At 54.8% G+C, this 99,609-nt stretch carries 90 protein-coding genes and 3 tRNA genes; 48 read left to right on the top strand and 45 right to left on the bottom strand.

The window, feature by feature from the left end; translation table 11 throughout:
• The 4 genes from FHW66_RS13465 to FHW66_RS13450 all read right to left on the bottom strand — a co-directional run.
• The coding region (locus FHW66_RS13465; protein WP_221202697.1) for an ESPR domain-containing protein at positions 1–1,122 on the bottom strand (1,122 nt) is incomplete at its 3' end.
• A gap of 589 nt (positions 1,123–1,711) precedes the next feature.
• A complete protein-coding gene (locus tag FHW66_RS13460; RefSeq protein ID WP_183380313.1) occupies positions 1,712–2,074 on the bottom strand; it encodes a cytochrome c in 363 nt (120 codons plus the stop codon).
• A 12-nt stretch (positions 2,075–2,086) separates the two neighbouring features.
• The gene (locus FHW66_RS13455) at positions 2,087–2,401 is read right to left on the bottom strand and encodes a cytochrome c (protein WP_183380312.1); all 315 of its coding nucleotides are present in this window, start codon (positions 2,399–2,401) and stop codon (positions 2,087–2,089) included.
• A gap of 266 nt (positions 2,402–2,667) precedes the next feature.
• Entirely contained in the window at positions 2,668–4,755 is a 2,088-nt protein-coding gene (locus FHW66_RS13450) for a preprotein translocase subunit TatB (protein WP_183380311.1), read from the bottom strand.
• A 187-nt stretch (positions 4,756–4,942) separates the two neighbouring features.
• On the opposite strand from FHW66_RS13450, the gene FHW66_RS13445 reads away from it, so the two are divergent.
• The 3 genes from FHW66_RS13445 to FHW66_RS13435 all read left to right on the top strand — a co-directional run bounded on the left by FHW66_RS13445 (position 4,943) and on the right by FHW66_RS13435 (position 7,659).
• On the top strand, positions 4,943–5,797 hold the full coding sequence (locus FHW66_RS13445) for a MoxR family ATPase (protein ID WP_183380310.1): 855 nt from the start codon (positions 4,943–4,945) through the stop codon (positions 5,795–5,797).
• Between the two features lie 76 nt (positions 5,798–5,873).
• The gene (locus FHW66_RS13440) at positions 5,874–6,461 is read left to right on the top strand and encodes a GNAT family N-acetyltransferase (RefSeq protein WP_183380309.1); all 588 of its coding nucleotides are present in this window, start codon (positions 5,874–5,876) and stop codon (positions 6,459–6,461) included.
• A 28-nt stretch (positions 6,462–6,489) separates the two neighbouring features.
• A complete protein-coding gene (locus FHW66_RS13435) occupies positions 6,490–7,659 on the top strand; it encodes a VWA domain-containing protein (RefSeq protein ID WP_183380308.1) in 1,170 nt (389 codons plus the stop codon).
• A gap of 25 nt (positions 7,660–7,684) precedes the next feature.
• On the opposite strand, the gene FHW66_RS13430 is transcribed toward FHW66_RS13435, so the two are convergent.
• Positions 7,685–7,885 (bottom strand): heavy-metal-associated domain-containing protein, encoded by a 201-nt coding sequence (locus tag FHW66_RS13430; protein WP_183380307.1) that lies wholly within the window; start codon positions 7,883–7,885, stop codon positions 7,685–7,687.
• A 195-nt stretch (positions 7,886–8,080) separates the two neighbouring features.
• On the opposite strand from FHW66_RS13430, the gene FHW66_RS13425 reads away from it, so the two are divergent.
• Positions 8,081–10,375 carry a cation-translocating P-type ATPase gene (locus tag FHW66_RS13425; protein ID WP_183380306.1) on the top strand — a complete coding sequence of 765 codons (2,295 nt, stop codon included), beginning with the start codon at positions 8,081–8,083 and terminating at the stop codon, positions 10,373–10,375.
• 2 nt (positions 10,376–10,377) lie between these two features.
• The gene (gene cueR / locus FHW66_RS13420; RefSeq protein WP_183380329.1) at positions 10,378–10,788 is read left to right on the top strand and encodes a Cu(I)-responsive transcriptional regulator; all 411 of its coding nucleotides are present in this window, start codon (positions 10,378–10,380) and stop codon (positions 10,786–10,788) included.
• Between the two features lie 113 nt (positions 10,789–10,901).
• On the opposite strand, the gene FHW66_RS13415 is transcribed toward cueR, so the two are convergent.
• From FHW66_RS13415 to cadR, 3 genes are all read right to left on the bottom strand, one after another.
• The gene (locus tag FHW66_RS13415) at positions 10,902–11,504 is read right to left on the bottom strand and encodes a hypothetical protein (RefSeq protein WP_183380305.1); all 603 of its coding nucleotides are present in this window, start codon (positions 11,502–11,504) and stop codon (positions 10,902–10,904) included.
• Positions 11,505–11,677: 173 nt separating this feature from the next.
• Entirely contained in the window at positions 11,678–12,037 is a 360-nt protein-coding gene (locus FHW66_RS13410; RefSeq protein ID WP_370543459.1) for a NirD/YgiW/YdeI family stress tolerance protein, read from the bottom strand.
• A gap of 63 nt (positions 12,038–12,100) precedes the next feature.
• On the bottom strand, positions 12,101–12,553 hold the full coding sequence (gene cadR, locus FHW66_RS13405; protein ID WP_304607814.1) for a Cd(II)/Pb(II)-responsive transcriptional regulator: 453 nt from the start codon (positions 12,551–12,553) through the stop codon (positions 12,101–12,103).
• 123 nt (positions 12,554–12,676) lie between these two features.
• On the opposite strand from cadR, the gene FHW66_RS13400 reads away from it, so the two are divergent.
• On the top strand, positions 12,677–14,974 hold the full coding sequence (locus tag FHW66_RS13400) for a cation-translocating P-type ATPase (protein ID WP_183380304.1): 2,298 nt from the start codon (positions 12,677–12,679) through the stop codon (positions 14,972–14,974).
• A 21-nt stretch (positions 14,975–14,995) separates the two neighbouring features.
• Here FHW66_RS13400 and FHW66_RS13395 read toward each other — a convergent pair whose 3' ends face one another.
• On the bottom strand, positions 14,996–16,411 hold the full coding sequence (locus FHW66_RS13395) for a CoA transferase (RefSeq protein WP_183380303.1): 1,416 nt from the start codon (positions 16,409–16,411) through the stop codon (positions 14,996–14,998).
• A gap of 132 nt (positions 16,412–16,543) precedes the next feature.
• Here FHW66_RS13395 and FHW66_RS13390 point away from each other — a divergent pair, with 132 nt between their 5' ends.
• The gene (locus FHW66_RS13390) at positions 16,544–17,776 is read left to right on the top strand and encodes a citrate synthase family protein (protein WP_183380302.1); all 1,233 of its coding nucleotides are present in this window, start codon (positions 16,544–16,546) and stop codon (positions 17,774–17,776) included.
• 49 nt (positions 17,777–17,825) lie between these two features.
• Positions 17,826–19,490, top strand: coding sequence for a fatty acid--CoA ligase (locus tag FHW66_RS13385; protein WP_183380301.1), 1,665 nt, complete (start codon positions 17,826–17,828; stop codon positions 19,488–19,490).
• Between the two features lie 32 nt (positions 19,491–19,522).
• On the opposite strand, the gene purU is transcribed toward FHW66_RS13385, so the two are convergent.
• On the bottom strand, positions 19,523–20,392 hold the full coding sequence (gene purU, locus FHW66_RS13380; RefSeq protein ID WP_183380300.1) for a formyltetrahydrofolate deformylase: 870 nt from the start codon (positions 20,390–20,392) through the stop codon (positions 19,523–19,525).
• A gap of 188 nt (positions 20,393–20,580) precedes the next feature.
• Positions 20,581–21,171 carry a polymer-forming cytoskeletal protein gene (locus FHW66_RS13375; RefSeq protein WP_183380299.1) on the bottom strand — a complete coding sequence of 197 codons (591 nt, stop codon included), beginning with the start codon at positions 21,169–21,171 and terminating at the stop codon, positions 20,581–20,583.
• Between the two features lie 700 nt (positions 21,172–21,871).
• Between FHW66_RS13375 and FHW66_RS13370 the strand changes: the two genes are divergently transcribed.
• From FHW66_RS13370 to FHW66_RS13355, 4 genes are all read left to right on the top strand, one after another.
• Positions 21,872–22,846 carry an endonuclease/exonuclease/phosphatase family protein gene (locus FHW66_RS13370; protein ID WP_183380298.1) on the top strand — a complete coding sequence of 325 codons (975 nt, stop codon included), beginning with the start codon at positions 21,872–21,874 and terminating at the stop codon, positions 22,844–22,846.
• A gap of 261 nt (positions 22,847–23,107) precedes the next feature.
• Positions 23,108–24,199 carry a YjgN family protein gene (locus FHW66_RS13365; protein WP_183380297.1) on the top strand — a complete coding sequence of 364 codons (1,092 nt, stop codon included), beginning with the start codon at positions 23,108–23,110 and terminating at the stop codon, positions 24,197–24,199.
• Between the two features lie 29 nt (positions 24,200–24,228).
• Entirely contained in the window at positions 24,229–25,227 is a 999-nt protein-coding gene (locus tag FHW66_RS13360) for a M48 family metallopeptidase (RefSeq protein ID WP_183380326.1), read from the top strand.
• Between the two features lie 74 nt (positions 25,228–25,301).
• Entirely contained in the window at positions 25,302–26,006 is a 705-nt protein-coding gene (locus tag FHW66_RS13355) for a Pr6Pr family membrane protein (protein ID WP_183380296.1), read from the top strand.
• A 16-nt stretch (positions 26,007–26,022) separates the two neighbouring features.
• Here the strand turns inward: FHW66_RS13355 and msrA are convergent, their stop codons facing one another.
• Genes msrA through msrP form a run of 3 tightly spaced genes read right to left on the bottom strand, consistent with a single transcriptional unit; the run spans position 26,023 to position 28,413 of the window.
• Positions 26,023–26,739, bottom strand: a complete 717-nt coding sequence (gene msrA / locus FHW66_RS13350) for a peptide-methionine (S)-S-oxide reductase MsrA (protein ID WP_183380295.1) — start codon at positions 26,737–26,739, stop codon at positions 26,023–26,025.
• A gap of 10 nt (positions 26,740–26,749) precedes the next feature.
• On the bottom strand, positions 26,750–27,409 hold the full coding sequence (locus FHW66_RS13345; protein ID WP_183380294.1) for a sulfite oxidase heme-binding subunit YedZ: 660 nt from the start codon (positions 27,407–27,409) through the stop codon (positions 26,750–26,752).
• 17 nt (positions 27,410–27,426) lie between these two features.
• Complete coding sequence (gene msrP / locus FHW66_RS13340) at positions 27,427–28,413, bottom strand: protein-methionine-sulfoxide reductase catalytic subunit MsrP (protein WP_183380325.1); 987 nt, start codon at positions 28,411–28,413, stop codon at positions 27,427–27,429.
• Positions 28,414–28,600: 187 nt separating this feature from the next.
• On the opposite strand from msrP, the gene FHW66_RS13335 reads away from it, so the two are divergent.
• Together FHW66_RS13335 and FHW66_RS13330 are read left to right on the top strand one after the other, a co-directional pair.
• Positions 28,601–29,272, top strand: a complete 672-nt coding sequence (locus FHW66_RS13335) for a heavy metal response regulator transcription factor (protein ID WP_183380293.1) — start codon at positions 28,601–28,603, stop codon at positions 29,270–29,272.
• Positions 29,269–30,687, top strand: coding sequence for a heavy metal sensor histidine kinase (locus tag FHW66_RS13330; protein WP_183380292.1), 1,419 nt, complete (start codon positions 29,269–29,271; stop codon positions 30,685–30,687). Before FHW66_RS13335 ends, FHW66_RS13330 begins: the two co-directional genes overlap by 4 nt.
• Here FHW66_RS13330 and FHW66_RS13325 read toward each other — a convergent pair.
• Positions 30,665–32,365 (bottom strand): tetratricopeptide repeat protein, encoded by a 1,701-nt coding sequence (locus FHW66_RS13325; protein ID WP_183380291.1) that lies wholly within the window; start codon positions 32,363–32,365, stop codon positions 30,665–30,667. The genes FHW66_RS13330 and FHW66_RS13325 overlap by 23 nt on opposite strands.
• Positions 32,366–32,704: 339 nt before the next feature.
• On the opposite strand from FHW66_RS13325, the gene cydP reads away from it, so the two are divergent.
• From cydP to cydX, 4 genes are all read left to right on the top strand, one after another.
• On the top strand, positions 32,705–33,007 hold the full coding sequence (cydP, locus tag FHW66_RS13320; RefSeq protein ID WP_255458958.1) for a cytochrome oxidase putative small subunit CydP: 303 nt from the start codon (positions 32,705–32,707) through the stop codon (positions 33,005–33,007).
• A complete protein-coding gene (locus tag FHW66_RS13315; RefSeq protein ID WP_183380290.1) occupies positions 32,994–34,604 on the top strand; it encodes a cytochrome ubiquinol oxidase subunit I in 1,611 nt (536 codons plus the stop codon). Before cydP ends, FHW66_RS13315 begins: the two co-directional genes overlap by 14 nt.
• 9 nt (positions 34,605–34,613) lie before the next feature.
• A complete protein-coding gene (cydB, locus tag FHW66_RS13310; RefSeq protein ID WP_183380289.1) occupies positions 34,614–35,756 on the top strand; it encodes a cytochrome d ubiquinol oxidase subunit II in 1,143 nt (380 codons plus the stop codon).
• Positions 35,757–35,834: 78 nt separating this feature from the next.
• Positions 35,835–36,002 (top strand): cytochrome bd-I oxidase subunit CydX, encoded by a 168-nt coding sequence (gene cydX / locus FHW66_RS13305; RefSeq protein WP_183380288.1) that lies wholly within the window; start codon positions 35,835–35,837, stop codon positions 36,000–36,002.
• Positions 36,003–36,149: 147 nt separating this feature from the next.
• Here cydX and FHW66_RS13300 read toward each other — a convergent pair whose 3' ends face one another.
• From FHW66_RS13300 to FHW66_RS13290, 3 genes are all read right to left on the bottom strand, one after another.
• Entirely contained in the window at positions 36,150–36,575 is a 426-nt protein-coding gene (locus FHW66_RS13300; protein WP_183380287.1) for an organic hydroperoxide resistance protein, read from the bottom strand.
• Positions 36,576–36,756: 181 nt separating this feature from the next.
• Positions 36,757–37,245 carry a MarR family winged helix-turn-helix transcriptional regulator gene (locus FHW66_RS13295; RefSeq protein ID WP_183380286.1) on the bottom strand — a complete coding sequence of 163 codons (489 nt, stop codon included), beginning with the start codon at positions 37,243–37,245 and terminating at the stop codon, positions 36,757–36,759.
• Between the two features lie 70 nt (positions 37,246–37,315).
• The gene (locus FHW66_RS13290) at positions 37,316–38,296 is read right to left on the bottom strand and encodes a bifunctional helix-turn-helix transcriptional regulator/GNAT family N-acetyltransferase (protein WP_183380285.1); all 981 of its coding nucleotides are present in this window, start codon (positions 38,294–38,296) and stop codon (positions 37,316–37,318) included.
• A gap of 168 nt (positions 38,297–38,464) precedes the next feature.
• Between FHW66_RS13290 and earP the strand changes: the two genes are divergently transcribed.
• The gene (earP, locus tag FHW66_RS13285) at positions 38,465–39,661 is read left to right on the top strand and encodes an elongation factor P maturation arginine rhamnosyltransferase EarP (RefSeq protein ID WP_183380284.1); all 1,197 of its coding nucleotides are present in this window, start codon (positions 38,465–38,467) and stop codon (positions 39,659–39,661) included.
• Between the two features lie 184 nt (positions 39,662–39,845).
• Positions 39,846–40,421, top strand: a complete 576-nt coding sequence (locus FHW66_RS13280; RefSeq protein WP_183380283.1) for an elongation factor P — start codon at positions 39,846–39,848, stop codon at positions 40,419–40,421.
• Between the two features lie 82 nt (positions 40,422–40,503).
• On the opposite strand, the gene FHW66_RS13275 is transcribed toward FHW66_RS13280, so the two are convergent.
• The gene (locus tag FHW66_RS13275) at positions 40,504–41,301 is read right to left on the bottom strand and encodes a FadR/GntR family transcriptional regulator (protein WP_183380282.1); all 798 of its coding nucleotides are present in this window, start codon (positions 41,299–41,301) and stop codon (positions 40,504–40,506) included.
• A 144-nt stretch (positions 41,302–41,445) separates the two neighbouring features.
• Here FHW66_RS13275 and denD point away from each other — a divergent pair, with 144 nt between their 5' ends.
• Positions 41,446–42,420 carry a D-erythronate dehydrogenase gene (gene denD, locus FHW66_RS13270; protein WP_183380281.1) on the top strand — a complete coding sequence of 325 codons (975 nt, stop codon included), beginning with the start codon at positions 41,446–41,448 and terminating at the stop codon, positions 42,418–42,420.
• 79 nt (positions 42,421–42,499) lie between these two features.
• On the opposite strand, the gene mmsB is transcribed toward denD, so the two are convergent.
• From mmsB to FHW66_RS13255, 3 genes are all read right to left on the bottom strand, one after another.
• On the bottom strand, positions 42,500–43,390 hold the full coding sequence (gene mmsB / locus FHW66_RS13265) for a 3-hydroxyisobutyrate dehydrogenase (RefSeq protein WP_183380280.1): 891 nt from the start codon (positions 43,388–43,390) through the stop codon (positions 42,500–42,502).
• Between the two features lie 48 nt (positions 43,391–43,438).
• The gene (locus FHW66_RS13260; RefSeq protein WP_183380279.1) at positions 43,439–44,947 is read right to left on the bottom strand and encodes a CoA-acylating methylmalonate-semialdehyde dehydrogenase; all 1,509 of its coding nucleotides are present in this window, start codon (positions 44,945–44,947) and stop codon (positions 43,439–43,441) included.
• A 117-nt stretch (positions 44,948–45,064) separates the two neighbouring features.
• Complete coding sequence (locus FHW66_RS13255; protein WP_370543464.1) at positions 45,065–46,267, bottom strand: ABC transporter substrate-binding protein; 1,203 nt, start codon at positions 46,265–46,267, stop codon at positions 45,065–45,067.
• A 196-nt stretch (positions 46,268–46,463) separates the two neighbouring features.
• Between FHW66_RS13255 and FHW66_RS13250 the strand changes: the two genes are divergently transcribed.
• Both FHW66_RS13250 and FHW66_RS13245 read left to right on the top strand, forming a co-directional pair.
• Positions 46,464–47,381 (top strand): LysR family transcriptional regulator, encoded by a 918-nt coding sequence (locus tag FHW66_RS13250; protein ID WP_183380278.1) that lies wholly within the window; start codon positions 46,464–46,466, stop codon positions 47,379–47,381.
• 72 nt (positions 47,382–47,453) lie between these two features.
• Entirely contained in the window at positions 47,454–48,035 is a 582-nt protein-coding gene (locus FHW66_RS13245; RefSeq protein ID WP_183380277.1) for a DJ-1/PfpI family protein, read from the top strand.
• A gap of 81 nt (positions 48,036–48,116) precedes the next feature.
• Here FHW66_RS13245 and FHW66_RS13240 read toward each other — a convergent pair whose 3' ends face one another.
• Together FHW66_RS13240 and FHW66_RS13235 are read right to left on the bottom strand one after the other, a co-directional pair.
• The gene (locus FHW66_RS13240) at positions 48,117–48,917 is read right to left on the bottom strand and encodes an enoyl-CoA hydratase-related protein (RefSeq protein ID WP_183380276.1); all 801 of its coding nucleotides are present in this window, start codon (positions 48,915–48,917) and stop codon (positions 48,117–48,119) included.
• A gap of 176 nt (positions 48,918–49,093) precedes the next feature.
• On the bottom strand, positions 49,094–49,960 hold the full coding sequence (locus tag FHW66_RS13235; protein WP_370543460.1) for a substrate-binding periplasmic protein: 867 nt from the start codon (positions 49,958–49,960) through the stop codon (positions 49,094–49,096).
• A 314-nt stretch (positions 49,961–50,274) separates the two neighbouring features.
• Here FHW66_RS13235 and FHW66_RS13230 point away from each other — a divergent pair, with 314 nt between their 5' ends.
• Entirely contained in the window at positions 50,275–51,222 is a 948-nt protein-coding gene (locus FHW66_RS13230; RefSeq protein ID WP_370543461.1) for a substrate-binding periplasmic protein, read from the top strand.
• 45 nt (positions 51,223–51,267) lie between these two features.
• Here the strand turns inward: FHW66_RS13230 and FHW66_RS13225 are convergent.
• The 5 genes from FHW66_RS13225 to apbC form a co-directional block, all read right to left on the bottom strand.
• A tRNA-Glu gene (locus tag FHW66_RS13225) sits at positions 51,268–51,343 on the bottom strand.
• Positions 51,344–51,382: 39 nt separating this feature from the next.
• Positions 51,383–51,458 (bottom strand) — tRNA-Glu (locus tag FHW66_RS13220).
• A gap of 123 nt (positions 51,459–51,581) precedes the next feature.
• A tRNA-Ala gene (locus FHW66_RS13215) sits at positions 51,582–51,657 on the bottom strand.
• A gap of 72 nt (positions 51,658–51,729) precedes the next feature.
• Complete coding sequence (gene gltX / locus FHW66_RS13210) at positions 51,730–53,142, bottom strand: glutamate--tRNA ligase (protein ID WP_183380275.1); 1,413 nt, start codon at positions 53,140–53,142, stop codon at positions 51,730–51,732.
• A 154-nt stretch (positions 53,143–53,296) separates the two neighbouring features.
• On the bottom strand, positions 53,297–54,385 hold the full coding sequence (gene apbC, locus FHW66_RS13205) for an iron-sulfur cluster carrier protein ApbC (protein ID WP_183380274.1): 1,089 nt from the start codon (positions 54,383–54,385) through the stop codon (positions 53,297–53,299).
• Positions 54,386–54,609: 224 nt separating this feature from the next.
• On the opposite strand from apbC, the gene metG reads away from it, so the two are divergent.
• The 10 genes from metG to FHW66_RS13155 all read left to right on the top strand — a co-directional run bounded on the left by metG (position 54,610) and on the right by FHW66_RS13155 (position 67,170).
• The gene (metG, locus tag FHW66_RS13200) at positions 54,610–56,682 is read left to right on the top strand and encodes a methionine--tRNA ligase (RefSeq protein ID WP_183380273.1); all 2,073 of its coding nucleotides are present in this window, start codon (positions 54,610–54,612) and stop codon (positions 56,680–56,682) included.
• A 94-nt stretch (positions 56,683–56,776) separates the two neighbouring features.
• Positions 56,777–57,271, top strand: a complete 495-nt coding sequence (locus FHW66_RS13195) for a GNAT family N-acetyltransferase (protein ID WP_183380321.1) — start codon at positions 56,777–56,779, stop codon at positions 57,269–57,271.
• 203 nt (positions 57,272–57,474) lie between these two features.
• Positions 57,475–58,521 (top strand): sugar-binding transcriptional regulator, encoded by a 1,047-nt coding sequence (locus tag FHW66_RS13190; protein ID WP_183380272.1) that lies wholly within the window; start codon positions 57,475–57,477, stop codon positions 58,519–58,521.
• Positions 58,518–60,074, top strand: coding sequence for a glycerol-3-phosphate dehydrogenase (gene glpD, locus FHW66_RS13185; RefSeq protein WP_183380271.1), 1,557 nt, complete (start codon positions 58,518–58,520; stop codon positions 60,072–60,074). The genes FHW66_RS13190 and glpD overlap by 4 nt, the downstream gene beginning before the upstream one ends.
• Positions 60,075–60,104: 30 nt before the next feature.
• The gene (locus FHW66_RS13180) at positions 60,105–61,814 is read left to right on the top strand and encodes a Na/Pi cotransporter family protein (RefSeq protein WP_183380270.1); all 1,710 of its coding nucleotides are present in this window, start codon (positions 60,105–60,107) and stop codon (positions 61,812–61,814) included.
• A 136-nt stretch (positions 61,815–61,950) separates the two neighbouring features.
• On the top strand, positions 61,951–62,157 hold the full coding sequence (locus FHW66_RS13175; protein ID WP_183380269.1) for a DUF3460 family protein: 207 nt from the start codon (positions 61,951–61,953) through the stop codon (positions 62,155–62,157).
• 9 nt (positions 62,158–62,166) lie between these two features.
• Positions 62,167–63,033 (top strand): ScpA family protein, encoded by an 867-nt coding sequence (locus FHW66_RS13170; protein ID WP_183380268.1) that lies wholly within the window; start codon positions 62,167–62,169, stop codon positions 63,031–63,033.
• A gap of 59 nt (positions 63,034–63,092) precedes the next feature.
• Positions 63,093–63,932 carry a pantoate--beta-alanine ligase gene (gene panC, locus FHW66_RS13165; RefSeq protein WP_183380267.1) on the top strand — a complete coding sequence of 280 codons (840 nt, stop codon included), beginning with the start codon at positions 63,093–63,095 and terminating at the stop codon, positions 63,930–63,932.
• Between the two features lie 446 nt (positions 63,933–64,378).
• Positions 64,379–65,194: a protein phosphatase CheZ gene (locus tag FHW66_RS13160; RefSeq protein WP_183380266.1), complete on the top strand. Its 816-nt coding sequence runs from the start codon at positions 64,379–64,381 to the stop codon at positions 65,192–65,194.
• On the top strand, positions 65,194–67,170 hold the full coding sequence (locus tag FHW66_RS13155) for a chemotaxis protein CheA (RefSeq protein ID WP_183380265.1): 1,977 nt from the start codon (positions 65,194–65,196) through the stop codon (positions 67,168–67,170). Before FHW66_RS13160 ends, FHW66_RS13155 begins: the two co-directional genes overlap by 1 nt.
• A 102-nt stretch (positions 67,171–67,272) precedes the next feature.
• Here FHW66_RS13155 and FHW66_RS13150 read toward each other — a convergent pair whose 3' ends face one another.
• Positions 67,273–68,577, bottom strand: a complete 1,305-nt coding sequence (locus tag FHW66_RS13150; protein WP_183380264.1) for a chloride channel protein — start codon at positions 68,575–68,577, stop codon at positions 67,273–67,275.
• Positions 68,578–68,591: 14 nt separating this feature from the next.
• Positions 68,592–69,533, bottom strand: coding sequence for a CysB family HTH-type transcriptional regulator (locus tag FHW66_RS13145; protein WP_183380263.1), 942 nt, complete (start codon positions 69,531–69,533; stop codon positions 68,592–68,594).
• Between the two features lie 161 nt (positions 69,534–69,694).
• On the opposite strand from FHW66_RS13145, the gene FHW66_RS13140 reads away from it, so the two are divergent.
• From FHW66_RS13140 to cobA, 7 genes are all read left to right on the top strand, one after another.
• Positions 69,695–70,468, top strand: a complete 774-nt coding sequence (locus tag FHW66_RS13140) for a sulfite exporter TauE/SafE family protein (RefSeq protein ID WP_183380262.1) — start codon at positions 69,695–69,697, stop codon at positions 70,466–70,468.
• Between the two features lie 57 nt (positions 70,469–70,525).
• Positions 70,526–72,220 carry a nitrite/sulfite reductase gene (locus tag FHW66_RS13135; RefSeq protein WP_183380261.1) on the top strand — a complete coding sequence of 565 codons (1,695 nt, stop codon included), beginning with the start codon at positions 70,526–70,528 and terminating at the stop codon, positions 72,218–72,220.
• Positions 72,213–72,740 (top strand): DUF934 domain-containing protein, encoded by a 528-nt coding sequence (locus tag FHW66_RS13130; protein WP_183380260.1) that lies wholly within the window; start codon positions 72,213–72,215, stop codon positions 72,738–72,740. The genes FHW66_RS13135 and FHW66_RS13130 overlap by 8 nt, the downstream gene beginning before the upstream one ends.
• Positions 72,741–72,766: 26 nt before the next feature.
• The gene (locus FHW66_RS13125) at positions 72,767–73,498 is read left to right on the top strand and encodes a phosphoadenylyl-sulfate reductase (protein WP_183380259.1); all 732 of its coding nucleotides are present in this window, start codon (positions 72,767–72,769) and stop codon (positions 73,496–73,498) included.
• 78 nt (positions 73,499–73,576) lie between these two features.
• The gene (gene cysD, locus FHW66_RS13120) at positions 73,577–74,512 is read left to right on the top strand and encodes a sulfate adenylyltransferase subunit CysD (protein ID WP_183380258.1); all 936 of its coding nucleotides are present in this window, start codon (positions 73,577–73,579) and stop codon (positions 74,510–74,512) included.
• Positions 74,512–75,843 (top strand): sulfate adenylyltransferase subunit 1, encoded by a 1,332-nt coding sequence (locus tag FHW66_RS13115; RefSeq protein ID WP_183380257.1) that lies wholly within the window; start codon positions 74,512–74,514, stop codon positions 75,841–75,843. The genes cysD and FHW66_RS13115 overlap by 1 nt, the downstream gene beginning before the upstream one ends.
• 83 nt (positions 75,844–75,926) lie before the next feature.
• On the top strand, positions 75,927–76,697 hold the full coding sequence (cobA, locus tag FHW66_RS13110) for a uroporphyrinogen-III C-methyltransferase (protein WP_183380256.1): 771 nt from the start codon (positions 75,927–75,929) through the stop codon (positions 76,695–76,697).
• 28 nt (positions 76,698–76,725) lie between these two features.
• Here the strand turns inward: cobA and FHW66_RS13105 are convergent, their stop codons facing one another.
• The 3 genes from FHW66_RS13105 to lptF are packed head-to-tail and all read right to left on the bottom strand — an operon-like array spanning position 76,726 to position 79,377.
• The gene (locus FHW66_RS13105) at positions 76,726–77,103 is read right to left on the bottom strand and encodes a sirohydrochlorin chelatase (protein ID WP_183380320.1); all 378 of its coding nucleotides are present in this window, start codon (positions 77,101–77,103) and stop codon (positions 76,726–76,728) included.
• Between the two features lie 13 nt (positions 77,104–77,116).
• A complete protein-coding gene (gene lptG / locus FHW66_RS13100) occupies positions 77,117–78,250 on the bottom strand; it encodes an LPS export ABC transporter permease LptG (RefSeq protein WP_183380255.1) in 1,134 nt (377 codons plus the stop codon).
• 14 nt (positions 78,251–78,264) lie between these two features.
• Positions 78,265–79,377, bottom strand: a complete 1,113-nt coding sequence (gene lptF / locus FHW66_RS13095) for an LPS export ABC transporter permease LptF (protein ID WP_183380254.1) — start codon at positions 79,375–79,377, stop codon at positions 78,265–78,267.
• A 53-nt stretch (positions 79,378–79,430) separates the two neighbouring features.
• On the opposite strand from lptF, the gene FHW66_RS13090 reads away from it, so the two are divergent.
• On the top strand, positions 79,431–80,954 hold the full coding sequence (locus FHW66_RS13090) for a leucyl aminopeptidase (RefSeq protein WP_183380253.1): 1,524 nt from the start codon (positions 79,431–79,433) through the stop codon (positions 80,952–80,954).
• Between the two features lie 243 nt (positions 80,955–81,197).
• On the opposite strand, the gene FHW66_RS13085 is transcribed toward FHW66_RS13090, so the two are convergent.
• Positions 81,198–81,452 carry a hypothetical protein gene (locus tag FHW66_RS13085; protein ID WP_183380252.1) on the bottom strand — a complete coding sequence of 85 codons (255 nt, stop codon included), beginning with the start codon at positions 81,450–81,452 and terminating at the stop codon, positions 81,198–81,200.
• A gap of 174 nt (positions 81,453–81,626) precedes the next feature.
• Between FHW66_RS13085 and FHW66_RS13080 the strand changes: the two genes are divergently transcribed.
• The 3 genes from FHW66_RS13080 to xth all read left to right on the top strand — a co-directional run bounded on the left by FHW66_RS13080 (position 81,627) and on the right by xth (position 84,247).
• The gene (locus FHW66_RS13080; protein WP_183380251.1) at positions 81,627–82,238 is read left to right on the top strand and encodes a S24 family peptidase; all 612 of its coding nucleotides are present in this window, start codon (positions 81,627–81,629) and stop codon (positions 82,236–82,238) included.
• 199 nt (positions 82,239–82,437) lie between these two features.
• Positions 82,438–83,223 carry a MipA/OmpV family protein gene (locus FHW66_RS13075; RefSeq protein ID WP_183380250.1) on the top strand — a complete coding sequence of 262 codons (786 nt, stop codon included), beginning with the start codon at positions 82,438–82,440 and terminating at the stop codon, positions 83,221–83,223.
• A gap of 259 nt (positions 83,224–83,482) precedes the next feature.
• The gene (xth, locus tag FHW66_RS13070) at positions 83,483–84,247 is read left to right on the top strand and encodes an exodeoxyribonuclease III (RefSeq protein WP_183380249.1); all 765 of its coding nucleotides are present in this window, start codon (positions 83,483–83,485) and stop codon (positions 84,245–84,247) included.
• 53 nt (positions 84,248–84,300) lie between these two features.
• Here xth and FHW66_RS13065 read toward each other — a convergent pair whose 3' ends face one another.
• The 9 genes from FHW66_RS13065 to FHW66_RS13025 form a co-directional block, all read right to left on the bottom strand.
• Positions 84,301–84,681, bottom strand: coding sequence for a cupin domain-containing protein (locus FHW66_RS13065; protein ID WP_183380248.1), 381 nt, complete (start codon positions 84,679–84,681; stop codon positions 84,301–84,303).
• A 94-nt stretch (positions 84,682–84,775) separates the two neighbouring features.
• On the bottom strand, positions 84,776–85,606 hold the full coding sequence (locus FHW66_RS13060) for an AraC family transcriptional regulator (RefSeq protein WP_255458956.1): 831 nt from the start codon (positions 85,604–85,606) through the stop codon (positions 84,776–84,778).
• 14 nt (positions 85,607–85,620) lie between these two features.
• A complete protein-coding gene (locus FHW66_RS13055) occupies positions 85,621–85,878 on the bottom strand; it encodes a hypothetical protein (RefSeq protein WP_183380247.1) in 258 nt (85 codons plus the stop codon).
• Between the two features lie 11 nt (positions 85,879–85,889).
• On the bottom strand, positions 85,890–86,381 hold the full coding sequence (locus tag FHW66_RS13050) for an arsinothricin resistance N-acetyltransferase ArsN1 family B (RefSeq protein ID WP_183380246.1): 492 nt from the start codon (positions 86,379–86,381) through the stop codon (positions 85,890–85,892).
• Between the two features lie 99 nt (positions 86,382–86,480).
• Entirely contained in the window at positions 86,481–88,376 is a 1,896-nt protein-coding gene (locus tag FHW66_RS13045; RefSeq protein WP_183380245.1) for a propionate--CoA ligase, read from the bottom strand.
• A gap of 41 nt (positions 88,377–88,417) precedes the next feature.
• The gene (prpF, locus tag FHW66_RS13040) at positions 88,418–89,608 is read right to left on the bottom strand and encodes a 2-methylaconitate cis-trans isomerase PrpF (RefSeq protein ID WP_183380244.1); all 1,191 of its coding nucleotides are present in this window, start codon (positions 89,606–89,608) and stop codon (positions 88,418–88,420) included.
• Positions 89,609–89,638: 30 nt separating this feature from the next.
• Complete coding sequence (gene acnD, locus FHW66_RS13035; RefSeq protein ID WP_183380243.1) at positions 89,639–92,254, bottom strand: Fe/S-dependent 2-methylisocitrate dehydratase AcnD; 2,616 nt, start codon at positions 92,252–92,254, stop codon at positions 89,639–89,641.
• Between the two features lie 119 nt (positions 92,255–92,373).
• Complete coding sequence (gene prpC / locus FHW66_RS13030) at positions 92,374–93,528, bottom strand: 2-methylcitrate synthase (protein ID WP_183380242.1); 1,155 nt, start codon at positions 93,526–93,528, stop codon at positions 92,374–92,376.
• A 59-nt stretch (positions 93,529–93,587) separates the two neighbouring features.
• Entirely contained in the window at positions 93,588–94,469 is an 882-nt protein-coding gene (locus FHW66_RS13025; protein ID WP_183380241.1) for an oxaloacetate decarboxylase, read from the bottom strand.
• A gap of 255 nt (positions 94,470–94,724) precedes the next feature.
• On the opposite strand from FHW66_RS13025, the gene prpR reads away from it, so the two are divergent.
• Both prpR and FHW66_RS13015 read left to right on the top strand, forming a co-directional pair.
• Positions 94,725–96,371: a propionate catabolism operon regulatory protein PrpR gene (gene prpR, locus FHW66_RS13020; protein ID WP_183380240.1), complete on the top strand. Its 1,647-nt coding sequence runs from the start codon at positions 94,725–94,727 to the stop codon at positions 96,369–96,371.
• A gap of 95 nt (positions 96,372–96,466) precedes the next feature.
• Positions 96,467–97,255 (top strand): ankyrin repeat domain-containing protein, encoded by a 789-nt coding sequence (locus tag FHW66_RS13015; protein WP_183380239.1) that lies wholly within the window; start codon positions 96,467–96,469, stop codon positions 97,253–97,255.
• Between the two features lie 29 nt (positions 97,256–97,284).
• On the opposite strand, the gene FHW66_RS13010 is transcribed toward FHW66_RS13015, so the two are convergent.
• A complete protein-coding gene (locus tag FHW66_RS13010) occupies positions 97,285–97,914 on the bottom strand; it encodes a hypothetical protein (protein WP_183380238.1) in 630 nt (209 codons plus the stop codon).
• 319 nt (positions 97,915–98,233) lie between these two features.
• On the opposite strand from FHW66_RS13010, the gene FHW66_RS13005 reads away from it, so the two are divergent.
• Positions 98,234–99,523: an MFS transporter gene (locus tag FHW66_RS13005; protein WP_183380237.1), complete on the top strand. Its 1,290-nt coding sequence runs from the start codon at positions 98,234–98,236 to the stop codon at positions 99,521–99,523.
• Positions 99,524–99,609 lie beyond the last annotated feature (86 nt).

Genomic DNA, 99,609 nt, shown 5'->3' with positions numbered 1-99,609 from the left:
CTTGCTGAAGGCATTGAAGCCAAGATATTTATTGTTGATTTGGGTGACATCGAAACTTCCCTGATAATTCCCATCACCGGCACCAAGAGCAAGAATGTTTATGCCTTTAGACAATTTAGCATTGACGATTCCCTTAATGTCACTACCGGCTCGCAACTCTAGACGAGAATTGCTCGTGCTATTACCGTACCAGATACTTTCTTTGGTTACATTACCACTACTATCCTGCCCGGCAGAAATTATGCCAACATTAATGATATCGCTATTATTACCCGAGACGTAAATACCATAACCACCTTCTATCCCGGGCGAGCCTGGATTTCCATCCTTACCAGGAAGAGTGGCGATGGCAGGTTTTTCTCCCGCAACTCCTCCGGCACCTGCTGCACCTGCATTGCCACCTGTGACTGTTCCAGTATTGACAAAGGTTACATTAGAGGCAGTAATAGAGACCCCATTCCCACCATGGCCACCATTGCCTCCATCGCCGCCATTCCCAGGCTCATAATTTGTTCTGGTAACATTACGCCATTCCCAGGTGTCCCAACGTCCAGCGTCACCGCCATCTCCTCCACTCCCACCAGCACCACCAGTTCCACCTAAGACCGAACCGGAATTTATATAAGTCGCACTATTCGTGTTAAGCGACCAACCGTTGTCACCTTGGCTACCATTTCCCCCATTTGTACCATTTGTCCCTGAAGTCGGATCTACAAGGAGACTCGCGTTGCGGCCATTTGTGCCCCTCTGCCCAGCTTCGCCCGTCTGCCCAGTAGAACCGTTCATCCAGCCAGTATTTACTTGCGTTTGCGCAAAAACGTCCGATGCAGGCAAACTCCAAGCCATCATTATGGCCATCGTCATCACGGCCAATCTGCCGACAGATACCACCTTAGTAGCTGTGTTTACGAACGGGGAATTTATATTGGAAGACTTACCCTCTGTGCGCGCCATTTCAGAAGCAACCTGAAACATTCCCAAAGTGCGATTCCAAACAATCCGATAGAAGTTTTTATTCATAATTTCGATTACAAAGAAGAGAAAAAAGTAATCCGGCATGAACAACAATTCGCGGATCACGAACTTGAGGAAAAGCGAGATAGCCGAATCGCTGATCACCACCTGCGCTGCAGCTTTACGAAAACAATGGGCGTGCAGAGGCAGCCCGGACTGCAAGCAAAATAAGCAAAGAGGTAGATGGTTTAACCGGCAGCAACAGCGCTGATAAGCCGGAGACGACGTGAATATCGAACAACTGTGCTGCAAATTACACAGCGGGCTTCACGTCCGAGATTGCAAAAAAACAATAAAATATCAGTAAGATGTAGATGAATTGGGACAAACGAATGATGTCACCAAAACCTACCAAGAGAAATGGGACCAGTCTGAAAATATTTCAGACCCGCTGATGCTTGACTCCAGGGCCGTCAGAGCCATGCGTTGAGAAATATCTACGCGGTTTGTAAATGGTAATTAGCAGTCATAGACAGACGGACATGCCAGAGAGAGCAAGCAGTAAAAAGAGAAAATATTAGGATCAACGTCGCCTGGAAGGAACTACATGACGCTGTGAAGGAAAGGATGAGACGAAAACACGGCAAGTCTAGAAAATTACCGTCTTTGTCAGAAAGAAAATGCAATCGGGCATGACACACACCGATTGCATTGTGTATTGCAGAGAGAATTAGCTTAACGCCACCGCATGACCGATTTATTTTTGCAATACCAGTGAGCCAGGCAGGCTATGCAAATAGGCAGCGATGTTCTCGATATCCTGGTCGGTCAGCACTTTGGCTTGCGCGCCCATGATTGCGTTGGTACGCCCATTCATTGCTTCATTGCCACGCCGGTAGGCGATCAGTGCATGCTGCAGATAATCCTGATGCTGTCCGGCCAGACGTGGATAGGATGGATCAATGGGTGAATTAAAATCTGCACCATGACATGCGGCACAGCTGTATTTTTGAACGAGCGCCTTGCCTGCGTCGACATCGCCACCAGCCCATGCATTCAAAGACATGGCAAGAAGCCCCAAGCCGACACCAATAGTCCCCGTAGTCAGGATCTTTTTCATCACGCGCTTCCCTTATTTTTGTTGTGCATAGTAAGCCGCCAGTTCGGCGATATCCTTATCCGACAAGCTACCGGCAATGCCTTGCATGGTCGGATGCTTACGCTCACCTTTTTGATAGGCCTTGAGTGCGTTTTCGAGGTACGTCTGGGACTGCCCACCCAGCATGGGAACCGAATAAACCTCGGGGAAAGTGGCCTTGTATCCTGGGATACCATGACAGCCAATGCACATCGAAACATTGACCTTGCCGGTGTTACCAGCAAGATCGACGGCCGCAGCGGTGCTGACAACACCCGCGAGCGCGAGCAGTACAGATAGTTTTTTCATATTGGCAGGGACTAGTAAGATGAAACAACGTCAGGCTACTACTTGAATCTACGACGAAGACAACACTTCCCGAAACAGACATCAGCAGGTTTGGCTCTACATTATTGGCACAGAAACTCATCGTCTGCGCATTCTCGCCAGCCCACTATGCCGCAAGGCCGCTTGATTTTACCCGAACAGTTGCGTGCGTCAAACCATCCTCAATCAACAAAATTACAACAGCCGATCAGCCTCGCGAACCAATGCTGCAGTGCATTATGCTCCGATCAGCTTTCTTCTTCGACCACTGATTCCTTGACTGAAGCGCGCTTCACCGGTTTCTCGGGAAACAGAAACAGCGCCGGCTGAGCACGCATTCGTCGCAGCACAGCACGAACCACGATGCGTTGTAGCCGCACAGGTATGTCCCTAGCGCGAAGTGCAAACCACATGGCACATCCGAATGCGACGGAAATATTGAGTACCGCAATACTAACAATACCGAGCGCAGCCAGCCAGAAACCAGGAGTCAACAAGATCTCCCAGCCCAAATGGACGCAAGCAGCCACCAGATTGCCAGCAGCCAGTGTCACATGACGCACTTCAAACGGAATGCCAAAAAAGCGCGCGATCATGGGCGTCATACCCAGCGCTATACCCAAAGCAATATTGCCAGCAATGGTGCCAACGTGACGGTCGAGCCAGCGTGCCCAACGTGACGCTCTGGTTGCTCCCAGCAGATGGATCAGGCGCCGCTGCTGCGCCAGTATTTCGCGTAATCGCCGCCAGGCAAACCAGTTATCGACAAGACCGGCGATCAGACTCGATAGCCACAGGAGTATCCCCGTCACCGCTGCATAGAGTGGAGTCGGTCCAATCAGCGACAAACTCTGCACACTCAGCTGAGCCCGCTCACTACTCAATTGTGAAGCCCCGCCAATGACGCTGCCCAATACCATCAGGAACAACATGACCGGCATCACACCAACCAGATTGCCCATTACCGATACCACCTGTGAGCGCAATAGCACTGCCGTCTCGGCTACCAGCGCGCGCAAGCCATCCAAGGTATCGAGCGCATCCATTCTGGCAGCCAGTGCAGGCGCCGTCACAGCTGGCTGCTTGGTCGCGAGTACACCGCCCATTGCGGCGATGAACAAAAAACTCACCACATAAGTAAATGACGCCAGCATTCCTTCGAAGAAATGCGGCATGTTGCCGTTGCCTAGCGTGATTTTTGCCTGCACGGTCAACCCCGTTATCGCCCCTCCAATTGAAGCCGCCTTGAATAAGGCGAGATAGCTATTCGCATCACGGGCAATACTTTGCTCACCATCATCGGCATTACGTTCGACCAGCTTGCGTGCAACTAGCGCAAAGCTACGCTGGATAAGGCTGCGCATTGAAGCACGCTGATGATGTGCAGCAACCAGATCAGCCAGCAACAAAGGCAAGCGATCCGCGCTGTCCCCACCTGTACTCTCTTGCAGTTTGCAGGCACGTACATCAATCAGGCGCCCCATGCGCACCAGTTGGGCCCGCATGCGCTCCAGACGATAGACCAGTCCTACCGAAACCCCGAACTTATCCAGATACGCGTAGATACGATCCGTTTGCGCCTGACATACCGCAATCAGCATTCGGATACTTCGCAGAGCGCCTTTATCATTGGGAGACGCATGCAAATAGTTCTCCATTTCGTGGCGCAAAGCCATAAATGGCGATGCCCGCAGCGGCAGATGCGGATCCAGCCGCTGTCGAAAAGCCGGACTGATACCGTCGGCGACCACTAACGTCATCAGATAGACGAGAGCCTCCTCGGTCTGCTGCCAGTAGGTATGTGAAATCCCATCATCGGCTGCCAGTTTCCACGCACGGTCTAGTAACTGAGCATCGAGTACGAGCAGCCATTGGGCATCGTCGATAGCAGGGAACATTGCCGCAAACAAGTTGGGCAACTCACTCGGAGAAAGGTGGCGCGGCAGAATGCGCCGTAATGCACGCTCAGTCAACTCACTGAAAAAAGCGGCTTCATGCGGCAAACCGGTGACAGAAAACAATTCTGCACCTCCGGCTTCACGCAAGGTCCTTTGCAGGCAGACCTGTACCTGTCTGCGCACATCACGATGGAGATCAAGCCAATCGAGCAGAGACCTGAGTTTTGCATCTCTGAGATTGATTTTGGGTTCTTGACGCAACCATTCAGCCACATCAATCATCCAGTTGGCACGTTGATGCCAGGCTGCTTCAGGATCTGCACGACGCAACAGGCGTGACAGCTGTGGTACGTCATCATGAAGGGAGTGGCAGCGCGCTTTCATCCCGAAGCGCAAGCGGCGCCAAATGACACGTATCTTGAGAAGAAGAAATTTCATGCCTCACTCTACGTAAGGGGACGCAAAATTCAACAAGGCCTACTTCTTTTGCCCTGCATTTCACTTGGCTCACTGATATGGAGGCAAAACTGTCAAATTCAATCGCTGGGATGGCGATTGGCAAGCGCAGTACGCCAGTCGTTTTATCTTATACTGCTCTTAATTTCATCACTCATGACAGTCTGACATGCACCAAGATACTCGCTTTGAAGGTTCTTCCAGCTACGTAGCCACCGATGATCTCAAACTGGCGGTGAATGCAGCGCTGGCATTGCAACGGCCGTTGCTGATTAAAGGCGAGCCCGGGACCGGCAAAACCATGCTGGCCGAAGAGGTGGCCGCCGCATTGCAGCGACCGCTACTGCAGTGGCATATCAAATCGACCACCAAGGCGCAACAGGGGTTGTACGAATACGACGCCGTATCCCGCCTGCGTGATTCGCAGCTCGGTGACGAGCGGGTCAAGGATATCCACAACTATATCGTCAAGGGTGTGCTGTGGCAGGCATTTACGGCAGAGACGCCGCAAGTGCTGCTGATCGATGAAATCGACAAGGCCGATATCGAGTTCCCCAACGATCTGCTGCGCGAACTCGACCGTATGGAATTCTATGTCTATGAAACCCGAGAAATGGTGCGCGCCTTACATCGCCCGCTGGTCATCATCACTTCCAACAATGAGAAGGAGTTGCCGGACGCCTTCCTGCGCCGTTGCTTCTTTCATTACATCCGGTTTCCTGACAAGGACACCATGCAAAAGATCGTCGAAGTGCACTTTCCGCAGCTCAAACGTGATCTGCTGGCGCAGGCGCTGGAAACCTTCTATAACGTACGCGACATTCCCGGTCTGAAGAAGAAACCATCGACCTCAGAATTGATTGACTGGCTCAAACTGCTGCTGGCTGAAGATATCCCAGCCGAGGTGCTACACAGCAAGGATGGCAAGACCGCCATTCCGCCACTGCATGGCGCCTTGCTGAAAAATGAACAGGACGTACATCTGTTCGAACGACTCGTGTTCATGTCACGCAACAATCGTTGAATATTCAACGAATTTTCGCTGAATAATTACTGAAGCAACCCGCCAACCACAGCCCGTATCAAGCAAGGAGTACGTCATGCAGTTTCTGCACCCGATCACACTCAAAGGCCGTTATGCAACGCTGGAGCCTTTATCGCTCGAGCATCACGATGCGCTCATCGCAGCCGTGTCGGACGGCAAGCTGTGGAAGCTGTGGTACACCGCGATACCGAAGCCAGAAAACATGCGCACCGAAATCGAGCGACGACTGCATCTGCAGGAGCAAGGCAGTATGCTGCCCTTTGTCACACGCCGTCATGATACCGGCGCGCTTTGCGGCATGACCACCTATATGAATGCCGATGCCGTGCACCGTCGCGTCGAAATCGGCTCGACCTGGACCGCCGCCAGCGCCCAGCGTACCGGTATCAATACCGAATGCAAGCTGATGCTGCTCACTCACGCATTTGAAAATCTGCACTGTATCGCGGTTGAATTTCGTACCCACTGGATGAACATGCAATCGCGCAATGCCATCCTCCGACTTGGCGCCAAGCAGGATGGCGTGCTCCGCAATCACCAGCGCATGCCGGATGGCTCCCTGCGAGACACCGTCGTGTTCTCGATCATCGAATCAGAATGGCCGACCGTCAAACGTCACCTGCAATTCAAGCTGGGACACTGAGCTTCGGCGCCTGCCTGCTACCTACATCATGCTCATCGATTTTTTCTTTACCCTCAAGGACGCTCGCGTTCCGGTCTCCATCAAGGAGTTTCTGACCTTGCTGGAGGCGATGCAAAAAAATGTCATCTCGTCCTCGATCGATGACTTCTACTTTCTTGCGCGCCTCACGCTGGTCAAGGATGAAGCACACTACGACAAGTTCGATCAAGCCTTTGGCAGTTACTTCAAAGGCATACAAACCATCTTTGACAAGCTGCCCGAGATCCCGCTAGAGTGGCTGGAAAAGAGACTCCAGCGTGAACTGACACCAGAGCAAAAAGCAGCGCTGGAAAAGTATGGCTACGACAAACTGATGAGTCGTCTGCAGGAGCTCCTGAAGGAACAGCATGAACGCCATGAAGGTGGCAACAAATGGATAGGCACAGGCGGCACCTCGCCTTTCGGCCATAGTGGTACCAACCCGGAAGGTATCCGTATCGGCGGCACCAGCAAAAACCGCACTGCTGTCAAGGTATGGGAAGAGCGTACCTATCGCGACTACGATAGCGAACGCGAACTGGGTACGCGCAATATCAAGATAGCACTGCGCCGCCTGCGCAAGTTTGCCCGCGACGGTGCCGCCGAAGAACTGGCGCTGGACGACACCATTCGCGCTACCGCCAACAATGCTGGCTATCTGGATATCAAGATGCAGCCCGAGCGCCGCAACAACATCAAGGTCTTGATGCTGTTTGATGTCGGTGGCTCCATGGATGACCATATCACCCGCACGGAAGAACTGTTTTCGGCAGCCAAGACCGAGTTCAAGAACATGGAGTTCTTTTACTTCCACAACTGCGTCTACGAGACCGTCTGGAAGAATAATCGCCGGCGTCAGGCTGAGCGCATTCCAACCTGGGATCTGCTACATAAATACAGCCCTGACACCAAGTTGATCATGGTTGGCGACGCCACCATGAGCCCCTACGAAATTGTGCAACCAGGCGGCTCGGTCGAATACAACAATCCAGAAGCAGGCGCGGTCTGGCTACAACGTCTGACCAGCACCTTTGCGCATTCAATCTGGCTCAATCCGGAGCCAGAAGGCCTCTGGCAATACCGTCAGTCAATCGGCATCATTCGCCAATTGATGGGCCAACGCATGTTTTCACTGACCATTGATGGTCTCGAACAGGCCATGCGTCAACTCAGCAAGTAATCGGTAACGATCAGATCGAAACCTGTCAGGATGCGATGACCGGGGTATAACCAGCCTCTTTGATGGCGTCCGCCAACGCATCTGCGGATAACGTGCTGCTGATGCTGACGCGCTTCTCATCGATCTGAATCTCAACGCCTGCATCGCCATCGGCATCCTTGACAGCGCGCGTAATTGCGGCGGCGCAGTGACCGCAACTCATGTCCTCAACCTTGAATATTGGCATGGCTTATTTTCCTTTTTTCGGATTTGATGTGTTTTGATGTGTCTTGATGTGATCTGACTTCACGACAAGAGAGAGCTTAAACCTTGCCACCGTGGCAAGGTCAAGCCACTTCTGTCAAAATGCTGCTTGACCTTACCATGGTGGGAAGGCTGATGCTCAACATGTATCACCTTTCTCCACTCTTTCACGCAGATCATGACCACCACCTCTACCTTAGCCACTCCAAAGGAATTCGCACTTCTGGTGAGTGGCATGACTTGCGCCTCCTGCGCCGGTCGAGTCGAAAAGGCGCTCGCCAAAGTTGCCGGCGTACAGCAGGTCAATGTCAATCTGGCGAATGAAAAGGCCAGCATCCTTGCCGATGGCTCAGTTGAACAAGCGGCCCTGATCGCCGCCGTCGAGCGTGCGGGGTACACCGCCAGTGACGCCAACCCAAATGTCGAGACAATCACGACGCCGACGGCGCCAGCGTTACCCGCTTGGTGGTCTGTCGCACTGGCCAGCGCGCTGTCCGTGCCTTTATTGCTGCCGATGCTATTGATGGCCATTGGATTTGAATGGCAACTATCACCTGTGTGGCAATGGCTGTTAGCGACGCCAGTGCAATTCTGGCTGGGTGCGCGCTTTTATCGTGCTGGCTGGCACGCTGCCAAAGTTGGCAGCGGCAACATGGACTTGCTGGTGGCGCTTGGTAGCAGCGCCGCTTATGGTTTGTCACTGTATCAATGGTTGATGCCGGAACATGGCAGTGCTGGTGCGCCACACCTCTATTTTGAGGCAGCTGCCACCATTATTACGCTGGTGCTATTGGGTAAATGGCTGGAAGCACGCGCCAAACGACAAACGACCGATGCCATCGCCGCGCTCAAGGCACTCCGTCCGGACACTGCACTGGTACGTCGCGATGGGGTGGACAGTGTAGTGCCACTGACTGCGATCCGCTGCGGCGACCTGATCATCGTGCGTCCGGGTGAACGGGTCGCCGTTGACGGCATTATCCGCGAAGGTCTCAGCCAGCTCGACGAATCGCTGCTAACCGGCGAGAGTCTGCCAATACAACGACAAGCCGGCGAACGCGTCATCGGCGGTGCTATCAATGGCGCCGGATTGCTGCTGGTCGAGACCACCGCAGTCGGTCACGACACCATGCTGGCCCGCATCATCGATATGGTCGAACACGCGCAGGGTGCCAAAGCACCTATTCAGCATCTGGTAGATCGGGTCAGCGCGATATTTGTACCAACGGTGCTGTTACTGTCAGTTATCACTTTACTGTTCAATGGCTTATACAGCCATGACTGGGAAGCGGCAATCATGCATGCAGTCGCTGTGCTGGTGATCGCCTGCCCTTGCGCGCTCGGACTTGCTACACCGACTGCAATCATGGTCGGTACCGGCGTGGCTGCACGGCATGGGATTTTGATCAAAGATGCCATCGCGCTGGAAATGGCACATCGACTGCAGGTAATTGCCTTTGACAAGACGGGTACGCTCACCAATGGCAAACCGGTTCTGGTCGCCTGTGAAGCTGTGCGAGGTGAAAATAGTGACGAGAATGACACCAGTAATTTATTGACGCTCGCCGCCTCAGTACAAGCGCACAGCACCCATCCTCTGGCACAGGCTGTGATGCAGGCCAGCCACCAACGTGGATTGACAACGCTCCCTAGCAGCGAGCAACTGGCACTACCAGGTCGCGGCGTGCAGGCTACGGTACAAAACCATCGCATCCAGCTGGGCAACCGTCGCTGGCTGCAGGAACTCGGCCTCTCCGAGCAACTGGCCGCACAGCCATCCCTGAGCAGCCTTGCGATAAGGCTGGAACAGGAAGGCAACAGCGTCTCCTGGCTGGTACAAGATGGGCAACTACGCGGCGTACTGGCCTTTGGTGACACCATCAAGGCCAGTGCCGCTGACGCAATCTCGCGCCTGCATGCGATGCAACTGCGCTGCGTCATGCTCAGTGGTGACAATCAGGGCGCTGCGCAGCATGTCGCTGCCCAACTTGGCATTGATCACTTTCGCGCCAATATCCTGCCAGCCGACAAAGCGACGGCAATTCTGGCAATCCAGTCCTCTGCAGTGAGCGGGCAAAGCAATACACGCACGCTGGTAGCGATGGTCGGCGACGGCATTAACGACGCCCCTGCCCTGGCTGCTGCGGATGTTGGCATTGCCATGGCCAGCGGTACCGATGTCGCCATGCAAACCGCCGGCATCACGCTCATGCGTAGTGACCCGGCAATGGTGGCAGACGCGATCGACATCTCCCGGCGCACCTACCGCAAAATCCAGGAAAATCTGTTCTGGGCCTTGATCTACAACCTGATCGGCATTCCGCTGGCAGCCTGCGGGTTGCTCAACCCGATGATCGCAGCGGCGGCCATGGCATTCTCCAGCGTGTCGGTGGTGAGTAATGCTCTGTTGCTCAAGCGCTGGAAACCGCAGCCTGCCAGTGATGCCATTGTCAAACGCGGAGTCGCACAATGAATATGAATATCGGTGAAGCAGCGCAGGCCTCTGGCGTCTCAGCCAAGATGATTCGTCATTACGAAGAGATTGGGCTCATGCCCAAAGTCGCCAGAACCGAGGCTGGCTATCGGCGCTACAGCGAGCGTGAAGTCCATCTGCTGCGCTTTATCCGGCAATGCCGCACCCTTGGCTTTTCGATGCAGCAGACCGGGGATCTGATGGGGTTATGGCTGGATCAGTCACGCAGTAGCTCCAAGGTGAAACAACTGGCCAATAGTCACATTGCGGAACTGGATGCCAAAATCCATGAATTACAAACGATGAGGTCAACACTGGAGCAATTAGTCCAGCATTGTCATGGCGATGGCCGACCGGATTGCCCAATTCTGGATGCGCTGGGCGGTCAACCATCGTGTTGCGCAAGCAGCTAAGCCATCTGCGTCAGAGCTTAAAAGGCAAATCCAATTAGCCTTTTATACACTGTCACATTAACGGTGCCATCTTCGTTTTTATAACCAGCGTAAATGACTGACTATTCTGCTAACTAAATATCTTTCTGTTCCGCTATGCGTCTGTTACAGGCCGTGACATCATCGGTGCTATCGTCGTTTTTATAATTAGCGTTACGGGCTTTTTCTGCCCAATGTCTGTAATAAGCCCGCGGATCACCGGTGCCATCGTCGTTTGTATACCCAGCGTTACGGGCTTTCTTTTCTGCCCTATATTTGTTATAAGCCGGCAAATCAGCGGTGCCATTGACGTGTGTATGCCCAGCGTTAATGGCTGACTGTTGTGCTATATACTTGTTATAAGCCGGCAAATCAGCGGTGCCATCGTCGTATGTATACCCAGCGTTAATGGCTGACTTTTCTGGTATACGCCTTTTAAAAGCCTTCACATCAGGGGTGCCATCGTTATTTTTATAACCTGCGTCTAAGGCTTTTTGCCCTTCTCCCCCCTTCCTCCATTCGGTTTTACTTTGCTTCAGTCTGGCTTTAGCTTTAAGTTGACATTCTGTCAATTTTTTATTTGATTGCCTAAGAGTAGTAGATTTAGCGCCTAGGATCTTTTTCCCCAAATCTGTCGATGGCCGTGACGAACTACTTGAGACCATCGAAAGCTGGTTTGGATTAGAGGAGATTTTCATGAGGATTAAATAGAAATATTGTCGTGCGCTACTCTGCCAGCGCAAAATCGGCATCGATAGAAAGTCGTTAACTCATATCGAGATCAAATAGCCCACAAGGGTTGACGTGACCTGCCTGATTTTTGCGGACCAAACCAACCTAGGATAGCTCGAGTTGATAAAGCATAAAAGCTTCAGGGCGTCAGCACTTCGAGCTGCTTCACCTCGACCGTCGCGGTGCGGGCAAAATCCTTGTCTACCTTGCCGTGCAGTCGCACCACGGTATGCTCGTTGATCGGCGTGTCGGGGAAGACATGGTTGTCAATCTCGACCTCGATTTCGCCTGTCTGATCGCGAAAGCGATAATGCTCGTCACGCAACTTGGTCACCAGAGTGCCCTCCAGTACAACGCCGACATCGTCGCCTGCGCCGCTCGCCATCACCACCGTCTGTACTGTTGTCTGATGCGTAGGCCCAATATATTGTGCAAACACCATGCTTGCCCAAGATCCCAGAAAAAATACTACAAAAACCACGAAAAACTTCTTGATCACGACATCCTCCAAGCATTTAAGAACACATAAGAAGAAGATCGCGCGTTTTAGTTCAACCTACCGTTAATGACAACCGCTGCCGTGGCTCCCCAAATTGACCGGTTTGCAATCATCACTCAGGCTGGCCAGCCCCTGCAAAATGCCGCAATCCTTGGTGGCCTGTGCACTGTCACACTGCGCGCGCAAATGCTTGAGCTGGGTCTGCAACTTCTTGAGTTCAGCAATACGCTGGGCTACATGACCAATGTGCTTATCCAGTAAGGCATTGACCTCGCCGCAATTGTCCAGCGGCGCATCCCGGAATTGCAACAGGCTGCGCACTTCATCGAGCGTCATATCCAGCGAACGACAATGACGGATGAACTGCAGACGTTCAATATGCACCTCGCCATACAACCGATAATTGCCACTGGATCGGGTAGGCGCAGGCAACAAGGCCTCGCGCTCGTAATAGCGAATGGTCTCGACCGGGCAATCGGTACGCGATGCCAGTTCACCAATCTTCAAGTTATCCATTTTCATTCTCCTGATATCAAGCTGACAACAACTAAGAACCCGCGCCAAGAAACGCTTGACCCTATAGTTGCTACAGGGTTTTTAATATACCTCAACCACTACTATTGCGTCTGAGGAGTCTGCATGTCGAATTGTTGTCAACACGATCACCACGATCATGACCATGGTCACAAGCATGACCAAAAGCATGATCACAAGCACGATCATGAGCACGCCCACCATGACCATGCCAGCCACGATGCCAAACTGAACAGTAAATCTGCCGGTCTGGCCGATGCCGCCGAGGCGGTGTTTTTGATCCAGAAAATGGATTGTCCGACCGAAGAAAAGCTGATCCGGGAACGTCTCGGCAAGATGACCGGTATCGCTGCGATGCAGTTCAACCTGATCCAGCGTGAACTGACCGTGCAACACCGTCTGGCGTCGGTCGAACCGATCATCGATTCGCTCAATGCGCTCGACATGCAAGCCAAGGTCAAGCTCGACTCGCTTTCCACCGCGGTAGACAACGATGCCGCCACCAGCATCTCCTACGGGATTCCCCGCCATAAATGGCTGCTAGTCGGCTTTGCCGCCATCGCTGCACTAGGTGCTGAACTGTATGCCTGGTTTGGTGGGGCCGATGCGTCCATTGGCGTTATTGGACTGGCGCTGCTGGCTATCATGACTGGTGGCATCGATACCCTTAAAAAGGGCTGGATCGCCCTGCGCCATCGCTCCCTGAACATGAACTTCCTGATGTCGCTGGCCGTGATCGGTGCCGCCATCATTGGTCAATGGCCAGAAGCCGCCGTCGTGATTGTGCTGTTCACGCTGGCTGAAATGATCGAATCGCTCTCACTGGATCGCGCCCGCCATGCCATTGCCGCGCTGATGGCGATGTCACCCGATCAAGCCACTGTGCTGCAAGACGATTTCTGGGTCACGGTACCAGCCAGACTGGTCGAGCCCGGCACCAGCGTGCGTGTCAAACCGGGTGAACGTATTCCGCTTGATGGCATCGTCACCCAGGGCGAACCCGCCATTAATCAAGCCCCGATTACCGGCGAGAGCATGCCCGTCAGCAAAGCACCGGGCGCAAGCGTATTCGCCGGCACCATCAACGGCAACAGCGCCTTCGACTACCGCGTCACCAGCAAACAGAGCGAATCGACGCTGGCGCGAATCGTCAAAAGCGTGCAGCAGGCCCAAGGCCAGCGCGCACCAACTCAGCGCTTTGTCGATCAGTTCGCCCGCTACTATATCCCCACCGTTGTTGGCGTCGCCGTGCTGGTCGCGTTGATTCCACCACTGCTACTCAATGCCGCCTTCTATCCCTGGTTTTACAAGGCGCTGGTGTTACTGGTAATTGCCTGCCCCTGCGCGTTGGTCATTTCCACTCCGATCACCATTGTTAGCGGTCTGGCAGCAGCAGCGCGACGCGGTATTCTGATCAAGGGCGGCGTCTATCTGGAACAAGGACGCAAGCTCAAGGCATTGGCACTGGACAAGACCGGAACGATTACCCATGGCACACCCGTCGTCACGGATGTGCTGGCACTGGATGCAGCATCAACAGATACCGCTGCCGTGAGCACCTTGCTGCGTGAAGCAGCCGCGCTGGCACAATCTTCCGACCACCCGGTCTCCGCCGCCATCAGCGCCTACTGGCGCAGCACCGGCGACATCAACGCATTGCCAGCCGTGGCGCAGTTCCAGGCACTCAGCGGCCTCGGCCTCCAAGCCGATGGCGGCAAGCACGCGCTGTATCTGGGCAATCACCGGCTGGTGCATGATTTAGGCATGTGCAGCGAAGCACTCGAAGCACGCCTGCTGACCTTGGAGCAGCAAGGCAAGACAACCGTCGTCTTTTGCCGTGATGGAAAAGCGCTCCTGTTGCTGGCCGTCGCCGACACGGTACGCGACAGCAGCGCCGAAGCGATCACCCGCTTGCACGCACTCGGCGTGAAGGTCACCATGCTCAGCGGTGACAACGCCCACACAGTGCGCGCCATCGCCAGCAGCGTCGGCATCACCGATGCACGCGGCGATCAGCTGCCTGACGATAAACTCAAGGCGATCACCGAACTAAGCGGCAGATACGGTACCGTCGGCATGGTGGGCGATGGCATCAATGATGCGCCCGCACTGGCGCGCGCCCAGATTGGCTTTGCCATGGGTGCCGCCGGCAGCGATACCGCGCTGGAAACTGCCGACGTCGCACTCATGGATGATGACTTACGCAAGATAGGCGACTTCATCGACCTCAGCAAAAAAAACCATCGTGTCCTGGTACAAAATATTGCCATTGCACTGGGTATCAAAGCGCTCTTCCTCGGTCTGGCGCTAACCGGCGAAAGCTCGCTGTGGATGGCCGTCTTTGCCGATATGGGTACCAGCCTGATCGTAGTCTTCAACGGTCTGCGGCTAGTGCGCTCCTGAGGTGTGCAATTGCCATGTTGCCTACCACTGGGCTGGTGACACGCCCAGTGGCCCAGCTGGATACTGCCAGCGCATGTCAGCGACGCCGATCTGCACCGGAGCGATCAGACGTTGTGCTGTTCCCCAGCTTGTTTGCTCGATTGACGGCGCACAATCCGCCGCGGTCTCAGAAGCCAACGGCGCATCCTGATCATGCTGCGTACCGGAACCCGTCACCAACAAATGTGCCACCCGCGCCAACGAGGTACGCCAGCATGAACCCTGACCGGTACGCAACCGCTCGGTCAAGCCACGCACCGCCGCCATGGCCAGCAGATAACCGGCACCATAGTCAAGCGCCTGCACCGGCAACGGTATCGGCCGATCACGACCGAACCGCAGCATGCCTGCTTGAGCGATCCCGCTGCTCATCTGCACCAGGCTATCGAAGCCGCGCCGGTTCTGCCACGGCCCCGTCCAGCCGTAGGCATTCAGGCTGACATCGACTAGCCCCGGATTGATCCGGCGCCGTTGTACCGCATCAAAACCCAGCCCGGGCAGCGCATCGCCACGATAGCCGTGCACCAGCACATCGGCCTGCGCCAACAGCGCCGTCAGACGTGCCTGCCCCTCGCTGGTACGCAGATCAAGCCGCGCGCATCGCTTGCCGAGCGTCATTTCCGGTACCACACCTGGCTCGTCCCAGGTGGGTGAATCAATGCGTAGCACTTCAGCACCAAATCCTGCAAGAAACCGGGTCGCGGTTGGCCCGGCTAATACCCTTGTCAGGTCCAGCACTTTCACACCCTGCAAAGGTCGTGAAGCAGCAATGCACCAGTGTGCAGGCAACGGCTGGGCACCCACTGCACGCTCAACATGCAGCAACGGTTCGGTGGTGACTGCAGCACCCTGAGGATGCTGACGCCACTGCACGTTATCCCGCATTACTGCGGCACATCCACCCTGCGCCACAATGGCAGACTCCAGCTGCTCGCCCTGCCATGTCCGCACTGCTTGCGCCACTTGTTGCTGATCGACGGCACACTGCAACACTGCCAATGCGGCATCACGATGATGAATAGCATTGGTATGCAGCCTGATCCAGCCATCCGCTGTCTGATAATCGCCCGCCACAGCATCCCATACCGGTGGTACCTGCCAACCCTGCGGCCTCAGTGAGGTAGCAAACCAGTACGAAGCCAATCGACGATCTGCCTGCACCAGTGGCACCTTGGACGACGCCCCGGCAACCTGTAACAGCTCGGCCACTGCCAATCCGGCAGCACTGACTGTAGCGGCAGCCAGATCACTGACCGCAAAGGCAGACGGCAAGCTACCACTGCCGGTGATACGCAACGCCTCTGGCGGCAAGGCATCGCCACCAACTGCATGCCAGATTTGATGCAAGAAACGAGTAACACCGGGGGCAACATCCAACGCCAACTGACTGGCAGACATAGGCTCCTCACAAAAAGAAAAAGGGATCAAAAACGCATGCGTAAACGAAGAATAGGCCGCTGGTTTTAATTGTCAATATTGATTAATATAATCAACCTATTCCAATAAACCCCTCCTGAGATAGCGCTCACGATGCCAGCCAAGCCTCCCTTTCTCAGCGCCAACGAAGCCGCCGGTGTACTCGGTGTATCGCGCCAAACCTTGTATGCCTACGTCAGCCGTGGCCTGTTACGAGCGCAGCCGGTCGCCAGCGATGGCAGCCACAGCAGAGAGAGTCGCTATCTGGCCAGCGACGTCAAGCGTCTGGCCAGCCAACGCACACGCGGCCGCAAACCACGTGAAGTTGCCAAAGCGACGTTGAGCTGGGGCTTGCCTGTGCTGGAATCTGCGATCACACTCATTGAAGATGGCAAGCTTTACTACCGTGGTCACGATGCCGTGGTACTGGCCCAGACCATGAGCGTCGAAGCGCTATCAGCACACCTGTGGAATTGCACCGAAGAGAGCGCCTTCAGCGCCAGCACCATCCATGCTCATCCCGCCTTTGCCAGTGTATTGCCCCACTTCGTCGGCCAGCGCGCCGAGCAAGCCATGCTGCCCTTGTTCACCATCGCCAGCGACGACGCAGCAACCGCCGCCTGGCAGACTTCACCACAGCGACAAGCCGAAGGCTGTGGCACATTGATGCGCTTGCTGGCCGCCAGCCTGCTTGGTGTAGAGCCCTCAACAGCGCCCATCCACCAGCAATGCGCCACCGTCTGGCAGCTTGACCAGCATGGCGCCGAGCTGGTCCGTATAGCCTTGATTCTGTGCGCCGACCATGAACTCAATGCCTCCAGCTTCACCGCCCGTTGCGTGGCCTCCACCGGCACCAGCCTGCGGGCGGCCATCATCGCCGGACTGGCTGCGCTAACTGGCGGCAAGCATGGCGGCACGACGGCACGGGTTGAAGCACTGCTCGATGAAATCATTGGCGATGCAGAACAAGATCCGACTCAGATTGCACACATTCGGGACCGACTCGAACAACGTCTGGCAAGAGGAGAGTCATTGCCAGGTTTTGGGCATCCGCTTTATCCACAGGGCGATATCCGTGCGCAAGCACTGCTTACCTCACTCTTGCCGCATCATCCCGCGTGGCAAGAATGCATTACCGTCGTCTTCGCACTTACCGGCCAATTGCCATCACTCGACTTTGCACTCGCAGCGTTGCGACGCCACTTGCAGTTGCCGCTCGGCGCTGCCTACGGCCTTTTTGCATTAGGCCGCGGCATGGGCTGGATTGCGCAGGCACTGGAACAACGCACCAATGGCGAACTGATTCGTCCCCGCGCAAACTACATTGGGGTAAGACCGGCATCCTAAAAAACCGCGCTATCATCACAGCAGAAACAACCACAATAATGGAGACAGCATGAGCACAGCCAACCTGATTGAACGCACGCCCGAAGCCTATAGCTATCCCCTGCTAATCAAGCAACTGCTGCATGCCGCCATGGCCAGCCACCCCGATCAGGAAATCGTCTACGCCCAGCATCGCCGCCATACCTATCGCGACCTGCAGCAACGGATCAACCGGCTCGGCAACACCCTGCGCGCACTTGACCTGCAACCCGGCAGTACGGTCGCCGTGATGGACTGGGACAGCCATCGCTACCTGGAATGCTTCTTCGCCGTGCCGATGCTCGGCTGCGTGCTGCAAACCGTGAATGTACGACTCTCGCCAGAACAGATTGTCTACACCCTCAATCATGCGCAGGCCGATGTTTTACTGATCAACTCAGAGTTTTTGCCACTACTCAAACAGATCCGTGGCGAGCTGAGCACGCTGACCCGCTGCATCTGGATCACAGACGACCAGACACCCTGCCCCCAAGGTCCCGGCTTTGCGGGCGAATATGAAGCGTTACTGGCACAAGCCGCACCGGAGTGCGACTTCCCCGATTTCGATGAAAACACCCGTGCTACCACCTTCTACACCACCGGCACCACCGGCCAGCCCAAGGGCGTCTACTTCAGCCACCGTCAACTGGTACTGCATACGCTGGCAACCACGGCCGGACTGGCACTGGCACCGCAGCAAGGTCGTCTGCATCGCGATGACGTCTACATGCCGCTCACCCCAATGTTCCACGTCCACGCCTGGGGACTGCCCTATGTCGCCACCATGGCCGGGCTCAAACAGGTCTATCCGGGCCGCTACGTCCCCGACACCATTCTGAGTCTGATCGCCGCCGAGAAAGTCACCTTCTCGCATTGCGTGCCGACCATCCTGCACATGGTGCTCAGCGCACCACGTGCGGCAGAAACCGACCTCTCGCACTGGAAGATGATCATCGGCGGCTCAGCCATGACCAGTGCACTGGTGCAAGCCGCACGGGCACGCGGAATTGATGTCTTCACCGGTTATGGCATGTCCGAGACCTGCCCCATCCTCTCACTGGCGCAAGTCCATACCGACGCGCTAAATCAGGATGATGTACCGATCCGTATCAAAACCGGCCGCCCCATCCCGCTGGTAGCACTACGCACAGTCGACGGCAACATGCAGGATTGCCCGCGCGACGGCCAGACCGCCGGTGAAATTGTTGTGCGTGCGCCCTGGCTAACGCAGGGTTATTTGCACAATCCCGATGCCTCGGTCGATCTATGGGAAGGTGGCTGGCTACATACGCAAGATATCGGCCACATCGATCAGCGCGGCTATCTACAGGTCACAGACCGCATCAAGGATGTAATCAAGACTGGCGGCGAATGGGTTTCTTCACTACAGATTGAGGAAATCATTGCGCACCATGCCGCCGTGGCAGAAGTCGCAGTGATTGGAGTCAAGGATGCGCGCTGGGGCGAACGCCCGCTGGCATTGGTGGTCCTCAAACAGCAAAGACAGGAACAACAACAGGAAGCACCGCTGGAGCAACTCAAAGCAGAGATTCTTACCGTGCTCAAGAGTGCAGCCGAGGATGGCATCATCTCTCGCTATGGCGTACCTGACCGGGTAGAGTTCGTCGCCGAGCTGGCACGCACCAGCGTCGGCAAACTGAACAAACGCGCCCTCAGAGAGCGCTATCCTAGCTAGGCTTGATTAGGATTGATGAAGCTTGGCAAGGCTTAATTGAAGATGACGGTCTTGTGGCCATTGAGCAGAATACGATGCTCAGTGAACCACTTGACCGCACGCGCCAACACCACCGACTCGATATCGCGACCAATCGCAGTCAGCGTATCTGGTCCCATCGAGTGATCAACACGCTCCACGCCCTGCTCAATGATCGGACCTTCATCCAGGTCACTGGTCACAAAGTGCGCCGTCGCACCGATGAGCTTCACGCCACGGTCATGCGCCTGATAATAAGGCTTGGCCCCCTTGAAGCTCGGCAGGAAGGAATGGTGAATATTGATTGCCCGGCCTCTGAGCGCCTCGCACATCGACGGCGACAGAATCTGCATGTAACGCGCCAGCACCACCAGATCCACCTTGTTGGCTTCGACGATTTCCAGAATCCGCGCTTCCTGCGCCAGCTTGGCCTCATTGGAAGCACCAGCAGCCAGTGGGAGATGATGGAACGGGATGTTATAGCTCGCAGCCAGCTGATAGAAATCAGTATGGTTGGAAACAATCGCCGGAATCTCCACTGGCAGCAGCCCGCTCTTGTAGCGGAACAGCAAATCGTTGAGGCAATGCCCGATCTTGGACACCATCAGCAGCACGCGCGGCTTCACCGCTGCATCGTGCAATTGCCAGTTCATGTTCAACTCACTACCTAGCAAGCCAAATTGCTCGCGTAAGACAGAATCAGTGATACTCGTATCTTCGGACGCAAAATGCACCCGCATGAAAAACAGTTTCGACTGCGCGTCACCAAACTGCGCCGAGTCGATGATGTTACAGCCATGATCGGCCAGAAAGCCCGACACGCGATGCACAATACCGCGTTGGTCGAGACAGGAGATGGTGAGAATGTATTCCGGATGCGCCATAATCAATTATCAAAACAACACCGCCATCTGTGCCAGCAACATGCCCGGCAGCAGTTTTTAAAAGGCGAAAGGCGGTATTGTCGCATGCCCGGCGCAGCCGCACAAAATTGCCTTTGTGCAGCCTTGGCATGGGTGCTCTCAAAAGACCGTTATAACCAGCACTCCAGCGCTAGCCACCGTGCAAAGGATCAGACAGCCAGCGGCCCTGCGTGATCTTTCATAGAAGCAACTTGATTGACTTGCACGTCACCACTAATATGCCCGCCCTCCTCGATGACCAATTTGCCGTAACGAATCTTGCCGGAAACCTTGCCACTGGCATAAATGACAAGCTTGTCGCGCACCGTCAGCTCACCGTCGAAATCGCCACGGATTTCCGCCAGATCAATCTCGGCAGAGCCTTTGAAGGCACCGTTTTCGGCAATCTGAATCACCCGTGAATCCATCGTGGCCTCAACCCGCCCTTCGACAACGAGCGTATCGCAGTCGTTGATTTCGACACCCTTGAGTTTGATATTGGGACCGACGATCAGCTTGCTACCGGTATCGCTACTACCCTGACTTTGCGGCACATTACCCGATTTGCTCGCAGACTGATGGCTATTGAAGGGACTATTGAGATGTTGGTTCACGTGATTATTGACAAGGCTATTGGTGGATGAGGTCGTCGATGCGCTACTTTTACCAGCGCTCGATATTGCTGTGCTCTGCGGGGCATTGCCGCTAGAACCCGGCGCGCTGGCGTCGCGTTTACCAAAGAGATTATCTGTACGAAGCATGCGTTCTCCTGAACTTGAAAATAGGCGGAGGGAGTGACGTTGATCGTGGTCTTCACAAGCCGTGATCGCTTGACGTGCAACGACGTATGTTGACGCATGATCTGTGCGATTCGGCTCATCGAGAAATAGAAAGTTCACGAGAAGTTTGTAACAATAAATTTGAGATCGACCGCTTCGCACAACGAGCACTCCGCTTACTTCCCAAGAAGAGTGCGTGCAATAAAAAGCAGCTTGTTACACCCGCTCAGTCTTGCCAGAACCGGTTCGCCGAATCGATACGCTGCAGCTAACTGTGACGCAGCAATTTGATCGCCGCCATCGACAGGCGCATCAGGTTGGCAGCGTCGGCTTTACCGATTACTGGTGCCAATTGATCCTCTGGATAGTCATGCAGCAGAGATTACAGAATTGATTGCTTGGAATAACGCAAAGTCAGCGGGCCGAGAGGTAGGGCGAGACGTGTGCCTATAGTACGCCATCAGATCGAAACGTCGACATTTACCCACATCGAGAATTGTCTCCAAATTGCCCTCTACAAATATTCGCGAGATAGGATTGCCAAGTTGAGATGATTTCAATTTAGCAACTTTATTCAATCTTCAAAGTCACAAATTGCTCCCCCGCCAAGATCACTCCTTCGCCTCCGCGAAAGTCTCTGGTTTCATTCAGCCTCCCTCTGAGGCTCTGTAAAAGGAGCTATATGCATCACATCACGTCACTCAAATCTGTCTCTAAAGAGCTCGCCCAAGGATTGAAAGTACTCAAAGGTCGTATCGAGGCGGCCGATATCTCCCCTTCCCAGCTCGATGAGTCCTTCAATTTGGCGACCTGGAATATCCGCGAGTTCGGCAAAACTTCGCGCAGCGTGGCAGCCATTCATTACATTGCCGAGATTTTGGGCCAGTTCGACCTCATCGCTGTAGGGGAACTGCGCGATGACTTGCGTGATCTGGCGCGTGTATTGCAGATTCTGGGGCCTTATTGGAAGGCGGTTTACTCTGACGCGGTGATGGACCCGGGAGGCAACCGGGAGCGTATTGCCTATATTTATGACAAACGCCAGATCTCCTTCAATGGAATGGCTTCTGCCGCTTATTCTCCCCGTACCAAGAAGGGAACGGAGTGGATACCCGACTCCACCTGGTGGCGTCCTCCTTATATCGCCTCCTTCAAATCAGGCAATTTTGACTTCGTCGTATTGAGCACACATATTCGCTGGGGAGAAAAAGAAAGCGGCCGTACTGAGGAACTCTCGAATCTGGCCAAGTGGGTTGACGACAAGGTGAAGCTTATAAAAAAGGGAGGAAAGTCTTGGACTCACAGAGACATTTTTGTCATGGGAGACTTCAATATTCCCTCCCGTCGTAGCCCGTTGTTTGATGCGATTACTTCCCGTGGTCTGCAAATTCCGAATGCCTTGCTACATCAGGCCTTTGGCTCCAACCTGGAAAAAAACAAATGGTATGACCAAATCCTGCATCTGCCCGGCTATCCCGATAATTTCTCCAACAAAGGTGGTGTACTGGACTTTTATTGCGGTGACCACACCCCGCTGTTTGATAAATTGACCAAGCAGCAATTCACCTACCAGATCTCTGATCACCTGCCGCTGTGGATACAGGTCAATACTGATATTGATGGTTTTGAACTGGATCAGATTATAAAAAAATCGTAATCGATCTAAGTGCACAACACAGGTCCGGCAGTAGCTTATTTTTTGCGTTGGCAGACAAAGCTCTACTTAACAAATCCGCTCTGCCACGGCCAACACATTCAATTAAAACCTACCAGATAGTATGTAAAAAGCGGGGAGCAACGCGAGAGAAATCGCCGCAAACTGCCTTACCAGCTTGACTTTCAGTATCTCTTCAGCGATTCTCAGGCGCTAACTCGTTGCTAATTTCATCCTCAATCATAACGACAACACAGGAGACCCATGAGCGATATCTTCCCGCCTGCCAGCACCGACTTCGCCTTCTCAGAGCCACCGCTGCCCACACCGGCGAGCACCACCGAACAGCTCCGTTTCAGCGGTCGCGGTGGCGAATATTTCCGTATCTGGATCGTCAACCTGCTGTTGTCTGTCATTACCGTTGGCATTTATTCCGCTTGGGCCAAGGTCAGAAAACTGCGCTACTTCTACGACAATACGACCCTCGCCGGTACCAGCTTCGAATACCATGGCAACCCTGTTGCGATTCTGAAAGGGCGAATCATCGCGCTGGTAATGCTGCTGATTTATCAGTACACCATTCGCTTCCATCCAACGCTGGTCTGGCTGCCACTACTGATCCTGTTCGCCTTGATGCCCTGGATGATCTGGCGCAGCCTGCAATTCAAACTGTACAACTCCAGCTACCGCGGGATCCGCTTCGGCTTTCGCGGCAGCGCTGCCGGTGCCTACAAGGTCTATCTGGGCCTGCCTCTTTTAACGGTACTGACGCTATACGTGCTGGGGCCGTTCACGCACCAACGCATGAAGCGCTTTCAGCACAACGAATCGCGCTTCGGTAGTACACACTTCTCTTTCAATGCGCCGGTTGGCGGGTTTTACAAGGCTTATCTGATCGGCGCGGTGTTTTTTGTCGCCGGGCTGGCGGCAATCATTACGCTGGTCATCAGCAGCAGTGCCCTGCCGTTTTATGAAGATAGTCGTGCCGGACTTCCTGCGACCATCACAAAGATTTTCATCGGAATTTATGCATGGGGCTTCCTGATTTATCCGGTCTTGATGAGCATGCTGCAAAACCTGATCTGGAATCATACGCAACTGGGGCAACATCAATTCCGTAGCAAGCTGCGCTGGCAGCGTCTGCTGTGGTTGATGATCACCAACAGCTTAGGCATTGTCTTCACGCTCGGTTTGTTCACCCCTTTTGCCCAGATCCGTACTCTGCGTTACCGCATTGAATCATTGCAGATCGAGGCCACAGGTACATTGGATGATTTCATTGCTGCAACCGAAGCGAATGGCTCTGCTACAGGTGAAGGCTTCAGCGATCTGCTCGACTTTGATCTGTCGCTGTGAGTACGACATTGTTGATCCAGGATACTGCATTGCCGGTACGCGCCTATTACTTTGACGGTAAAACCTCGCGTCGTCATCTGGTCACGCTGCAAGTGGCCGGTGATGTGGCGCAAATCGATAACGAGCATGGTGAGCGCATACGACATTGCCCGCTGAATCAACTACACGTCTCCGAACGGACGCATCGGGCGGCACGCAAGGTTACTTTTCCGGATCAGGCTTATCTGGAAATTCTGGACCATGCCGCCTTTGCAACATTGCTACAGGAAACGCATCATCGCGACTCTCTGGTGGTGCGCCTACAGCAGAACTGGCGTGCCAGTATTGCCGCAGCCGCGCTATTGGTAGCCTTGCTGGCAATGGCTTATTTGTTTCTGGTACCAGCTGCGGCCAAGGTGATTGCCAACAACTTGCCACGTAGTGTAGAAGAACAGATTGGTGATTCAGCGCTCGAATTTCTGGATGCGCATATCTTCGCTGCCAGCAACCTGTCACCGGCACAACAAAATGCGATCGTCACCCGCTTTGCTGGCCTGACGGCGACCTTACCGGATGCACCGGCCTACGAGATCGTATTTCGCCACAGCCTGATTGGACCGAATGCCTTGGCACTGCCCTCCGGACAGATCGTGCTGACCGACGAGATCGTACAGTTGGTACAGGATGACGATGCGGTCATGGGCGTGCTGGCACATGAGCTTGGGCATGTAGCGCAACGTGACCTGATGCGGCGGCTGATTCAGAGTTCAGCCATTGCGGCTACCGCCACCTTGCTGGTGGGTGACATCTCGGCAGTGCTGGTGAATATCCCGACGCTCTTGCTCGACCTGAAGTACTCGCGTGATGTGGAAACTCAGGCCGATGATTATGCGATTGCCCTGTTCAAATTCAATGGCATCAGTGAGCGCAAGCTCGCAGATGTGTTTGCAAAACTTGAACAACATGAAGGCGCAAGCAAGACGTCGGACTATCTGTCCACGCATCCCAGTAACGCGGAGCGTATACAGCACATCATGCAGGCACAGTAATTAGGTGTGCGCCAGCAACCGGGCGATAGCATAGGTAAAATGGTTACTCCACGCATTCTTACGTTGTCACGCCGATGTCACCACCATCCTCCCCTACCGCCTTTTCTACGCAAACAGTGCCTCCCTGGGCACTGTCATCGTCAGCCTTATTCAACGCTGCACTGATCGCCTTGGTGAGCTGGGTCGCTTTCTTGGCGCAATCCAATCTGAATATCGTCCGTATGGTGGCGCATGGCCATACCAGTATCGATGGCATTGGCCGCTTGCTGAGCTATCTGACCAATCTGACCGCGTTACTGAGTGCAATTTGCTACAGCGCACTGACGCTACCTGCACAGCAGTGGCTGAGTCGGTTTTTCCGCAAGCCGCAGGTAACCAGCGCGGTTACGGTTTATTTGATGTTTGTCGGGGTGGCTTATAACCTGCTCTTGCGTCAGTTGTGGCATCCGAGCGGCTGGCAGGCCGTGCTCAATGAGACGCTGCACAGCGTTTTGCCTGTGCTGTCGGTGCTGTACTGGTGTCGGTTTGTGCCGCGCTTTACGATGCGTGCACAGCAGTTATGGCTGTGGCTGGTCTACCCGATCGGGTATTTGTGCATCACGTTGTGGCGTGGCGCGGGATCAGGTTTTTACCCTTATCCATTTATCAATGTGGCCAAGCTGGGTTACCCACAGGTCCTGCTCAATGCCAGTGGCTTGTTGATCGGCTTTTTGCTGCTGATCGGGCTGCTGCTGGTGTTGAACAGGTTCGGCAAGCGCCGCAACCACGGCGCTGCCTGAGGCTCGATTATGAATGCTATTGATGCAGGACCGTTACCGGTACTGCCCGATAATCTGCCGGGAACAGTTGCTTGAGATTGTCCAGCTTCGGTAAGTCGAAACGGGCAATGTAGCCTTGCTGGGGATGCAAGGTCGCAAAATCCTGATGATAGGTTTCAGCCGCATAGAAAGCAGTTGCTGGCAAAGGCGTTAACTGCGTGACAATCTTTGACGGGAATACCTTGGCCGCATCAAGCAGGGCAATATAGTCAGCAGCAATCTTGCGTTGCTGTTCAGTCTGATAAAAAATCGCTGAACGATACTGGCTGCCGACATCGGGGCCTTGCCGGTTGAGCTGAGTCGGATCATGGGCAACAGAAAAATAGATTTGCAAAATCTTGCCCAATGACACCTGGCGCGGATCAAACGTGACCCGCACCGATTCCGCATGCCCGGTCATGCCGCTGCTGACCATTTGATAACCGGCCGTGTCCTGCTTCCCACCTGCATAGCCGGAGAGCGCTTCCGTGACGCCATTCGTATGCTGAAACACCGCTTGCACACCCCAGAAGCAACCGCCTGCGAGGACGACTGTCTCACTCGTGGCCGTTGCCACGGCTGTGGATTGGCTGGCCGCCGGTGGCAGTTTGATGGCGGATTCTGCTGCTTGCACGTTACTGCCACACAGCAGCAGGCAAGCCAGCGCTAGTCCTTGCCAACGATTGCTGGCAAGAGATAATTGTTTGGCATACATAAGACTTCCTTCAGGATTTGAGATTGGTCGCCGGCCCGAACAAGGTCTGGCGTAACTTTTGACGATTCTTTTGCGACAGCAGACGTGTGAGCAACAGGACGCCGACGATACTGGCAAACAGGATCGGTTGCGCCAGCAGATTCTTGCCGGCCTTGACCCACCAGAAATGCAGCACGCCCAGCGGCACGATGACGTACGTCAGTCGATGCAGCCATTGCCAGCGCTTGCCGCCGAGCCGGCGGACCATGGCGTTGGTACTGGTTGCCGCTAAAGGCATCAGCAATACAAAGGTCGCCATGCCGACCGTGATGAAGGGACGCTTGACGATGTCGGCCCACATCTCCTGCAGGTCAAAGAAGTGATCCAGCCAGAAAAACACCGTGAAGTGCAGGAACACATAGAAGAACGCATACAGACCCAGCATACGGCGCAGACGTACCAGCCAGTTCCAGTTGGTCAGGCGTCGCAGTGGCGTCACAGCCAGTGTCATTACCAGAAAATACAAGGCCCAGTCACCGGTGTTGCGGGTGATGAATTCAATCGGGTTGGCCCCCAGACGATCCAGAAACGTAAATACCACCAGTCGCACCAGCGGCAACAGGCACAGAACAAACAACACATTGCGCAGTTGCTGTACGCGCCGGGTGGAAAGGTCTTTCAGGAACGCCATGCGGATTTTCCTTTGGTTCAGTAATAACGTTTCAAATCCATGCCGGCATACAGCCCGGCGACGTCGTTGTAGCCGTTGAACATGAGCGTTTTACGCTTGCGGGCGAAGAAGCCATCTTCGCCGATACGCCGCTCGGTGGCCTGTGACCAGCGTGGGTGATCAACATTCGGATTGACGTTGGAGTAGAAGCCATATTCCTGCGGTGCGTAGATATTCCACGCTGTCTTTGGCTGCTCTTTGAGGAAGCGGATTTTGACGATGGACTTGGCCGACTTGAAGCCATATTTCCAGGGCACGATCACCCGCACCGGCGCACCGTTCTGATTGGGCAACACTTCTCCGTACATGCCCAGCGTCAACAGCGCCAGTGGATGATTGGCTTCATCGAGTCGCAAACCTTCGGTATAGGGCCAGTTGAGGATAGGGTCAGCAAGGCCGGGCATCTGCTTCTTGTCCGCAAGTGTCACGAATTCGACGTATTTGGCAGCACCGGTAGGATCAGCCTTCTTGATCAGGGCGGACAGCGAGTAGCCAATCCAGGGGATCACCATTGACCAGCCTTCCACGCAACGCAGGCGGTAAATACGCTCTTCCAGCGGCGCCAGCTTGGTCAGTGCATCCAGATCCAGCACGAATGGCTTTTTAACCTCGCCTTCGATACTGACGGTCCATGGATTGGTCTTGAGGGTACCTGCCGTACGTGCAGGCTCTGATTTGTCGGTACCAAATTCGTAGTAATTGTTATAACTTGTTGCATCCTGATAGGCGGTTGGCTTATCCATGACCGCATAGGCGCTGTTGAGCGTGGCAGCCAGTTTATGGGTGCCAGTACCTGTTGCTGTTTGAGCATGCGCGCCACTGCTGAGCAGGCTGCCACCAATACCGGCAACGGCACCGGCCGCCAGTTGACCCATGAACTGGCGGCGGGCGGCGTAGACGTCTTGCGGCGTAATCTCGGAGGCGAGCGGTATGTCGGTCTGGTCGGGGCGGATACGGATCAGCATGGCAGGTTCCTGAAAAAAAGGTGGCAATGTCTTATGTTGCATGCATCATCCGGCAGCAATGACATTGATGACCATTATGATAGGTTTTCTGCCATGTCGTCGCGATGGCAATTTGATGACAAATTTGTCATCGATGCCCTGACCCTGCCCACGATTGCTAGAATGCACACATTTGCGGGCATCCACCATGGCTATCCTTGTTATCGAAGACGATCCGAAGACCGGCGACTACCTTAAAAAAGGCTTGCGCGAATCCGGCTATGCGGTCGATCTGGCGCGTAACGGCACCGATGGCTTGCGCATGGCCATGGAGCAGCAATATGACCTGGTGGTGCTGGATGTGATGTTGCCCGGCACCGATGGCTGGCAGGTGATGAGTGCGCTACGCAGCAAGCGCGATCTGCCGGTGATCTTTCTGACGGCTCGCGATCAGGTGGATGACCGGATTCGCGGACTGGAACTGGGGGCCGACGATTATCTGGTCAAGCCCTTCTCTTTCACGGAACTGGTATTGCGTATCCGCACGCTGCTAAGGCGCGGTGTCACGCGAGATGCCGAGGTGTATCAGGTGGCTGATCTGCAACTGGACCATGTCCGCCACAAAGTGACCCGTCAGGGCGTCCATATCGTGCTCACCAACAAGGAATTCCTGCTCTTGCATCTGCTGATCAAGCGGCGGGGCGAGGCTTTGTCGCGTTCGGTAATTGCGTCACAGGTGTGGAACATGAACTTTGATAGCGACACCAATGTAGTGGACGTTGCCATCAAGCGCCTGCGCGCCAAGATTGATGCGCCGTTCGAGAAAAAACTGATCCATACCGTGCGCAGCATCGGCTACATGTTTTCGGAAAATCCATGAAACCCTGGCGTTACTGGACGTTAGCCGCGCGCGTCAGCGCCCTGTTCTCGCTGATTGCCTGTCTGGTAGTCACCGGACTGGGGCTGTATCTGTACCACTCGGCGCAGCAGGCGCTGGAGTTGCGTGCCGATTACACACTCATTGGCCGGGTCGAGCACTTCCGCAAACTGATGCATGATCTGGTGAACGTCGAGCAGATGGAACAGCGCCCGGCGCTGTTCGAAAGCATGATGGGTAACGAGCAGGATGTACGGATCTTCCGTCGTCAGGGCGAAGCGCCGTTCATCAACATGAACCCCGACCAGTTGCAGCCGCCCCGGATGACACCACGCGCGATCGGTGCAGCATTAAGCATCGCTGATCTGCATGATGGTCAACGTGCCGATGGTGTGCGGGTGCGCTGGATTGCGGCACTGGCCGAGGTCGGTGAACATAAGGATACGGTGGAGATCGTCGCCGCTTATGTGATGACGCAAGAGTCGCACATGATGCGTACCTACCTGTGGCGCGTAGTGGCGGCAGTGGCCCTGACGGTGTTGCTGACGGCCGCGCTGGGCTTTGTGGTGCTGCGCCGGGATTTGATGCCGTTGACGCGCATGAGCCGCCGAGCAGCTGAAATCACGCCGACCAATCTGAGCACGCGCCTGCGCGAAGAAGAAGCACCTGCCGAACTGCGACAACTGGCCGGTGCCTTGAATGCGATGCTGGACCGGCTGGAAAACGGTTATGAGCATCTGTCGCAATTCTCGGCCGATCTGGCCCATGAGATCCGTACCCCGGTCAATATCCTGATGGGACAAACCCAGGTCACGCTCGGCCAACGCCGTGGCGTGGAAGAGTATGAGCAGTTACTGGAGTCGAATCTGGAAGAACTGACCCGTCTGTCACGGATCATCGACAACATCCTCTTCCTGGCGCAGGCCGATCATGCCGGGCTCAAGGTCGAGCGATCCACCATTGATCTGCGCGAGGAGTTACAGCGTATCGCTGATTACTTCGAGGGTGTGGCAGCGGAGCGGGATATGCGTTTTCAGGTACAGGTGGCAGATAGCGCCGCCTGTCAGGCCAATCTGGTCATGTTCCGGCGTGCGGTCAGCAATCTGGTGGTCAATGCGGTGCGCTATGGCGATGCCGACAGTACCATCGTCATTGAAGCGGCGCTGGCTGAGGAAAACCATGCCAATCGCCATGTTGTCATTACCGTGGAAAACCGTGGCACGCCAATGAACCGGCAGCAGATGGAAAGGATGTTCGACCGTTTCTATCGGGGTGACAAATCACGCAGCGAATACACCGAGTCGAACGGATTGGGTTTAGCCATCGTCAAGGCCATCATGACCTTGCACGGCGGCAGCGCTGACGTCAGTTGCGACGCCAGCGGCTGCATCCGCTTCAGCTTGCGCTTCCCGACTTAAGGGCATCAGGTAAGGCTGCCTTAACACGGGCAATAAGTTCATCCCAGTCACCAGCTTGTTGCTGTCGCCATAGCCTGGCTGAGGGATACCAGGGGCTGTCATTGCGGTGCAGGAACCAACGCCAATCGACCATTTCCGACAATAGAATCCAGACCGGCACGCCCATGGCGCCCGCCAGATGTGCCACGGCGGTATCGACGCTGATGACCAGATCGAGCTCGGCGATCAAGGCTGCCGTATCATCAAAGGCTTGTAACTCCCGGCCGGGCCAGTGCAACGCTGGTACCTTTGCTTGCTGCAAATAAGCATAATCAGACTGGCGCAGAGCGGGCTGCAAGAGATAAAAATCGGCATCAATTTGCGTGAACAGCGGTGCAAATGCGGCCAGTGGCAAGGAGCGCATGGCATCGCGTTGATTGCCGCCATTGCCGGCGCAGACAATCCCGATACGCGGCCGCTGACGCGCTCCTAGCGCTGCCTGCCAGTGCGCCTGCTTGATCGGATCAGCCTGCAGGTAGGCGGTCTGGGCAGGAATGTTGTCCAGCCGCGTGGTCAGAATGAGGGGAGTGCTCATCAACGGTAACTGATAGTCTGCTGGCGGCAGTGTGTCGCCACGCTCAACGATCAGGATACTGCCCCCTTCACCGACACCGGCACCGCCCGTCAATGTGGTCATCAGCTGCGCCAGCTCGGCTGGCACTTCCAGCACCACTTCTCCCGCCACAGCAGCGACTGCCAGTGCATAGCGACTGAACTGGATAGTATCGCCGAAGCCTTGCTCAGCCCACAGCAGGATACGCTTGTCGCGGACTTGCTCTTTACCGCTCCAGCGCGGCATGCCTTGATGCCTTGCCGGATCGGCCAAGGCACCTTGCCAGCGTGCTTCATACAAAGGCCATGCACGCTCCATCTGGCCCAGTGTCAGCAAAGTCAGCGCCAGATTGACTTTGGCGTCGGCATGCGCCGGGTCGAGTTGCAGGGCGTGCTCGCTGCTGGCGATGGCGTCTTCATAGCGCCCCAGGCGACTCAGGATCGCGGCATGGGCTGTCCACAGCACCGCAGAGGCAGGCTGCATATCTCGTGCACGTTCAATCACCGGCAATGCCTCGGCATTGCGGTGCAGAGCATGCAGCGCCAGCGCCAGATCGCGATGAAAGTGAATCTGGTCAGGTGCCAGCGCGATGGCATGTTGCACACTGTCGATGGTGTCTGGCAGGCGGCGCAGCCGGGCCTGCAACACACTCAGCAGATACCAGTTATTGGCCGCATCGGGTGCCAGTTGCAGGGCATGTTGCAAGGTTTGCAATGCCTCTTCATCGCGCCCGGACTCATGCAGCAGAACCGCTGCGGCGGTATAGACGTCGGCATGTTTAACGCCATCGGCGATCAATTGCAGGTAAAGCGCCAGCGCCTCCTGCGGCTGCCCGGCATCGACCAATACCCGCGCCAGCTTGTAGCTGATCGCCAGATCATCGGGTATTGCCGCCGATGCGCGGCGCAGCCAGCGTACCGCGTCCGGATGCACGCCGGTCGCTGCGGCTGCCGCGCCAGCCAGGTGCAAGAGAGTGGGAGGTGCCGTGATCGACTGCGCCCATGGCTGCAGATGGGCATAAGCAGCAGCGAAATTGCCTTGCTGGAACAGGGAATAGGCGTGTGCCAGTGCGTCTTTTTCATTCATGCGCGGATGTTAACACGGCTTGAGCATGGCTTCTCCCCCTTCCCCATATCCCTGCCTTAATTCTCCGGCAGCACAAAGTTGCCAATCAGGAGGGAATTCACCGTTCTTTGATCCGTATCAAGGTTCTGATCGGGTTCTGATCGCATAGTAGCGTCAACTTGAAGATATACCGGGTATCGGTATTGAGCAACTGAGCCACTAAGCCAGTGCATCGCTTCATTCGCATTATTGAACCTTAAAAGAACAACACGCCATGCAATCAACTACCCCCAACTCTCTCGGACACAGATTGTTGCGCCATTGCGGGGAAATGGCCATTGACTGCACAAGGAGTCCATCATGACGCCCCCATCCTGGTTATCACGCGCGCATAAGCTATCGCGCCTGCCGCGCCTGACCCAACTGCCGCTGGGAGTAGAAATTACCCTGTTGCTGCTACTGAAGGTCTCGATCCTGATGCTGCTGGCAAAGGCGTTTTTTTCTGAACCACAGGCCAAACACATGCGTATGCCCACGTCGCTGGTAGAGCAGCATCTGCTCTCTGGCACCACTGCCTCCGCTGCCAACAGCACCGGCAACACTGTTTTGCCTGCTTCCGATTACTCTCCCACCACTACTGAGGTTACTCATGCTACCCATTGATGAGGTCGTCAATCTGTCACGGATGCAATTTGCCGTGACGGCGTTGTACCACTTTCTTTTCGTCCCGCTGACGCTGGGCCTGTCCTGGATTCTGGTCATCATGGAGGCGGTCTATGTGATGACGGGCGCTACCGTCTATAAAGACATGACCCGTTTCTGGGGCAAGCTGTTTGGTATCAACTTTGCCATGGGCGTTGCGACCGGTATCACGATGGAATTCCAGTTCGGCACCAACTGGTCTTACTATTCGCACTATGTCGGCGACATCTTTGGTGCGCCGCTGGCGATTGAAGGGATGGCAGCATTCTTCCTGGAATCGACCTTCGTCGGCCTGTTCTTCTTTGGCTGGGATCGTCTGACCAAGGTACAACACTTTATCGTGACGGTACTGGTTGCCTTCGGTTCGAGCCTGTCGGCGCTGTGGATTCTGATTGCCAACGGCTGGATGAACAATCCGGTCGGCGCTGAGTTCAATTACGAAACCATGCGCATGGAACTGGTCAGCATGGCTGACGTGATCTTTAATCCGGTAGCGCAGGTCAAGTTCGTGCATACGGTTGCAGCCGGTTATGTTACGGCATCGATGTTCGTGCTCGGCATTTCCGCCTATTACCTGCTCAAGGCACGTGATACCGGGTTCGCACTGCGTTCGTTTGCGGTTGCTGCAGGTTTTGGTCTGGCCGCCACGTTATCAGTGATTGTGCTGGGTGACGAATCCGGCTATACCGCTGGCGAAGTCAACAAGGTCAAGCTGGCAGCGATTGAAGCCGAATGGGATACCCATCCGGCACCGGCTGGCATCACCCTGTTTGGTCTGCCAGATGACAAGGCAGAAAAGACTAATTACGCGATCAAGATCCCGTATGTGCTGGGTCTGATTGCGACCCGCTCGACCGATACGCAAGTGTTGGGCATCCATGATCTGAAGAAGCAGAATGAAGTTCGCATCCGTAACGGCATGCATGCTTATGAGGTGCTGACCCGACTGAAGTCGGGCGACAAATCCCCTGCTACCCGCGCCGAGTTCGACAAGATCAAAGTTGATCTGGGCTATGGCTTGCTGCTCAAGAAGTACACCCCGAACGTGATCGATGCCACACCGGAACAGATCACCATGGCCGTCAATGACACCATTCCGAAGGTCGCACCGCTGTTCTGGTCGTTCCGTGGCATGGTCGCGCTGGGCTTGTTCTTCCTGTTCATCTTCCTGGCCTCGTTCTACTTCCTGGTGCGCAAGCAACTGGCACCGCAACGCTGGTTGCTGCGTCTGGCCGTCATCGCCATCCCGCTGCCATGGATCGCTGCTGAACTGGGCTGGATCGTTGCTGAATACGGCCGTCAACCATGGACGATTGCCGGTATTCTGCCAACCCACCTGTCGGCTTCGACCTTACAAGTGTCCAACCTGTATTTCAGCCTGATCGGTTTCGTGCTGTTCTACACATTCTTGCTGGTTGTCGAAATGATTCTGATGGTGAAGTACGCACGCCTTGGCCCAAGTAGCCTGCATACCGGTAACTATCACTGGGAACAAGACGCAGACAAAACGGCGTCAGCCACTCCTGTTCTGGCCTCCATCACCTCACCTGCACGCTAAGGAAACATCATGACCTGGGACTATGAATTACTGAAACTGATCTGGTGGGCCTTCGTTGGCGTCCTGATCATCGGCTTTGCCCTGACCGATGGCTTTGACTTCGGGGTTGGCATCATGCTGCCCTTCGTTGGCAAGACCGACGCCGAGCGACGGGTAGTGATCAACTCCATCGGCGCCACCTGGGAAGGCAATCAAACCTGGTTCATCACCGCCGGTGGTGCGACGTTTGCGGCTTGGCCACTGGTCTATGCCACCGCCTTCTCGGGCTTTTACATTGCGCTGATGATCCTGCTGTTCTCGCTGTTCTTCCGTCCGGTGGGCTTCGACTATCGCAGCAAGGTAGCCGATCCACGCTGGCGCAATGCCTGGGACTGGGGTCTGTTTGCCGGTGGCTTCGTACCTCCGCTGATCTGCGGCGTGGCGTTTGGCAATCTGTTGCTGGGTGTGCCGTTCCACTATGACGACACTATGCGGGTGGAATATACCGGCAGCTTCTTCGCTCTGCTCAATCCGTTCGGTCTGCTGGCCGGCCTGCTCAGCGTGGCCATGTTGCTGACCCATGGCGCGACCTATCTGACGGTCAAGACCGAGGGTGCAATTGCCCAACGTGCTCGCAAGACTGCTATCGGTGCAGCGTTGGCAGCACTGGTGCTGTTCGTGTTGGGCGGTATCTGGGTCGCCATGGGTATTGATGGCTATCGCATTACTGCCATGCCGGACGCCAATACGGCGTTCACACCGCTGGCCAAGACCGTGGTCGTAAGTGCCGGAGCCTGGATGGAAAACTATGCACGCTGGCCGCTGACCAAGATCATTCCTGTGATCGGTATCGTTGCGCTGTTGCTGACCGTTGTACTGAGTGCCGCCAACAAGGCGAAACTGGCCTTCGTCGCCAGCGGCATCGCGGTAGCGTTCATCATCCTGACGCCTGCTGCTGCGATGTTCCCGTTCGTGATGCCGTCCTCGCTCGATCCACGTAGCAGCCTGACGATGTGGGATGCCGTCTCCAGTCAAAAGACGCTGACCATCATGTTTGGTGTGGTACTGGTGTTCCTGCCGATCATCCTGCTCTACACCACCTGGGTATACCGCGTCATGCGCGGCAAGGTGACGCTCAAGGATATCGCGGACAACGAACACACCGCTTACTGATCTATTCGCTCGATATCAATTGCAATACCACCAGCCCCTCGCTATCAGCGGGCTGGTTTCAAGGAAAAGGAGAACAACATGTGGTATTTCGCCTGGATACTCGGAATTGGCCTGGCACTGGCGTTTGGCATCATCAATGTGATGTGGCTGGAAGCCAATTACGCGTTTGGTCGCCGTACTGAAGAAAGCACCAAGGAACGCTTTGAATCGGCACGTGCTGCCGAGAAATCGCGCAAGAAGAAGTAACTGAAAAGAAGTAACACCATGGTTGACATTGCTACTGCAATGCCAACAGCACAAAGCCCCGCCGGACTGCATCGCAGCCGGCGGGGCTTTTGTCTGTGCGTTACTGAATCGATAAATGATTTAGTAACTGAGCTGAACTAAGCTGAATTAGATCAGGTTCAGTGTCACATTGATGTTGCCGCGTGTAGCGTTCGAGTATGGGCAGACTTGATGTGCCTTCTCGACCAGCTTCTCAGCAACAGCACGGTCAACGCCTGGCAATGTGATATCCAGTGTGACTTCGATACCGAAGCCAGCAGGAATCGGGCCAATGCCAACGGTTGCCTTGATGCTGGTGTCAGCAGGCACAGCAATCTTTTCCTGACCGCCAACAAACTTCAGCGCGCCGATGAAGCAGGCCGAATAACCAGCTGCAAACAGTTGCTCTGGATTGGTGCCCGGACGGCCATCACCACCGAGTTCCTTCGGTGTCGTCAGCTTGACGTCGAGGATGCCATCAGAAGACTTGGAACTGCCTTCGCGGCCGCCGGTCGAAGTTGCCTGAGCTTGGTAGAGTGCTTTTTCGAGTTTCATGGTGCTTCCTTTCGAGTGAGTTAAAACAACAAGTCAATAGTAATCACGCCGGTTATCGGTAAGAAACAAACGCAACAACTAAATTTAACACAATTAAATTGCTAACAACTTAAATTTCAAACATGCGATGTCATCAGACAGCTTCCTGCGACATTACCTATCTTGACATATCAATACCCACCTACGGTGTATCGTCAGTCTCAACGAGCAATCCTTTTCGTACATCCTTGAGTGCCTCACGCAGCGCACCAACCTGTTCTAGCGGTGGCAATGCACACATCAGTTTGCTTGGCAACGAGGTCGCCTTGTGGCGTAAGTCTCGTCCCTGTTCAGTCAAACTGACCAATACCCGGCGCTCATCGCTGACATCCCTGCTACGTGCCAGCAAACCCATGACTTCCATCCGCTTGAGCAACGGCGTCAATGTTCCAGAGTCCAAAAACAGCCTTGTCCCCAATTCAGAGACGGTGACTTCGTCCTTTTCCCACAACACCATCATGACTAGATATTGCGGATAAGTCATATCGAGCGGCTTCAACAGCTTTTTGTACAGCTTCGTCATCGCCAGCGACGTCGAATACATCGCAAAGCAGAGCTGGTTATCCAGCAGCAATGCCTGATCGATGAAAGAGTCTGTCGGTGATGTTTTGTCGGTTGCCATGCTTTGCATATTACACATCACAAAATTAAATTGCAAACAATTTAAATTTATTCGATTTAGATGCAGCAAAAATACGACATCAACATTGCTCGCCCGGCAGCACGCCGAATTGAGCGCGTACGAAACTTTGCTCCACCATTTCTTTTCCCCATTGTGTACCTTGCCAATGCTCGGTCAACTGGAAGCCATGTGTTTCGTACAAACGGCGAGCCGCATCCAGTCCCTGAAAGGTCCATAAATGCGTCGCTGCGAAGCCTTGGGCATCACAAAATACCAGCGCGGTTTCCAGCAGCTGTCGTCCAGCACCACTCCCGCGCGCGGCATCACTGACAATGAACCAGCGCAGGTGGGCGCGCTGTTTACCCAGATCTTCCCCGTCGATGGCAATGGAGCCGACAATCTGCCCGCCTTGCAGTGCCAGCCATAACCCGTTGCAAGACTTGGTCAAGCGCGGTACAAACTCCGCCAGACCGGCAGCGACCTTGCTCTCAAACTGGCTGCCAAAACCAACGGTCCTGCTGTAATACTGCGCGTGCATCAAGACAATCTGTGCAATCGCACCTGGTTGATAACCAGCGACGACTTCGATCGCTGGCGGCTCGGCTATTGCACCGGTACGCCTCAACGCCAATGCATTGGCGTAGCAAGAAAGTCCGGTAGCAGCAAGTTGCCGTTGAGAGGACGACAAACAATTCAATGCATCAGTGACCTGTGCACGTCCGTATTGCTCGATGGCAGCGACGGTCTTTTGCCCCTTCAACGTCAGGTGCAAAGACTTGCTGCGCGCATCTTCATGACTGGCCTCACTGATCTCACCGGCATTGATCAGCTTGCGCACCATGCGGCTGACACTGGACTTTTCCAGTCCAAGAAAGCTGGCAAGCTGGACCGCCGTCATGCTTCGCCGAGCGCCTATTTCCAATAAGGCATGGACAGCAGAAGCGGGATAATCGGTTGCGGCCAAGGTGCTCTGCATGAACCCCAGTTCTCGTACCATGCTTCGAGAGGCTTCGCGAATCTGATCAATCAAGGCTTCCGGCTGGCTACTAGCGGTTGACATGGCTCACTCCATCGGAATTATAGTTGCACCATACAACTATATAAAATAGCAAGCTGGTTTGTCAACTGCGGCGGGATGCTGATCTGGCACGCTTCGCATACTCGTTCTTGTCGGTTCTTGTATGATGCGGTTCGCATCAACGCTGTTTTTCATCTTCTTCTGCCTGCCATGTCCGCAATTACGCCCATCAACACTACCCATCCATTGACACTCGCGTTGTTTTGCAAGGTCGTGGACAACTACGGCGATATCGGAATCTGCTGGCGACTCGCGCGCCAGTTACATCAGGAACATGGAATTGCCGTCACCTTGTGGGTAGATGATTTGCGCAGTTTTCAGCGTCTTTGCCCTGAGGTGCTGCTTACTCCGGAAACACAGTATGTTGCAGGCATCCAGGTCCGACATTGGCGCGATCAAGAAGGACACTTTGCCCCTGGCGAGATTGCCGATATCGTCATCGAATTCTTTGGCTGCAATATCCCGCCCGGCTACATTCAGGCCATGGCGCAATGTACACCGCGCCCGGTATGGCTCAATCTGGAAGGATTGACAGCGGAAGAATGGGTCGAAGGCTGTCATACGCTGCCCTCGCCACACCCCTCACTGTCATTGACCAAGCACTTCTTCTTCCCCGGATTTACCGACAAGACCGGTGGCTTGCTGGCTGAGACCGGATTGCAGCAGCAGCGACTAGAGTTTCAACAAAACCCATCGGCCGTGTGCGACTTTCTGAGCGGACTTGGCGTAACGCCAGCCGAGCAGGTAGGCTTAAAGATCTCGTTGTTCTGCTATCCACAAGCACCACTGCAAGCCTTGCTGACGGCATGGCAAAACAGCAACCAGTCCATCACTTGCCTGGTACCAGAAGGCGTTGGTGGCAGCACCGTCGCGGCCTTGTTTGGGCTGCCGGCAGAGGTGCCGACACAGGCTGGCATGGTGGCTCGGCACGGCGCGCTCAGCATACGTGTGTTGCCGTTTGTACCGCAGCCTGATTACGACCGCCTGCTCTGGGCATGTGATCTCAACTTCGTGCGCGGCGAAGACTCGTTCGTCCGCGCGCAATGGGCTGGCCGGCCTTTCGTCTGGCATATCTATGCCCAGGATGAGAATCTGCATCACGTCAAACTCAAGGCATTCCTGCAACGTTACAAGATTGGTACCGATACACTACGGGCTTTTTCACTGGCCTGGAACGGCGCCGATGAGCCGGCAGACTGGAGCACCTTATGGTCGACACTGGCGAGCGATCTGACGGACATTGCCAGGCAGACATCCTCCTGGCAAAACAAGATGCTGGCGCATGGCGATCTGGCAACAAACCTGTTGCAGTTTTCCCGTGGGCTGTTGCAGCAATCACAGCAATAGAACGCAACAGAAGGCAATAGAAGAAAAGTGAGTTAGAATATAGGGCTAATTTTTAATGCCCTTTCTGAAGCATTCTTCAGGCGCATTCAGAATTCCAATCCAACGTAGGCTTGCGGTGTTTTTCCGGTGGGCTACAGAAGATTGCACGGAACTTACTGCAACCTACTTTTTACAACTATTCGCTATGAAATTTGCAAAAGAAATTCGCGTCGGCAACATCATTATGGTCGACAGCAAGCCGATGATCGTATTGCGCTCCGACGTCAACGGTTCGAGCCGCACCGGTTTCACCTACAAGTGGAAGATGAAGAACCTGTTGACCAACAGCCCACAGGAAAACGTTTTCCGCGGTGACGACAAGTTCGACGTGGTCGTGCTGGACAAGAAGGAAGTGACTTACTCCTACTTCGCAGATCCACTGTACGTGTTCATGGATGGTGAATACAACCAGTACGAAATCGAAGGCGAAAACATCGGTGATGCATTGAACTACCTGAAGGATGGTATGGAATGCGAAGCCGTGTTCTATGACGGCAAGGCAATCTCGGTTGAAATGCCAACTACCATCGCGCGTCAGGTTGTGTACTCGGAACCAGCCGTCAAGGGCAATACTTCGGGTAACGTCCTGAAGGAAGCCAAGATCGAAAACGCGATCGCTGGCAAAGAAGCCATCGTCATGGTGCCACTGTTCGTGAGCCAGGACGACCTGATCGAAATCGATACCCGTACCAACGAGTACAAGAAGGTCGTGCGTAACTAATCCGTTACCCCGATCAAAAACGCTGCCCCTTCATTGCGGCAGCGTTTTTTTTCGTCTCGTGTTCCCCTCCCCTGAGCGCAAACTACAAGCCTTTGGTACGACGCAAATGCTGCACTGCCTTACCACCTTCGCTAGCCCAGAACTCCCTGTCAGCAGCTTCGATCCGTTGTGCTGAATTCTCCATATGCTGCAAGGCAGCTGCACGTGCTTCTGCCGGATCGCCAGCGGCAATGGCGGCGGCAATTGCAGCATGCTCCTGACGTACCTGCTGGCTGAAATCATCGCGTCTTGCTTCGTTGATGCGCGCCACTCTGATCGCCGCCTGCAGGAACTGGCTAAGATACTGCAGCAGCGAGGTGTACAAAGGATTATGCGCAGCCACTGAAATGACAGAGTGAAACGCAAAGTCCTCCGCGACGCCATCGCGCCCAGCTGCGACTGCCTGATCGATCGCAGCCAGAGCATCCGTGATCTCCCGATGTTCTGAGGCACTAGCACGTTGCGCAGCCAGCGCTGCCATCTCACCCTCGACACCACGACGTAACTCAATGACCCGCAACACCGTCTCAATCGCATCGCGCGCTTCCCCGACCTCCACCTTGAGACGAAACGGAGCCGCATTATCAGGTGCCAGGACCACCGTGCCACTGCCGCGTCGTGAACCCACCATGCCTTCAGATTTCAGCCTCGAAATCGCCTCCCGGATCACCGTACGACTGACCTGAAAACGCTCAGTAAGCGCATTTTCAGAAGGCAGACGCGACTCTGGCGGGAATTCGCCACGTCGAATCTGTTCACCCAAAGTCTGGGTTACCCGATCGGCCAAAGTGGTGGCGGTCGAGGTTTCCTGGGACGATGGCAAGCGTGAGGATGCTGGCATAGGTAAGTTTTCTGAATAAGTTTGATGAATAGTTTGAACGAGTGAGAGCTGTGTCAGAGCGGTTGACATGATACCGCTTTCTCCATAAACTCCTCGCAAAGTTGTATGACAACTTTTTCACTCATACTAATTTCAGGAGCACACATGCAAATCGTCATTACCGGCGGTGCCGGCTTTCTGGGCAGTCGTCTGGCACGACAATTACTCAAGCGCGGTCAGTTGACCGGCAACGATGGCAAACCTCAGACCATCAGCCGCATCACTCTGCTTGATGTGATTGCAGCGCAGGGTTTTGACGATCCTCGCATTGAGGTAGTGACCGGTGATATTGCTGACGCAGCGGTGATCGAACGCGTGATTGGCCAGGACACGCAATCGATCTTCCATCTGGCAGCGATTGTCAGTGGCCATGCAGAAGCCGATTTTGAACTCGGCATGAAAATCAACTTCGACGCCACTCGGCTGATTCTAGAGCGCGCCCGTGCGCTTGGCACCCGGCCACGCGTGATATTCACCAGCTCCGTGGCGGTCTTCGGTGGCGAGCTTGCTGCACAGGTGCCAGACAATGCCTTGCTGATGCCGCAAAGCTCCTATGGCGCGCAAAAGGTGATGGGTGAACTGCTGGTCAACGATTACAGCCGCAAAGGCTTTATCGATGGCCGCGCACTGCGCATGCCGACCATTTCAGTACGCCCGGGAGCACCCAACAAGGCCGCGTCGAGTTTCGCCAGCGGCATCATCCGTGAACCCTTGAATGGACAACCGTCAGTCTGTCCGGTCACGCCTGAGACGCGTATGTGGCTGATGTCACCACGCAAGGCCATCGACAATCTGATCCACGGCCATGAAATCAATGGTGCCGACCTCGGTCTGGCACGCTTCCTGAGCATCGATGGCTTGTCGGTGACGGTGCGTCAGATGGTCGATGCACTGGAACAGGTGGCTGGTGCCGACGTGGTCAAGCTGATCGAATGGAAGGAAGACGAAGCCGTCAAACGTATCGTCAATTCCTGGCCCGGCAACTTTGAAGCCAAACGTGCCAAGGCATTAGGCTTTACCGCCGACAGCGACTTTGCCAGCATCATCCGCGCGCATATTGAGGATGAAGTGAAACAATAAGCGGGAAGTAAGGGATAACAAAACGGCGTCCATCTGGACGCCGTTTTTGTTTCTCTCAACCGATCTGATCACCAGCCTGCTACGATTTGGCCAGCAGGTTAAAGATACTGGAAAAATCCAGTGCGCCCGAACCCGCCTTGCTGTGGATGTCGTACAGATTACGCGCCAATGCCCCCATCGGAACGCTGCTGCCAGTGGCCAGTGCATTTTCCACCGCCAAGCCCAAGTCCTTGAGCATCAGATCGACGCCAAACCCGCCAGCATACCCCTTCGAGGCAGGTGCACCTTCCATCACGCCGGGACAGGGATTGTAGACCTCCAGCGCCCAGTTACGCCCCGAACTCTTGGACATCACCTCCGACAGCACCTTAGGGTCCATGCCATTGGCCATACCAAGCCGGATCGCTTCTGCCGTGCCCGCCATCAGTATGCCCAGCAACATGTTGTTGCAGACCTTGACAGTTTGTCCGCTACCACTGGCGCCGGCATGGTAGATCGCCTTGCCCATTTTTTCGAAATACGGCTTTGCAAGTCCAAAGGCATCTGCGGTGCCGCCCACCATGAAGGTCAGCGTCCCTGCTGCCGCACCGCCGGTGCCCCCGGAGACCGGTGCATCGAGCATTTCCAGTCCCTTGGCCAGTGCTGCCAAGGCGACCTTGCGTGACACTTCCGGCGCAATCGTGGAGCAGTCAATCAAGAGCGTGCCAGTCTTGGCATGCGCCAAAATACCGCGCTCACCCAGATACATCCCTTCTACATGTTTGCTCGCCGGCAGCATGGTAATGACCACCTTGGCTTGCGCCACTGCTGCCAGATGATCTGCCTGCGTGCTGCCGCCAGTGGCGACCAGCTTCTCGACGCTGGCAGCGACCAGATCGTGACCACTGACGGCAAGACCGGCCTTGACCAGATTCTGGGCCATCGGCAAACCCATGTTGCCCAATCCGATAAATACGATGTCGGCACTCATCATGCTCTCCTTTATGCTCTGCAATACAGCGACTTACTGCATCAAAATTTACTTCAGCGAGATGGTGGTATTGACCTTACCGGCTTCTTCATCCGGTGCATACCAGCGTGCAGTGACGGTCTTGGTCTGGGTCCAGAACAGTACCGCCTGCTTGCCATTAGGACCGAGGTCACCCAGCTTGGAGGCACGTGAACCTGTAAAACTGAAGTAGGCAACTGGTACCGGCAGCGGCACATTGATGCCAACCTGACCAACGTCAATTTCATTCTGGAACTTGCGTGCTGCCCAGCCTGAAGAGGTAAAGATCGAGGTACCGTTACCATTGGGATTGGCATTGATAAAGGCAATCGCTTCATCCAGTGTCTCGACTTCGACGATACACATTGCCGGGCCAAAAATTTCCTGATCGTAGATATCCATGCCGGGCTTGACCCCTGCAAAGACAGTTGGTCCGACAAAGTTGCCCTCCGGGTAATTGGCAACCTTCAGATTGCGACCATCCAGCAGCAATCTGGCACCCTGCTCGACACCGCTCCCGATTAAACGCTCGACACGTTGTTTGGCAGCCTTCGACACCAACGGGCCAACATCAGCCTGACGATCCACGCCCGGACCAACCTTAAGTGCCTTGCTGCGCTCGACGATCTCTGGAATCCATTCTTTGGTATTACCCACCAGGACCACCACCGAATTTGCCATGCAGCGCTGACCAGCCGCACCGAACGCCGCACCCAGCAAGTTATTGATGGCTTGATCTTTTGGTGCATCGGGCAGCACGATGCAGTGGTTTTTAGCACCCATCATCGATTGCGCACGCTTGCCAGCATCGCTGGCACGACGATAGATATGCGTACCGACATGGGTCGAACCAATGAAGGAAATCGCCTTGATATCAGGATGATCGCAAATCATGTTGGCGACGTCAGGGCCACCATGCACTACGTTGAGCACACCCGGTGGCAAACCGGCCTTGTTAGCCAGCTCAACCAGGAACAGCGACGACGAAGGATCCTGCTCGGACGGCTTGAGCACAAAGGTATTGCCGCAAGCGACCGCGACCGGAAACATGAAGCAAGGCAGCATGACCGGGAAGTTGAATGCGGTAATACCAGCACCCACCCCGATGGGCTGATGGATGGTGTAGACGTCAACGCCATTGGCGACGTTTTCGGCCAGCTCACCCAATTGCAGCGAAGTGACCGAGCAGGCATGCTCGACGACTTCCAGACCACGCATGACTTCACCCTCGGCATCCGGCAGGGTCTTGCCGTGCTCGCGGGTGATCAGTTCGGCCAACGGGCCGATATTCTCACGCAACAGCTGCTGGAACTTGAGCATGATGCGCATACGCTGCGCCAGTGAAGTATTGCGCCAGCTGGCAAAGGTTTGCTTGGCATTGGCGACGGCGAGATCAACCTCCTCTTTGGTCGCAAACGGGACACGTGCTACGACTTCCTGCGTCGCAGGATTGAGTACGTCGCGCCACTCCTTGGTGGTCGATTGCACGTGTTCGCCGTTGATATACAGGGGAACCTGAGGGATATTGGCTTGGCTCATGATGCGTTTTCCAGTGTGATGAAGAAGAAGCCGGACGTCCTGCGGAGAATTTGGCAACAGTGGACCAGGACGTCCGGAAAAAGTGACTGTTCGCTACTTACGTATTTGCTTACTTGCTTACTTGACCAGTGGACAAGCCGCGTCCATCGGACGAAATGCCTGCTGTGCCGGAATCGTCGACAACAGTTTCAGATAATCCCAGGCACCCTTGGATTCAGCCGGTGACTTGACCTGATACAGATACATGTCATGAATCACACGGCCATCGGGACGAATCGAGGCATTACGCATGACCACGTCATGGATCGGAATCTCGCGCATCTTCTGGGCAACCACTTTCCAATCAGAAGTGCGGGCTGCGGCACGCGCCTTGAGGAAGTGATAGACGCTGGAGTAAACACCGGCCTGCACCATGGTTGGCTTGTTATTCTTGAACTGGGCTTCGAAACGACGCGAGAAGTCACGCGTATCCTTGTCATAGTCCCAGTAGAAGCCATCGGTATAGATCAGCCCCTGTGCCGCATCAAGACCCAATGCGTGGACGTCTGACAGGAACACCAGCAAGGCCACCAAACGCTGGTTCTTGTCACCGACACCGAAAGAGCGAGCCTGCTTGATCGCATTGACGACATCCGAACCACCATCGGCCAAGCCAATGACCTGGGCTTTGGAAGCTTGTGCCTGCAGCAGGAAGGAAGAAAAGTCGGAGGCATTCAATGGATGACGTACCGAGCCGACGACGTTCCCGCCCAGACTCTTGACGACATCGCTGGCATCTTTTTCCAGAGAATGACCGAACGCATAATCAACGGTGACGAAATACCAGGACTTGTTACCCAACTTGGTGAGTGCTGCAGCCGCACCTGCAGCCTGAGAATAGGTATCAAACATCCAGTGGAAGCCATTGACCGCACATTCGCTGGTGGTCAGTGTGCCAGTGGCCGGGCCACTGTACATGGCGATACCACCTTTTTCCTTGATCAGCTTTTGTACAGCCAGCGCAACCGAAGAGTTGGTCAGATCGGCAATTGCCTCGACCTTGTCACGGTCCAGCCATTCACGGGCGCGGGTGACACCAACATCAGGTTTGTTTTGATTGTCGGCTGAGAGCACTTCGATCTTCATCCCCTTGCATTCGGCCTTGAGGCAATCCTCGATCGCCAGCTTGGCCGCCACCACCGAACCCTGGCCACCCATCGCTGAATACGGACCAGACATGTCGGTCAGGATTCCGATTTTGACGGTATCGTTATCTTGCGCGTAGGCGCTACTGCCAATACAGGACAAGGACAGCGAAAGCGCCGCCGAAAGTGCTCCCATTGCCAGCGCTGAACGTGCGCGGTCAAACTGCATCATTGTGTCTCCTCGTGGTTTTTATCGATGTCAGTCAGCTATCTTGCTGCTGTCGAGGAACATTTTGCCTGTGCGTTAATATCGTTACAATAGCCAATAATTCAAAATTGTTTTGCAAAAATGCAAAGCACAAGACAAGTACTAGCCCTATACAGGAGACACGATGCTGGATTGGGATAATTTGCGTATATTTTTGGAGCTCACGCGCAGTCAGGGGCTGGTAGATGCTGCCCGTAAGCTGGGTATTGACCACTCCACGGTGTCGCGCCGCATCAAACGCTTTGAGGAACAGGTTGGCAGCCAGTTGTTCGACCGTAATCAGCATGGTTACAGCCTGACGGAAGAAGGCTACCGGCTGGTGGAGTATGCGGAAAAAATCGAAAGTACGGTCTACGCCGCCACCGAGGAATTGGGCGACCACAACCGGTTGCTGTCGGGTCAGGTCCGACTGGGTGCCACGGAAGGCTTTGGCAGCTTCGTGCTAGCGCCGCATATCGCCCATTTTTGCGCACGCAACCCGCATATATCCGTCGATCTGCTGCCGATGCCGCGCTTTGTCAATTTATCCAAGCGAGAGGCGGATATCAGTGTCACTATTGAGCGTCCAGTCAGCGGTAATTACGTTGTCACGAAACTGGCCGATTATGCACTCAAGCTTTATGCGACGCCGGCCTATCTGGCAAACCACACGCCAATTCGTACGACAGCTGATTTAGAACAGCATCGCTTCATCGGCTACATAGATGATCTGGTGTTCAGCGAGGAGTTGCGTTACAAGGATAGTCTGGCACCCGAAGCCTTCCGGGCGTTTCGCAGTACCAGCGTGGTTGCCCAGTACACCGCTGCCTGCAGTGGTCAAGCATTGGCGATCCTGCCCTGCTTTCTGGCGCAGCAGAGTGGACATCTGGTACCGGTGCTGGATGGCGAGGTTGAAATACTGCGTACGTTCTGGCTGGTTGCGGCAAGTGAACAAAGACATGTGGCAAGAATCGCAGCGCTATGGACTTACTTGCGTGACTGCATGGAGCCGAACAAGGATTTTTTGATGGGGAAGTCGCGTCAAATGACGTGGATTCAATAAGAAGAACGCGCATCTGAGCGCGCATGCACACTCAACCACCGAGCCCACGGGCTCACGCTAAAGGAGATCAGCATGGCAGCAAAGAAGATTCTGTTATTGACTGGCGATTTTGCCGAAGATTACGAAACCATGGTGCCATTCCAGGCATTGCAGATGGTAGGGCATACCGTGCACGCCGTGTGCCCGGGCAAGAAAGCCGGCGACAAGATCAAGACAGCAATCCATGATTTTGAAGGCGACCAGACCTATACCGAAAAGCCCGGGCATCAATTTGTACTCAACGCCAGCTTCGATGACGTTGAGCCTGCTGCCTACGATGCCGTCGTCATCGCTGGTGGCCGGGCACCGGAATATCTGCGTCTGAATGAGAAAGTGCTTGCCATCGTGCGCCACTTCGCCAGTGCCAACAAGCCAATTGCAGCAGTTTGTCATGGTGCTCAGTTACTGGCGGCAGCCGGTGTGATCGAGGGCAAAAATATCTCTGCCTACCCGGCTTGCGCCCCTGAAGTGAAGCTGGCCGGTGGCCGTTACGCCGACATCGCCGTCGATAGCGCCGTCACCGATGGCAACTTCGTGACCTCACCGGCCTGGCCTGCGCATCCGCAATGGCTGGCGCAATTCCTGAAGGTGCTCGGTACTGAAATCAAGCTGTAATTCAACGTGCTTCAACGCTGAATCAGACGACAGCCGCAATGCCAATACCGGATGCGGCTGTTTTCAATGGTGAGATCGATCTCAACGCGCGGTAAGGTTTGTGATCCAGTCAGGCGGCGTCTTTTCAAGAAACGCCCGCAAGCCTTCTCGCCCTTCTTGCGAGGCACGTAACGCAGCGATCATATTGGTCGTGAAATCGCGTAGTAATGGTGTGCAAGCCAGTGGATTTGCCACCTGTACCAGTTCTTTGGCGCGTCGCATCGCCTTAGGACCATTGGCCAGCAAATGGCTAACAAGTTGCTCAAGCTTGTCGTCCAGTTCATCGGCCAACACCACTTCATGGACAAGATCAATTGCCGCTGCGCGTATCGCCGAGAAGCGTTCGGCCGAGACAAAATAGCGCCGCGCCTGAGAGACACCAATCTTGGCAATCACATAGGGGCTGATCACTGCCGGTGCCAAACCCAGTTTGACCTCGGACAAGGCGAAGGTAGCGTGGTCTGAAGCAATCGCGATATCACAGCAGGCAACCAGCCCAACGCCGCCTCCCATGACGGTTCCCTGAATCTTGGCGATCGTCGGTGCCGGAAAATTATTGAGCGACTCCATCAGCGCGGATAGTTGCAGCGCATCGCGGACGTTATCGCCATAGCTGGCATCGGCCATTCTCCGCATCCACGCAAGATCGGCACCGGCTGAAAATGACTTCCCGGTCGACGCCAGCACCAGAATGTGGACTGCTGGGTTATCACGCGCACGATTGATCAGATCGATCAAATGAGCAATCAACGCGTCATCGAACGCATTGTGTACTTCGGGACGATTGAGGGTAATGGTCGCGACACCGCGGGTATCGATGTCCAACTCGGCTGCTTCGGTCATGCCTGACTCCTCCTGTTTTATGGCCCGGCAGCCCGTTTATCGTTGCCGCCGAATGTGTATATTGAGAGGAGTGTAAAAGAAAATCCGTAGAGACGAAAATCTCTGATCCTCACTGTCTGCCCTGTCGACTCTGAAAAGGCACCATAGTGAGGATCAGCACACAATCAATTACACACTTAGTTGCCCACTTCTTCCGCAACATCCCGATAGAGACGAATATTTCTTTCGAGTATTTCGTCCAGCACCCCCTGATCGCGCATGATGCCGATCTGGGTATCCAGGGCCTGCTGATATTTCAGGCAAGGACTGCGTTTGCTGAAAGCGATGGTACTGAACGTATTAACTACCGCAGGCTTGAGCGCCACAAACTTGCTCTGTTGACTGCTCTTAAGCAAGTATCCTTCAGCGTTGTAATAGCCAGCTATCAAATAATCGATCCGACCAAGTTCGAGCTTCTTGAAATTCATGTAGGTCTTCTGCGCCACTTCGATGGTCAGATTTTTTTTCATGAAATCATCAAATCCACCACCAAACTGATTGCCAGCGGTCATGCCACCCCGTCTACCGATCAGGTCATTCCAGCCGCTATAAATGAATTCATGACCTTTGGCGACATAAAGAGTCGGCGGATTGGCAAACACAGGCGCTTTGTTAAACTCCAAATATTTCATTCGCTCCGGTGTGGGTCGTAATGAAGCAATCAGATCTACATCACCGTCTTTACCCGCTTGCAAAACGCGCTCCAGCGGCCCGACGAAACGTACCAAGAATGGCGCCTGAATCGCTTTGATGGCGGTCGTCGCAATTTCAATACTGGCACCATTGAGCGATTTACCGTCATACCAGTGCAACGGTGAGTAATCAGAATCGTCCGTCACGATAATCTGCGAACACTCTCGCTGCTGTGCTACCGCGCACGAACTGCCGCTGGCAATCACACATGCCAACAGGACCGAACGCCAGCAATCAACAATATCCATATGAATTGGCATGATCCCCCTCCTTCGTCGGGCCTCATTGGGCCCTGTTCCGATATCAATCACCAAAATCCTCGTTGTGACTACGACAAACGTGGATTGAAGACTAGCCCGGGACTGCCATGCAGCTTAATTATTTTTGTGATCATAGCAAGAGTTGCTGGCAACGTCACAGACAATCAAAACGTCATAGCAATAAGAAGCAGGACAAGATACAGGTGTGCCATCAGAAATATTTGCCACGACCACTCGCTCAGATTCTGACAGGCAAGAACATCATTAAAAATCAACCAAAAGAAGCATGCTTCGATTTTGCTGATTGTGTAACCAATGCATCCTCATACCCCGCAATTTCCCCTGTGTTTCTTGTATCATGAGTTGTGGCATTTTCGACATCATCCCAAGTAGGCTTGCTGTACGTATTGCTTATTCATGTTGCTATCATCTATGGCGACAAGGGACAAACAAATAAGTGGCAGAGGCGTCATTCCTGCCCGAGCAAGGAGATATTCATGTTGTGGTGCAATGCGGGGAAAACACAATGGCGCGTGGTGTTATCGCTCTGTCTGTCTTCGCTATTTCCGCTATGCTCCTTTGCACAGTCACGCGAGTGCGACAAGATTGTGATCACGGACGACTCCGACTACGGCCCTATTCACTGGTACGACGGTAGCAAGTTGATGGGTGCCAGTATTGATATCGTAACGACCGCCCTCAAAGCGATTCAGGCCCCCTACGTAATCCGTTATGTCGGACCAATGCAGCGTGTACTGCAGGCTGGTAAAGACGGAGAGGTTGACATTATTGCCTCACTGCGGCCGACACCTGAGCGGCTAAGGTATCTAGAATTCAGTAAAGTCCAGATGTTTAATAACTTCCCGACTGTATTCGTCGCAAAAGGACGGGAGTTTCGATACTCAGGCTGGAACGATCTGGTCGGCAAAAAAGGCGGCATCACGGCAGGCAATCAGTTTGGCGGTGATTTTGATGATTTTATGAAAAAAAATCTGAATGTCGAAATTGCACAAAAGACTTATATCAATTTCAAAAAGCTGGAACTGGGCCGACTCGATTATGTGATTTCTGGCTACTTTAGTGGGATGGGCTACCTGCTAAGGGCTGAGCAGCAGGACAAATTTGTGGCGCTGACGCCGCCGCTAGTCAATAACCCAAGTACGCTTGCCTTCAGCAAACGTAGTCCCTGCCTGAAATATCTGAAATTGCTGGATGTCGAATTAGGGAAAATGCGGGATCGCGATCAGTTCAGAGAAATTTTGAATAAAAATGTGCAGTTATATCGCAACGCCTCTATCGCTCCGGCAAACTAGCGTCGCCAAAACAAAAACGCCCGCATCAGCGGGCGTTTGTTGTTTTGGCGTCCCCAGGGGGATTCGAACCCCCGTACTCACCGTGAAAGGGTGATGTCCTAGGCCTCTAGACGATGGGGACATTTGTCCGGTTTGCAGCAACATAAGTACTCGGTAAAGCTGGCGTCCCCAGGGGGATTCGAACCCCCGTACTCACCGTGAAAGGGTGATGTCCTAGGCCTCTAGACGATGGGGACTTTGTGTTACATCCCGCAGCTACTACCGATACTACACTGTGTGGCATCACAGCTTGTTACTTGCGACTACTTATTACTACATACTGCAATTTCGCATCAACAACACTTTACTGCCTGTGTCGCTGGTGGAGGTAAGCGGGATCGAACCGCTGACCTCTTGCATGCCATGCAAGCGCTCTCCCAGCTGAGCTATACCCCCGTTGCGAAGAAACGAGATTATGCAGTATTCATTTTCATAGTGCAAGTTCTTTTCTACGAAAAACCTGACTTTTTATAAATAATTTTTCAGACGTGTCAAAACCACGTCACGACCGAACAATTCCAGCACAGCGTCAATCGCTGGTGTCTGGAGTTGACCAGCAACAATCAGGCGTAAAGGCATTGCCAGCAGCGGCATCTTCAATCCGTGCGCTGCCAGCACTTCCTTGATCATCGCTGCCAACGCGGCCTTGTTCCATTCGACGGTGGCGCATCGTGCAGCAAAATCCTGCAACGCTGGCTTGATGGCATCAGTGATGTGTTGAGTGACCAGCGCCGCATCGGGATTCGGCTGACGATAGAACAGCTGAACTGCTGCGGCGATGTCGTTGACGGTATTGGCGCGCTCCTTGAGCAAACCAATTGCAGCCGGCAACGATGGCGCACCGTCAAATTGCGCGCCCTCCTTTTCCAGCAACGGCTTGACCAAGCCGGCCAGGCGCTCGTTGTCAGCCAGCTTGATGTAGTGATTGTTGAGCCAGGCCAGTTTCTCAGGGTTGAATTGCGCAGGCGACTTCGACAGGTGATCGAGATCAAACCAGCCGCAGAATTGCTCCATCGAGAAAATCTCTTCGTCGCCATGACTCCAGCCCAGACGCGCCAGGTAGTTCAACATCGCTTCCGGCAAATAACCTTGCGCTGGATAATCCATCACGCTGACCGCACCATGCCGCTTGGACAGCTTCTCACCATCAGCACCGAGAATCATCGGTACATGACCATATTCTGGCAGCGTGCCACCAAGCGCCTTGAGGATGTTGATCTGACGCGGCGTATTGTTGACGTGATCATCACCGCGAATGACGTGGGTGATCTTCATGTCCCAGTCATCCACCACAACACAGAAGTTGTAGGTCGGCGTACCGTCGGGGCGGGCAATCACCAGATCATCAAGTTCGCGATTGGAAATCGTGATCGGACCCTTGACGACGTCATTCCAGGTGACATCACCCTCCAGCGGATTGCGGAAGCGCACCACCGGTTTGCGACCCTCTGGCACCGGTGGCAAAGTCTTGTCGCGCTCGGGACGCCAAGTGCCGTCGTAACGCGGCTTCTCACCAGCAGCACGTTGACGTTCACGCATGGCCTCGACTTCTTCCGGCGAGGAATAACAATAATAAGCTGTGCCCTGCTCCAGCATGTACGCCACAACCTCACGGTAACGCTCCATCCGCTTCATCTGATAAAACGGACCTTCGTCGTGCGCCAGACCAAGCCATTGCATACCGTCAATGATGGCTTGTACCGCTTCTGGCGTCGAACGCTCCAGATCGGTGTCTTCAATGCGCAAAATAAAGGTGCCGCCAAAGCGACGGGCAAATGCCCAGGAGAACAATGCCGTACGGGCACCACCAAGATGCAGGTAGCCAGTCGGGCTAGGCGCGAAGCGCGTGCGGACAGGAGAAGTGGAAGCTGTAGAAGTCATGATAAATAAAAACGGCCTTGGAACGCCAAAGCCGTTGTGAGTCGGATAGTGAGAGCAGCATTTTACCGTGTTGGCTCTCGCGAGGGAATCGGCTGGCCAACACCACTGCTGCTCAGAGGGATGTTACTGTGCAGGTAATTACCCAGAGACAACCCTAGTCGTTCTGAATCACGATACTCGGGAATTTGCTGGTCATATCCTTAGCCTTGTCCGCCACCTTGATGGCAACCTTGCGTGCAATGGTCTTATAAATCTCTGCCTCTGGACCATCTGGCTGCGCCACCACCGTGGGTCGTCCAGAGTCGGTCTGCTGGCGAATCGCCATCGTCAGGGGCAATGCACCAAGGAAGTCGACACCAAAGTCGGCACACATGCGCTCACCACCGCCGGAGCCAAAAATTGCTTCAGCATGACCGCAGTTGGAGCAGATGTGGGTACTCATGTTCTCGACAATGCCGAGGATCGGGATACCGACCTTCTCAAACATTTTCAAACCCTTGCGCGCATCCAGCAAGGCAATATCTTGCGGCGTGGTCACAATCACCGCGCCAGTGACCGGGACCTTCTGCGACAAGGTCAATTGCACGTCGCCGGTACCGGGCGGCATATCAACGATCAGATAATCGAGATCACGCCAGTTGGTCTGATCCAGCAATTGCTGCAATGCCTGCGTGACAATCGGGCCGCGCCAGACCATTGGCTCGTCCGGGTCAATCATGAATCCGATCGATGACACTTGCAGACCGTGATTTTCAAGCGGCTCCATGGTTTTGCCGTCCAGTGTTTCTGGCCGACCGGAAATACCCAGCATCATCGGCTGCGACGGACCGTAGATATCGGCATCCAGAATACCGACGCGCGCACCTTCAGCCGCCAGCGCCAGCGCCAGATTGGCTGCCGTGGTGGATTTGCCGACGCCACCCTTACCAGATGCGACTGCGATGATGTTCTTGACGTTCGATTTGAGCTTGATGCCACGCTGCACAGCGTGCGCCACGATCTTGAAGCCGACTTCAGCCTGCACGGCGCCGACACTCGACAATGTTTGTACAGCAGTAACAGCGGCACTGCGAATCAACTCAAACTGACTCTTGGCTGGATAACCCAGCTCGACCTCAAAGGCGACGTTACTGCCATCAATCTGAATGTTTTTGATAGTTTTCCCTGCGACCAGATCCTTGCCGGTATTGGGATCAATGACCTGCGACAGCGCTGCCTTGACTGCTTCGACGGTGATGCTCATTACTTCTCCTTGAAAGACACCCGCAAGTCTAAACCAATCGCGCCAGGGAAGCAGAGACAGCATTGCGGCAACCTGCAAAAAATTACCAACAGCACATCAAACACGCCTCAAAAACCATGAGACGCCCTGCACAGCGGGTCTGTTTGTTCGGTCACTCTGCGCCAAAACGTTCACGGCTGCTAAAATGATGGACTTTTCCCACCACCCACCAGTACGCATTGCCAATGAGCACCTCATCGCCACGCCAATTGTTCGTCACCACCGCTCTCCCCTACGCCAACGGTGCATTCCATATCGGTCACATCATGGAATACATCCAGGCCGACATCTGGGTCCGGTTCCAGCGAATGCAGGGCCATGAGGTCCATTTTGTCGGTGCAGATGATGCCCACGGTGCGCCGATCATGATTGCCGCCGAGAAGGCCGGCATCACGCCGCAGCAGTTCGTGGCCAATATTGCCGCCGGTCGCAAGCAGTATCTGGACGGCTTCCATATTGCCTTCGACAACTGGAGCTCGACAGATAGCACCGAAAATCACCAGCTGTCGCAAGAAATCTACCGCGCCCTGCGTGATGATGCCAAGCTCATCACCAGCAAGACGATTGAACAGTTCTTTGACCCGGTCAAGAACATGTTCCTGCCGGATCGCTACATCAAGGGCGAATGCCCGAAATGCGGCACCAAGGATCAATATGGCGACTCCTGTGAGAACTGTAGTGCCGTGTACGCGCCAACCGACCTCAAAAATCCGTATTCGACCTTGTCTGGTGCCACGCCGGTCATGAAGTCGTCCGAACATTTTTTCTTCAAACTGTCAGATCCGAAATGCGTCGCCTTTCTGCGCGAATGGGCACTCGACAACAATCGCCTGCAACCGGAAGTCGCCAACAAGGCCAAGGAATGGCTGGATGGCGAAGGTGGCCTCGGTGACTGGGATATCAGCCGTGACGCGCCCTATTTTGGTATCGAAATTCCCGATACACCAGGCAAATATTTCTATGTCTGGCTGGATGCACCGATCGGCTACCTGGCCTCGCTGAAGAACTATTTCGACAAGACCGGCCGCGACTTCAATGCCTTCATGGCTGACGACAAGACCGAGCAATATCACTTTATCGGCAAGGACATTACCTATTTCCATACCCTGTTCTGGCCAGCTATGCTGAAGTTTGCCGGTCGCAAGGTCCCGAACAATGTCTTCGCGCACGGTTTCATCACCGTCAGCGGCGAAAAGATGTCCAAATCACGCGGCACAGGTATTTCGCCACTACGCTATCTGGACATCGGCATGAACCCTGAATGGCTGCGCTACTACATTGCCGCGAAGCTCAATGCCAAGGTCGAGGACGTCGACTTCAATCCAGACGACTTCGTAGCCCGCGTCAATGCCGACCTGATCGGCAAGTACGTCAACATCGCCAGCCGCGCCGCCGGCTTCATTGCCAAGCGCTTTGACGGTAAATTGAGCATGCAGTGGGCCAATGCGGATGATGCCTTCCTGGCACGTCTGCGCGGTGTCGCCACCGATATCCAGGCACTCTATGAACAACGCGAATATGGCAAGGCACTGCGTGCGGTGATGGAACAGGCTGACATCATCAATGCCTTTGTCGATGCCAACAAACCCTGGGAACTGGCCAAGGACAGCAGCAAGGACGCGCAACTGCATGAAGTCTGCAGCCGCTTGCTGGAAGCCTTCCGCCTGCTCACCGTCTATCTGAAGCCGGTGCTGCCGCAACTGGCAGCCCAGGTCGAAGGCTTCCTCAATGTTGCACCTTTGCGCTGGCTTGATGTACAGACCGCACTGGCCGATGGCCATACCATCAATACCTATGCCCACCTGATGCAACGCGTCGATCCCAAGATGCTGGATGCCCTGTTCGATGCGCCAGAAGCGGCTGCACCAGTTGCGCCATCGAGCTCTGAAAACAGCACAGCGATGGAAGAACTGGCACCTGAAATCAGTATCGATGACTTTGCTAAAATCGATCTGCGCATTGCCAAGATTGTGAACTGCGAAGCGGTCGAAGGATCGACCAAGCTGTTGCGACTGACACTTGATGCAGGCGAAGGCAAGACCCGCAACGTGTTCTCTGGCATCGCCTCGGCCTACAAGCCGGAAGAGCTGGTTGGCAAGCTGACCGTGATGGTTGCCAATCTGGCGCCGCGCAAGATGAAATTCGGCATCTCTGAAGGCATGGTCTTGGCGGCTTCCGCCAAGGATGAAAAATCGAATCCGGGAATCTATGTACTGAACCCGTGGCCAGGTGCAGAACCTGGGATGCGGGTACGTTGAGGTAATTACCCTCCTTGACATCGCTCGAACGCCGCCACCAGCCACCGTGCTGTGGCGGCACAAGGCAAACATTTCTGGCATGACCGCGCTTTACATGACATCCACTGAGCCCACCATTCGTTTCGCCACTACCGAAGACGCTGAGCTGATCGCCGAATTGACGCGCAAGAGCTGGTCCGGCAAGGTTGCTCCTAGCTCCAGCGGGCACCGCGAGGGGACCGAACGGGTCGCAAACGACTTGCGGGAAGGCGGTGCACTGGTAATACAGGATAAAGACACGGCGATCGGTTCGCTGCGCTGGCTGCCGATGCCTGAAGATCCTACCATTTGGGAAATCCTGCGCTTGGGCATCCTCCCTCAGTATCGTGGCAAGCAGCTATCCAAGTTGCTCATGACAAAGATAACGCAACAGGCAAGCAACGTCGGTGTACAAGAACTCCGACTGGCAGTTCGCTCGGATCAGCCTCGCCTACTCGAGTTCTACGCTGAATTCGGCTTCAAGATCGCTCCCGAGCTGCATTATCGCTACGCCAATCCGCTTGAACCGGCGCCTATTGTTATGCGACGCTCGCTGCAACAAATTGCCTAACCACACCTGCATCACGCCAAATTAGTAAAAATTGAGCCTTCTTCGCTCAAGCCCTCTCATTTCCCTCATTTTTTAAGACCCGCTCGCACTAACAGCATGTTGCGCTGCATCGTTGCGCGCGCTTGATTTCTCAAATACTTTCGCGTATTGTACAAACGTTCAAACGCAGTGCACACTTGTTCAATCGAGGCTTAATCCGAAAAATGGCTACAGGAGATCGTCAGGACATTGCCCTTTCTGCCGTGCGCGTGGCGCGTCTGTATTACTTTCAGAACATGACCACCGCCGCCATCGCAGAAGAAATGGGCACTTCGCGCGCCACCGTGTCGCGCTTACTGTCCTACGCCATGGAAAAAGGCCTGGTCGAAATCCGCGTTCATGATCCCCAAGAGTTCTCAGGCAATCTGGAAGCCAGCATTCGTGCCCACTATCCATTACGTTCAGTGCAAGTCGTGCCAGTACCTGCCACCGGCAGCGAAAGCGACAACATGCAGCGCGTGGCCGCCCACACGGCGGCCTATCTCAATACACTGGTACAGCCATCAACTGTCATCGGACTAGCCTGGGGCAAGACGGTTGCCGCCATCGCCGACAATCTCAGCGCCAAATCGGTACACGGTGTTGAAGTAGTCCAGCTCAATGGCTCCGGATCCGGTACCAACATCGTCAACACCTTCGGCGAATCGATTGTGACCCGGTTTGCCCAGAACTACGGCGCGCGCGCACACAGCCTGCCAGTGCCAGCGTTTTTCGATTATGCCGATACCCGCACCGCGCTGTGGCGCGAGCGCAGCATCAAGGCGATCCGGGAGTTGCAAGACAATGCCACGATACTGCTGTTTAGTATCGGCACCACCGACAGCGGCAGTTACAGCCATATCCACACCGCTGGCTACCTCGATCAGGATGATCTGGACGGCATTCGCAAAGATGGCGTCATTGCCGATATTGCGACGGTCTTTTTCCGTGCTGACGGCAGCTGGCGTGATATTGCCTTGAATGCCCGTAGCAGCGGCCCGGATCTGGATCGCTTTCAACATGCCGCCCATGCCATCTGCGTCGTCAGCGGCAAGAGCAAGATCGCCGGACTACGCGCTGCCTTGCATGGCGGCTACATCAACGAACTGATGATCGATGAACCGACCGCCAGGCTCTTGGTGCAAGAGCTTGAGCAGGAAGCCAACTCCAAACAAGACAGCAATACCCAAGCACTCCACACTGACAACCACCAACGACGAGCCAGAACATGACTACTTCGAGTACAGCGCAACCTTATGATCTGCTGATCATCGGCGGCGGCATCAACGGCGCGGGTATCGCGCGCGACGCTGCCGGACGCGGCCTGACGGTCGCCTTGTGCGAACAGAATGACTTTGCCGGTGCGACCTCTTCGGCCAGTACCAAGCTGATACACGGTGGCCTGCGCTACCTGGAATATTACGAGTTCCGTCTGGTGGCAGAAGCATTGGCCGAGCGCGAGCATCTGCTCAATATCGCACCACACATTTCCTGGCCTTTACGCTTCGTGATGCCCCATGTCAAAGGCTTGCGCCCGGGCTGGATGATCCGCCTCGGCCTGTGGCTGTATGACCATATCGGTGGTCGCATCAGCTTGCCACATTCACAGGCAATCGCACTCGACCGTATGGCCGCACCGAGCGGCCTGCGCAAGGACATTACCAAGGGTTTTGCCTACTCGGATGCCTGGGTTGATGATGCCCGTCTGGTCATCCTGAATCTGCAGAGTGCACAGCAACATGGCACCAATATTCTGGCCCGTACGCGACTGGTCAGTGCGCATCGCGATGCGGCCAGCAAAACCTGGCAATGTGAGCTGGAAAACACGCTGACCGGTGAACGTCAGCAACTCAGTGCCCGCGCCATGGTCAACAGCGCTGGCCCATGGGTTGCCAAACTCGATAGCATGCTTAACCCAGCCGAGCCTGGCGCTACCCATGCTGCTGTCAAACTGGTGCGTGGCAGCCATATCGTGGTGCCCAGACTGTTCCAGGGCGAGCATGCGTATATCCTGCAAAACGACGATAAGCGCATCGTCTTCATGATTCCTTACGAAGACAACTACACCCTGATCGGCACCACCGATGTACCACAGGAGAACATGGACAAAGGAGCGCATATCAGCGTCGAGGAAGAGCATTACCTGCTGCGTGCGGTGAATCAGTATCTGGCCAAGCCGATCGCGCAGAAGGACATTGTCTGGCGCTACGCCGGTGTGCGCCCGCTGTTTGATGACGAATCCGACAACCCTTCGGCGGTAACCCGCGATTACACGCTGGTATTGCAAGACAGCGACAACATCCCCTGTGTGTCGGTGTACGGTGGCAAGATCACCACCTACCGCCGTCTGGCCGAATCGGTGCTCGAAAAACTGGCGCCTTGGACGCGCACCAAAAAAGGCCCATGGAGCCAGACCGAAGCACTGCCCGGCGGTGAATTCAAGCGCCAGAACCGCACTCAGGAACTGGCGTTGCTGAAGCAAAAATACAGCAAGCTGGATAGCCAGTTGCTAACCCACCTGTTTAACCGACATGGCCGGCACGTAACGCGTATCCTGCAAGATGCAGTCAGCACCGCTGATCTGGGCCGCAACTTCGGTGGAGGGCTGGTCGAGCGTGAGGTCGCCTATCTGGTTACCCATGAATGGGCCGTGGAACCGGACGACATTTTGTGGCGCCGCACCAAGTGTGGCCTGCACATGACGCAAGAGCAGCGCGATGAATTCAGTGTTTGGTTCGTCGACTATTTCGGTCATGCTAAAGTACCAGCAGAGACTGTTTCATAGTCTGTTCTCCATTACTGCTGACATCCTGCCATGACCACCCTGCTTAATTTACTGTCAGCCCTCGCCTTGCTGGTATGGGGTACGCATATCGTGCGGTCCGACATACTGCGCGTCTACGGCGCGCAATTGCGACGTATCCTGAGCACCAGCATCAAGCGCCGCAGTCTGGCATTTCTGGCAGGGCTCGGGGTGACCAGTCTGGTCCAGAGCAGCAACGCCACTGCCGTGATTGTCTGCTCATTCGTGGCACAAGGCCTGGTCGGACTGACACCGGCGCTGACTATCATGCTCGGCGCCGATGTTGGTACCGCTCTGATGACTGGGGTATTGAGCTTTGACCTGTCCTGGCTGTCGCCGCTACTGATCTTTGGCGGCGTCGTCGTTTATCTGCCGCGTCGCCACAATCTTTCCGGACGTCTGGCGCGCGCAGTCATCGGACTCGGCCTGATTCTGCTGGCACTGCAGATGATCGGCAACGCTACGCAACCAATCATGCAGGGCCCCGGCATCAAGGTCCTGTTTTCAACACTGACGGGGGACGTCACGCTGGATGCACTGATTGGCGCCGTTTTTGCCATGATGACGTATTCCAGCCTAGCAGCGGTTTTATTGGCAGCAACCCTGGCCAGTTCCGGCATCATTTCATTGAAAGTAGCGTTGTGCCTGACGATCGGTGCCAACCTCGGCAGCGGCATACTGGCACTGCTCACCGCAGCCAGCCAGAACGTCGCAGGCCGTCGGGTGGCGCTGGGCAGCATGCTGTTTCGTCTGTCGGGTGCCGTCATCGCCCTGCCCTTCATCAATCCGCTGGAACTATGGATTACCCTGCTCACGCATGACCTGCATCTGGGTGTCGTGGCCTTTCACGTGCTGTACAACAGCGCCCGCTGTCTGCTACTGCTACCGCTAGTTGAACCCATGTCGCGTCTTTGTACGCGCCTGCTACCAGAGACTCAAAAGGACGACGAGGATACGATCAGCGCCCGTCATCTTGATCCGGGCGCCATTGAAACCCCTTCGCTGGCGCTGGCCAACGCATCGCGCGAGGCGCTGCGTATTGGTGATCTGATCGAAAAAATGTTGCTCAATCTGTTGCCCGTCATTCGTGACAATGACCTACTGCGCGCACAACAGATTCGCCAGCTTGACCACCATGTAGACAAACTCTACACCGCAGTCAAAATGTATCTGGCACGCGTCTCGCGCGAAGAGCTCAATGAGAAGGAAGTGCGGCGCTGGACCAGCATCGTCACCATGACGATCAATCTTGAGCAGGCTGGCGACATCATCGAGCGCATCGTCAAGGGTATCGAAAGCAAGAAAATCGCCCCGCAACGCAGCTTCTCAGATGCAGGAATGCGAGAAGTCAGCGACATGCATGCACGTCTGGTGGCCAGCCTGCAACTGGGCCTATCAGTATTTCTCAACGGCGATATCAAGAGCGCTCAGAAGCTGCTGGCTGAAAAAGAAGCCTTCCGTGATCTGGAGCGTGCCTATGCACAAACCCACCTGATCCGTCTGGCAGGTGAAACCCAGCAAAGTATTGAGACCAGCTCGTTACATCTGGATCTCATCAGCGATATGCGCCGCATGCATTCGCTGTTCTGCGCCAGCGCCTATCCGGTACTGGATGATGCCGGCCTGCTGCGTAAGAGCCGCATGAAAAAGCATGAATTCGGTCGCACCAAGCCAACTCAACCGCCCGAGTCAAGCTTGAGCGACTCTTTCAACCCACCCTGAACGGCAATCGAAACCGGTTTTGCCAGCGCCAACATTGTTCGCCCTCCAATGGCTGGTAAATTCGATGCAAAGACAGAGTAAAATACTGCCTGTCGCCGGAAGTTGTCCCGGTTTATCAGATTCACCAGGAAAAAACATGCTATTTCACAAAGTGTCAAAGAAATACGAATCCGAAGCCACCAAGTTCATCGCCGAACTCAAGCAAAAGAACCCACAACTGGAAGAACAACAGCGCGCCGGACGTGCGTTACTCTGGGACAAGGCCCCCATCGATCTGGACAAGGTCGCCCGTGAGCAAGCGTCCCGGGTCAAGCAACAGTCTTACGTGTATCAAAACCACTGATCTCCCGGTATGACCGAGCACACTGGGCAGCCCTCTGCGGATGCGGCTGAACTGACGCTGAACGGGCAGCCGGATTCGACGCCGGATATCATCGATGGCGTCGCCTTCGCCAAGCTGTATGGCGAACCCTTGTTCAAGCTGCCCACCGATCTGTACATCCCCCCCGATGCGTTGGAAGTGTTCCTGGAAGCATTTCAGGGACCTCTCGATCTGTTGCTGTACCTGATCCGCAAGCAAAACTTCAACATTCTCGATATTCCGATGGCGCAGGTGACACTGCAGTACCTCGAATACGTCGAGCAGATTCGCAAGCACAATCTGGAACTGGCCGCAGAATACCTGCTGATGGCCGCCATGCTCATTGAAATCAAGTCGCGCATGTTGCTGCCGGTCAAAAAGGCAGAAGCCGGCGAAGAAGCCGAAGATCCGCGCGCCGAACTGGTGCGGCGTCTGCTGGAATACGAGCAGATCAAACTGGCTGCGCAAGAACTCGACGCCTTGCCACAGGTCGGCCGCGATTATGTCCGAACCCAGGTTTACATAGAGCAGACCGTCGTCACGCGCTGGCCAGAAGTCAGCCTGCCCGATCTGCACAGTGTCTGGGTCGACATCATGCGCCGCGCCAAGCTGACCGAACATCACCATATCAGCCGTGAAGAACTGTCAGTGCGGGAACACATGACCGGCATTCTGCGCCGTTTGCAGTCAGCCCGGTTTGTAGAATTTGCCGATCTGTTTGATCCCTCCCGCGGCGTACCGGTGGTTGTCGTCAACTTTATCGCTTTGCTTGAACTTGCCAAGGAAACCTTGATCGAGATCACCCAGGCCGAAGCCTTCGCGCCCATTTACGTCAGACTTTCCTACTCCCCCAGCTGACCCTGACCAGCGGCACCTTTGCCACAGCCAGACTGCTTTCAACTCAAATTTATCCGATCATGAAAATCATCTCGTCCATCGAAGAACTGCGCGATCAGTTGCGTGGTCAGCTGCGTACTGCTTTTGTCCCCACCATGGGCAATCTGCACGAGGGACATCTGTCGCTGATGCGCCTGGCGCGCACCCACGGCGATCCAGTAGTCGCGTCCATCTTTGTCAACCGCCTGCAATTCGGCCCCAACGAGGATTTCGACAAATATCCGCGGACGTTCGAAGCGGATATTGAAAAACTGGAAAAAGAAGGCGTCTACGTCCTGTTCGCTCCCTCCGAACGCGACTTGTACCCGGAGCCACAAGAATATCGGGTGCAACCACCCGACGATCTCGGCAATATCCTGGAAGGAGAATTCCGGCCCGGCTTTTTCGCTGGCGTAACCACGGTCGTGCTCAAGCTGTTCTCCTGTGTGCAACCGCGCGTTGCCGTGTTTGGCAAGAAGGATTACCAGCAGTTGATGATCGTGCGCAACATGGCGCGTCAATTTGCACTTCCCACTGAAATCATCGCCGCTGAGACTTATCGCGCCGACGACGGACTGGCCCTTTCCTCGCGCAACGGCTACCTGTCAACTGACGAACGCGCAGAAGCACCAGCCCTGTACCGAGAACTGCAACAGTTGGCCGATGCCGTGCGTCAAGGTGACAAGGGATTGGTAGCGCTCGAACAACTGGCCATGAATACATTGAAACAGCGCGGCTGGGAACCCGATTACATTTCCGTGCGCAAGCGTATCGACCTGCAAGCACCCGACCAGGCCAATCTTGAACAAGGCGAGCAATTGGTGGTCGTCGCTGCCGCTAAATTAGGTAAAACGCGCCTGATCGACAATCTGGAAATCTGAGCCCGATCAGAGACCTCCGCACTTGGCGGTTCCACACCGCCAGGTCACAAAAATTACCAATAAGCAACATTTGACCTTGTTGCCAGCTACAATCTCGTCAAAATACTATTTTTCCTCACTTTTTATACGACGCCCTAGTCTGACTGGAGCATATAATCGACCCGAAAGAATAGCTGGGTTGTATCTAGGCATAGATAAGATGGAAAATAAGTTAAATTTCTATTTATTCATCGACAGATATCGATATGCTTAACGTATGCGCTTAAGATTTCATTCATTTGGGGAAAATCAGATCAACGCTGTCCTCTACCAAAAATCATCTGTTAGAACAGGAGCTTTTTATTACTGAGCCGCCTCGTCGAACCAAGTAATGCAGCTGTGACCGATAGTTCTGCCGCGCGGCGCAAGCCAGTAAGGCACCAAATTTGTATGGAGATACCAAGATCATGAGTGACGATGTTGATTTAGAGGCACTATTCGACGAAATTTCTGCCCAGAAGCTTACGCCGGTACCTGCAACTCCTGCAGCTCCAGCCAGCGAGGCCGATCTCGAAGCATTATTCGACGAAATTTCTGCTCATACACTCAATACCGAAACGGTAGCACCTGCCGCAGCACCACAAGCAGCACAGCCAGGGCAGGAAGCTGCTGAGGGGGGAGACGGGACGGGCAAACCCATGTACGAGCGTCTGGGCGGTATCGTGCGCTTGCTACACGACTCCATGCGCGAACTTGGCTATGACCGTTCCCTGTCTGATGTTGCCTCGCAAATCGGCGATGCGCAGGGTCGTCTGGAACACGTAGCCACCCTGACCGAGCAGGCTGCCAACAAGGTACTCAACTCGATTGATGCAGGCATGCCCGCCCAGGATGCGCTCGCCAGCAAGGCAAAGGATATTGAAGCGCGTTGGACCCGCCTGTTTGCCGGGCAGATGTCTATCGATGAATTCAAGAGTCTGGCCAACGACTCCAAGACCTTCTCCAATGATGTTGTCATCTCCACTGATGTGGAAAAAGCCCGCATGCTTGAAATCATGATGGCACAAGACTTCCAGGACATCACTGGACAATTGATCAAGAAAATCGTTGGCATCACAGCCGTGGCCGAACGCGAACTGGCACAGCTGCTGCGCGATAACGCACCAGCCGAAGTCAAGGCCGCCATGGAAAAACCAGTGGAGCTGATGAGCGGCCCTTCGGCACCAGGTGCTGCCATGGAGCAGAATGACGTGGATGACTTACTCGATAGCCTGGGGTTCTAATGGATGACGAAATGCTCAAGGATTTTGTCGTCGAGGCACTGGAGCTCGCGACCAACGTTGAAGAGCATCTGCTGACTCTTGAACGACATCCTGACGACCTGGAAATTCTGAACGCAGTATTCCGTGCTTTCCATACCATCAAGGGCGGTGCTGGGTTTGTGAACTTGCCAGCAATGGTTTCGGCTTGTCACCTGACAGAGAATCTCTTCGACGCCCTGCGTAATGGCAAAGCATTGGTAACGCCATTAGCCATTGAGGCAGCCCTCCAGGCCAGCGGCTTCGTGGCCGATCAGCTCAATGAGTTGTCCAATGGCGCCGATCCCTCGAGTCTGGCTTCGATGCCTCAAGATCTGGAAGATATTCTGACTCAGGCAATCGAAGGCAAGGGTGCAGCCCCTGCTGCTCCAGCTCCAGCTCCAGCTCCAGGTGCAGCCGCAGCGGCTGCACCTGCCGCTGCGACGGTCGCTGTCGTGACCGCACCGGTAGCTGCTCCGGCAGCGACAGTTGCTGTCATCGATGGCAATGCCAGCGTGTTGGGTAGCGATGGCAACCTTGACTGGAATTCTCTTTATCTAGCCGTCGGCGGCGCTGGTAGCAGCGTCGCATCTGCAGCACCTGTCAATCCTGGCGTCGCAGCGGCAGTAGCATCAGTCGTCACCGATGCCGCAACACAAACAGCAGCAGCTCCGGCAGCAGCACCTGCCGCGCCCGAGGCCGGCGATGCAGCCGCGGTTGCGGCACCGCGCGCACCGGGTGCCGTACCTGCCCGGCGTGCGACCGATCAGCAAGGCGGCAAGGAAGAAAGCATTCGTATCGACGCAGGCAAACTCGATGCCTTGCTGGAAGTGGCTGGCGAATCCGTACAGGCAGCCAATCAGGCTTCCGTATTACTGGAAAAGCTGCAACAGTTCAAATTCGAAGGTACCGCTGCGGCGTTGATGTCGACCCTGGCAGAGACACTGGGTCGTGCCTCGCGTTACTCCAGTGAGCTGCAGCGCGCCACCTTATCGACTCGCATGCAACCGGTCGGACGTCTGTTCCAGAAATTCCCCCGACTGGTCCGGGAACTGGCCAAGGATCTCGGCAAAGATGTGGATCTGGAAATTTCCGGTGCCGAAACCGAAGTCGACCGGGTCGTGGTCGACAGCCTTTACGATCCGCTGGTGCACATGTTGCGCAACTCGCTGGATCACGGGATCGAAACCGACCGCATCGCCGTTGGCAAACCGAACAAGGCCACCATCTCGCTCAAGGCATGGCAAGAGGCCAGCAGCGTCATGATCGAGATTTTCGATGATGGCAAGGGCATGGATCCCGATATGCTGCGCAAGAAGGCATTTGCCAAGGGATTGATTGGTGAAAACGATGCCCAAAGCATCGACGAAGCCTTGCAACTAGTTTTTCTGCCCGGCTTCTCGACCAAGGAAGTGGCTTCCAGCGTCTCCGGTCGTGGCGTCGGTATGGATGTGGTCAAGACCGCCGTGGAAAAGCATCGCGGTACGATCCGTATCGATTCTACGTTGGGTGTTGGTACCCGTTTCTCGATTCGCCTGCCAATCGAACTGTCGATCATTCCGACCATGCTGGTACGTACCGCCGGTGCTGCCTTAGCGCTGCCAATGGCAGTTGTAGAGCGGGTGGTGGAATTGCCAGAAGAGTTCGACGAAGTCGGCGGCGCTCCGGTGCTGCGTGACCAGGGACGTCCATTGCCAGTCCATTCACTGGCTGGCGTACTCGGTTACGAACCTGGCAATGAGCGGGTCGGCATCGTGATGGCGGTACCGCATCCTTATATTCTCGGGGTGCAGGCGGTGGAAGGAACGGCCGATCTGGTCATCAAACCACTGACAGCGATCCATACCAATGGCATTACCGGTACTGCCCGTTCTGCCGAGGGTGAATTGGTGCTGGTCGTTGGCTTGTCGTTCCTGCTCGAAGGCTGCCGTACTTCTTCACGCGCAGTTGCTCAGGTCTAATCTGCTTCAATTTGCTTTAATCAGGGTTCCCGGTACAGCTGACTTATGCTGCACCGGGAACCCTGAAGCCTGTTCACTTCCCGCCTCTCCACACACCGACGCTTAATGCCGATAACGCTCGGACAAGGCGTCATACAACGGCGGCGCAAAAAAGCGTGAGACCCGACTTGCCAGCAAGGCCGTTGCCATCAACGGAATCACCAGCGCATGACCGTTAATCATTTCCATGACGATCACGAACGATGTAATCGGTGCTTGCGTCACACCCGCCAGATATCCAACCATTGCCAACGCGATCAGCAGCGGCAGAGAGACTTCTGTCAGCGACAAGTGCAACAGATTGCCAAAACCTGCACCAATCGATAACGAGGGGGCAAAAATGCCCCCGGGTGTCCCTGGCAGGTAGGAGCCAACCATCGAAGCCATCTTGGTGAATGGATAAAACGCCGATAATTGTGCCTGATCTGATAACAAACCTTTGGCCTGGGCATAGCCACTGCCAAAGGTGGCGCCCGCAGTCGCCACGCCGATGATGGCGACCAGCAAGCCACACAAACTGCCAAAAATGACTGGACGCTCACTGCGCAGGGTACGCAGGGGAGCCGGGATCCAGCGATGCGTATTGAGCAGCAGCCAGCAAAAAAGCCCTCCGGCCACACCCGTGAGCAAGCCTCCAGCGATGGTCGCAACCAATATCGCACGGAAATTGTCGCCACCGGCCAGGATCGTCCCAAAATAGGTGTAGTTACCATTCAGGCCCAGCGCGACCACGCCCGCGAAGATCACTGTGGTGATCACTACTCCGCTGGCGCGCTGTTCAAAACTGCGCGACAACTCTTCGATCGCAAACACAATACCGGCCAGTGGCGTATTGAAGGCTGCCGAGAGCCCGGCTGCAGCGCCCGCGAGAATCAGTCGCTTCTCCAGAATCAGGCTAGGTCGTGGATAAAAGCGTCCCATCGCCAGCATCAGGGCGGCACCGATCTGCACCGTTGGCCCCTCTCGACCGATGGTAAAACCGCCGAGAATACCGAGGAACGATACTCCGATCTTTCCTACCACCACGCGTAACGAGAGCAGAACTGGCGCACGACGCGCACGCAACTCCCCCTCTTCACCGAGGGCCGCAATCACCTGAGGAATACCACTGCCCTCCGCACCAACGAAAAAGCGCCTGGTCAGCCAGACGCACAAGGCACTCATGGCGGGTGTCAGCAGCAATGGCAACCACCAATGACTTCCGCGGATGTGCTCAAACAGGGAGAAACCAACATCAATCAAGCGCGCATACAACACCGCCACCAGCCCCACCAGCACAGCGCCGCTCCATAAAATCCCGTATTGCAGCCAGAGTCGCCGAATGCGGCGCCATGTGTGGCCGTGCAAATCAATTAACAAATGCTTCATTACTCTGGATTTCCTTACAGTTCGTACATATCTTTCTCGCCTTCCATGACCTGAGCGATCAACTTGCGATTCAAGGTCGGTGCCAGCAATTCAATGAAGGTATACACATAACTGCGCAAATAAGCGCCTTGCTTGAGCGCCACCCGTGACACATTGGTACCAAATAGATGACCAGCAGGAATCGCACGCAGACCGCGATCACGTTCGCCATCGAACGCCATGCCAGCAATGATGCCTACTCCCATGCCGAGCTCGACATAGGTCTTGATGACGTCGGCATCAATGGCTTCAAGCACAATATCGGGTTTCAGCTCGCGTAGACTGAATGCATGGTCGATCTTGCTGCGACCACTGAAGGCAGCATCATAAGTAATCAGTGGATAGCTGGCGATTTCTTCAAGCGACAGATTCTTTGATTTCAGCAAGGGATGCTCGGGTGACACCACCACCACATGCTCCCACTGGTAACAAGGCAGGGAGACCAGCCCTTCACCAGAGGCCAGCGACTCCGTGGCAATGGCGATATCGGCCTGGTCATTGCGTACCATCTCGGTAATCTGCTTGGGGTTACCCTGCAGCAATGACAGGCGCACCTTAGGATACTTTTGGGTAAATGCCTGAATCACCTTCGGCAAGGAGTAACGCGCCTGGGTGTGGGTGGTGGCAATGGTGAAACTGCCACTGTCATGCGCCGCAAACTCCTTGCCAATACGCTTCAAGCCATCCACTTCCTGCATGATTAGCTCGACCGAACGCAAGACTGCCCTGCCCGGCTCAGTCAGCCCGCGGATACGCTTGCCGTGGCGGGTAAAGATATCCACGCCCAGCTCTTCCTCCAGCTCAATGATGGCCTTCGATACCCCCGGTTGGGAGGTGTAGAGCGCCTTGGCAGCTTCGGTCAGATTGTAATTTTGCCTGACCGCCTCCCTGACAAAACGAAATTGATGCAGATTCATGCGCCGTCCCTGAATGTCTGTGTTGGTTGCCGCCACGGCCGTTGTGTGCCGCCGCTAAGCGCATTTGCATATACCGAATGTGCATATAAGCAAATGAATACTATGTAGTTTGGTTTGAAACCTAAGTTTATTACGATTCGACCTGTTATAGACGAGGTGTTATGACTCTTTCTTATGTAGTCAGCGGTTTTGCTGTTGGTTTGCTGGTCGGCTTGACCGGCGTCGGCGGCGGCTCGCTGATGACACCATTACTGACTTTGCTGTTCGGCATTCACCCCAGTGTGGCGGTGGGTACAGATCTGGCCTTTGCTGCCGTCACCAAAAGCGCCGGCACGCTGGCGCATCGCTCCAAGGGAACGGTACGTTGGGATATTGTGCGTCCGCTCTGCATTGGTGCCCTGCCAGCGGCACTTGTGGCGACGTTGCTGCTCAAGCACTTTGGTACTGTCAGCCCGCAAATTGGCCAGATTATTCGTTATTCAATTGCCATTTCAGTGCTGCTAACCGTGGTTGCGTTGCTGTTCAAAAGCAGATTACAGCGCTGGCTCAATGCCCATCCTGAACGGCATTTGCAAGGTCAGCAACTGCGCAACGCCACTATCCTGAGCGGTGCGGTACTCGGGATACTCGTTACGATTTCGTCCATCGGTGCTGGTGCGGTGGGTGCAACCCTGCTGGTGTTGTTATATCCGCGTCTGTCACCGGCTGAAATTGCCGGTACCGATATTGCCTATGCTGTACCACTGACCGCGATTGCTGCGTTTGGTCACTGGTGGCTAGGCTCAATCAACTGGGATTTGCTGGGCGCACTGCTGCTGGGTTCGGTGCCAGGCATTACCATTGGCTCTCTTGCAGCACGTGCCGTGCCCGAGAAATTCCTGCGCGGCCTGCTGGCACTGACGCTGACGAGTGTTGCCTTCAAGCTGGTTTTTTAATTCAATCATCCGGATTCTGCCTGGCAGATCCGATAAGACGTTAACAGGGACCATAAGATGTACCGCTATGACCAGTACGATCACCTGATCGTTAATGAGCGAGTTGCACAGTACCGAGACCAAGTACGCCGCCGACTCTCCGATGAACTGATCGAGGATGAGTTCCGCATCCTGCGTCTGCAAAACGGCCTGTACCTGCAGCGCCATGCCTACATGCTGCGCATCGCCGTACCTTACGGCCTGCTTGCTTCGCGTCAGGTGCGCATGTTTGCCCACATCGCGCGCAAGTATGACCGTGGCTATGGTCACTTCACGACCCGTCAGAACATCCAGTTCAACTGGATCAAGCTGGAAGAGTCTCCCGATATTCTGGCCGAACTGGCTACGGTAGAAATGCACGCCATTCAAACGTCTGGCAATTGCATCCGTAACACAACCTCGGACGAGCTGGCTGGCGTTGCCGCTGATGAAATCGTGGATCCACGTCCCTATGCTGAACTGATTCGCGAGTGGAGCACATTCCACCCTGAATTCGCCTATCTGCCCCGCAAATTCAAGATCGCCATCAGTGGCTCTGCTGAAGACCGTGCCGCGACTGCCGTCCATGACGTCGGCTTGCACGTAATCAAGAACGACGCTGGCGAAGTCGGCTTCCGCGTGCTGGTTGGTGGCGGTATGGGACGTACACCGATTCTGGGCAGCGTGATCCGCGAGTTCCTGCCATGGAAACATGCGATGTCGTATCTGGAAGCGATTTTGCGCGTCTACAACCAATACGGCCGTCGCGACAACATGTACAAGGCGCGTATCAAGATTCTGGTCAAGGCAATCGGTGCCGAAGACTTTGCACGCCAGGTTGAAGCCGAGTGGCAAGATATCAAAGACGGTCCTTCGACCCTGACCGAAGAAGAACTGCAACGCGTCGCGCACTACTTCACCGCGCCCGATTATGCCGCTCTGCCTGCAATCGATACTGAATTTGAACAAAAGAAAGCCACCGACAAGGCCTTCGCCAACTGGCTCAAGCGCAACGTCAAGGCACACAAGGTGCCGGGCTACGCCGCCGCTATTCTGTCGTTGAAAAAGACCGGCGTACCGCCGGGCGACATCACCGCTGATCAGCTCGACTTCGTGGCAGATCTGGCCGACCGTTACAGCTTCGGTGAGCTGCGCGTGACCCACGAACAGAATCTGGTGTTGGCCGACGTCAAGCAAAGCGATCTCTACGCCTTGTGGGAAGAAGCACGTAGCCACGGTCTGGCAACCCCGAATATCGGTCTGCTTACTGACATTATCTGCTGCCCCGGTGGTGACTTCTGCTCGCTGGCCAACGCCAAGTCGATCCCAATCGCACAAGCCATCGCCGAACGCTTCGACAACATCGACTTCCAGCACGATATCGGTGAGATCGAACTCAACATCTCAGGTTGTATCAATGCCTGCGGCCACCACCATGTCGGCAACATCGGCATTCTGGGCGTCGACAAGGATGGTGCCGAGTGGTATCAGGTCTCGCTGGGCGGTGCTCAGGGCAATCAGTCGAGCATCGGCAAGATCATCGGTCCCTCGTTCTCGGCACATCAAATGCCGACGGTGATTGACCGCCTGCTGCAAGTCTACGTACAACAACGCATCGAAGACGAACGCTTCATTGACACCGTGCGCCGCATCGGTATCGCACCGTTCAAGGATTTCGTCTACGCCACCCCGATCAAAGCCGATCACGCCATTGGAGAAGACGTCTGTGCCTAATCTGATCAAAGACAAAGTCGTCATCAGCGACGACTGGACCGTACTGCGCCTCGCTGAAGGTGAAACTGCCGAGTCTGTCACGGTACCGGAAGGCAAATTCATCGTGCCACTCAACGTCTGGCAAGCGCAGCGGACGACGCTGCAAGCCCGCCCACAATTGGGTGTGTGGCTGGCCAGTGACGACCGGCCGGAAGCCCTCAAGGATGATCTGGCGCCGTTCCAGGTCATCGCCGTGGATTTCCCCAAGTTTGCCGACGGTCGTGGCTACTCGATCGCCTACAACCTGCGCGCACGCCTGGGCTACACCGGCGAGTTGCGTGCCATTGGCGATGTCTTGCGCGACCAGTTGTTCTACATGCAGCGCGTGGGCTTCAATGCCTTTGCAGTACGTGCCGACAAGAATATCCACGATGCACTGAAGGGCCTGACCGATTTTTCGGAAAAATATCAGACTTCGTGGGACGAAAAGAACCCGTTGTTCCGCCGTGCCAAGCGTGAAGCACAGCCGGCGCGCGATTGAACAGTACTCGTCAACAGGAATTGACCATGTCCGAACCAAGCTTGCCCGAGTTGATCGCACGTACCCGCGCCACGCTGGAAAAAATCGCTGCAGCGTATTCCCCTGCTGTGTTTGCTTCCAGTCTGGCTGCCGAAGATATGGTGCTGACCGACCTGATTTTGCGTCATCAGTTACCGATTGGCATCTTCACGCTGGAAACTGGCCGTCTGCACCCGGAAACACTGGCCATGATCGACCGTATCAAGGCGACCTATGGCTACGACGTTACGCCTTATCGGCCACAGCCGGAAGCGGTCAGCCAGTATGTGGAAAGTCATGGCCTCAATGGCTTCTATGACAGCGTGGAAGCGCGCAAGGAATGCTGCCGCATCCGCAAGATCGAACCTCTGAACCGGGCGCTGGCAGGCAATCGTTCATGGGTCACAGGGCAGCGGCGCGCGCAATCGGTCACTCGTGCAGCGCTTGATGTGCAGGAAAACGATCCGGCGCATAACATGGTCAAGTTCAATCCGCTTGCGGACTGGTCGGAAGAGAACGTCTGGCAATATTTGCGCGACCATGAGGTGCCTTACAATCCGCTCCACGATCAAGGCTATCCGTCGATTGGCTGTGCACCCTGTACGCGTGCCATCGAACCCGGTGAAGATGTCCGTGCCGGGCGCTGGTGGTGGGAAAATCCCGACTCCAAGGAATGTGGCTTGCATGTGGTGGATGGCAAACTGATCCGCATCAAATCTCAGTCTGCCGATGCCTCGTGAAGCGCAGATCATGCACGGTATGAGTAATGCCAGTCACAAACGAATAAAAGCAATCCGACTTGAACCGAAGGTCACCGTATGAACACTGCAGTTGAACAACTTTTTCTCGACAACGCCAGCAACCGTCATCTGGACTGGCTGGAATCCGAGGCCATTCATATCATGCGCGAAGTCGCGGCGGAGTGCAGCAACCCTGCACTGCTGTTCTCGGGTGGTAAGGACTCGGTCGTCTTGCTGCGCATCGCAGAGAAGGCCTTTCGTCCGGGGAAATTCCCATTCCCGCTGGTGCACATTGATACCGGCCATAACTTCTCTGAAGTCATTACGTTCCGCGACCAGCGTGCTGCCGAACTGGGCGAACGTCTGATCGTTCGTTCGGTCGAGGATTCGATCAAGCGTGGCACCGTGCGCCTGCGCAACCCGCAGACGGATTCGCGCAATGCCGCGCAAGCGGTGACATTGCTGGAAACCATTGAAGAATTCAAGTTTGACGCCTGTATTGGCGGCGCACGACGCGATGAAGAAAAAGCGCGTGCCAAGGAACGGATTTTTTCCTTCCGTGACGAATTCGGGCAATGGAATCCCAAGGCACAACGTCCGGAATTGTGGGACCTCTACAATACGCGCGTTCACCCTGGTGAAAACATGCGTGTGTTCCCGATCTCCAACTGGACCGAACTGGATGTCTGGCAATATATCGCCCGCGAAAAGTTGGCACTGCCACCGATCTATTTTGCCCACGAACGCCAGGTCATCCCTCGCAATGGCTTGCTGGTACCACTGACCGACCTCACGCCTGCCAAAGAGGGAGAAACTGTGGAAAGCCGCGTAGTGCGCTTCCGCACGGTCGGTGATATTTCCTGCACCTGCCCGGTGGCCTCGGATGCCAGCTCGATCGAAGCCATCATTGCCGAAACGGCGGTCACGCAAATCACCGAACGCGGCGCGACCCGCATGGATGACCAGACCTCCGAAGCGTCGATGGAAAAACGTAAAAAAGAAGGATATTTCTGATGAATGCCGCTGTTGCCGAAACCAACCTCAATACCTCCGCTAGTCAGCACGAGCGCGGTCTGCTGCGCTTCATCACTGCTGGTTCGGTCGATGATGGCAAGAGCACACTGATTGGCCGCCTGCTGTTCGACAGCAAAGGTATCTTCGCCGACCAGCTCGACGCCATTTCGCGTGCCAAGCACAAGCGTACCGTGGGTGACACCATTGACCTGTCGCTGCTCACCGATGGCCTCGAAGCCGAGCGTGAACAAGGCATCACCATCGATGTGGCCTACCGCTATTTCGCCACGCCCAAGCGCAAGTTCATCATTGCTGACACCCCGGGGCATGAGCAGTACACCCGCAATATGGTCACTGGTGCTTCAACTGCGGATGCAGTGATCATTCTGATTGATGTGTCCAAGGTCAAGCTGGGTGACGATGGTAGTGTCGAATTGCTGACCCAGACCAAGCGCCACTCCACCATTGCCCATTTACTACAAATTCAGCATGTGGTGGTGGCCGTCAACAAGATGGATCTGGTCAACTACGATCAACGTACCTACGACCGCATCGTAGCCGCTTATCAGGACTTCGCTGCGCAGCTCGGCCTGCAGGATGTACGACCAATCCCGCTGTCTGCGCTGGCCGGCGACAATGTGGTCAGCCGCGGTGACAAACTCGACTGGTATCAGGGACCGACTCTGATTGAATTGCTGGAATCCCTCTCCGTGTATGAAGATGCGCACGCTGAGCCGTTCCGTTTTCCGGTACAACTGGTGGCACGCCACAATGGCCATGAAGCCAACGATTTCCGCGGCTACATGGGCCGGATTGAGGCAGGCAAGGTCACCCGTGGCGACAAGCTGATAGTACAACCTGGCGGCCAGACTGCCACCGTCAAGGATATTCTGACGCTCGATGGTTCGCTGGAGCAAGCCAGTGCCGGACAATCAGTCACGATTTTGCTGGAGGAATACCTCGATATCTCGCGTGGCGACATGCTGGCATCCGCCGAGAACGCTCCCAGCCTGCTCAAAACTGTCATTGCGGATCTCTGCTGGCTGTCGGAAGATGCACTGGACCCGCGCCGCAAATACTGGCTCAAGCACACGACCAAACAGGTTGCTGCCCGCGTTGCCAAAGTCGATACCTTGCTCGATATCAATACCCAGCAGCGTCATGCTGCCGAGTCGCTCAAGCTCAACGATATTGCCCGTGTCTCGATCAATGTGCAGCAAGCCATTGCGGCCGATTCCTATGCCCAGATCCGCGCGACAGGTGCCTTTATCCTGATCGATGAAGTCACACATCAGACCGTTGCCGCTGGCATGATCCGTCTGGATGCCTGATAATCTCTGCTGCGCCGTTTCCGGGTTCGGGAACGGCGGTTGCAGTCACTGTGCCTGGCTGCCAATTCCTTCTTTTTGATCGCATGTCCCAGCCTACTTCGCCCAATCCTGTCTCGTCCACCATCTTGGCCGTCGGCAAGGTTTATCTGATTGGGGCTGGTCCTGGCGCGGCCGACCTGATTACGGTGCGCGGTGCACGTCTGCTAGCGCAGGCTGATGCGGTGCTGTACGACGCCTTGGTTACCGAAGACATGCTGGCATTATGTCCGCAGGCCGTTAAAATTGCCGTTGGTAAACGTAGCGGACAACGCTCTACCGCGCAACCGGTAATCAATCAGCGTCTGGTAGAAAGTGCCCAACAATACCGTATGGTGGTGCGTCTGAAGGGGGGCGATCCGATGTTGTTTGGTCGCGCCGATGAAGAGTTACGAGCACTCGATGCTGCGAACATCACTTACGAAATCGTGCCCGGCATTACCGCCGCTCTGGCAGCAGCCTCCTCGGCACAACGCCCGCTGACAAAACGGGGGATCGCACGCAGTGTGTCGCTGTTCACCTCCAGCACCGCGCCGGATGAGCCGGAGGAGTTCATCATGCCCAATGGCGATACGCTGGTGCAGTATATGGGTGGTCGGGAAGCGACGGCAACCGCGCAACGACTGCTGTCCTTGGGTTACCCGCGCACAACGCCGGTGGTAGTCGTCGAAAATTGCAGTCGCGAAGATGAACATATTCTGGACTTGCAACTGGGAACCCTGGAACAAGGCTTAGCGGCCTGTAGCGGCCCGGTTCTGGTGATGATCGGCGAGGCGCTGGCGCCCCGACCAGTGACCAGCAACGAGAATCAGAAATAACAAGACTGAAAACAACCAGGAAAGTCGCCTATTCGTCCTGCGCGGTCGTCACACAATACTGTGCTAACGCCTGCAGCACGCCGGCGTCTTCACCCGCTGCTGCGGCAATCTTGAAGACAACGCTCGGGTAAGTCTGGCGTAATTGCTCGATCAAGAGCGGCAAATCCCGTCGCACATGCCCTCCTTGCCCCAAAAACACTGGCACGACGGTAACCTGGCGTATCCCTGCGGCGACTAATTTTTCTACTTCTTCTGGCAAAGATGGCTTCATCAGTTCAAGGAAAGCCAGCTCCACAGTCACGTCAGGCAAACTGATCTGACTGATCGATTGCAGCCGACGGAACGGCTCTGCCCAGGCCGGATCGCGGGCCCCGTGGGCAAACAGAATCAGAGCTTGTTGGATCATCATTGCATTTGCCTTAGCGCCGATCCACCCAACGTAACGCTCCCACTGCAAAGAACATGAACAAAATGCTCGGCAGAGAAGCGGTCACCGGGGCAGGCCAGCTGTTGAGTAATCCCAGATGAGAAAACAGGTTGTTGATCAATTGAAAGCAGACGCCGATCATGATACCGGTAAAAATCTTGAGGCTGACGCCACCAGCGCGAAAATGCAGGTAGGCAAAAGGCAACGCCAACGCCATCATGACGAAAATCGACAGTGGGTACACCACCTTCTTCCAGAAGGCGATTTCATAGCGTTCGGTGCGCTGATTATTGGCTTGCAGATGCTTGGTGTAGGCCCGAAGATCATAGGCCGACATGTGATCAGGGTCGGCAAACAGCACCGAGAGAATCTCGGGCGTCACCTCAGAGACAAAGCTGAATGTCTTGAGTCGCTCGGTAGCAATCGGCGAAGTGATATCACGTGCCTTATGATCAAAGATGAAGGTGGTGCGCTCCACATCGGATAATTGCCAGACATGATCATTCTGGTAAGCACCTTCAGCGGCCACGATCATGTCGGACAGGTGAAAGTCCTGGTCCAGTTCGTAAATTTTTACGCCATACAGATGACCATTGCCGGTGATCCGCTGAATATTCAGGAAGCGGGTGCCGACAATACTGCCGTCAAGCCCCTTGTCCTTAATCACATCCTTGGCCCACAAGCCAGAACGAAATTGCTGCGATAACGACGAACCTTGGGCTTGCAACTTGAGCTTCTGTCCTATTTCGGTGGTCTTTGGCGCAACCAGTTCACCGAACAGGATCGTGAAAATGGCAAAGCCCAAACCAATTTTGGCGAGTGCTTTTGCCGCCATGCGCGTCGACATGCTGGAGACCCGCATGATCGTAAATTCAGAGCTGGCAGCAAACTGCGACAAGGCATAAATGGTCCCGATCAGCACCGCAATCGGCATCAGCTCATAGACGTTACCAGGCAAGCCCAAAGCGACAAAGAGCAGCGCATCATGGAGTTGATAGCCATTGCGACCGACCGATTCCAATTCCCCCATCAACTCGAAAAATGCGAACAGCGCCAGAAACGCAGCCAGTGCGAAAGCAACCGAGCGGACGATTTCCGTGGTGATATAACGTTGTATAACTCTCATCTGTTGCGTCGTTTCTACTTGCGCCCGTAGCGCAAGTTGGACCACATCGTGGCAGGGTGATAGCGACTATTGACTTTAAGACGCCAGAAAAAGAGAGCAACCACAATCGCTGCCACCACCAGATGAACCGGCCACCATCCCAGCATGAATGACATTCGTCCCTGCGACACCGACGACTGGAATACGCTGACAGTATTACTGTAGAGGACGAACAGCAGCAATGCCACCAGCAATCCGATTGAGCGCCCTGCGCGGGGATTGACAAAGGAGAGCGGAATGGCCAGCAGCATCAGGGTCATCGACATGATCGGCAATGCCATACGCCATAGCAATTCACCACGGCTGAAGCTGCTATTCTGGGTGAACAGGTCCCAACTGGTCTGAACCCGTACTGACTTCTCACCTTCGGTCACCGGAGACTGTCCGCCAGTGAGCAAACCGTAGTGTTCAAATTCGATCATCTGGAAATCTGGCTCTGTCGGTGAGCCGTCGTAGCGACGCCCCTTGTTCATGACGACAAATTTCTCGCCATCAGCGTCAACCTGCATCTCCCCTTCCTTGGCCACCACAATGCTGGTTTTGCCATTATTGAAGGTATTGACGAAGACATTCTTGACCTTGGTCGAATCACCGGAAATGCCTTCCACAAAGAAGATCCGGTTAGCCACGGCTGATTCCTGGAACTTGCCCGGAGAAACGCGGGCAATATCGTCGCGTTTCTCAAAGCGTTCACGGAACTTGGCACTTTGCTGGTTCGCCCAAGGCGTCACGACAAAACTGAGCACGGTCGTCAGGACGATGATAGGCCAGCCAAAACGTAGGACTGGTTTGATCCAGCGTGTCAGACTCAGCCCGCAGGCAAACCAGACCACCATTTCGGAATCCTGGTAACTACGTGTAACCACCAGCAATACAGATATAAATCCTGTCAGAATAAGAATCACAGGGAGATAGTTCAAGGCCTGAAAACCAATCAGTGCCATGACATCCTGCGAGCTGACCTGCCCCCCGGCGGCCTGACCAAGGATCTTGATCAGCATCACCGTGAGAGTAATGGTAAATAGCGTCGTGAACACTGCGCCGGCGGTGCTCATCAATTCGCGTCGAAGAGCGCGCTCAAAAATCATTCGGGGCTTATAATCGCGAAGGTAAATTAATCAAAGCAAACTAAGGATAAACGATGGACTTTAGCATAAAAACATTGGACGTAAAAACCTCTGTCGCCGCTTTGAAGACCGGTACGCTGGTCGTCGGCATCTTTGAAAACCGCAAACTGACAAGCGCTGCAGCGGCGCTTGACCAAACTGGACAGATTGCCGCCGCACTGAAATCGGGGGATATCACCGGCAAGCCGGGCTCCTCCCTGTTACTGCGCGGCCTGACTGGCGTTACTGCCGAGCGTGTACTGCTGGTTGGCCTCGGTGAAGAAGGCGAGATTGCCGAGAAGAGTTTCTTTGCTGCAAGCCAGGCCGTCGTACGGGCACTGGCAACAATCGGTGGTGGCGATGCCATACTGGCGCTGCCCTTTGAAACCATCAAGGGACGTGACCAAGCCTGGGCGATCCGCACACTGGTCGTGGCAGCGCGCGATAACCATTATCGCTCGGACACGATGAAGAGCAAGAAGGACACCGTGACCGGTGGTGTCAGAAAATTTACCTTCGGTGTGGCCGCCGCATCCTCGACAGACGCAAAATCTGCGCTGGCAGAAGCAGTGGCGTTGGCCAATGGCATGGAACTGACCAAGGAACTGGGTAACCTGCCTGGTAACGTCTGCACGCCAAGCTATCTTGCCAATGTCGCCAAGAAACTGGCCAAGGACTTCAAACTGGGAGTTGAAGTACTGGATCGCAAGCAGCTCGAAGCACTCAAGATGGGAAGCTTTCTGTCGGTCACCAATGGCAGCGACGAACCACCAAAGTTCATCGTTCTCAAGCATCTGGGCGGCAAAGTCAAGGACGCACCAACTGTTCTGGTCGGCAAGGGCATCACCTTCGATACCGGTGGTATTTCACTCAAGCCTGGTCCGGGCATGGATGAGATGAAGTACGACATGTGTGGCGCTGCCTCCGTGCTGGGAACGTTCCGGGCGATTGCAGAGCTACAGCTGAAACTCAACGTGATCGGCGTCATTCCGACCTGCGAGAACATGCCTTCTGGACGCGCCACCAAACCGGGCGATATCGTCACATCGATGTCGGGGCAAACGATCGAAGTCCTCAATACCGACGCTGAAGGTCGCCTGATTCTGTGCGATGCCCTCACTTATGTGGAACGCTTCAAACCGGCCGCCGTGGTCGACATCGCGACTTTGACAGGTGCATGCGTGGTGGCACTGGGTCATCACAACAGCGGCCTGTTTACGCGCGAGGATGAAGCCCACGATCAACTCGCGGCTGAATTGCTGGCCGCAGGTAAGCATAGTGGTGATACGGCATGGCGTATGCCGATTCAGGATGCCTATCAGGAACAGCTTAAATCCAACTTCGCTGACATCGCCAATATCGGCGGACAACCGGCCGGTAGCGTGACAGCAGCCTGCTTCCTGGAACGATTTACCAAGAAATACACCTGGGCCCACCTCGATATTGCTGGTACTGCCTGGCGCGGCGCAGCGAGTAAAGGTGCAACGGGGCGTCCAGTACCACTGCTGACCACGTTTCTGCTTGAGCGCGCGAAAGCAGGACAGAAACCACGACTCTGATCATCCGCTTGACGTACTGCGAAGTAGCTTGCTCAGTACGTTGATGCCTGGATCAGGATCACGATATTGATTGCTGTTAGGCCGGCAAGCCACCAACTAAAGTCGTGAACTTAAGCCGTCACTTTACGTGACGGCTTTTTTATTTGTGGTGACCTGTCTCTATGTACTTTGCCTTGAACGTCGTCACACTTTTACTCTTATATTTCTCTGATTTTATTCTCGTTTTGCTCTTATTTTTTTCGTTCATCCGAGCTCAGAGCGACTACTCAACTCTTCCACTGCCAACTCTGGCCATACTTTTTCCCAATCATTCGGGAACAAGGATTTTCGCGTAATTATGCCACCCGATTCACGCTCGATACAGACCGCAATCTTCGGTGAACAGGGGCGATTGCCATAACCGATCTGGCGCAGATACTCGAAGGAAGTCTCACAATGTACAGCCAGTCTCGCACGAGACTCAGGAGATAACGAGTTAAGAAATTGCAAAAGTGTCATGCCCCTCAATGTAGCATTACTTATTGTCAAGTCAAGCAAAAGTTAGTTTACCATTTGGTAAATGTGAGTTCCAATGAGCTCATGAATATGCATGAACACCGACGAAAACGCCTGATTGCCCTGCTCCAGGATCGCTACCAAAATAATCGTAGACAGTTCTGTGATGACAGCAATTTGAGCGAATCTCGCCTAGGCCAACTCCTGTCGCCAACGTATCGTGGTGGCCAGGGTTTTGGCGAAAAGGCAGCACGCCGACTTGAAAAACGTCTCGGCCTCAATCCACTCTATTTTGAATTGCTGATGATCGGAGAAACTTCCGCGCATCTTGCATACCGTAGTCAAGCCAACAGTGGAGAAAATGTCGATGACATGATCTTCATCCGGCAGGTCAGCCTGATTCTCAAACCGGGTGCCAGTCATCCTGACATTGCCGAGGTCAAGCAGGCCGATGCTGTGTTGAGCCTGCACCGTAACTGGCTTAATGGTCACAGCCTGGTGCCTGAGCATCTGATTGCCATCGCAATCGAAGATGCAGGTATGTATCCACGTCTGGCGGCCGGCGATATTGTGGTCATCGATACCGCCAGTACCGAACCGATTGATAACGGAATATTTTTACTCAACGTCAATGGTGCGGTATTCGTCAGACGTCTTATCCTTGATCTGGGTCAGTGGTATGTCAGCGCGGACAATCCCAACCGCAAGCATTATCAACGCCAGCCGTTCGACACGGATACTAGTGAAGTATTGGGACGCGTTGTATTTCATGCCGGAGCATTTATTTAGTTCGACTGCGGCACAAAATAATGACAACGGTAGCCGCTCACAGCACCAAATGTGTCATACCTGCGACGTTGATGGCACAAATTAACATCAAGATCAAACGACGGACTGTTCCACTCCACTAGCCAATAGTCAAGACTGGAACTCCCATGTTAGGCTCTCGTCTGCTCAACGACAGATGAATCAGACGAAAGTGCCTGCCATGTTAAAACCCCTTCTGTGTGTCGCTTTTCTACTGTTGGCGCAACAAGCGCTGGCACAGCAATCCGCACCTTCAGACCCGGCCGTGACAAGCTCGCCCACCACTTCGCCGACCGATCTGACCGATCACTATGTCGGCGATCTCGGCTTGGGGGCCATTCGCATGGATCAGAATGTGCTCGGCAAAAAAGCTACGGTATCTCCGCTGCCATACATCTATGGCGATTACGGACGTTTCTTTGGTCGTCTCGATACCTTTGGCGTCAAGACCTTGCAAATGGGCGATGGTTATCTTGAGTTTTCAACGCGCATCAATTTCGATGGCCATGATGCATCGAATGGACTGCAGCGGCGTAATGATGCGATACCGCTGGGTATCGGCACCTACCAGGAAACGCCTTTCGGTGCCTTCTTCCTGAATGGCTTTTATGACGTAGGTAGCTCACACGGGAGCTTTTTCGAAGCGATTTATGCTGTAGAGCTCGATGCAGGTGCACTGGCAGTCTATCCGCAAATCGGTGCCGTGCGCCAGAGCGCCAGCTACAACAACTATTTCTACGGCGTGACCTCGGCCGAATCGGCTGCCAGTGGTTATCGCGCTTACAGCGGCAGCGCTTCTACCAACACCATTCTGGCGCTAAGTGCCGAGTATTCAATTACACCAACCTGGGTCGCCAATATCACCTTGCGCCGCACCTGGCTTGGTCGAGGCATTACCAATAGTCCTATCGTCAATCGCAACATTGAAAATCTTGGCTTCGTAACACTCAGTTATCGCTTCAAATAAACTCAACAACGCCTCCGATACGAGGCGTTTTTTACACAGTCATTCGCTTGAAATCGCCTATGCATTACCAACGCCAGTGCGATCAACGATCTACCGCATCCGTTCGACCGCTTCTACCAGTTCGATACCATCCGCGGCTTCAGTAAAAATCAGACTAGTTGCGGTACTATCTCGCTTTGTTTTGACCGAGGAACGTGACAGCCATCGCTGGCGGTCAGGAGCCGTTGCATTCCTCTCAATTTAAGGCCTTGCACTATCCATGAAAATCGCTACCTGGAACGTTAACTCACTGAAAGTACGCCTGCCACAAGTCCTCCAATGGCTCACTGACAACCCGGTTGACGTGCTATGTCTGCAGGAAACCAAATTGACCGACGATAAATTCCCCGTCGCCGAAATCAATGCAGCTGGTTATCAAGTCGTCTACACCGGTCAAAAGACCTATAACGGCGTAGCCATCCTGTCGCGCCATGAGATCACCGACGTGGTCAAGAACAATCCCTTGTTTGACGATGAGCAACAGCGCATCATCGCCGCCACCATTGAAGGTATGCGCATAGTCTGCGCCTACATCCCCAATGGGCAGGCTCCCGATTCAGATAAATTTCAATACAAACTGAAATGGCTGGCAGCACTGCATACCTGGCTGGCACAGGAGCAACAACAACACGCCAAACTGGCTTTATTGGGCGATTACAACATCGCGCCGGAAGATCGTGACGTGCACGACCCTGCCGCCTGGGTCGGACAGAATCTGGTTTCGCCTGAAGAACGTGCGGCCTTCCAGCAGTTGCTGGACATGGGCTTCAGCGATTCCTTCCGCCAGTTCGAGCAAGCAGAGAAGCTGTTCAGCTGGTGGGATTATCGACAAATGGGATTCCGCCTCAATCGCGGCATGCGAATCGACCATATCCTGCTGAGCGCACCACTGGCAGCGCAATGCACCGCCTGCGTGATCGACAAGATACCGCGCAAATGGGAACAGCCATCGGATCACGCGCCAGTTGTGGCGACGCTGAGCTAAGTGAATACACCGCCCACGCAACTATAAGTGGGCGGCGACGCAGCAAAATGGCATCATATCCAGACATCATTGGCACGTGTGCGTTCGTTATTTTCGCTACCGGTATTGATCACACCACGTGGCTCAACAAGCAAGACACTAACTTCACTCTCTGCAAACGGCTTGTGCTCGACCCCTTTGGGTACAACAAACATGTCACCACTGGATAAATGCACTGCGCCATCGCGAAAATCGATGCGCAACTGGCCGTCGAGAATAATAAATACCTCATCAGTGTCAGCGTGGGCATGCCAAATGAAATCCCCTTCCAGTTTGGCTAGTTTGAATTGATAGTCGTTCATTTCGGCGATCACGCGCTGCGACCATTGCTCACTGAACAAAGAAAGCTTCTGCTTGAAATTGATTGCTTGAAATGTTGTTGGCTGCTTGACCATGAGCACTCCGGATGAAAAAGAAAACCCGAGAGTACGTCATGCCTGATAAAGCGTCTTGAACGATTGTGCAACTACCACAATAAGAAATTTTTCATCAGTAACTACTGCATGCCCTGGCGATACGCAGCCACCGTGCTGGTGACATGCCATACGTTTTAGTAAACAGTCGGGTCAAATGACTTTGATCAGCAAAGCCGGAGTTGGCAGCAACGTCGGTCAATGCCATGTTCTGCAACATGAGTCGCCGCGCCATATCCAGCCGACGCAGACTCAGATAACGATAAGGGCTGGTACCAAAAAAACTGCGAAAGTCACGAGTCAGACTCCAGCGATCACGGCCAACTGCCTGAGCGACCTCCTCCAGCGATACCTGACGATCAATTGCTGCATGAAGGTACTCGCGGGCTAATTGTGCCATCCGAAAATCAGCGCGATGACGACGGGGTCGCGCACCAGAAGCCATTTCCATCGCCTGGGCCAGTTCGAAAATACCATCTTCCTGCTCAAGCGTTTCGACCGTCGCGTCCAAATGTGTCAGCAAGTTACGTACGGCGACAAATAAGTGAGGATTGCTTGAGATACCCGTTGGCACAAACGGCAGGATTACACCACCTAATGATTCCTGCAACAATGCAGGCTCGATATAGAGCATGCGATAATGAAACCCGGTCGCATCACCTGCCTGCCCGTCATGGGGCTCATCCGGATAAAGTGCAATGGTATTTCCGGGCAGACTGTGTCGCATTTCCTTCTGGTACTGGAACGACTGAATACCGTGGAGAGTAATGCCGATCGCATACGTATCGTGACGATGCATTCCATAGCCGCGGCCGTGAAAAAAGGCTTCGATACGCTCCATGCCTGACGTATGTGAGCGCCAAATCCAGTCTTTTTGCGGCACGCGTGGAGCAGGCAGGATGATCATGCGAGCCCTTGGATTCAAGGCTTTTTCAGGAGCTGTTTCTCAAAAGCGACGTCGAGCTTGCTCACCCGTTTGGGCTTCTGTGGTCCGTAGGCATTGACGAAGGTAACAAACTCATCTAACGGCAAGGGCTCACAGAGTTTCTCTGCAGGATTGTCAGGTGTACGCTGGACCAGATAAAACAGTTCTGCAGCGGTACGTACCATCGAATACTGGCGCGTGCCAGCACGTGTATTGAGGCGCTCGATTGCGCCCGTGGCCTTGGTCGATCGCATGTGACTACCTCTTACAGAATCAGTTGCCAGTAGCCGACATCAAGCCACTGGTCGAATTTGTTGCCAACTTCCCTGAAGTGTCCGACCTTAACGAACCCCATTTTCTCGTGCAATCCGATACTGGCCGCATTTGGTAGCGCGATTCCGGCCATGATGACGTGCACCTCACGTTGCTTCAACTGCGCAAACAAGGCGCCATACAGCTGTGCACCCACGCCCTTACCGCCACTATCCGCAGCAAGGTACACCGAACTCTCGACCGAATAACGGTACGCCAGACGGGGCTTCCACTGGCTGGCATAAGCATATCCCAGTACCCGTCCCTGTTCTTCGTACACCAACCAGGCATAGCGCGATGCAATATCAGTGATCCGCTGTGTCATCTGCTCCACGCTCACCGGTTCCAGCTCAAAACTGATCCCTGTGGTGGTGACGTAATGATTGTAGATCTCGCAGATGGCAGCAGCGTCGGCTACCGTGACTGGACGGATAGGAGAGTTCATGAGAAGCAATTACGCAGGCTGATGCTGAAGCCAGCTAGTGTACCCAAAATAAGAACGGCCGGTGCATTGCTGCACCGGCCGCATCCAAAAACAGCACATTTATTGCAGGCAGGCCCTGATCTGCTGCAGCGAACTAGGATCTTCAATGGTCGTCAGATCACCCGGATCACGCCCCTCACAGATGGCCTGGATAGAACGCCGCAGCAACTTGCCAGAGCGTGTCTTGGGCAAGGCACTGACAAAGTGCACCCGTGATGGCCGGCCGACAGCGCCAATCTGCTTGTCGACGACACGCATGATTTCCGCCTCAAGTGCCTGACGTCCTTCAGCAGTAACGATGCCATCGGCTTTCTTTGGAATCACGAATGCAATCGCGACCTGCCCCTTCAGCTTGTCTTCCACGCCTACGACAGCGACCTCGGAAACATTGGTATGGCTGGAAATGCTCTCTTCGATTTCACGCGTGCCCAGTCGATGACCAGCAACGTTGATTACGTCATCGGTACGGCCAAGGATGAAGTAATAACCATCACTGTCACGAATGCCCCAGTCAAAGGTGGAATACACCTGTTTCGGGAAGTTCGACCAGTAGGTATTCACGAAGCGCTCATCATCGCGATAGACGGTCTGCATGCAACCCGGCGGCAGCGGCCCTTCAATGACCACGACACCTTTCTCGTTATCGCCGCAGATTTCCCCGGTACTTTCATTCATGATGTGCATCTTGTAGCCATACAGCGGCGCACCGGGGCTTCCCAGCCGGGTTGGCTTGTCGTCCAGACCACGGGCAATCGACAGAATCGGCCAGCCACTCTCGGTTTGCCAATAATTGTCGATCACCGGCACACCAAGCGCGCCTGAAATCCAGTTGGAGGTGGTTTCATCGAGCGGCTCGCCTGCCAGATACAACGTCTTCAATGACGACAGGTCGTACTTGCTCATATATTCAGCCGGTTGCTTCTTGAGCACACGAATTGCCGTCGGTGCCGAGAACATTCGGGTGACTTTGTACTTCTCGACCAGTCGCCACCAGATTCCCGCGTCACCTGGTGTGGTCGCCAATACCGGTAAGCCTTCGTAAAGAATCGTTGCCATGCCGGCAATCAATGGTCCATAGACGATATAGGAGTGACCAACCACCCAGCCAATGTCAGAGGTACAGAAATAGGTTTCACCAGGCTGAGCACAGAACACATGCTGCATCGATGCCGCCAGCGCCGTGGCATAGCCACCGACATCGCGTTGTACGCCCTTGGGCTTGCCAGTGGTACCGGAGGTGTAAAGTACATAAGAAGGCTCATTCGATTCCAGCCAGACTACCGGCACCTGAATATCCAGATAATTCGGGCGTAAAGTCGTGTAATCAACATCGCGCTCGGGTGTCATGGGTAGTTCGGCCAGACCTCGGTTGACCAGCAATACACGATGCGGCTTGTGTTCAGCCAGACCAATTGCCTGATCCAGCAAACCTTTATACGGCACAACCTTGCCACCCCGCGAGCCGGCATCGGCCGACACAATCAGGCATGGTTGGGCATCGTCAATCCGGGTTGCCAGACTACTGGACGCAAAGCCGCCAAACACCACGGAATGTACAGCACCGATACGCGCACAGGCGAGCATGGCAAATACGGCTTCTGCAATCATGGGCATGTAGATCAGCACACGGTCACCACGCCTGACCCCCAGTGCCTGCATCATCGCTGCCATGGCACTGACTTCGCGGTGCAGCTCGCGGAAACTGTAGACCTTTTCCGTATTGGTTTCGGTGGAAACTGCAATCAGTGCATTCTGATCGCCCCGTTCGGCCAGATGGCGATCCACAGCATTGTGACAAAGATTGGTTTCACCCTCCAGAAACCAGCGTGCAAATGGCGCGCGGGAATAATCCAGCGTTTGCAAAAACGGCTTGTGCCAGTCGATACGTTGGGCTTCATTGGCCCAGAACGTACCGGGATCGTCAATGGATTGCTGATACAACGATGCGAAATTCATGGTGTCTCCTCCAACGCCACTTTATGACAGTGGCTGTGTGTTTAGAATGTGTCGCCCGGTACTCTTACCCACCCCTCCATCAATACCCGTGCACTGCGGCTCATGATGGCTTTGGTCACGCTCCATTCACCGTCGATCTGCCTGGCTTCAGCGCCAACCCGCAAGCTGCCCGAAGGATGACCGAACCGCACCGCACTACGTGCACCACCGCCAGCGGCCAGATTCACCAGCGTACCGGGGATGGCTGCCGCAGTGCCAATGGCAACTGCAGCGGTACCCATCATCGCGTGATGCAATTTGCCCATGGACATGGCGCGCACCAGTAAATCGACATCAGCAGCCTTGACCGGCTTACCACTGGAGGCGACGTAATCGCTTGGTGCGGCGACAAACGCGACCTTGGGGGTGTGCTGGCGCTTGGCCGCTTCGTCAATCTGTTTGATCAAACCCATCCGCACCGCACCGTGGGCACGAATGGTCTCGAAGCGGGCCAGTGCAACCGGATCGCTGTTGATTGCATCCTGCAATTCGGTGCCGGTGTAACCCAACTCTTTCGCATTGAGGAAAATGGTCGGGATACCGGCATTGATCATGGTGGCGTTGAAACTGCCAACACCAGGGACATCGAGTTGATCAACCAGATTGCCGGTCGGGAACATGGCACCGCCAGCACCCTCCTCCTCGGCTGCCGGATCGAGGAATTCCAGTTGCACCTCCGCTGCCGGAAAGGTCACGCCATCGAGCTCGAAGTCGCCAGTTTCCTGCACCTGTCCGTCGGTGATCGGTACATGGGCAATGATGGTCTTGCTGATATTGGCTTGCCAGACCCGCACCGTGCACATACCGTTGGCAGGAATCCGGCTGGCATCAATCAGACCACTGCTGATGGCAAACGAGCCGACCGCAGCCGACAGGTTGCCGCAATTACCGCTCCAGTCGACGAAGGCGCTATCGATGGATACCTGACCGAACAAGTAATCCACATCGTGGTCCGGACGACTGGATTTAGACAAAATCACCGTCTTGCTGGTGCTGGAGGTAGCGCCGCCCATACCGTCGATCTGCTTGCCATAGGGGTCGGGACTACCAATCACACGCAGTAGCAGTGCATCACGTGCGGCCCCGGGGACTTGTGCTGCCGCAGGCAAATCCTGCAAGCGAAAAAACACGCCTTTACTGGTACCACCACGAATATAGGTGGCCGGTATCTTGATTTGAGGTACGTGTGACATCGTTATTCCTTTCTGCTCACTCTGTGTGACTCAGGCAGCCTTGACCGTCGAAGCCAGGAAATCCTGTGCGAAGCGTTGCAGTACGCCACCGGCTTCATAGATCGAAACTTCCTCCGCAGTATCGAGACGGCACGTCACAGGAACTTCCACCCGCTCGCCATTCTTGCGGTGGATGACCAGCGTCAGGTCGGCACGCGGCGTACGGGTACCGATCACATCAAACGTTTCGGTACCGTCGATACCCAGCGTCTTGCGGGTTACGCCGGGCTTGAACTCCAGCGGAATCACGCCCATGCCGATCAGATTGGTGCGATGAATCCGCTCAAAGCCTTCTGCCACGATCACTTCCACACCCGCCAGACGCACCCCTTTGGCAGCCCAGTCACGCGACGATCCCTGACCGTAGTCAGCACCAGCGATAATGATCAGCGGCTGCTTGCGGTTGAGGTAGGTTTCAATCGCTTCCCACATGCGTATGACGCTACCATCCGGTTCCACCCGTGCCAGCGATCCCTTTTTGACTTCGCCATTGACGACCGCCATTTCATTGACCAGTTGTGGATTGGCAAAGGTCGCACGCAGCGCGGTCAGGTGATCGCCTCGGTGGGTTGCATAAGAGTTGAAGTCTTCCTCTGGCAAACCCATCTTGGCCAGATATTCACCGGCAGCTGAATCGGGCAGGATTGCATTCGACGGCGACAGGTGATCGGTGGTGATATTGTCCGGCAGCACTGCCAGAGGACGCATGCCACGCAAGGTACGCTCACCGGCCAATGCGCCTTCCCAATACGGTGGACGGCGGATGTAGGTGCTCATGGCACGCCAGTCGTAGAGCGGGCTGACCTGCTCATCCTTGCCCTGCTGCACGGCAAACATCGGGGTATAGACATTGCGGAACTGCTCAGGCTTGACCGCGCTCTTGACCACGGCATCAATCTCGGCATCGCTGGGCCAGATATCCTTGAGGCGAATTTCCTTGCCGGTCGTGCGATCAACGCCCAGTACGTCCTTTTCAATATCAAAACGGATGGTGCCGGCAATGGCGTAGGCCACCACCAATGGCGGCGAAGCGAGGAAGGCTTGCTTGGCGTAAGGGTGGATACGACCGTCGAAGTTGCGATTGCCCGACAGCACAGCCGTCGCATAAAGATCGCGATCAATGATTTCCTGCTGAATGACGGGATCCAGCGCGCCCGACATACCGTTGCAGGTGGTGCAGGCAAACGCCACGATACCAAAGCCAAGTTGCTCCAGATCGTTTGTCAAACCAGCCTCTTCCAGATACAACGCAACCGTCTTCGAGCCAGGTGCCAATGACGACTTCACCCAAGGCTTGCGCGTCAGTCCGGCGCGATTGGCGTTACGAGCCAGCAGCGCTGCAGCGATTACATTGCGAGGATTGCTGGTATTGGTGCAACTGGTGATGGCAGCAATGATCACTGCGCCGTCCGGCATCAAACCCTGTGCTTCCTGCGCTTGTGCCTGGGCCAGATCTACGGCAATACCGCGTTCGGCCAATGCCGATACCGGCAAGCGACGATGTGGATTGGACGGCCCAGCCAGGGTGCGCACCACCGTACCCAGATCAAATGTCAGCACACGCTCATACTGGGCTGACGTCAGACTATCGGCCCACAAGCCAGCTTCCTTGGCATAGTTTTCAACCAGCTTGACCTGCTCATGATCACGACCAGTCAAGGTCAGATAGTCGATGGTTTGCTGGTCGATGAAGAACATCGCAGCCGTCGCACCATACTCCGGTGCCATGTTCGAAATCGTGGCACGGTCACCCAGTGTCAGTGCAGCAGCGCCTTCCCCACGAAATTCCAGATAGGCGCCGACGACTTTTTCCTTGCGCAGGAATTCGGTCAGCGTCAGCACCACGTCAGTGGCGGTAATACCCGGCCCCGGCTTGCCGCTCAGTTCGACACCGACGATCTCGGGCAGACGCATCCAGGAAGCGCGTCCCAACATGACATTTTCGGCTTCCAGCCCCCCCACGCCAACCGCGATCACACCCAATGCATCGACGTGCGGCGTGTGGCTATCGGTACCGACGCAAGTATCGGGATAGGCCACGCCATGATCGTTGTGGATCACCGGCGACATCTTTTCCAGATTGATCTGATGCATGATGCCGTTGCCGGGCTGAATAACATTGACGTTCTTGAACGCCTTGCTGGTCCAGTCGATAAAGTGGAAACGGTCTTCGTTACGGCGGTCTTCAATGGCACGGTTTTTCTCGAATGCCTGTGGATCAAAGCCACCGCATTCCACCGCCAGCGAATGATCGACGATCAGTTGTACCGGCACCACCGGATTGACCTTTGCCGGATCGCCACCTTGATCGGCAATCGCATCGCGCAGACCAGCCAGATCCACCAGCGCGGTTTGACCGAGAATGTCATGACACACCACGCGTGCCGGGAACCAGGGGAAGTCACGGTCGCGCTTGCCTTCCACAATCTGGGTCAGGCAATCATGCAAAATCGTCGTATCGCAGCGACGCACCAGATTTTCTGCGTGCACGCGCGAGGTATAGGGCAAGCGGTCCCAGGCGCCAGGCTGGATCGCCTCAACTGCCGCACGGGCGTCAAAGTAATCCAGCGTGGTGCCAGGTAGAGGTTTGCGGTAGGCGGTATTCATGGCTCAATCCCGAAAATGACTTGGTAAGAGTGGCCGCCTGCACTAGGTCATTGATACATCGATAATCAATGACCGGTTGCAGGCGGCTAATGCTAATTACTGATGACTGATAGAGCGCGTTATTTACGCTTGGCGATCGGCACAAACTGCAGATCTTCCGGACCAACATAGTTGGCCGATGGACGGATGATCTTGTTGTCGATGCGTTGCTCAATAATGTGGGCAGCCCAACCCGAGGTGCGGGCAATGACGAACAACGGCGTGAACATCGCTGTTGGCACGCCCATCATGTGATAGGAGACCGCCGAGAACCAGTCCAGGTTGGGGAACATCTTCTTGATATCCCACATCACCGTTTCCAGACGCTCGGCGATATCAAACATTTTCAATGAGCCGGCATCCTTGGACAGGTTACGAGCCACTTCCTTGATCACCTTGTTGCGTGGATCAGAGATGGTATAAACCGGATGACCAAAACCAATCACCACTTCCTTGTTTTCAACGCGACGCTTGATATCGGCTTCAGCTTCATCGGGATTGTCGTAACGTTTCTGGATTTCAAACGCGACTTCATTGGCGCCACCATGCTTGGGACCGCGCAAAGCACCAATCGCACCAGTGATGGCGGAATACATATCGGAGCCGGTACCGGCAATCACGCGACCGGTGAAGGTCGAGGCGTTGAACTCATGCTCTGCATACAGAATCAGCGAGGTATGCATGGCTTTTTCCCACAGCTTTGAGGGTGGTACGCCATGCAGCAAATGCAGGAAGTGGCCACCGATGGAATCGTCATCGGTTTCCACCTCGATACGCTTGCCGTTATGGCTGTAGTGATACCAGTACAGCAACATGGAACCCAGCGACGCCATCAGACGGTCAGCGATATCGCGTGCGCCTGGGGTATTGTGATCGTCTTTCTCTGGCAGTACACAGCCCAAGGCCGAGACACCGGTGCGCATGACATCCATCGGATGGGATGCTGCAGGCAGCCATTCGAGTGCAGCCTTCACATTGGCTGGCAGACCACGCAAGGCCTTGAGCTTGGTCTTGTAGGCTTGCAGTTCGGCACTGGTGGGCAACTTGCCATGGACCAGCAGATGGGCGATCTCTTCAAATTCACAGCTATCGGCGACATCCAGAATGTCGTAACCGCGATAGTGCAGATCGTTACCGGTCTTGCCGACGGTACACAAGGCCGTGTTACCCGCGGTCACGCCAGACAGGGCAACAGATTTCTTTGGTTTGAAGGCTGGTGCAGTTTGCTCGGTCATGAGGGTCTCCTGAATGAATATGTTGGGTGATGTACTTGGTGATCAGCTTATTTATCAGCTTACTTATCGGCGTATTTCTTTTCCAGCTGGTCAAAGAATGGCTTGTTGACCAGACGTTGACGCTCCGCGAATGGTGTGACCAGTTGTGGATCTTCATCCAGCCGATGACTATCGCGCAACACGGTCAATGCCTTTTGCATACCGGCTACAGCGCCCTGCAACGCGGCGTTGGCGTACAGCACAATGCCGTAACCCAGATCACCCAGTTCATCGGCGCTGAAAATCGGTGTTTTGCCACCAATGACCAGATTGACCAGTTGTGGCTTGTCCAGCGCCTGTGGCAGACGCCGGATTTCGTCGGCAGTCTCGGTGGCTTCAACGAACAGGATGTCGGCACCCGCTTCGCTATAGCGTGCAGCACGCTCCAGCGCATCCTCAAAACCATGCACACTGCGCGCATCGGTACGCGCCATGATCAGCATGCCGTCGTTGCTGCGGGCATCCACGGCGGCGTGGATCTTGCCTACCATTTCGGCACAGGAAATCACTTCCTTACCGTTGAAGTGACCGCAGCGCTTGGGCGAGACCTGATCTTCCAGTTGTACCGCATCGGCACCGGCACGCTCCAGCGACCGGATGGTGTGACGCACATTGAGGGCATTGCCAAAGCCAGTGTCGGCATCAACGATGAGCGGAATATCGACCGCATCGCGAATCCGGGCGGTATGGTCGGCTAGCTCATTGAGTCCGATGAAGCCCTGGTCAGGCATGCCGAAATACATATTCGTCACGCCCGCACCGGTGATGTAGAGCGCCTCAAAACCAAGGTCGGCAATCACCCGCGCCGACAGCGCATTGAATGCGCCTGGTACCAGCAGGCCACGCCGGGCATTGACCTTGTCGCGCAGAATTTGTTTGGTGGTGCGGGAAGCTGTACTCATGAATTTTTCCTTTGCGAGTTGTTTCAGCAGGGTGCATGCCAGAGCTTATTGCAATGCGCGTGCCAGCCCGACACAAGGGCCATCCCCACCTCAAAAAAAACTTGAATAAGACAATAAAAATCAATTTAATCAATTACTTAAAAATATACCAAAAACAAAAAGCTGTTCCCTATGCACTACTGATGTACGTTTCATTTTCGCTTCCATGTTACATTTGAAACATTTGAAACATCTAAATGAAACACCGTCAATCACATGAAACGCTCCCCCGGCTACCCGCGTGAAGCCCGCGACAACAATGACAAACCCGTGATCTGGACGGTATCCGTCTCACGTCTGTTCGAACTGTTTCGTGACATCACACTGGAATACGACAATCGCGCCGATATCGAACCGATTCCACTGGGCTTTGAAGATGCAGTACGCCATATTCGCGAGCGGCTGGAGAACGAACGCTGTGACGCCGTCATTGCCGCCGGCTCGAACGCGGCGTACCTGAAGAGCCGTCTATCGGTACCCGTCATCATCGCCCGCGCCAGCGGCTTTGATGTCATGCAGGCGCTGGCCCGGGCGCGCAAAATCTCGCCCGACATTGCCCTGATCACGTATCAGGAAACCATGCCAGCATTGGGTGAATTTCAGAGCACCTTCGATCTGAATATTGTGCAGCGGACCTACGCTACCGAAGAAGATGCCCGTGCGCAGATCAATGAGCTCAAATCGGCAGGTATCAAGGCCATTGTCGGTGCCGGACTAATCACCGATCTGGCCGAGGAAGCCGGTCTGGCAGGAATTTTTGTGTATTCATCCGAATCGATCCGACAAGCCTTCGACGATGCGCTGGAAATGGCGCGTCTGACCCAGCTCGAATCAAACCGCACACGCAGCTATCCGGTCGCCGACAGTCTCCGAGCGCGCCATCACATCAACGATCTGCGTGGTGATTCCGCCGCCATGGAAGCGCTACGCCACTCCATCACACTGTTTGCCAAATCACCTGCGACCGTGTTGATTCAAGGCGAGACAGGTACCGGCAAGGAGTTGGCGGCGCAAGCAATCCACCGTGCCCATCCGCATCTGCAGGGCAAGGCACAAGGGCAGCGTCCGTTTGTCGCCGTCAATTGCGGCGCACTGGCCGAATCGTTGTTGGAGTCAGAACTGTTTGGTTATGAGGAAGGTGCATTTACCGGCTCACGCCGCGGTGGTCGGGCCGGTCTGTTTGAAGCCGCGCATCATGGCACGCTGTTTCTGGATGAAATAGGCGAAATGCCATTGCCACTGCAAACCCGTTTGCTGCGCGTACTGGAAGAACGGGAAGTGGTGCGCGTCGGCGGTACACGTCCGATTCCAGTCAATGTCCGCATCGTCAGCGCTACCCATTGTGACCTCGATAGTCGCGTCAAGGAAGGCCGCTTCCGGGCTGATCTGTTTTATCGCCTCAGTGTATTGCGCATGACGCTGCCCCCTCTGCGAGAGCGGCCGGAAGATCTGGTGCCACTGGCCGAATGGTGTCTCAAACATGCGCTGGCAGCGATGGATATCCGTCCGCACGCCAATCTGCATGCCGAAATCCTGCGCTGCATGCCATTGCTGGCAGCCTACCAATGGCCAGGAAATGTGCGAGAACTACGCAATCTGATGGAACGACTGGCACTATTTCTCGCAGCCGAACCGTTACAGGCTTTGACGCCGAATCTGATGCTGAAAATCGCACCGGAGCTACAGGCTGCTGCAGCGGCACCTGCATCCGAGACCACCATCCCTCGATCCGAGACCAGCTCGATAACTCCTCTTTCCATCGAAGAGGTAATGACCCGATTTGCCGGCAACCGGGCAGCAGCAGCGGACTACCTCGGCATCAGCAGAACTACCCTATGGCGAAAGCTAAAAGAATCACGCTGAGTTTTACCCCGAGCCTTACGTAAAAATGTGCGAAATTTGCAGGCGCCGAACAGGTTCCGCGCGGTAAAAGTGATGTTTTCACGAATTTATTCGATATGAATACATCAAAAATTCAAGGAACATCTCAAACAAATACCAGTCATCTTCAAAATAATTGCAAGGAAAAATCTCCAACAGGGAGCAAAGTCGGATCTAGTATCACCGGGGTGAACAGTACCCACATCGAAGCTGCGTCGCAGCAGACATTACCGATCCCCGCACCATGCGAACCTTGTCTCGCACAGTTCCGCCGTACCAATTCCACCGATCAGTATGGATGCACGCCCCTGATTATCGCTTGCAAAGTAAATGACACACGGGAAGTCGACCGCTTGCTCAAGTGCCCATTTGTCAATGTCGACAGCGTCACCAACAGTCGAGCGACCGCCCTGCATTACGCTGCGTATTACGATCGCGATGCTGCTGTAAGGCTGTTGCTTAAGTGCAAAAAAATCAATCTGAACGCCACTGACGACGCTAGCCACACCCCGCTAATGCTCGCCGCCGCCAATGGCAGTCATGCTAGCTTCAAATTGCTATGCGAAGACATGCTATGCGATATCAATGCAAAAGATCACTGGGGCCGATCGGCATTGGTAATCGCTCGCTATTACTCTCACTCTGACATCGTCGACACTTTACTGCAGCGACCCGGTATCGACATCGATACCATGACCCGACTGACGGTCTGGCTGGGCAGTCTGCGAAAACTATCGACGACGCTATGCTGCCGGAAGTCAAGTACTCAGTTTTCTGAAGAAAACGCCGGCTTCATGTTGACGCCGTTTGAAAGGGACGACAGCGATGACATCACCTGTATCCCGAACACCTCTCAGAACAGGTAGGCAATACAAGTAGCCCTGCCCCGTCATGGTTACATGGGGGGCGTCACCCCATTCTTGCCAACAATGACGGATACGGCTGTGAAACTGCCGTTCGTTTCTTTGCGGGCACGGACAATGACCTTGGCACCCACCACCAACAAGGCAGGCTCCGCCGGTTCAAAACGGACGATAGGCACATTCTCGGGTATGAGAATCTTCTTTTCACCACCGTTGTACTTCAAGGTCAGCGTGCGCCCACTGCTGGCGACGACGTCACCCACGCTGCCATTGGTCATGGTGCTATTGGGGGCCAGATCAAAGGGGCGGTGACCATCACCAGTTCCAGCCATTGCCGGCGGGAAAATATGTACCTCCAGCGCCTTCTGCGAACCGTCCGCTTGTGGAATGGCAGCAGTGCCGATGTAACTTCCCGGCTTGATATCTTCAATACTGGCACTGACCACTGCAATGACGCGCGCATCCTTATCCAGTTTGACACTCAACTCCTGGCCCATATTGGGCTTGACCAACAAGGTATCGCCGTTCACAGCCAGCAGTGCACCACGGATACTGGCTGGCGGCATTTGCGCCGAGGCAATGCCAGCAGTCAAGCTGCCAGCCAACATGACCAGCATGGAGAGGCTACTGGTGCGCAACAACTTCCGGAGAGATGAATTCATGGTCGCCTGATAGAAATGAGTAAAACTTCAGTCTAGCCAGACGCACTGGCAGAAAACATGACATTTGAATGACAAAAATGTCATTTACCGACTGCTCTTGCCGCCGATACCCTCACTTCCACTGTTCTGCAACCATGGCACCAAAATTGCAGTGCACAATTGACAGTGTTGCATACCTGCACGTATGCTCATCGCTCTTCATGTTGGTGCATTAGAGCATTCGCAGTCTCAGTACCAACACGAAGCAAAGATTCAGGGGACATATTCTCATCAAAACAGTGACCTCGCACTTACCCCTACTTCAATACCGGGAGAACAAATGAATAATGGTTCAGCGGCAATCAGCAGCAGCGCAGTACAAAAGCTGCACCCCCAAACCTGGCGTGCTGTCATCTCGTCTTCGATCGGCAACGCATTGGAGTGGTTTGATGTCTTGATTTATGGTGCCTTTGCGGTCGTGATCGCCAAACTGTTTTTCCCGACTGATAACGATACGGTCTCGCTGCTGCTGACCTTTGCCACCTTCGGCGTGTCATTTTTCATGCGGCCGCTGGGTGCAGTCATACTCGGTGCGTATTCCGACCGCGTCGGTCGAAAGGCAGCATTGACGCTGTCGATTGCGTTGATGACGCTGGGTACCGCGTTGATCGCCTTCATGCCAACCTATGCCAGCATTGGACTCTGGGCACCAGCTGGGATCGTATTGGCACGTCTGATACAGGGTTTTTCGGCCGGAGGAGAATTCGGCAGCTCCACCGCATTTCTGGTTGAGCATGCACCACATCGTCGTGGTTTTTTCTCCAGCTGGCAGGTTGCCAGTCAGGGCTTGAGCCTGATGATGGCCGCCGCCTTCGGTGCCGGCCTCAATGGTCTGCTGACGCCCGATCAACTGCACTCCTGGGGTTGGCGCCTGCCGTTCCTGTTCGGTCTGCTGATTGGCCCCGCAGGTCTGTACATTCGCCGCAGCCTGGAGGAATCGCCAGAATTTGCTACCGCGGAACGCACTGCAACACCACTCGCTGACACCTTTCGGGAGCAAAAGGAGCGCCTGCTGATTGGCACTGGCTGCGTGATCATGGCAACCGTCTCCGTTTATCTTGCCCTCTATATGCCAACCTATGCGATCAAGCAATTAGGCATGCCCGCATGGTCATCCTACGTGGCGACCCTGGTTTCCGGTCTGATCATGGCAGTAGCATCGCCATTTGTGGGCGAACTCTCGGATAAACATGGCCGCACGCCATTTCTGATTTTCAGTAGCGCGATGTACCTGTTATTCACTTATCCGATGTTCGTGTTTTTGACTGGCTCGCCAAGCTTTATCAATCTGCTTCTGCTGCAGATTGCCATCGGCATTCTGATGACCATGTACTTCGCAGCCCTGCCTGCATTGCTGGCCGATGTCTTTCCGGTGCAAACCCGCGGCACCGGTATGTCACTAAGCTATAACATCGCTGTCATGATCTTTGGTGGCTTTGCCGGTCTGATCATCACCTGGCTGATCCAGGCAACCGGCAACAAGCTGTCGGTCAGCTTTTTCGTCATCGTCGGTGCGGCGCTCAGCCTGCTTGCTTCGCTGGCAGCACGCTACCGCCTGAAAATACGTTAACCCACCCTGGGTGATACCAGCTGCGTCGGCAGGCTCAGCCCTGCCGACCTGATGACCTGATGACTGGCCCCAGCTTTACCACCGTC

This window comes from Herbaspirillum sp. Sphag64 (genome assembly GCF_014192645.1).
GTDB lineage: Bacteria > Pseudomonadota > Gammaproteobacteria > Burkholderiales > Burkholderiaceae_D > Herbaspirillum.
The sequence above is the reverse complement of the archived record's forward strand: the minus strand, read 5'-3'. Positions and strand labels throughout refer to the sequence as shown.

Bases quoted from the DNA above. Each gene is read 5' to 3' on its own strand.
- FHW66_RS13460 (WP_183380313.1), bottom strand. From the start codon at position 2,074: ATGAAAAAGATCCTGACTACGGGGACTATTGGTGTCGGCTTGGGGCTT.
- FHW66_RS13455 (WP_183380312.1), bottom strand. From the start codon at position 2,401: ATGAAAAAACTATCTGTACTGCTCGCGCTCGCGGGTGTTGTCAGCACC.
- FHW66_RS13450 (WP_183380311.1), bottom strand. From the start codon at position 4,755: ATGAAATTTCTTCTTCTCAAGATACGTGTCATTTGGCGCCGCTTGCGC.
- FHW66_RS13445 (WP_183380310.1), top strand. From the start codon at position 4,943: ATGCACCAAGATACTCGCTTTGAAGGTTCTTCCAGCTACGTAGCCACC.
- FHW66_RS13440 (WP_183380309.1), top strand. From the start codon at position 5,874: ATGCAGTTTCTGCACCCGATCACACTCAAAGGCCGTTATGCAACGCTG.
- FHW66_RS13435 (WP_183380308.1), top strand. From the start codon at position 6,490: ATGCTCATCGATTTTTTCTTTACCCTCAAGGACGCTCGCGTTCCGGTC.
- FHW66_RS13430 (WP_183380307.1), bottom strand. From the start codon at position 7,885: ATGCCAATATTCAAGGTTGAGGACATGAGTTGCGGTCACTGCGCCGCC.
- FHW66_RS13425 (WP_183380306.1), top strand. From the start codon at position 8,081: ATGACCACCACCTCTACCTTAGCCACTCCAAAGGAATTCGCACTTCTG.
- cueR (WP_183380329.1), top strand. From the start codon at position 10,378: ATGAATATCGGTGAAGCAGCGCAGGCCTCTGGCGTCTCAGCCAAGATG.
- FHW66_RS13415 (WP_183380305.1), bottom strand. From the start codon at position 11,504: ATGAAAATCTCCTCTAATCCAAACCAGCTTTCGATGGTCTCAAGTAGT.
- cadR (WP_304607814.1), bottom strand. From the start codon at position 12,553: ATGGATAACTTGAAGATTGGTGAACTGGCATCGCGTACCGATTGCCCG.
- FHW66_RS13400 (WP_183380304.1), top strand. From the start codon at position 12,677: ATGTCGAATTGTTGTCAACACGATCACCACGATCATGACCATGGTCAC.
- FHW66_RS13395 (WP_183380303.1), bottom strand. From the start codon at position 16,411: ATGTCTGCCAGTCAGTTGGCGTTGGATGTTGCCCCCGGTGTTACTCGT.
- FHW66_RS13390 (WP_183380302.1), top strand. From the start codon at position 16,544: ATGCCAGCCAAGCCTCCCTTTCTCAGCGCCAACGAAGCCGCCGGTGTA.
- FHW66_RS13385 (WP_183380301.1), top strand. From the start codon at position 17,826: ATGAGCACAGCCAACCTGATTGAACGCACGCCCGAAGCCTATAGCTAT.
- purU (WP_183380300.1), bottom strand. From the start codon at position 20,392: ATGGCGCATCCGGAATACATTCTCACCATCTCCTGTCTCGACCAACGC.
- FHW66_RS13375 (WP_183380299.1), bottom strand. From the start codon at position 21,171: ATGCTTCGTACAGATAATCTCTTTGGTAAACGCGACGCCAGCGCGCCG.
- FHW66_RS13370 (WP_183380298.1), top strand. From the start codon at position 21,872: ATGCATCACATCACGTCACTCAAATCTGTCTCTAAAGAGCTCGCCCAA.
- FHW66_RS13365 (WP_183380297.1), top strand. From the start codon at position 23,108: ATGAGCGATATCTTCCCGCCTGCCAGCACCGACTTCGCCTTCTCAGAG.
- FHW66_RS13355 (WP_183380296.1), top strand. From the start codon at position 25,302: ATGTCACCACCATCCTCCCCTACCGCCTTTTCTACGCAAACAGTGCCT.
- msrA (WP_183380295.1), bottom strand. From the start codon at position 26,739: ATGTATGCCAAACAATTATCTCTTGCCAGCAATCGTTGGCAAGGACTA.
- FHW66_RS13345 (WP_183380294.1), bottom strand. From the start codon at position 27,409: ATGGCGTTCCTGAAAGACCTTTCCACCCGGCGCGTACAGCAACTGCGC.
- msrP (WP_183380325.1), bottom strand. From the start codon at position 28,413: ATGCTGATCCGTATCCGCCCCGACCAGACCGACATACCGCTCGCCTCC.
- FHW66_RS13335 (WP_183380293.1), top strand. From the start codon at position 28,601: ATGGCTATCCTTGTTATCGAAGACGATCCGAAGACCGGCGACTACCTT.
- FHW66_RS13330 (WP_183380292.1), top strand. From the start codon at position 29,269: ATGAAACCCTGGCGTTACTGGACGTTAGCCGCGCGCGTCAGCGCCCTG.
- FHW66_RS13325 (WP_183380291.1), bottom strand. From the start codon at position 32,365: ATGAATGAAAAAGACGCACTGGCACACGCCTATTCCCTGTTCCAGCAA.
- cydP (WP_255458958.1), top strand. From the start codon at position 32,705: ATGACGCCCCCATCCTGGTTATCACGCGCGCATAAGCTATCGCGCCTG.
- FHW66_RS13315 (WP_183380290.1), top strand. From the start codon at position 32,994: ATGCTACCCATTGATGAGGTCGTCAATCTGTCACGGATGCAATTTGCC.
- cydB (WP_183380289.1), top strand. From the start codon at position 34,614: ATGACCTGGGACTATGAATTACTGAAACTGATCTGGTGGGCCTTCGTT.
- cydX (WP_183380288.1), top strand. From the start codon at position 35,835: ATGTGGTATTTCGCCTGGATACTCGGAATTGGCCTGGCACTGGCGTTT.
- FHW66_RS13300 (WP_183380287.1), bottom strand. From the start codon at position 36,575: ATGAAACTCGAAAAAGCACTCTACCAAGCTCAGGCAACTTCGACCGGC.
- FHW66_RS13295 (WP_183380286.1), bottom strand. From the start codon at position 37,245: ATGCAAAGCATGGCAACCGACAAAACATCACCGACAGACTCTTTCATC.
- FHW66_RS13290 (WP_183380285.1), bottom strand. From the start codon at position 38,296: ATGTCAACCGCTAGTAGCCAGCCGGAAGCCTTGATTGATCAGATTCGC.
- earP (WP_183380284.1), top strand. From the start codon at position 38,465: ATGTCCGCAATTACGCCCATCAACACTACCCATCCATTGACACTCGCG.
- FHW66_RS13280 (WP_183380283.1), top strand. From the start codon at position 39,846: ATGAAATTTGCAAAAGAAATTCGCGTCGGCAACATCATTATGGTCGAC.
- FHW66_RS13275 (WP_183380282.1), bottom strand. From the start codon at position 41,301: ATGCCAGCATCCTCACGCTTGCCATCGTCCCAGGAAACCTCGACCGCC.
- denD (WP_183380281.1), top strand. From the start codon at position 41,446: ATGCAAATCGTCATTACCGGCGGTGCCGGCTTTCTGGGCAGTCGTCTG.
- mmsB (WP_183380280.1), bottom strand. From the start codon at position 43,390: ATGAGTGCCGACATCGTATTTATCGGATTGGGCAACATGGGTTTGCCG.
- FHW66_RS13260 (WP_183380279.1), bottom strand. From the start codon at position 44,947: ATGAGCCAAGCCAATATCCCTCAGGTTCCCCTGTATATCAACGGCGAA.
- FHW66_RS13255 (WP_370543464.1), bottom strand. From the start codon at position 46,267: ATGGGAGCACTTTCGGCGGCGCTTTCGCTGTCCTTGTCCTGTATTGGC.
- FHW66_RS13250 (WP_183380278.1), top strand. From the start codon at position 46,464: ATGCTGGATTGGGATAATTTGCGTATATTTTTGGAGCTCACGCGCAGT.
- FHW66_RS13245 (WP_183380277.1), top strand. From the start codon at position 47,454: ATGGCAGCAAAGAAGATTCTGTTATTGACTGGCGATTTTGCCGAAGAT.
- FHW66_RS13240 (WP_183380276.1), bottom strand. From the start codon at position 48,917: ATGACCGAAGCAGCCGAGTTGGACATCGATACCCGCGGTGTCGCGACC.
- gltX (WP_183380275.1), bottom strand. From the start codon at position 53,142: ATGACTTCTACAGCTTCCACTTCTCCTGTCCGCACGCGCTTCGCGCCT.
- apbC (WP_183380274.1), bottom strand. From the start codon at position 54,385: ATGAGCATCACCGTCGAAGCAGTCAAGGCAGCGCTGTCGCAGGTCATT.
- metG (WP_183380273.1), top strand. From the start codon at position 54,610: ATGAGCACCTCATCGCCACGCCAATTGTTCGTCACCACCGCTCTCCCC.
- FHW66_RS13195 (WP_183380321.1), top strand. From the start codon at position 56,777: ATGACATCCACTGAGCCCACCATTCGTTTCGCCACTACCGAAGACGCT.
- FHW66_RS13190 (WP_183380272.1), top strand. From the start codon at position 57,475: ATGGCTACAGGAGATCGTCAGGACATTGCCCTTTCTGCCGTGCGCGTG.
- glpD (WP_183380271.1), top strand. From the start codon at position 58,518: ATGACTACTTCGAGTACAGCGCAACCTTATGATCTGCTGATCATCGGC.
- FHW66_RS13180 (WP_183380270.1), top strand. From the start codon at position 60,105: ATGACCACCCTGCTTAATTTACTGTCAGCCCTCGCCTTGCTGGTATGG.
- FHW66_RS13175 (WP_183380269.1), top strand. From the start codon at position 61,951: ATGCTATTTCACAAAGTGTCAAAGAAATACGAATCCGAAGCCACCAAG.
- FHW66_RS13170 (WP_183380268.1), top strand. From the start codon at position 62,167: ATGACCGAGCACACTGGGCAGCCCTCTGCGGATGCGGCTGAACTGACG.
- panC (WP_183380267.1), top strand. From the start codon at position 63,093: ATGAAAATCATCTCGTCCATCGAAGAACTGCGCGATCAGTTGCGTGGT.
- FHW66_RS13160 (WP_183380266.1), top strand. From the start codon at position 64,379: ATGAGTGACGATGTTGATTTAGAGGCACTATTCGACGAAATTTCTGCC.
- FHW66_RS13155 (WP_183380265.1), top strand. From the start codon at position 65,194: ATGGATGACGAAATGCTCAAGGATTTTGTCGTCGAGGCACTGGAGCTC.
- FHW66_RS13150 (WP_183380264.1), bottom strand. From the start codon at position 68,577: ATGAAGCATTTGTTAATTGATTTGCACGGCCACACATGGCGCCGCATT.
- FHW66_RS13145 (WP_183380263.1), bottom strand. From the start codon at position 69,533: ATGAATCTGCATCAATTTCGTTTTGTCAGGGAGGCGGTCAGGCAAAAT.
- FHW66_RS13140 (WP_183380262.1), top strand. From the start codon at position 69,695: ATGACTCTTTCTTATGTAGTCAGCGGTTTTGCTGTTGGTTTGCTGGTC.
- FHW66_RS13135 (WP_183380261.1), top strand. From the start codon at position 70,526: ATGTACCGCTATGACCAGTACGATCACCTGATCGTTAATGAGCGAGTT.
- FHW66_RS13125 (WP_183380259.1), top strand. From the start codon at position 72,767: ATGTCCGAACCAAGCTTGCCCGAGTTGATCGCACGTACCCGCGCCACG.
- cysD (WP_183380258.1), top strand. From the start codon at position 73,577: ATGAACACTGCAGTTGAACAACTTTTTCTCGACAACGCCAGCAACCGT.
- FHW66_RS13115 (WP_183380257.1), top strand. From the start codon at position 74,512: ATGAATGCCGCTGTTGCCGAAACCAACCTCAATACCTCCGCTAGTCAG.
- cobA (WP_183380256.1), top strand. From the start codon at position 75,927: ATGTCCCAGCCTACTTCGCCCAATCCTGTCTCGTCCACCATCTTGGCC.
- FHW66_RS13105 (WP_183380320.1), bottom strand. From the start codon at position 77,103: ATGATCCAACAAGCTCTGATTCTGTTTGCCCACGGGGCCCGCGATCCG.
- lptG (WP_183380255.1), bottom strand. From the start codon at position 78,250: ATGAGAGTTATACAACGTTATATCACCACGGAAATCGTCCGCTCGGTT.
- lptF (WP_183380254.1), bottom strand. From the start codon at position 79,377: ATGATTTTTGAGCGCGCTCTTCGACGCGAATTGATGAGCACCGCCGGC.
- FHW66_RS13090 (WP_183380253.1), top strand. From the start codon at position 79,431: ATGGACTTTAGCATAAAAACATTGGACGTAAAAACCTCTGTCGCCGCT.
- FHW66_RS13085 (WP_183380252.1), bottom strand. From the start codon at position 81,452: ATGACACTTTTGCAATTTCTTAACTCGTTATCTCCTGAGTCTCGTGCG.
- FHW66_RS13075 (WP_183380250.1), top strand. From the start codon at position 82,438: ATGTTAAAACCCCTTCTGTGTGTCGCTTTTCTACTGTTGGCGCAACAA.
- xth (WP_183380249.1), top strand. From the start codon at position 83,483: ATGAAAATCGCTACCTGGAACGTTAACTCACTGAAAGTACGCCTGCCA.
- FHW66_RS13065 (WP_183380248.1), bottom strand. From the start codon at position 84,681: ATGGTCAAGCAGCCAACAACATTTCAAGCAATCAATTTCAAGCAGAAG.
- FHW66_RS13060 (WP_255458956.1), bottom strand. From the start codon at position 85,606: ATGATCATCCTGCCTGCTCCACGCGTGCCGCAAAAAGACTGGATTTGG.
- FHW66_RS13055 (WP_183380247.1), bottom strand. From the start codon at position 85,878: ATGCGATCGACCAAGGCCACGGGCGCAATCGAGCGCCTCAATACACGT.
- FHW66_RS13050 (WP_183380246.1), bottom strand. From the start codon at position 86,381: ATGAACTCTCCTATCCGTCCAGTCACGGTAGCCGACGCTGCTGCCATC.
- FHW66_RS13045 (WP_183380245.1), bottom strand. From the start codon at position 88,376: ATGAATTTCGCATCGTTGTATCAGCAATCCATTGACGATCCCGGTACG.
- prpF (WP_183380244.1), bottom strand. From the start codon at position 89,608: ATGTCACACGTACCTCAAATCAAGATACCGGCCACCTATATTCGTGGT.
- acnD (WP_183380243.1), bottom strand. From the start codon at position 92,254: ATGAATACCGCCTACCGCAAACCTCTACCTGGCACCACGCTGGATTAC.
- prpC (WP_183380242.1), bottom strand. From the start codon at position 93,528: ATGACCGAGCAAACTGCACCAGCCTTCAAACCAAAGAAATCTGTTGCC.
- FHW66_RS13025 (WP_183380241.1), bottom strand. From the start codon at position 94,469: ATGAGTACAGCTTCCCGCACCACCAAACAAATTCTGCGCGACAAGGTC.
- prpR (WP_183380240.1), top strand. From the start codon at position 94,725: ATGAAACGCTCCCCCGGCTACCCGCGTGAAGCCCGCGACAACAATGAC.
- FHW66_RS13015 (WP_183380239.1), top strand. From the start codon at position 96,467: ATGAATACATCAAAAATTCAAGGAACATCTCAAACAAATACCAGTCAT.
- FHW66_RS13010 (WP_183380238.1), bottom strand. From the start codon at position 97,914: ATGAATTCATCTCTCCGGAAGTTGTTGCGCACCAGTAGCCTCTCCATG.
- FHW66_RS13005 (WP_183380237.1), top strand. From the start codon at position 98,234: ATGAATAATGGTTCAGCGGCAATCAGCAGCAGCGCAGTACAAAAGCTG.